Below are 107,577 nucleotides of genomic sequence, written 5' to 3' on the forward strand. Positions count from 1 at the left end.
GCAAAATCAGAATTTTTAGCCAATATGAGCCATGAAATCCGTACCCCGCTTAATGGAGTAATAGGATTTTCTGACCTTCTGCTCAAAACGCCGCTGAATGAAATGCAGACGCAGTATCTGAACTACATCAATGAATCCGGCGAAAACCTGCTAACGATCATTAATGACATTCTTGATTTTTCCAAAATAGAATCCGGTAAAATGGAACTTTTCATTGAAAAATCCAATATCTACGATCTGGTTAGCCAGGTAATCAATGTTATTCTTTACCAGTCCCAGAAAAAAAATATTGAGCTTCTTCTGAATATTGAACCGGGACTACCGAAAATAATATGGGCTGATGAATCCAGACTGAAGCAGATCCTTATCAATCTTTTGGGAAATGCCGTGAAATTTACCGAACATGGCGAAATAGAACTTAAAGTCGAGAAACTCCATAAAAACGGAGAAAACATATCGCTTCGGTTTGCAGTGCGGGATACAGGAATCGGAATTCCGGAAGATAAGCAGCAGTATATATTTGATGCCTTTACCCAGGAAAACAGCTCTATCAGTAAACGGTATGGAGGAACAGGACTCGGGCTTACCATTTCCAACAATATTCTGAACTATATGGGAAGCCGTCTTCAACTGAACAGTACACCTGATAAAGGATCCGTATTTTTCTTTGACCTGGAAGTGCCGTATGAGATGCCTGAAGTGACCAATGATGAAGAGCTGCCTGTACAAAATGTACTTATTGTTGATGATAATGAAGCCAACAGGATGATTCTTGAGCATATGCTGGCTTATAAAAATATTAATTCAAAATTGGCAGCCAACGGAATGGAGGCTCTTCAGATTTTATTGGCTGGAGAACATTTTGATGTTATTTTGATGGATTATCATATGCCTGTGATATCAGGACTGGAAACCATAGAGAAAATTAAAGCCTTATTCCACCAGCAGAATAAAGTTTCTCCGCTTATTATCCTGCATACCTCCTCAGAGGAGCATGATGTCATCAATTCTTTCCGCCAGGAAGAAAAATCGTATTTTCTGTTGAAGCCTATAAAATCACAGGAATTATATAAAACACTGAAACAGGCAGTAGAAGAAAAAGAGAAAGAAATACCTGCAATAATTCCGCAGGATCAGCAGGAGCTGCTGGAAATGCCGGGTCTGCAGGTACTTCTGGTAGATGATAATCCGGTGAATATGGTCCTGAATAATAAGATGATGAAATATCTTATTCCTGACGTAGAACTTACAGAAGCGGTCAATGGACTGGAAGCTGTAGAATTGTGTAAAGGCAACCATTTTTCCCTTGTTCTGATGGATGTTCAGATGCCTGTAATGGATGGCCTTGAGGCAACAAAAGAAATCCGTTTACTCCCGGGATATATGGATGTACCCATCATTGGAGTTACTGCAGGAACAATTCCGGGCGAAAAAGAGAAATGCCTGGAATCCGGAATGAATGACTTTATTTCCAAGCCGTTACGGCAGTCAGACCTTTTGGGAGTACTGAAAAAATATCTTTCTAAGGGAGACACTGAAAATGTTGTGAAGACTGAAAACTATCTTGACATCAATCTTTTGAAAGAGCAGATAGGAGAGGATGATGAAGATTTTAAAACCATGTTTTTAAACCTGGTGGTAACCGAACTTAGCCAGGCGGACAACAACATTACCGTGGCCGTAGTGGAAAGAAATATGGAAGAGCTTAAAAAAATACTTCATAAGCTCAAGGGAACTGCCGGAACTGCCGGATTGATAAAACTTGCAGAAACCGTTTCATTTTGGGAGAACAGGATCGGGCAAAACATCGATCTTTCTTCTATGCAAAAAGAAGTCATTCATGAAATATCAATTGGACTAAATTTAATAAAAGCCTTACTTAAATAAAAACTAGAAATTATGCTGATTCTAATCGCTGAAGATGACGAACTGATTTTAAAAACAATTGAGCATAAATTGCTGAAAGAAGGACATGAGGTTATTCTGACCCGAAATGGAAAAGAGGCCATCGAAACCTTAAGAGAAAAGGATGTAGACCTTGCTATTACTGATATTATGATGCCTTTTGCATCGGGAATTGAAATACTTTCCTCGATAAAAACAATGGGAAAGCAGGTGCCGGTTATTATCCTGTCCAGTATGGGGCAGGAAGAAGTAGTGCTTAATGCTTTTGATCTGGGAGCTTCGGATTTTATTGTAAAACCATTCAGTCCTAATGAACTGATGCTGAGAATCAAAAGATTTATCCCTAAATAACATTCAATATGCTTCCCAACCCTTCAATACATTTTCTGTTTCTTGTATTCCTTGGAATATTGTCATTAGTTCTGCTATTGATTATAATGGTGCTTGGTTACAGCTTTTTTCAGTATCAGAAAACGCTGCGTGCATCATTATGGCAAAATATGATCAATCAGAAGATATCAGAAACTATTGTTTATGATGAAAAGGAAGCGCTTTCAGATACAGATTTTTATAAAACCTCTACAATTCCTTCTTTCCGAAACTTATTCCTTCAGAAACTGGTAGATTCTGAGAAAAAGTTTTCCGGGACGGCAAAAGATAGAATAAGGACTCTCTTTAGGCAATATGATCTCCATCATGAAGCAAAAAAAAAACTGTATCAGAAAAAAGCATACCTCATTGCCGGAGGTATAGAAGAGCTTACGGTAATGGACTCAAAAGAAGAAGCAACAAAAATTTCCACTTTTTTATCCCATCCTTCTCCACAGGTTTATCAGGAGGCTCAATATGCAATGGTAAGTCTAAAAGGATTTGAGGGACTGAATTTTCTGGGTACTGCTAAGAATAAAATTTCAGAATGGCAGCAGCTCAGGCTACTGCTTTCTGTTACAAGCATACCGGAAAACTCCGAAGAGAAAATAACATCCTGGCTTCAGAGCAAAAATGATTCAGTTATTATTTTTACTTTAAAGCTGTTGCGAAAATTTCAGCTGTTATTTTTTTACTCTGCGACGATGGACCTGATGGAGCATCCTTCTGATAAAGTAAGAATTCAGGCTGTACAAACCCTTCTTTCCCTGGAAAATCCGGCAACCATTGGTTCCTTCATAGAAAAGTATCCGGACCAGCCTGTTGAGGTTCAGTCTGAGATTCTTAAGGCTATAAAAGCCTCAAAAGACCAGATCAGTACAGATTTACTTAAAAAAGAGCTTATGGATCATAGTGTTCCCGGTATTAAAATTCTGGCTGCAGAAGGGCTTGTCGCATTGGGACATCAGGAATATTTAGTACAGTTGGCACAGGATAATACATCATCCGAAGAGCTGATTCAGATTATTAAACATGCACTTTTGGAAAAAGTATGATAGAATTTTCACATATCGTCTATGAAATTATTATATGGCTGTTCCTGCTGTACGGAACCGCTGTAGCCCTTATATATGCCTGGATCGGCATCTATGCGCTGGGAGCCGTTATGCATTATAAAAAAGAAAATACCTTTACCGATTACAGCATTATAGCAGCAGATCCCAATGCTCCTGTTTTCAGTCTTATTGCCCCTGCATATAATGAGGGGATGACCATTGTGGAAAACGTAAGGTCTTTGCTTTCATTATACTACCACAATCTTGAAATTATTATTGTAAATGATGGCAGTAAAGATGATTCTTTACAGAAATTAATAGATGCCTATGAATTGGAATGTGTGCATTTCTTTGTACAGGGGAAAATTGAAACCAATAAAATAAGAGGAATCTATAAAAGTAAAAATCCTGCTTTTAAAAAACTTATTATTGTAGATAAGGAAAATGGAGGGAAAGCCGATGCGCTAAATGTAGGAATCAATGTATCTTCCGGGGAATATCTGGTCTGTATTGATGTAGACTGTATCCTGGAACAGGATTCAATACTTAAGCTGGCAAAACCCTTTTTACAGCAGACCGACAAAAAAATTATTGCCTGCGGCGGAGTTATACGCCTTGCCAACAACTGCGTTATTGAGGATGGAAAGGTCGTAAGTGTAAATATGCCCAGAACATTGCTCGGCAAGATTCAGGCGCTTGAATATATAAGGGCTTTTGTTTTGGGACGAATGGCCTGGTCAAGGGCATCCGGATTAATTCTGATATCCGGCGCATTTGGAGTATTTGATCGTAAAATTGTTTTAGCATGTGGCGGGTACGACAGAAATACAGTAGGAGAAGATATGGAGCTGGTGGTGCGTATGCGGAAATACATGGAAGAGCAGAAAACGCCATATGAAGTATGCACAATTCCCGACCCTTTATGTTGGACCGAGGTTCCTGAAAGCAAGAATATCCTCAAAAAACAAAGAAACAGGTGGATGCGGGGAACTATGGAAACCCTATGGAAACACAGGAAATTAATGTTTAATCCGAAGTACGGGAAACTGGGAATGGTAAGCCTTCCTTATTGGTTCTTTTTCGAATTTCTGGGGCCGTTGGTAGAATTTCTGGGCTATATCATTTTTATTGCTTTTCTTTTACTGGGAATTATCAACTGGTCGTTTTTTGTCATCCTTTTTGCGCTGGTAATTTCACTGGGGTTTCTGTATTCCATTTATGCCATATTGGTTGATCTGGTTAGCTATCAGGTATATACCAAAAGGAAAGACTTTTTTACTTTAATCGGAACAGCTTTTTCCGAACCTTTTTACTTTCACCCTATTGTGGTAAGGGCAGGCGTGAACGGTTTTATTGATTATTTTAAAAAATCCCACGGATGGGGAGAAATGAAAAGACAGGGCTTTAACCAAAGCACGGAGAATTTGCCTTTCAAAACAAGAATATCTGCCATTCTTCAAAACGGACTCAAAAAATGGGGACTACTGTCTGTGGTTTTCTTACTGCTATTTTTGGCAGGAGTTACTGCCGAATGGTTTTGGTACAGATATTATCTTCCGGGGTTGGATACGGATGCTGTTTTGGCAAATCTTTTCTTTCAAAATTTTTTATTTGCCTGTAAGCTGATATTCGGGCTGGGAATTGTTTACCTCATCATTAATTTTGTAAAAGAAAGCTGGGCAAAAACAATAGGCATTCTTGCATTCGCTTTTGTTGTCATGATGCAGTATATTCTCTTCTTATATTTTTCGGTAACCCAAAATACATTGGGAGCTGATATTTTGTACTATACGAAGGATGAGATCAAACAGATTTTAACGTCAAGCGGTATGCTTAGTTTTCAAAACATTGCTCTGCTGGCAATTTTAGCAGGTGCAACCATAATTCCTTTATGGATTGCCGGAAAATCTGCTTTTAAGTCTGTATATTTTGCATTGGTATTCTTTTGCCTTGGCCTGCTGGCCTTTTTTGTTCCCGAAAACAGTATAGAATTAAAAGAATCAAAGTATTCCAATACCTTGACCCAGGCTGCTGCACAAAGTAAATGGGAATATTTCTTTATATCCAATGAAAATAACTTTATTAATGATCATCCGGAAATCAGAAATGTATTTAAGGGTGCTGAAGCTTCAACTAAAGATGCAGAAACACTTGATGAGGCATTTCCTTTCTGGCGAAAAGAGAATACACCGGATTTTCTGGGACCTTATTTTAATCAGTCTGCAGAAACGCCTAACCTTGTCTTCGTGGTGCTGGAAGGATTTGGCCATGCTTATACCTCGCCCAAAGGGTATGTTGGGAATTTTACCCCTTTTCTCGATTCTTTATCTCAAAAAAGCCTGTCCTGGGAAAATAACCTGAGCTCGGCCGGAAGAACTTTCGGATCTTTGCCTTCGCTTACAGGGTCTCTTCCTTTTGGAAAAAACGGGTTTTTGGAAATCGATAAAACCCCTGAAAATTTTAACCTCTTTAATATACTGAAGGCAAACGGATTTGAGACCGGCTATTATTACGGAGGGGATATATCATTTGACCGGTTCAAGGAGTTTCTGGACTACAGTAAAGTGGATCATATCGTGGATCAGTCGTCATTTGGAAAACAATACAGAAGACTTCCCGCCAATAACGGGGAGAGCTGGGGATATGAGGATCAGGCCGTTTTCAGTAAAATGCTGGAAGTAAAAGCGGCGTCAAAACGACCGTATTTTGATATGATTTTAACGCTTTCTACCCATAATCCTTTTCTGATCAATAACCAGGCGTATTATGAAAAGCTTTATAATAAAAGAATGCAGTCAGATTTGTTGTCTCAGGAACAGAAAAAGTGGGCTGCTACATTTAAAAATCAATTGATCTCTGTGGTTAATGCCGATGACGCCCTGAAAAAGTTTTTTGATAATTATCGCAGACGCAATGATTTTGCAAATACCATTTTCGTCATAACGGGTGATCACAGTATGCCGGAAATCACTTTGCAGTCCCATATTGACAGATTTCATGTTCCATTGCTGATTTATTCACCTTTGCTTAAAGAAGCAAAACGTTTTCATAAAACAACAAGTCATTTTGACGTAGCACCCTCTATTTTAGCGTATTACAGGAATAATTATAAAATTAGCACTCCGTCAACCGTTACCTGGGTGGGAAGAGGCTTTTCTCATGATACCGAAATCGGTAAAGCGGATATTCCGATGATGCAGAGTAAAGACAAGCTGATCGATTTTGTTTCAGGGAATTACTACCTTCATGATGATCAGTTGTTTATAGATAATGGTGCAGAATCGGATCCTTATAATGACGATGCCGTCTTGAAGATGATTCATAAAAAGTTTAACCGGTTCAAAAGTATGAACTCAGGTTTTTACGCCACCAAAAAGCTGATGCCGGATTCGGTAATGGTTAATTTCAGGAAAAAGCTCAGATCAAAATAATGCGTTAGAACTTTCTCGTATAACCCAGTGTGATATCAAACTGGTTGCCTTTTGTGTTGGGAAGGTACTCCTGATTATAGTACATGGTTCCCAGAGAAAAGGCATTGCTTTTCAGAGAGAAATTATATTCTGCCCCAATTTTAAATGTTTTGAGCTTGAAGGTTTCATTCTCGAGAAGATTGTTTCGGTTCTCTTCCGGGCTGATTCCCGTTCCGATTTGAAAAGCAACATAATCCTGTGCGCTTTTGGTGTAATATCTTATCGTCCCCGTGTAAGAATGAGAAATATTTTTGCTGTCCGGGGTAATATAGGTACGGAGGTTAAACCAGAAGTTTTTGTAATATTTGCCCACAGAGGCCGTGTACATCCAGATATTATTGCTGAAATAAAGCTGGCGGTAGCCTATTTCTGCTTCGAAGCTGTGGGGAAGATTAGCATTCAGGGAGATCCCTGTGCGGTATTTGGGGAATAAACCAACATCACCGGAATAAGCTCCACCCACATACAAATAAAACATTTTAGATAATCTTGGATAAGCTTCCAGTTCTATCTGTGTACCATTGCTTGAAAATTTGTTGGCATAATTTCCTCTGAGAATTACAGGGCCAATTGGGGTCACTCTCTTATAGCTTACCCCTACAATATGCCAATCATTATCAAACTGCTTGTCAAAATGAGAATAATTATAGGTAATGCTTATGGCATTTTTTGAGGTCAGCTCATTTATTTTTACAGCAAGGCTGTTTGCTTCAGTATTCCTGGGATTCATTGCCAGAGTAGCTTTAATTGATTTTTCAGATTCTGCATACTGTTTATCTGCATACTGTACCTTTGCTTTCAGCAGCCATAATGCTTCGGACTGCGGATGGTAGGACAGGCCTTTATTCAGGATCTCAAGAGATCTGGCGTACTGATCATTCCAATATTCCAGAGAGGCATATGCTATAAAATAATCCTCATCCTGAACTTCCCTTTTTTCAAGCCCCTCAAAAACGGCTCTTGCAGAATCAGTATCCTTATTCCAGGTATATAATCTTCCTAAAAAAATTGAAATATCGGTATAGTTGGGGGATTTTTCGAGAGCTTGCTGAGTCAGCGCAATCGAGGTCACATAATCTTTATTTTCAAATGCGGCTGTTCTTGCTTTCTGGAATAATTCTTCAGCAGACAGATTTTGTTGTGCAAATATTTGTAACGGAAACAATACCAATAGAGTCAAAGACCTAAAATATATCTTCATGAAGTGGTTAATTAATTTTTTAAACTGAATATTATGTCTCAAAGCAAATATATAGAACTTTTAAAATGTAAATGAGCATATTGGTAATTTTTTTACACAAGTTTAGCCTCAGTAGATGTATCTTTTGAATTATGAATAAATGACATAATGCAACGGCAAATATCAATGTCATGAATTTCAGACTGGGAGCTATGATTTCTTGCCGTTCAGACTTGTTTTGTAGGTATTATGATCATGTAAGTTGAAAATTTTACTATTAAGGAGACTGTGAGGTATTATTTTTACCAAATGACAAATACCGTATAAGCTGCTTTAGTTAACTTGCACTCATGAAACAGCTATTTGATTTTATTTTAAGGTTTGGAAATCTTAATGAGCAACAGATTGATTTTATTTCCAGTAAAGCCCGGGAAATAAACCTTTCGAAAGATGAATATTTTTCAGAGGCAGGTAAAATTGCCCGCCAGGTTGGATTTATTGTAGACGGGATATTGCGGGTTTGCTATTATAATAATGAAGGTGAAGAAATCACCAAATACTTTATTGAAGAAAATAATCTGGTGGTAGATCTGGAAAGTTTTGATAATGAAATTTGCTCAAGCACTTATGTCCAGGCAGTAACCGATGCCAAAATAATCGTTTTTTCAAGAAAAGACTGGCTGGAGCTTTTACAGACCATTGTTGGATGGGATGCAATTGTACATAAGATCATTTCAAGAGCGCTGATTCAGAAAGTGGAAAGAAGAAGCCCTTTGGTTTCAGAGGATGCAACGACCCGTTATCTTAAATTTTTGGAAATATATCCCACTGTTGTCAACCGTGTTCCACTGTCGTACATTGCTTCTTACCTCGGGGTTACCCAGTCTTCCCTGAGCAGAATAAGAAAAAATATCCGCTAAAGTTGCTTTTTGCCAAATGGCAAACGATTCTATTTTTAATTGGCGGAATTTTACATCATCAATTAAAACAAAAGAATAATGAATTCAGCATTAATTACAGGAGCCAACAGAAGTATTGGTCTGGAAACAGCAAAACAACTTTCGGAAAGAGGATATTTCGTTTATCTGGGAAGCCGTGATCTTGCAAAAGGAGAACAAACCGTAAAAGAATTGGCCGAAAAAGGATTTCAAAATATCAAAGCGATTGAAATAGATGTTACCCGCCCTCATTCAATTGCAGCAGCAAGGAATATCATCGAAAAAGAACAGGGAAAGCTTGATATTCTGATTAATAACGCAGGAATCTTAGGTATAAACCCTCAAACGGCATCAGATACTCCCATTCAACAGATTCAGGAGGTATTTGACACCAATTTCTTTGGAGTGATCAGCGTGACACAGGCATTTTTGGAATTGCTTAAAAAATCTGACGCTCCCAGAATCAGCAATATAACTTCCGGTCTCGGGTCATTAACATTGCACAGCGACCCTACATGGAAGTATTATGACGTGAAAGGGGCGGCTTATGGTCCCTCAAAGTCAGCTTTAAATGCATACACCATTGTATTGGCTTATGAGCTGAAAGATTTACCCTTTAAAGTGAATGCCATCGATCCCGGCTATACCGCAACAGATTTTAACCACCACAGCGGTCCCGGATCTGTAGAAAGTGCTGCAGCGTTTATCATTAAGCATACACTGACAGATGAAGATGCACCTACAGGACAGTATTTTAGTCATGATATAGAAGATGACACAGAAATAAGCCCATGGTAGTTTTACATTAAAATGGATAGGGTAAGATATGATTAAAGAGAAACTAAAAGGTTTCTCTTTTTTATTATGGTTCCGAAATAAGACCACAGTTTGATACTGCAGATCTTATTAGCTCAAGATTAATAAGAATTGTGATTTTAGCGAAATTATGTATACTTCGGGACTGAACATCTGAAGTTGTTGACTGACACCAGCAATTATCAGCTGAAATTTTCTACAATATGGATTGCAGTGCTTAAGAAAATGATTCATAAGCCATTATTAAAGATATCAGTGAAAAGATAGAGCAGGAGCTTTCATTATACCTACAAAAAAACCTTAGGATTAAAAATCCTAAGGTTTTTATTCTGAAAATATAGTATCCAGAAGTGTTAGTTTTTTAGCTCAATATATCACATGGTGCTACACAGATGACCCACGGACATCTTTTTATTCCCGGAGGTGGGCAGCATGCTTCGGAACAGCTTAATGCCCCGCCATTGATATTTTTCAATTGCTCTCTTGAAACTTTTTTTAAATTTTTCATAATAAAGGAATTGGGTTAAACTTAATTTAAGGCTGGTTTCCACCGCCGCATCCGTCGTATGGCATACATTGCCATTTTCCGCTGATTAAGCAAATCTGACCGCCCGGGCAGTTAATACCACCTGTAATTGCCTTCATTTCCTGTCTGTTGATTTTCTTTAAATTTTTCATAAAAATAAGGTTTAGTTCTATCCGAAATTAATAAATTTTATTCAATTCAGTGAAATTATTTATAAAAATGTTTATCTTCAATGAGTGTTCCTGTTTGATATTTTACTTGAAACTCTTTTAAAATCAGGTAAAATGTGAGGTGTTTGAAGGATGTGTTTAGAAGCATTTTTTTAGCCGAGTCCACAAAAAATGACTTCATCATATAAAATCTTGTCTTGTGACAAGTTAGCTTTCATGGCGACTTGTTAATTTTGGATAAAAGTTTCGGTCAACCTAAATCCAATAATATTATGAAAAATGTATTCAATTCCTTTAAAATCTGTAAGCCATTACTCATGGTGATCATCCTGGTGCTTACTGCATCACAGCTATACGGTCAAAAAATAAAACCTTCTGCCAGCGGCTATGCAGCTGTTAATGGCACTAAAGTGTACTATGAAGTCTACGGGGAAGGAAAACCTGTTGTGTTATTGCATGGTGCTTTCATGACCATTGATATGAATTGGGGTCAATTGATTCCCGAACTGTCTAAAAACCGGAAGGTAATTGCCATCGAGTTACAGGGACACGGACACACGCCGTTTTCGGACCGCAAACTATCACACACGACATTAGCAGGTGATGTAAAAGGAGTAATGGACGAACTGAAAATTGATAAGGCAGATGTGATAGGATATAGTTTTGGTGGTGCTGTGGCTTACCAGTTTGCCATACAAAGCCCTGAAAGATTGAACAAGCTGGTGATTATTTCTGCAACCTACAAAAGTACCGGCTGGATACCTGAAGTAAATAATGCCTTTAAGGGGATGAAGCCTGATCTTTTTGCAAACAGCCCTATGCAGGCGGCCTACGATGCCGTAGCACCTGATAAAACAAAATGGACAAAATTTTTGGAGCAGATGATTGCTTCTGCCAAACAGCCTTTTGATTTGGGCGATTCCAATATTTCTAAAATTTCCGCACCCGTTTTAATCATTTCAGGTGACAATGACGGACTGGATAAAGCTGAGCTGGCAAAAACCTATAGATTATTGGGAGGAGGTATTTCTGCCGATCTTGGCCCTATGCCGAAATCTCAGCTGGCCATCGTTCCCGGGCAGGGACATGTCAGTCTGATGATGCAGACGGCAACGATCCTGAGCTATCTGGACAGTTTTCTAAAGTAACTAACTGAATAAATTTATCAAAATGAGAAAAATAACTGTTTTATCGATGATTACGCTGGATGGTGTTATGCAGGCACCCGGCGGTCCTGAGGAAGATGTATCCGGAGGCTTTAAATATGGTGGCTGGACAGTCTCTTATGGTGATGAGCTTTTTGGGCGGATCATGCAGGAAGAGATGAAGCCAGCCGATTATCTTTTGGGAAGAAAAACATTTGATATTTTTTCATCCTACTGGCCGGACCATGTTGATTTTTGGCCTGCTGTCAATGAGGGGACAAAATATGTACTGTCCCAAACCACTGAAAATTCCGATTGGAAAAATACAGCTTTCCTAAAAAATCTGGAAGATATACAGACCCTAAAGCAATCGGAAGGGCCGGATATCCAGGTTTGGGGCAGTAGTGAACTTATCCACCTGCTGCTGAAGCATGATCTTGTAGATGAGCTTCGGCTTAAAATTTACCCGTTGATCCTTGGGAAAGGCAAAAGACTGTTTGACAGTGATACGGTTCCGGCAGCTTTTGCCTTAACAGAAAGCCATGTGACATCGAAAGGAGTAATTATAGCCAATTACAAGCGTAATGGGGAGGTGATAACAGGGGATATTGAACTGTAAGAAAATTTCAGAACTGTTGAAAACTATAATATGAACATACAATTTGAAGCAGGAATTAATATAGCCATAAAAATTCCAAAAAGTAAATATGAAAAAACAGTTGCTTTTTACAGGGATATTCTCAAGCTGGATGTTGAAGAAAGACCCATAACAAATCCTACTGTTTCCCGGACACACGAAGTAAAATTCGGCAGCAATATTGTATGGCTGGATTGTGTGGACAACTATACCCATTCTGAAACCTGGCTGCAGCTTACTGTTGCCAACGTAGAAGAAGCGACAAAATATTTACAGTCCAACGGTGTGGAAACATGTGACGAAATTGAGGAACTTCCTGAAAATATGCACTGGATAACCGACCCGGCAGGCACGGTTTTTAATGTGCAGCAAAAGCAGGGATAACAAAAAAGCTGTAATCAGTCAGATTACAGTTTTTTTATGCATTAATGAAATGTAACTGAAGACGGCCATGTAATGATTTCAATTACTTTGGTGCATCATATTCCTGATCTATTCTTAACAGATCAGGACGAATAATGCTGTAAGCTAATAAGATATCTATCAATGACAGCAACTGTTTAAGGCAGGCAGGTTTCAAAAATAATCCTTTATGATATGAGTCATAAAAAAGCAAATATCAGTTTTTATAATTTTGTTTTTACACACACACACACTACAAAATTTAATAATATGAAATCACCTGTATCATTGGCCTTAATTTTAGACTTCCTTGCCTTCAGCCCACAACCTACCACATTGACTGTTTAAATATTGTAGACAATATGCTTACCGGTACTGCCCGGGTTACTCCTGATTCCGGAGATAATACTCTTCCAATGGACAGTACAGCTTTTAATATATAACAGAACTGAATTAAAATATGAACGGAGTTATTATGCAATTTTTTCATTGGTATCATGCAGGAAACCTGTGGAATGAATTTACGGAAAAGTGCGGGTATCTTAAAAGTCTGGGATTTACAGCGGTGTGGTTCCCGCCTGCGACAAAATGCGTTTTAGGGCAGGAGGGCAGAGGATATGATATTTACGATTTGTATGATTTGGGAGAATTTAATCAGAAAGGAGGTGTTCCGACAAGATACGGAACCAGGGATGAATATCTTACCGCCATTCAGAAAGCCCACGAAGCCGGCATATCCGTTTATGCTGATATTGTCCTGAATCACAGAATGGGAGGGGACGAAAGTGAGACTGTTACCGTACATCAGGTCAATGAGGAAAACCGGAATGAAACCATTGGTGAACCTTTCAGTGCCAAAGCATATACAAAATTCCTTTTCCCGGGAAGGGAGGGAAAATATTCCGGGTTCATATGGGATCATACCTGTTTTAGCGGGATAGACATCATTCAGAAAGATCACGAAGAGATAAAAGGTATTTTTAAAATCCATAATGAGTACGGCACAGAATGGAATCAGGCGGTAAGCCATCAGTTCGGAAATTATGATTACCTGATGGGCGCTGATGTAGAATACCGTAATCCTTACGTTGTGAGTGAAATGAAGAATTGGATCAAATGGTACCTGGAAACGACCCATGTGGATGGATTGCGCCTCGATGCCCTGAAGCATATCTCTGTTGATTTCTTAAAGGAATGGATTACCTACATAAAAACAGAGCTGAATCCGGATTGTTATATTTTAGGAGAATTCTGGAAGTCCGAATCCGAAAAAATATCTGATTTTTCTGATAAAATCAATGATATGATCTCTTGTTTTGATGCGCCTCTCCATTACAACTTTTTTACAGCATCAAATGAAGGAAAGGATTATGATCTCAGCCAGATTTTAAAAGGAAGTTTTCTGGAAAAAAAACCTGTCTTTTCTGTGTCATTTGTTGAAAATCACGACACGCAGAAGTTGCAGTCTTTGGAATCAGCTGTACAGGATTGGTTCAAACCTCTGGCCTATGCCGTTATTTTATTGTCAGAAGAGGCTTATCCCTGTGTTTTCTATCCCGATCTCTTTGGTGCAGAGTATACAGATATGAAAGATGGTAAAGAAATAAAAGTCATTATGCCAAAGGTGGAAATTCTGCCTAAACTGCTTGAAGCGAGGCAGCAGTTTGCCTATGGTGAGCAGATCAGCTATTTTGATCATCCTAACTGCATTGCGTGGGTCAGAAAAGGGAATCATGAATATCCCGGCTGTATTGTGATCCTGTCTAACAGCGAAGACGGTTACAAAGATATTGAGCTTGGAAAAGAAAACGCAAATTCCGTATACCGGGATTTTACCGGGCAAAGAAAAGACTCAGTTGAAACAGATGAAAATGGTAAAGCCAGATTTGTGGTCAATTCACAATCAGTAAGTGTGTGGGTAAAGGTATAAACCCCCGTTGGTTAAATAACAATTTTCTTTAGTAAAAGACTGTTATTTAATTGATTGCATTCTGGTAAATGTGAATTTTGGCAAATAAATTGTTGTATTATTGATCATCACTTTAAAATTATTATTATGAAAAATTGTGTTTTAACACTTTTTGCAGCCGCTGCACTGATAGCCTGCAAAAAAAATGAGACCACATCTGTAAACGAATCTACAGATAAACAAATCGTATCTGCCCCGGCCGAATCTGGAATGACAGTTACTGATTCTACCAAAGTTTCTGACAACACTGCCACTAAAAATTCCCTGAGTGATCAGGACAAAAAATTTGCAGATGGCGCAGCCAGGGGAGGAATGATGGAAGTAATGATGGGGCAGCTTGCAGCCACTAATGCTTCCAATGCAAAAGTAAAAGCATTGGGAGAAATGATGGTAAAAGATCATAGCAAAGCTAATGACGAACTCAAGAAATGGGCCGGAACAGCAGGTTATACTCTGCCAGCCAGTCTGGACGCTGATAAACAGAAAAAGTATGATGATCTGAAAGCGAAAAAAGGAACAGAGTTCGATCAGAAATATACTGATCTGATGGTGAGCGATCATAAAAAAGATATAGAAGAATTTAAAAAAGAGGCTTCAGATGGTAAGGAGGCGTCTTTGAAATCCTTTGCAGGCAAAACACTGCCAACTTTAGAACACCATTTAATGGAATCTGAAAAAGCAAAAAATGCCGTAAAATAATATAGGTACCATACATAAGCTCCTCTTCAGTAGAGGAGCTTTATTTTTTTTAAATGTTATCAAAACTGACTGGAATGTTTGAAGAATTACTTCCGGATAACAAAGCCTCTCAGCTCTGCCATTTTCCCATCCTGGAATCTCCATACATCACAGTAATCATAGTCTGTCCATTGGTTATCTTCGTTCAGCAGGCTGATTACACCTACTGCCGTTACAAAATCTCCTTCACTTATCATATATTCTACATCAAATTTCGGAGGTTCTCTGTACGCATCTGCCAGATAATTTCTTACTTCCTCTTTCCCGGAAAGAGTTTGATCTCCTACAAATATCCACTTTGTATTTTCGCTGCAATACGAAAGAAAAGTTTCGTAATCACCTTTTGATATGGCAGCATTGGCTTTTTCTAGAACAGTTTTATGATCCATAAGGCAGGTATTGGAAAGTACATTAATCAATATTGACCATCGTTTAAAGATCAAAGGTTTAATTAAGCTGATAATTAACGATGACCAGGCTCAAAATGAAATGGACATAATCCTCCTGAGCCTCTTTTACATTCATCAGCTTGTTTTTATAAGCATAGGAATTCAGGACCTTTATCAGTTTCTGATAAGTTTCAAAATGATCTCCTTTAATTTTGACTCTTCCATTACCGTCTCTTGTTTTAATAATTTCATTATCCAGGGTTCTGACTTTAAATAAGGCATATGATAATTTTGGCTGGAAATTCATTCGCCCTGTATATCTTTCAACTATATTAACCTTGAACGAGTCAAATACTATTGTGTTAAAAACAACAGTAGAGTAAGCATCCTGAGTATTAAGCTCAAGTGTATAGTTCATTATTTTATTTTTGTGCAAATTTACTCAGAAGCTTAAAAGAATCAAAGTAAAATAGAAATTTAACTTTTTAATAACTACTATTCAATAGCTTTTTCGTTAACCACTAATCATTTATGAAAAATAATGAACTGACCGGGGCAAAAAATAATGAAAATATTCTGTCTGCAGGACCAACGAACTACGATCCTGGAATGTTCAGAAAAACAGATAATTTTTCTCAAGCTTAAATCTAAAATTTATTGAATAACAGGTATTTAGCCCAAAAGCTGAATAAGGGTTATTGATTTGAATATGCTTTAATCCTATATAAAATTAGAATCCCCCTCTTTGTTTGGGAACAAATTGTTTTCTTTCTCATCATGTATGGCATCATGTAATGAGGGGAATTATTAATTTATATATTATGCATTTTAATTGGCGATTTTGTAGCCGTAAAAGGAACTTACTACCACCTGGTAAGTAGTTCCGCTGGTTACAGCTGCTGCAGAAGCCATACTTACGGTTTCTCCTGCATTCAGATAAGTGATGCACGAAACGTTTGCTCCTACCAATATTCCGGGGTTCGACTGGTAAGACTGAACCAGTACATTATTGGGAGTGGTGCTGAAGTTTTTTACGAGATATAATATGGCCCATGAAAAATTGGGAGCACCGGCAACCGCGCCGTTATCAAACTGCGTGGAGCCGTAAAACATATAATAGCCGCTGGTAGCCGCTGTAAATCTTCCATTGGCCGTATTCATTACATTTCCTGTATTGATGACCGTTCCTTGAGGATAATTAATTTCACCGTTGATGTAAGGTCCGCTCACTGTAGCAGGGAGAGACTGTCTGCTTGTAGTGCTTATTGTGGAAAAAGCATATGTGGATGCTGCTGCGGGGAGGCTGCTGGAGCTTGAAAGTAAAATAAGCTCCCATGTTGTATCGGTAACTGTTCCTTTGCTTATGAAAAAAGCATAATAACCCGGAGGAACACTTATGGAAGTTACTCCCGCACCGCTTTGATTATCAATCAGCTCTGTTCCGCTGGCGGCAATAGATAACGTTGCCGTTCCGGTATTTTTGAAATGATAGGTTCTTCCAATAAAATTGCCGGATCCGGTCACAGCAGCAGGCAGGGTTAAAGTACCGTTGCTGTTGCCGTTGTAGGCTATATAATAATCATTGGCATCAACAGGTCCACTTGTTCCTGTGGTTTTGTAGGTTGCGGCAAATGAGCCGTTAACGGTTAGCTTACTGCCCGGATCGCTGGTATTGATACCTATATTTCCGGTTTGAGAATACATCAGACTACTGTTTAAAAGGGCCATTAGCGGCAGGAAAAACATTTTTTTCATATTAATAAGATTAAATGAATAAATAGCAGGTAAATAATTTATGGGTTTAATACGAAGCGTATTTCTTTAATGAACTGCTGCAGTAATGAGGGAATTTGCAGCAGTTCAGTTTTTCAGCTTTATGTATTTAGAATCATGGTTATAGCGGTTTCCTTAATTTTGGAATTTTACAAAGTTTACATAGAAGCCAGGATTGCCAATATTAAATCCACTTGGTACTACAGCATTGGTTTTGGTAGCTATGATAGGATAAGTTCCCGGTGTTGCAAAATAAAGTACCCGGTTTTGGTCCCGGGGGGACATCATCTGAACATCTGCCACATTACAGTATGTTCTCCAAATGTCTCCAATTCCATTAATATAGAATGCATAGTCGTTACAATTTGACTGTATAGTAATTCCTGCACGGAAAAAATACCACCCTTTTGCAGGAATTACAACTGAGGTTCCTGTGGCCTGCGTATTTACACCTGTTGTACTTGTAAAAGGATTGGTTAATGTGCCTGTATAGGTTGACCAATTGTTGGCAAAAGCCGTAGTAACGGTAGAAGACCAGGTGGCTAAACCATCAGCATCACTGGTCAGTACATAACCCAGCTGCTGGGTGCCGTCTTTAATCTGTAGCGCACCGTTAGTGGTACCGTTGTCTATGACAATCTTAGAATTGGCAGCTCCCGCAGGTACCGTATTGGTTCCGATCAAAACTTTTCCGGTTCCGTTGATGCTCAGGTTATTTCCGGCAGTAGCAATATTAGTTGCCTGGGATAGGGTACCTCCTAATTTAACATTGGTGCCCGACAGGTTAAGACCGTTACTCGCTGTTATGTTACTACTGGCTGTTGTAACTTCCCAAGTGCTTGCGGCTCCTGTAAGTCCTGTGTTAATCAGCTGAACACCCTGATTCGCCGGTACTGTAATACTTCCACTTCCATTAATGGTTTCCGGGGCTGCAGAATTTACCGTTATGGTAAAATTTGTATTATTCTTAACCGTATACATTCGACCTTTAAAATTTCCCACTCCGCTGATGGCTGCCGGAAGATTGAAGACTGCATTGGTGGTACCATTGTAAGAGACATGAAAATCCGAAGAATTTAAATTGTAAACGGCTGCAGTTACTGCAAGGTAATGGGCTGCTATAGATCCATTGATATCCATTGTAGATCCCGGATTTGGAGTATTTATTCCTACATTTCCAGATTGGGCAAAAATGACAGATGAGGTCACCAGCACTGCTATTTGTCCTAATTTTGTGATTTTTTTTAGCATTATTTTCAGTTTATTTCAGTTTTGCAGATTAGCTTTTATGGTAATTTTGCTATGTATTACATAGTAAAATTATTTTATAATGGGTTAATTTTATGTTACTTAATATTTAAAAAATTATGAATTTTCATGTTTTTTGCTTATAAATTTTTGACATGTTTATTCATAATGTAAAAATATAGAAATATTACTACAGAAATTATAGTATTTCGTAGAATAAAATAAATATATATGTAGAAAATTTTCTACAATATGTGATTTATATGTATGGGGAAATTAGGTGATATACGTTTGATATAACCTGATAAGATCGGCTAGATTTTTGGTTTTGAGTTTATTATGAATTCTCTTTTTATAGGTGCTGATGGTTGGCATCTGTATTCCCATCTTATTGGAGATTTCCAGATTGCCGTTGCCCTCTACCATTAAAATGAAAATTTCGTACTCTCTCATCGACAGATTCTTTATAGAATCCAACGGAGATTCCTGAAGCAGTTGCTGTACAAGAGAGGGAGGATAATAAAAGCCGTCAGAAAATATTTTGTTTACGGCATCCGAGATCTCCTCAGACTTACTTAGCTTGCTGATGTACCCGTTGGCGCCCTCTTTTATATATTGTACGGCTACCTCTTCTTCATAGGCAGAAAATATCAGTATTTTTATATCAGGATCCAGGGCTTTGATTTCGGAGATCATTTTTTTATTTTTACTCTCCGGCATATTAATATCCAGGATAACAAGCTCATATTTCCGCTCTGAAATTTTTTCAAGGGCTTCCGGATAGTCTCCGGCCTGGTCTATAGACACTCCCTTGATCCTTGATTCTAAAATCATGCTTGTTCCTACCAGAACAATATCGTGATCATCGGCAATAAGAATATTCTTAGTCATTTTTTTTATTCGTTAAAATCAGTTTGAATGTGGTTCCTTTTAATTTATTTTTTTTAATGATAATTTTCCCTTCTATCATTTGCAGAAGCTGTAACACGAGGTGAAGCCCCATCCCGTATTTTTGAAGTAATAGTTTTTCATTTTCAATATTATCCTGAAGTTTTGTATAATATTCTATCTTCTTTTCATCCATTCCGATTCCGGTATCTCTTATCAGCAGCATAATGGTATTTCCTTCCACATTGTTTTCTATTGTGATAAAGCCGTCTTTTGTGAATTTCACAGCATTATCCAGCAGATTATGAACAATTGCAGACAGGATATTCTTGCCGATCCATACCCACAATGTCTTGTCTATGTTATTGATGATTACCGTATTATTGTTCTCTGCGATGGCGTTAAAAAGTATTTTCTTTTCCTCTATCAGCTTATGAAGAGAATAAAGTTCTGTTTTATCGGCCTGGTGGTGGGCGTAGATGTCCGAATATTCTTTCAGGGTAATCGTGAAATTGTATAGCTGGTCCGAGGATTTGTAAATAGAATTAAGAATCTTCTCATTATGCTGTTCACTAAAGCCATTCTTGTTCAGAGCTTCCTTTGCAGTGAGTGCAATAAATTTTACCGGGGTTGTAATATCGTGGGTAATTGTTCCGATAAGCTTTTTTTGCTGTTCGATTTCTTTATGGAGCTTTCTTTTTGTTATTTCCAGCTTTTCTACGGTATCAGAGAGGCTTCTTGTGCGGGAGTTTATAATCTCTTCCAATTCATGATTCCTCTTTTTCAGAAAGCTTAATCTCCATCTGACCAAAAAATATAAAAAAAGCAACAGGGCAGAGGAAATCAGTATTTTAAACCACAGAGTCTGATAAAAATAGGGGGGAATGATAATATGTATCTTTTTATAAATGTATTTTCCTGTATCGGAAACTAATACCCTCACAACAAAAGAATGATTGCCATACGTAAGATTCGAAATGGAAAATTTTCCGTCTTTTCCTATCGATTCCCATTTGACATTGGTTGTTCCACTCAGTTTGGCTTCTATTACAAGATTATCAGGATTAGAATAATAAGGAGTATCAATAAATATATCTATACGGTTGGATTCCGGCTTTATATTTAATATCTGATTGAAAAACCGCTCCTTGCCGTCAATCAAGGCTCTTTCTATATGTATGTTTTCAGGATAATAGCTCTTTATTTCTGCAGGCTTGAAGAAAACCAAACCATCAAGAGAAGGGAGTACGAACTCTCCATTTCCTAATTTATTTCCGCACACATTGCTGCCTCCATTAAATTCATTGGTTTTAAACCCTGAAACTTTTGAAAATCTGTAATAATTAACCCTCGTTTTTTTATCCTGTACATATCGGAGCAGCTGACTTTCCGGAACCTTGTAAAGCCCGTTATTGGTAGAAATCCAGAAAAACCCGTTCTGATCTTCCAGAATAGTATGAGAAGAGGAGATATTATTGTCCGGATCATAAGGCATCTTGATGAGACGGTTGTTTTTCAGCAGATAAAATCCCTTTCCCGAAGTGGTGATCCAGAAATTGCCATCCCTGGATTGTATGATGTTGCGGACAGATAATTCGGTATCCGGATTTAATTTGATTATTTTATCCGTCTTTAATGATACTTTGTATAAACCTTTCGTTGTGCCGGCCAGCAGATAGTCTTTATCAAATTTCAGGAATTTGGTAGGTTCGTCATTAAAGAAAACCCTTTTTTTTACAGTTTTGAACGAAAGGTCATTGTATACCTTAAGAACTCCGCTGTATCCAATGGTTCCGTCCGTTTTTTCAAGAGCTTCAAAAGCATAGTATCTTTTTGCATCGAAAAAAAAGTCTATTAAAATAATATTTCGTTTGGAAACAATCTTTGCATAAGCTTTCTTTTTCTGATACAGCAGCAGGTCACTTGCTTTGCGGGCAATAATATTGTCTTCCTGATCATAAGCCAAAAAGAATGGAATAATACTTTTAAAACGCTTATCTTCTGCAAGTCCGTCCCGGTTGTATACCTCTCCGTGAGTATTGATTACAGATGAGCTGCCATATGGTAAAGTAGCATAAAAAACAGATTCAGGCTTAGAAGGAGGTCTCTGGACAGTAGTAAAATCTGTAAGGCTGACGATCTGCAGTCCATAAGTGCTGCTTCCCAGATAAAGTCTTTTATAAGTTTTGTCATAATATACGCTGATAATATTTTCAGTAATATCATCAAGCTGTACGAGTTTTGATATTTTGAACCGGTTGTCTTCATAGTCGCACCGGTAAATGCTGTTTCCGTTGAATATAAAAACCTGGTTATTGACCCTGCTCCAGTAGACTTTACTTTTAGCATCGGTTAATAGCGGTTCATTATAAGAGCTTACGATTTTTCCCCTTTCAATTTTCTGAACTTTTTTTGACTGATAATCAATAAAGAATACGGATTTATCGATCACGAATATTCGGGCAATATTTTTATATTTCGCTTTTATATTCAGGTTTACTTCTGCTTTAGAAAGATTATTGATGTACTTAATGGAATTTTCCCTTATAAAATAAATGCCTTCCTGGCATGGAAAATACAGGCTTATGCCGGGCGATGTGGTATAGATATAATTGGAAGAGTATAAGAAGTAATTGACATCCCTGGATATAAAATCGACATTCCTTTTTGAAGTTTTTGTGACTTTTGGAGATCTTTTGCTGATAAGTAAAATTTTCCCGGAATCTCCCGTGGTAAAAATGCTGTCTTTTTCAGGGTAACCATAGAAAAATGTAAACCTTTGATTGTTCAGCGGAAGGTTTTTATAAACGACAAACTTCATTCCATCATACCTTACGATTCCGTTTTCGGTTGTCAGCCATATGAAACCGTATTTGTCCTTGATGATATCTTTTACACTGTTCTGTGGAAGCCCGTTGTCTGTGTTATATGACTGAATATTATATTGCTGGGTATAAATAAGAGAAAAAAAGAAGAGAAGAAAAGCGGAAGTATATTTTTGCACAAATCTTTTAGTTTTTAATTTGATGGCAAAGTTATTACTGAATTTGTAAAAACAATATCAATAAAAGGTTTTTTTTTAATATTTAGCAAAAAAAATAAAATAGGGTATGGGCTGTATTGTTTTTTTTGGCTTACAGCAAGCTTAGTGTTTCCGGTTTCAGTATCATTGAGCAGTTGTAACTTCTGTTAATTGCCTTTTGGCGGCGGTGGTGGCAGAGGATTCATCTTGTTGATCTCTTCAAGGGTTGGCGGAACAATATGTTCCAGGATAACCGTTTTCTTAAAAGGAAAATGTTTTTTTGAAAGCTCCTCGTGATAATCGAAATAGTAGGCGTTTTCGTTGTGATAGGAAGCTTCGATAATCAGTAATCCGTTTTCATTAAAATAATCTTCAGAAATTTTATGTTTTAAAACACCTTTGTCATCAGCGGTAATCTTCTCAACTACAACACCGCCTTCTTTGGAGCTTTTAATAAAAATCACACTCACATTGGATGCTTGTTCATTGCTGTCAGTCAGAAAATTCAGTTCTAGCTTATATGACTTTTGTGCCGGAATGTATAAAAAGCAAAATAAAAGAAATATAGATGTTATACTTTTCATAGTAAAGATTTATGTTAAGATAAAATAATTATTCGGGATTATAATGTATATTTCCTATCTAAAAAAATAGTTTTTACTTAAGGTGCCGTAAACCTCGTTAAAACTATGCATAACATGGAAACTGGAACTTTTTTTACTGTGAAAAATTATGTAGTTGGAAAAAACTAATGATTATTGTTTTCAATATGCATGTCTGAGCTGGAAATTATACTTAGACTTAATGAAATCCTGAAGTTTTGTTATGTTTTTGTAATTTGAAATAAAATTAAATTCTCCTTATTTATCACGTGTTTACTGTTATGAAAAGACAAAAATTACTTTAACTTTGCCAAAGGAATGATATAAAAACATTAGCATGATTTTGGTAATGTGATGATGGCGTTAAAACTAATACCGGCAGACTTAGATAATCAGAAAATTAATTTAGCTGATAAAAAGATATGAAATATAAATTCTTAGATTTTAAATTGAGAAAAGTTGTTCATTACTCATTGATCCTGTGCATATTGTTGATACAGGTTATTATAGCCATATTTTTTTACAACGAATTTGTCAATGAAAAAAAGCTTCAGTTTATTAAAACTCAACTGGACGAAAGTAAAGCATTGGGCGGGTTAACGGATAATTCGAGGAAAGATTTTATGGATGCACAGAATTACTTTCAAAAATATATGATAAGCCAGGATGACAAGGATCTTAAATTATACTTTGAATCTCTTAAAAGGCTGAATAGTAATTTCGAAAAGATAAATGATTATGGAGACACAAATCTTGGGCTGAAAAATAAACTGGCAAAGCAAAAAAAGGATACTCTGAAAACGGTAAAACTACAGACTATTATAGATTCTGTTTATCAATATTCTTTAAAGCCTCCTGTAACAATCATCCCGGATCAGCATTATGAGCTGGAAAGGTATAAGAATATTGACGATTTTAACGACCTGAACATACAAACCCAGACCTATTCTGATACCATCAAAAAGAAAGGCCTTATGGGGCGTTTGAAAGATGCCATATCTGGTAAAGTGGATGTACAGAAGGAAAGTACCGTCATTACCATGACCAATAAAAAGCCGGCTAACCTTTCAAAAATAAAACTGAGGATGGATAGCCTGGCAAAATCTATGGATAAATATTATACCACTGAAGTTAAAAAAATTCAGAGGTCTACCGTTCAGAAGCAGCAATCCATGGCTGAAAACCAACGTGTAAATATAAAGTTCTACAGTAATTTCAGTAAATTATTGGTATACAGCAACGGGCTCATCAATGTGTACGAAAAAGCGATTAAAGAATTCAAATCAGATTTAGAAAAAGAATATAACAAGCAGAGCTCTCGTAACAACAGAATCAGAACCTATCTCGTACTGGGATTAATGGTCCTCATGTTTATTGTATCCATTCTGATAATGTATTTTACAAGAATAGCATTCATATACGAAATGAAGCTTAATGCTGCGAATGAAGAGATTAAAAAGAGTCTTAATTTCAAAAACAGAATTCTTGGAATGCTGAGCCATGAACTGATGTCGCCTCTGAAAATTATCAATATCTTTATTGACAAGATCAACAGGACCACAAAGGATGAGACGACAAAAGACTACCTTAAATCAATAAAATTCACCAACAGTACCTTGCTTATACAGTCCAACCAGATTCTGGAGTATACAAAAAACCAGGAAGTTGAGAAAAAGCTGGTGAAAACCGTCTTTAATCTTAAGGATGAGATTAGCTCTATTGTGACAGCCATTACCCCTTATATAGAAACAAGGAATAATAAATTTCTGGTAACGGACAGAATTCCCGCAGATATAGTTGTAAATTCAGACAATATAAAAATTAACCAGATATTTATGAATATCCTGGGAAATGCCAACAAGTTTACAGAAAACGGACAGATCGACCTTTCAATGGCAACTGAGAAAGTAGATGAAAATACTATTTCTCTGATCACAACAGTAGGGGATACGGGTGTTGGAATTTCAGATTCTGATCTGGAGAAAATTTTTGAACCCTATTATCAGGGAATGATCTCTGACAAGATTGATAATTTCGGGGCCGGATTGGGATTAAATCTATGCAAAGAAATCATAGAGCTTTTTAATGGGGAAATATCTGTTTCAAGTAAGCTGCATAAAGGGACAAAAGTAACATTCAGAATAAATTTAAGCATTAATCATAATGGAAGCACCAATTGAAAACAGAGAGATTATATTTCTTTTAGCGGATGATCACAGTATCGTTCGTCAGGGAATTGCGATCCTGATTGATGAAATTGTTCCAAATTCCAAAGTTTATCAAACTTCATCTTCCCAGCAGATTGTAGAGCTGGTACAGTCAAAAAACGTAGAAATAGCTATTATTGATGCTCATTTTCCTGATGGGAACAGCCTCCATATTTTACCATTGATGAAAGCTGTGAACCCGGATATTAAAGTTCTGGTCTTCACAGGCTTGGAAGAAGATCTGCATGTACTTAAATTTATTAAAGCCGGGGCCAGTGGATATGTAAGCAAATTAAGTGAAGAGGAAGAAATCAGGCAGGCGATTTCAGATATTGTACATAAGGGAGAATACTTCTCTCCACTTTCCCGTAACCTAATGCTACAGATGGTCCAGAATCCGGATTTACTTAACCCGCTTAGCCGTTTAACCAAAAGAGAGCTGCAGATTGCAGAAATGTATGCAGAGGGATATGGTAACCTGGAAATTGCAAATGACCTGGATATAAAACAGAATACCGTGAGTACCATCAAGAAAAATATTTTTGATAAATTGAAAATAGAGAATCTTGTCGAGTTAATCGATCTCATCAATACCCATCACAAAATATAGGATTTCCTAAAATCCGCTCCTAATTTATTTCCGTTAAAACATATATATCGATAAACATCTAGGGCTTTATCGATATATATCGATGCCGATTATAAGAAATATTGTTCACTAATGTTGTTACTTTGTCTCAGTAAAATTAACCGGAGATACTTTTTAATTTTAGGACAAAAGGTGAAATTTTATGACACACATGATGAGATAATTATAAGTGTATGCATGGCCTTGAAGAAACTTCTCGAAAGCATTATTAAAAACACAAATTAATATAGAGAAGCAGGCTTGGTCTTTGTAGGTCATTTTATACATAAAAAGGGAGACAGATCGTCTCCTTTTTTTATTTGAATAGGGCAGGGTGAGTGATCTACTGGTATAGATAAATGCAGGCTGTATAAGCTTTTATTTAATAAATATCTATCTATCTGCTTATCGACATATATCGATGCTGATTATGAAAATACTATTCTGTAATGTCGTTACTTTGTCGTAATAAAATTTACCAACGGAATACATTAACTGAAAAAGTTTTTAATCCAAACGGTAAGCTTTATTAGAACACAAATGATGAAATAATATTGAGTATGAATGATCTTGAAGTAACTTCTTGAACTAGACTTAAAAAAACACAAATTGATATAAAGAAGTTAACTTGGTCTTTGTAGATCATTGATACAGAAAAAGGGAGGCTAAAAGCCTCCTTTTTTATTGATAAACATCTATGTATTTATCGATATATATCGATGCTAATTATAAGAATATTATTCAGCAATGTCGTTACTTTGTCATAATAAAATTTACCAAACGGAATGCATTACTGAAAAAGTTTTTAATCCAAACGGTAAGCTTTATTAGAACACAAATGATGAAAATAAGATTAGGTATGAATGATCATGAAGTAACTTCTTGAACTCAACTTAAAAAAACACAAATTAATATAAAGAAGTTAACTTGATCTTTGTAGATCATTGATACAGAAAAAGGGAGGCTAACAGCCTCCTTTTTTATTGTGTGATATTCTAACCCCTCGCACATTATTTATTGTTCTTCTTCAGGGTAGGATAAATAAAAACTCCGTGTGGTAAAAGGTTTCCGGAAATAAATATATAATTTTGCATCATGAGAATACTTCTTTCAGCATTATTATGTTTTCCTCTTTTCCTCTTCTCACAGACAACGGCTAAAGTAGTTGGAATTTCAGACGGTGACACGATTACGGTTCTACTGGAAGGAAATGTACAGAAAAAACTTCGGTTGGCAGAGGTAGACTGTCCTGAAAACCGGCAGCCGTTTGGGAAAAATGCGAAAAAGTTTACCTCAGATCAGGTTTTTGCAAGGCAGATCAAATTCATAGAAACTAATAAAGACCGTTATGGGCGTTCAGTAGCCAAAGTTTACTATGACAATGGGAAATATCTTTCTGCAGAGATTATAAAAGCCGGCTATGGATGGTGGTACTATTCTTATTCTAAAGATACCGGCCTGGGAAAAATGCAGGAAACAGCAAAAATCAAAAAGCTGGGACTGTGGCAGGATAAAAAAGCAGTTTCGCCGTGGGATTTCCGTAAAGAACAGCGGGAAAATGCTAAAAGGAAAAGAATCCAAAAACAACAGGAACAGCAGGCTCAAAAAAAACAGGAATTTGAAAAAGCTGAAACAATATAAAATAAGAAACCGCTGCAAAAAAAACAGCGGTTTCCTTTATAATCAACATAATAATAAACTACGACTCTGTCTTTAACAGTCCAAAATTGGAAGTTGCAGGTTCCTTTCCGAAAAGGCACGAAAAAATGTTCTGAAACTCATGGATGTACTTACATTTGATCGAGTTTCCATATATTTTCAATCCCTCAAGGATTTTCCTTGAACTCAGATCAATGTCATATTTAATAAATGGTTCAGGTCTTTCGTAGCGGATTCTTTCATTTGAACTGTACGTTCTCAGGAATCCAAACTTTTCGAGCCATTCTTCTGTTATCCGAATGGGTTTAAGAGAATCTGCCGGAACTGAAATACTGTGGATGTCATTTTCGATTTTTACAAAGTAATCATGACCTGTCCCCTGAAATATTTCAGTAATCGTGTAAATCTGATTTTTGTATTCAACTAAGTTTTTAATTTTAAGATCTGCTGCATTCATAATATTTTGAGTTTAGAAAGGTGTGTGTAAATATTCAATTGCAAATATTATGCCCAGACTAATAGTAAATATCCTGTAATGTTAATTGTTTTATTAATTTTTAACATAAATAATCAATTATACGTTAAAATAATACTGAAATTAACTGAATTTGTGTGAAAAATGAAATATTCGTGTGGTTTCCGTGTGGTATCTATTGTTTGGTTAAAGAATCTTAATATCTTTTAATCTCTGTTTTGGCAGCCATATAACAGTAAAATAAGAACAGTCCATAAAAGCATGGAGTCCGGTCCTGGTTTTAAGATTGTCTGCTTTGGCTTCTTAATGCATCATTTCATGTACTTTGATGAGTTCTGCAATATTGGAAACATTAAGTTTTTTAAAGATTCTTTTTTTGTAGGTGCTTACAGTAGACATCTGGATGTCCAGTTTATTCCCGATTTCAAGATTTCCGGAACCTTTGGCCAGGAGTTTAAAGATTTCATATTCCCGCGAAGACAGCTTTTCTGCAGGATTGCTTTTTTTATTCTGAATAATAAGTCCAATCAGTTCACTGGGATAGTAATATCCCTTCTGAATGACCGATTTTACTGCTTCCCTGATCTCTTCTTCACAACCTTGTTTACTGAGATAGCCCTCAGCGCCTTCACGGATATACTGGATGGCCACATCCTTACCATGTCCGGAAAAAACAAGGATTTTCAGATTTTTTTGAATACTCTTAAGTTCAGAGATCATTTTTTTATACCGGGTTCCGGGCATATCAATGTCAAGAAGAAGGAGATCGTAAAGGGTTTCAGATACCTGTTCTTTTACCTGGTCATAGTTTTCTGCAAAATCGATTTTGAGTTTTGGATAGGCAGACTCTAAAACCAGAGCAGCTCCTGCTCTTACTACATAGTGATCATCAGCGATTAAGATTCTTTCATTCATATAAAATTTTTAATAGGAGTTGTTTTAACGATAGTTTCTTTGGAATACCTGCATTTGAATCTCATGTTAGCGGATATTTCAATTCCCGTACCGGTGGTTATTGTAGTTAGTTTTTGATTATTTTGAAAGAGAGGAAAGCGGTAGATTCTGTTTTGAGCAGCTTCAGTAAGCATCCACATAAAATCATGATCGTTCTTCACAATGGCCTTTGCGCTTTTCTGCAGAAATCCGTTGCTAGTAATACACCTCGTAGAAATGTGACGCTGTCCGTAAATGCTTAAAAACAAAATTACAAAAAACAATGTCCAGGCTTTCATAAATACATAAATGATCTATGCTCTTCGCTTTGATTAGGGCGAAAATTTATTAATAATAGTCATTATACAAGCCGAAGTTTTTTAAGTGTTGGGAATTCTGAATCCATTTTTTTCCATTAATATTTTTTTGTGTTTAGATATCTTGCCGTTAAAACAAGTTGAATTTGGCCTGTAAAATTAGTAATTTTATAAACATAAATAACATAATCCGATGCATTTAATATGAATTTTATCTAATAACCAGACCCATTGGGCATGACTGTATGTTTTTTTATCTTCATCAAGTGAAATAGTATCATTTTTTTGAAAAAAAATTGTGAACTAATATTTGAAAAATTCTATGCTGGTCAGAAGAAATTTAAAAATAAAAAGCCTCCCGAAAAAGGGAGGCGAATAAAAATTGACTGTATATTGAAAAAAATTCAATCGCTATTTGTTGTTTTCAAGCCATTTCAGTCTGCGCTGGTCGGGAAGATGTTTTACCCTGAAATTCTCGAAAACTGCCGTAAAACCGTTTCCATCCGGGCAGGCAGCCATCAGGCCTATCATTACAGGAGTATTGTCCTGTAAATAGGCATTGCGCATCATGGTGTAATTCTTATCATCAAAAGAATAAAATACTTCCACAGCATCCAGTCTTCTCACAGCTTTTATCCAGACTGCAGAAGGAATATTGTCCAGTGCAATAACGCTCCAGTCACTTGTCCCATGTGTTACTACAGTACTCAGGTTGTATTTTCCATCTACGAATTCAATGCCGGCCTTTATATAGTTCTCTTTATCAGTTCGAAGCATAAGTCCCATCTGATCAAATCTTGCCTTATAATTTCCACTGATCTTTACCTTCACTTCAAATTCTCCGCCATAGGTTGTATAATAAAAAGGAGCGTCATCTACGGTAAATCCATAGTGGGAAATCCTCCAGTAGTCACTTTGCGGAGTGACAGTCATTAGCAGACTGTTGTTTTTAATTTCCCATTTTTCAGGTTCATTAAACCAGTTCATCTTTTCCAAAGTCTGCGAAAGCGTTTTCTGGGCAATAAGAACAGCACAAATACTAAAAATCAATCTCTTCATCCTCTTAGCTGGGTGTAATTTATTATTTTAGCAAAAGTATAACTATACCTATATTTTGCCAATACTGATAAATAACCATTTATGGAAATTATAGAAAAACTGAATAGCCGTCTTTTGGACCCGTCATCTCAGACATGTAAGCTTGATATAGAAGAATATAAACAGAGAACATTAATATATTCCCGGATGGAAGGTGCCATATCTGTTTTGAGCGACATGCAGGAAGACAAAAGTTTTGTATATAAATCTAAAGCTGCATGGGAATTGGGCTTAAGCATGCAGGATAACCCTGCGGAAATAGGTTCTATATGGGAAGAAGAGATCATTAAAAAGATACATCCGGATGACAGGCTCAAAAAATATATCCACGAACTGAGGTTTTATGAAATGATGGATGCGATGGCTCCGGAACTTCGAGCGGACTATTCTGTACTTTCCAGAATCAGGATGAAAGATAAAAATGATGAATACAAGCTTGTAAAACATCGAATGTTTTATATTTATTCACCGGATAACGGTAAGCTGAGATTTGCGTTTTGCCTTTATCATATGGCATTGGAACAGACGCAGCTTCCGGTTTCTGATTTTATGATCATTAATACAGTTAAAGGTGAAATTATAGTAAAAGATAAGCTGAATTATCAGCACATTCTTTCGAAGAGAGAACTGGAAGTTTTACAATATGTAGGCGAAGGCTTTGCCAGCAAAGAAATTGCAGAGTTCCTCTCTATAAGTATAAATACAGTGAGCAGGCACCGTCAGAATATCCTTGAAAAACTGAAGGTGAAAAATTCTGTACAGGCATTTAAGGACAGTTTTTATTAGCGGTTCGCTTACAATGAGCTCCGAAGCTTCCCTTTTTTTATTTTTTATATTTAATTCTATACCAGAATAACCTAAAAAAGTTTTTATAAATTCCTAAATTCCAACAGATAAAAATTAAGTTTAAAAGATAATATTTTAGTAATGAGGCAATTGTGAAGCATTTGTCTTTTTTTTGTGATTTATTTAAGAATAGTGATTTATTGTTGCCTTTTTTTGTTAATTTAGGTTCTGTAAAAAAATAACTAACCATTGAAACACTCAATAGATATATGGATAAGTAAAGTGATTTGATTATCAGATCATAAGGTAAATGTCTTATATTATGTATAATGTTTAACATAATGGATAGATTTTGCAAGCTTTAAATAATCATATATTTGTTCTTCAAACAACTAAAATATACACTAACACTAACAACATTAAGGATGACCATTGATTTTGCAACAGCAACATTTAAAGATTTTGAGAATATCCCTGATTACGATATTGCTCAAAGAGCAGATTATTTTTACCAGTTTCTGGATCATATGAAATCCAGAGGACATATGAATTACAGATTGAAAAATACTACCGGAACCAATGCAACATTAAATATCAATATTGCAGACCAGAATAAAGAATATGTAAGCTTTGTTTCCAGTGATTATTTGGGTTTTACACAACATCCCAAAGTAAAACAGGCTGCTATTGAAGGAATAGAAAAATACGGAACAGGTACAGGAGCGTCACCTCTGATCGGTGGATATTTTGATTACCATAATGCAATAGAAAGAAAGATTGCTGATTTCTTTGGAAGAAATGAAGATGAAGTTGTATTGTTTACTACCGGATATGCAGCTAACAGCGCCACTTTACAGATTTTAATGCAGAAAGAAGATATTGCTATTCTGGATATGGGAGTACATGCCAGTGTACATGAGGGTTGTGCTTTTACAAATAAAAAAACATTTCCACACAATAATTTGGAAGCTTTGGAACACATTTTGAAGGTATGTGAAGATACGTACCGTACAAAGCTGGTTATTGTAGATGGAGTATACTCTCAGGAAGGGGATACTTCACGCGCTAAAGAAATATATGCTCTTGTAAAAAAATATAATGCCTATCTCATGGTAGATGATGCCCATGGTGTTGGAGTTATGGGAAAAACTGGAAGAGGAGCCTTGGAGGACGACAGTTTATTAGATAAGGTAGATTTTATAACAGGAACATCTAGCAAGACTTTTGGTAATCTGGGAGGATATACGATTGCTAACAAAAAAATAGCATCATTTCTTAAATTTCAGTCCAGACAGCATATTTTCTCAGTAACACCACCGCCTTCTTCCTTCGGAATTTTAAAAGCAATTGATCTTATTGATGAAGAACCATTCTGGAAAGATAAACTATGGGATAATATCAATTATTTCAAAAAAGGTCTTAATGATTTAGGTTTGGATACAGGAATTACCTGCTCAGCTATCATTCCAGTGAAAATAGGAGATCAGAATAAGATGTGGGATATCGGGAGAATACTGCTTGAAGAAGGAGTTTATACAAATCCTATTATGTACCCTGCCGTAGCCAGAAAAGATGCACGGATAAGAATGACAGTAACAGCCCGACACGAGAAAGAACATCTTGATAAAACACTTAATGTTTTTGAAGATATAAATAAAAAATTGCATATTGCAAAAAAATAATAAATTATGCCCAGAAAAGTAGTGCAAGGCCCCATTAGGGACAAAGAAAAAACAAAGCAGAAACTGCTTGCAGCAGTTGGTAAAATTTTGAGAGTTAAAGGATACTCTGGTCTGAAAGTAAGTAAGATTGCAGCAGTAGCCGGTTTTGATAAGAAGCTTATCTATGAATACTTCGGTAGTACAGATAAACTTATTGACGAATACATCAAATCTCAGGATTATTGGAGCAAATTCAGCCCGGACATTGAAGAAGAAATACAAGTAGGTAAAGGTAAGGAAGCCTTAACCCAAGGAATTCTTATGCAGTTTGAAAGCCTGAAGAAAAATAAGGAATTACAAAAAATTATTCTTTGGGAACTTTCGGAAAGCAAGCCTATACTTAAAAATATATTGAAGCAAAGAGAAGATGTAGCGGCTAATCTCTTTGAAAATGTAACCGATCCTTACTTTGGAGAAAATGCTACAAATGTTAGAGCTATGCTAGCATTAATAGCAGCAGGAGTTTACTATCTGAACTTATTTCCGGCATATAATGGAACTGAATTCTGTGGTATCGATATGAGAACTGAAGAAGGAAGAGGCGAAGTTCAAAAAGTGATTGTTGAGATTATAGACCACTACTACAAAACAAAGAAAGCAAAAGATTAATGATTAAAACTTTTCCAATCTACCAAAAATCAGTTTTTGTTGATATTTGAAAACTTTTAATTTTCAGATTAAAACTATATTTCTTATTTTTGACCAATGGAAAACTTTATCGTATCTGCAAGAAAATATCGCCCCCAACAGTTTGACACTGTAGTAGGGCAATCTCATATTACAGATACCTTAGAACATGCTATTGGAGAAAATCAGCTGGCTCAGGCCTTGCTTTTCTGCGGTCCAAGGGGTGTGGGTAAAACTACATGTGCCAGAATTCTGGCCAGAAAGATCAACGAAAAGGACGGTTCAGTTTCAGAAGACGGCTTTGCTTATAACATCTATGAGTTAGATGCGGCATCCAACAATTCCGTGGATGATATCAGGGAATTGATAGACCAGGTTCGCTTTGCGCCTCAGGTAGGTAAATATAAAGTCTATATTATCGACGAGGTGCACATGCTGTCCTCTGCAGCTTTTAATGCCTTTCTTAAAACCCTTGAAGAACCGCCTGCACATGCTATTTTTATTTTAGCAACTACAGAAAAGCACAAAATAATTCCTACCATCTTGTCGCGTTGCCAGATCTATGACTTCAAGAGAATTACCATTGAAGATATTCAGGGACATTTAAGAAACATTGCTCAGAAGGAAAATATCCAGTATGAAGATGATGCTCTGTATCTCATTGCCCAAAAAGCAGATGGCGCCTTGAGAGATGCTCTTTCTATCTTTGACAGGCTTTCCACGTTTTCCCAGAAGAACATTACACTGGCCAAAGCTGCCGAAGTGCTTAATATCCTTGATTATGACCAGTATCTCAATATAGTGGACCTGGCCAAGGAAAATAAAATTCCCGAAACCCTTTTCGCTTTTAATGAAATTGTAAAAAAAGGTTTCGATCCGCATATCTTCATTGCAGGATTGGGGAATCATTTCAGAGACCTCATGATGGCCCAGAACGCCAGGACGATAGAGCTTATTGAAGTCGGGGAGAGGACCAAGGTGAAATTCGTAGAGCAAAGCCAGAAATGGAATGCCCAGCAGCTCATCGACGCCGTCGAGATCTGCAACCATGCGGATATTAACTATAAGAATTCCAAGAACCCAAGACTTACAGTAGAAATTGCACTGATGCAGCTGTCTTCCCTGATAGCCAATTTAGGCGATACTAAAAAAAAAAGTTCTTAATACTGGCTCCGTTTCTCAGTGAGAAACAGGAAGTGAAAATACCGGAAAAAGCTCCCGAAAAAAAAGAAACCGTAGCAGAAAAAACTGCTCAACAACAGCCTGAAGTGATTCGGGAAACCACTGTAAAAACAACAAAGCCTTTATCAAGACAGGGAATTTCTTCAGGTTTCAGCATCAATTCATTTCTCAATACAGAAGAAAAAGTAGAGAAAGAGGAAGCGGTAGCCGTAAAAGCAGAACACCTTCCCCAGAATCATTTTACAGAAACCGATCTGCAGATGGAATGGAACCTGATGCTCAAACAGCTTCAGAAAAAAAACAGCTTTATCTTTAATGCTGTAAAGACATTCAAACTGATCAAGGCAGGAGAAAATACCATCAAAGTTCTGTATCCTTCAGATTCTGCCAAAGTAGAATTTGACAAGATCGCCGGAGAATTTTTCAATCATTTCAAAACTAAGGTTCACAACCATGCTATTGAAATAGATTATCAACGGGACTTTGACAACCTCAAAATTGAAGTGGTTACCAAAAGAAAAATATTCGAAAAATTTATCGAAAAAAACCCGCTTTTAAAAGACCTTGATGATCTAATGAAATTTGATCTGACATAAATTATTGCATTTATCACAGTTTTTTTTTTGTTGGACTGAGTTTTTTTATATCTTTGTCAAATATTTTTGTGAAAAATAAGTTTTTGACAAAAACAAATTAGATTAAAAAAACTACAACAGAAGTTACAGACCCAAAGTGGAAAAACTATTCATCCCATATCTGTCTCATTTTGTACCCGCTGATTTCTTTAGCGGTTATTTTAGTTTTTCTGCTTTCTATTATAGAAATTTCAGAACGTATTATCGATTTTATTGGTACTGCTAACTGAATTTCTTTCCAAAAAATACAGGAGGATTAAAGTCCTTTTATTTTCCTGATTCCTTTAAAAAACTTTGAACGGCATTTTTTGAAAAGAATTATAAAAATAAATTTTATAATCAAAGGACTATTGCTGTTAATTCAAGAAAAATAAAAAACAATAAATTTAAAAATATGAATTTAAAAGATGTAAAAAACGAGTGGATCAACGAGCTTTCGCAGCCATTAATGATCGCGGGACCATGCAGTGCGGAAAGTGAGGCTCAGATGCTTGAAACCGCTAAAAGAATAAGAGAAACCAATGCACAGGTGCCTATCTTCCGTGCAGGGATCTGGAAGCCGCGTACCAAGCCGAATGGATTTGAAGGAGTAGGGGTTATCGGTCTGAACTGGCTGAAAAAAGTAAAGGAAGAATACGGATTCAAGACTGCTACAGAAGTAGCCAACGCCCACCACGTATTTGCAGCCTTGGAAGCGGATGTAGATGTCCTTTGGATCGGGGCACGGTCTACAGTAAACCCTTTTACCGTTCAGGAAATTGCAATGGCTTTAAGAGGAACTGATAAACCTGTTTTCGTGAAAAACCCTGTAAATCCGGATCTTGCTTTATGGATCGGTGCGTTAGAAAGACTTTTAGGACAGGATATTAAAAACCTGGGGGTAATTCACAGAGGATTTTCTACGTACCAGAAAACAAAATACAGAAATAACCCGAACTGGCAGATTGCCCTTGATTTCAAAAGCCAGTTCCCGAATATTCCAATGCTGATAGACCCTTCCCACATATGCGGAAACAGAACAGGTCTTGCAGATATTACCCAGGAAGCATTGAACGTAGGATACCAGGGAGCCATTATTGAAACCCACTGCAATCCTGATGAAGCCTGGAGCGATGCTTCACAGCAGATCACTCCTGAAGTACTGGCAGAACTGATCGGAAACTTAAAAGTAAGAAATTCGGGTCTTGCAGGCTTCGATAATGAGATGGGAAGACACAGAACGTTGATTTCTGATCTCGATTTTCAGCTGATTGAGCTTCTTTCCCAAAGAATGAAGATCTCCGAAAAGATCGGTAAACTTAAAAAAGAAAATGATATCGCGATCTTCCAGCCTGAAAGATGGAAGGTGATTACTGAATACGCTACACAGAAAGCGAGGGAAACCGGAATGTCTCAGGAATTTATTGAGAAAGTTTTCAAAGCAATCCACGAAGAATCTATTGAGGTACAGAATAGTATCATGATTGACAGATAATAGGATATTAGGGATTAGGGATTAGGGATTAAAGATTAGGGAGTTTAGCTGGAGAGACTTGTCTTAAAGTTTTTACACATATAAATAATGGGGCTTGAAATTTATGATCATTGGAGAATTATTTGATATGTTTCCAACTATATCCTAGACCCTAATCCCTAATTCCTTATATTTGCATCCATATTATCTATGAAAGGAAAAATCATTAAATCTACAGGCAGCTGGTACCAGGTCATGGAATTCGAAACAGACAAAATTTTCGAAGCCAGAATTCGTGGTAAATTCAAATTGATCAAGACCAGGCTTACCAATCCGCTTGCTGTAGGAGATTTTGTAGAATTTCAGTTAGAACAGGATGATATTGCATGGATCACTAAAATAGAGCCACGTACCAATTATCTTATCAGAAAATCAGTCAACCTTTCAAAAGAAGCACATATCATTGCTTCTAATATAGATCTGGCATGTTTTATCTTTACACTCAAGCATCCGGAAACTTCACTCGGATTCCTTGACCGCTTTTTGGCATGCTGTGAAGCCTACAATATTAAACCTTTAATCCTGTTTAATAAAATTGACGTTCTGAACGAAGAGGAAATAGAACTGGTGAAAGATATAGAATTCCTTTATCAGGAAATAGGCTATGATACTTTGGAAATTTCATCTTATTCTAAACTCAATTTTGATCAGCTTCAGGAGCTCCTTAAAGATAAGACTTCTGTTTTTTTCGGCCACTCAGGATGTGGAAAATCTACACTGGTTAATGCATTGCAGCCTGGTTTAAATTTAAAAACTTCTGAGATTTCAGACTCTCACCTCAAAGGAAAGCATACCACCACCTTTGCCCAGATGCATTTCTGGGATTTTGGCGGTAACGTTATCGATACTCCGGGTGTACGTGAGTTTGCTATGATAGACATTGAAAAAGAAGAGGTACAGCACTATTTTCCTGAGATCTTTAAAAAAAGGGAAGAGTGTAAATTTCACAACTGTCTTCATATTAATGAACCTAAATGTGCAGTTCTTGATTCCCTTGAAACCGGAGAAATCCAGTATTCCCGTTATGCCAACTATGTAAAGCTGATGGAGGAGGCTGAAGAATCTTCCCAAAAGTAAAATATGATCAGTTTTACCTCCTTACTTATTAGTACTGTTATTTAATTTTGGTAAAACTATGTAAAGATTGTTTACCAGACAGATCATACGCATGTTTAATCAAGCCTAAGGATTAATTCCGGTTTTGCAACTCAATTTACTTTAAAGAAACTTTTGCGTTAATTCAAATCGGATACTTTTACGTAAAATGTGAGCATCTCAATTTTTCTATTCTTCTAAAAAAATTTTAGAACATTTTACTTTGTCCTAGAAAACGTTTCCGTTTTTTATAATAACTCTACTTTTTGTCTCAATTATTTTGCCAAAATATGACTGTTTTGAGGAATTTAAATTCTGTTCAAAAAAGCAGCCATAAAAAATATCAAAAAAATAACTTTATCTCATTGATTGAAATAGAAGCAATAATGTATTAATATGATTTTAATGGCTTTTTAAAATTGTCAAATTCGCAATATTTTACTTGAATTTATGCAAATAAAAAACCCAGCCGAGGCTGGGTAAAAACTAATAACCATGAAAACTCAAATTAAACATGAGAATCGTAATAGAATTAACAATTACTATGCCAAAGTTTTTTCTCCATTTCTTAATAAAAGTTATTTTTATGTTAAAAAAAAATTAAAATAAAAATCAAAGATATTTTTTGTAATTTTGCCGCATTAAAAAAATATACATTTATGTCTAACATTACATTCACTATGATTAAGCCTGATGCAGTAGCAGACGGACATATCGGTGCTATATTAGGTAAGATCGCTGAAGGAGGTTTTAAGATCAAAGCATTAAAATTAACTCAACTTACGGTTGCTGATGCTAAAAAATTCTATGAAGTACACGCTGAAAGACCATTTTATGGTGAGTTGGTAGAATTCATGAGTTCTGGTCCTATCGTGGCTGCTGTTTTAGAAAAAGACAATGCAGTAGAAGACTTCAGAACATTGATTGGTTCTACAAATCCTGCTGATGCAGCAGAAGGTACAATCAGAAAAATGTTTGCAAGAAGCATCGGTGAAAATGCAGTTCACGGTTCAGATTCTGACGAGAACGCTCTTATCGAGGCTCAGTTCCATTTTTCAGGAAGAGAGATTTTCTAAGAAACCCCACCTCAAAAAATATAAAACCAGAGAATTTCTCTGGTTTTTTTGTGTCAAAATGTCTGAAATAGCCTTCTGTAAATCATTATTTTGATGTATCAATAAATAAAACAACATTAATTTCTCGCAGAATATATAAACACATACAAATAGCAAAGATGAAAGTTTAATATAATTCGCAAATAACCTTTAATAAATTATTGTATTTTTAGCATTATCATAAATGGAATACTTATTGTAAACTTCCTGAAAAGAAAATGTTATGAAAATTCCAGCATTAGTAATGGCCAGCTTATTGGCTGTAAGTGCATCAGGGCAGACTACAAAGCCTGTCAGAAAAGCGAAAAAGCCGGTAAGTAAAATTAAAAAGGCAGAATCTCCAAAGCCGGTGAAGACTGCTGAAACCAGGTTTGTTCCGAAAAAAGACACTATTCTCAGAAGCAGTGGTTACTGTCCGGCCTGTGGAATGGGATAGATATGAAAAAGCCGCTGTTAGGATTATCCATGATGCCGGAAGCAGATTTTGTCTCCGCTATACTTCCTGTTCTGCAAAATAATTCTGTAGATGTATTGGAATGGTCTTTCGATACATTTTATGATGTACAGGAACCGGAATGGCTTTCCGGACTTCTGGATTTTTATTCAGAACATAACAGGCTTCTTGGCCACGGTGTTTATTATTCTCTTTTTGATGCAAGATGGACTGAGAGACAGGAAGATTGGCTTAAGAAATTAAAGGAAGAATTCAGGCACAGAAAATACAATCATATTACCGAGCATTTCGGATTTATGAATACCGAAAATTTTCATCAGGGTGTTCCATTACCCGTTCCGCTCCATCCTAAAACGCTTCAGATAGGGAAAGACAGACTGAGAAGGCTTCAGGATGCTGTAGAAGTTCCTGTGGGAGTAGAAAATCTTGCCTTCTCGTTTTCTATAGATGACGTGAAAGAGCAGGGAGAATTTCTTGATGAGCTTACCGCAGATATTGACGGCTTCCTTATTCTTGATCTGCATAATATCTACTGCCAGTCATGGAATTTTGAGATTGGAATGCAGGAAATCATCAGGCTGTATCCATTGGAAAAGGTAAAGGAAATTCATCTTTCAGGCGGTAGCTGGCAGGAGAGTGCTTACGGGAAAAAACCGGTAAGAAGAGATACTCATGATGACAGTATTCCGGACGAAATACTAAATATGCTTCCGGACGTTCTATCACAATGCCCTCATCTGGAATATATCATTATTGAAAGACTGGGAAATACTTTAAATACGGATTTAAAAAAAGAAGCTTTTTTTGAAGATTTCAACCGCGTAAAAGAAATCATCGAGACTGCAGATTCTCCAACAGGAAATAAAAAGGTTTGGCATAAGAGAAATGAAGAACCTTCAGCACCTCTTGAAGATCAGCTGTTGTACGATGAACAGACGGAATTGACTAAAATGCTGTTTGATGGAACTCAGATTCATGCTGTGAAAAACCATGATTTTCATTATTTCAAGCCTGAAAACTGGGATAAAGAAATGATTACTACTGCACAGCAGATCATCAAAAAATGGAATCCTTACTAAAGGATTTTTTAGATACATCACAAATCAAAATATATGAAAATGACAACGGTATTTTTACTAATTACGGCCGTATTTACGGCTCTGATCGCCGGGCTTTTCTATGCCTATTCATGCTCTGTAGTTCTGGGACTGGGAAAACTTTCCGACACGGAATATTTAAGATCCATGCAGAGTATCAACCGCGAAATCCTTAATCCTGTATTTTTCATGAGCTTTATGGGAACTGCTGTACTGCTTCCCGTAACTACTTTTCTGTATAGGGGAGAGCAACCGGGATTTCTTTTCCTTTTGCTGGCATCTGCCGCTTATCTCATAGGTGTTTTTGGAATAACAGTTGTTGGAAACGTCCCTTTGAATGATATGCTGGATAAATTTGACATCAGTAATTCAACAGCAGCAGCAGTTAAACAAATGCGGGAAAGTTTTGAGAACAGATGGAATCTTTTCAATAACATAAGAACTGTATTTTCGGTAATAAGTATTGTTCTGGTCATCTGCGCATGTATTTGGAACAGACAATTACCCAGATAATTTGACCGATTGCGTAGAAATACTTAATGATAAAATTCAGTATTTATACGGATGTTGTATATATGATTTTATTTGCAAATTTACATCAGCAATAGCACAAGGAATATTAAGCATTTAAAGTTTTAAGACAAAAAACTAATAACCACATAAGCTCAAATTCCGCAAGAAGAAAGGCAGTCTCCCAAGGGCTGCCTTCTGTTTTTATGTTGTTACTTTAAAAGAAGAAAGGCAGCTTTATTAGCTGCCTTTTTGTATGGGATAAGTAAGGAGGATTATATCTTAAGCAATTCAATCGTTCTTTCAGGATTTTCTGCAGAGAAAACTGCATTTCCTGCTACAAGAACGTCTGCTCCAGCTTCGAAAAGCTTTGAGGCATTATCAAGATTAACTCCGCCGTCAATTTGGATAAGTGCTGTGGAGTTGTTGCTCAGGATAAGATCTTTGGTCTCCGCAATCTTTTTGTATGTATTTTCAATAAATTTCTGACCTCCAAATCCAGGGTTTACACTCATTAAAAGAACAAGATCTACATCAGCAATAATATCTTCAAGCATCAGTACAGGAGTAGAAGGGTTTAAAACAACCCCTGCTTTTGCTCCTCTGCTCTGGATGTGGTGAATGGTTCTGTGAAGGTGTGTGCACGCTTCATAATGTACAGAAACAAGGTCTGCACCATGGTTGATAAATTCATCCACATATTTTTCCGGTTCTACGATCATCAAATGGACATCCACAAATTTTTTGGCATGCTGCTGTACCGTTTTCATTACAGGAAAACCAAATGAAATGTTGGGAACAAATCTTCCGTCCATCACGTCGATGTGGAACCAGTCTGCCTGGGAATTGTTCAGCATTTCAATGTCTCTTTGCAGGTTCCCGAAGTCTGCGGATAAAAGGGATGGAGCAATAAGCTTCGTTTTCATTTTTACTTTTTATACTTTTACTTAGATTTCAATCTTTAAAATGGGTTAACAAACAAAAAATAATATAGGAAGATAATTCCAAATACAATTGTTTCTATGATTGTTAATTTGATATAGTTAATTTTAATAACTAATAACCTGTCAATTATAAATAATCCTAAAGGTATGATACCAAAAATCAATAACATTTCAAGAATCATATTATATGCTGAACCTGTTTTGGGAGGGTCAAATATTCTATATATAATTAAAAAAGCTATATAAATAAAAAAAAGAGCAGTTAAAATTGATATAAAAGTGGGCTTTCGGATTAAATGATAAAAGATATTCTTCATTTTAATGATACTTCAGCTTCATCTCAGGCTTAATCTTCAGAAGGGTTTCGTAGATCAGCTGGATTACATTGCCTACATCTTCTTTAGACACCATTTCTACCGTGGTATGCATATAGCGCAAAGGTAGGGAAATTAATGCACTTGGTACCCCGCCGTTAGAATGCGCAAAAGCGTCAGTATCTGTTCCTGTTGCTCTGCTTGCAGCAGCTCTTTGAAAAGGAATCTTTTTAGCTTTTGCTGTATCAATAATCAGTTCTCTGATGGTATGATGAATGCTTGGGGCAAAGAAAACCACAGGTCCGTCACCACATTTCTGATCGCCTTCTTTTTTCTTTTCGATCATAGGAGTGGTAGTGTCATGGGTAACATCTGTTACGATGGCAATATTAGGTTTGATGGTGTCAGCAATCATATCTGCCCCATAAAGTCCTACTTCTTCCTGTACAGAATTCGTAATATACAGTCCGAATGGAATTGTTTTTTTGTTCTCTTTTAAGAGTCGTGCCACTTCCGCGATCATAAAACCTCCGATCCTGTTATCCAATGCTCTGCAGACAAAATACCTGTCGTTCATTTCGAAAAATTCGTCCGGGTAAGTGATCATACAGCCAACATAAATTCCCATTTCCTCAACTTCTTTTTTGGAAATAGCCCCACAGTCGATGAAGATATTTTCAATTTTTGGGGTTGGTTCGTTCTGGTTGCTTCTTGTATGAATTGCAGGCCATCCGAAAACACCTTTTACAATTCCTTTTTCACCATGAATATGGACAACTTTCGAAGGAGCGATCGTCTGATCCGAGCCTCCGTTTCTGATTACATAGATCAATCCTTCATCCGTAATGTAATTAACATACCATGATATTTCGTCGGCATGGGCTTCAATCACTACTTTAAATTCGGCATCGGGATTGATTATGCCATAGCAAGTTCCGTAATGATCCACTTCTATTTTATCTACATATGGTCTGATATAATCCATCCAGATTTCCTGGCCTTTATGTTCATAACCTGTTGGTGAAGAGGTGTTTAAATATTTTTCTAAAAATTTCAAAGATTTCTTTTCAAATTTCATAAAAGGGAATGATTTTTGCGGGTAATTTTTGTTATTAGAAGTGTAAAAATAATGAATTTTAGCAAGATTGTCTGTCTTTTTATCCTCTTTTTTGGAGTCAGTGTTTTTGGTCAGAAGGATTCTATCATTGCGAAACCCCTCAACCAATATCCTGCTGAATCTTTAAAAACCGATGAGTTTGGTAATAAATACTACTATGACGAACGTCAGAAGGTAAAGATTTATGAGATAAACGGTGAGCCTGTGGTAGTGCTGGATGAGTTGGTTTTGGTTAACAAACCGAGGTTTAATAATCAGCTGGATAAGAATTACTATTATTTCCTTAATAAAAAACTGAACAGAGTTTATCCGTTATTTGTCACTGCACTTGAGCAGTATAGAGGTATCCAGAAGGATATGACAGATATGGACAACAAAGCCAAAAGGAAATTTATAAGAGAAAGGCAGAATATACTTGCAGATCAATATGAAAAACAGCTGAGAGATCTTACCACAACAGAAGGCCAGGTTTTTGCCAAGCTGATGAACAGAGCAACGGGAAAAAATGTCTATGAGATCATTAAAGAGATGAGAGGAGGATGGAGCGCTTTCTGGTGGAATGTAAAAGGAAAGATGGCAGACATAGATCTGAAAGATCAATACAATCCGCATGAAAACAGAACCGATGAGTTTATAGAATCCCTGCTTCAGTCCAACTGGAATTCCGGTTATTTACAGCCTTATCCGGGTGCTTCGGATTTTAAGGTCAGAAAATAAAACCAATAGCTTATTAAAGTATAATCAAGAACAGACTCTAAATATAAAATTCCTGTACATTATTTACAGGAATTTTTCTTTTAATTTATCGAATACAATTTGATCTATCGGAAGCGGAAAAGGATTGTCCGGTCTGTCAATATCTATCCATTCTATTTTCTCAATACACGGATCAAGAATCAGGAAATCTTCTTCCGTTGTTATGTTTACTATATAATAGATGGTAAGCAGCTGCTCATTTTCTCTGAAACGTGAAACCAGAAAATCTTCTTGGGTATAAAAATGTTCCACAACTTCAATTTTTACATTGAGCTCTTCATCAAACTCGCGGTGAAGACATTCTATAAGCCCTTCACCAAATTCCAGACCTCCTCCCGGAAATTTCATTAATTGTTCACCGGCATATTCTTCAAACAGGGTCAGTACTTTTTTGTCCTTTACTGCACACGCATACACTCTGATGTTGATCTTATCAATCATATATAATATTTTGTATAGCTAAAATAAGGAATTTAGTAGAAAGAGCCAATAAACCCATTTGCGAATTAACTCCTTATATGATCTGTTTTTCTATTTTCTAATCTTCTCTGTTTTCTTCACTTTCCATCTTCACAGCATTCATCATTTCTCTCTTTCCCGGAGGGCCCTGCTTTTTCTCTACCTTAAAATTCAGCTCCTGAAGAATCCTTCTTACACTTCCTTTAGAAGAGTAGGTTGTTAATAATCCGTTAACGGACATTTTGTCGGAAACCATTTCAAACAGTGGTTTTTCCCATAAATCCGGCTGTACTCTTGCTCCAAAGCAATCGTAATAGACCAGGTTGATTTTAGGTAAGTCTATGGCTTTCAGGTCGAAAAAGTCGCATTTGATCTTTTTCAGAGTAAAGCCTTTAATGATTTCAGATGGTTTTTCCCATTCTGACTGATGAATTTTTTGATAAATATTTTTGAATTCCGGGTTATCAAAATGCTCAAAATAGGCAAGGTCATTCATTTCAGCTTCATTTATCGGGTATTTTTCAAGGGAAAAATAATTGATGACATGATTTTTGTCAGTTTTTAAATATTCATTAATTGTCACCAAAACATTCAAACCTGTTCCAAATCCGAGTTCTAAAATATTAATTTCGTAATCATTTAATTGATTTAGTCCGTTTTTAATAAACACGTGTTCTGCTTCCTGAAGCGCTCCGTGATGAGAATGGTAGTTTTCGTTTAAGTCATTGATAAACAAAGTTTTACTACCGTCGTTTGTGGTCTTAATCTCTCTTTTCAAGCTATTTTTTTGTCAAATTTACTCTAAAATTTTTATATTTAGAAAATTATGTTAAATTTGTAGAACATCGTAAAAATTTTAAAAAATGATAATTCAAAAAACTGAAAACTCCAGACTTTCGGACTTTGATCCGGACAATTTTTCATTTGGAAATACTTTTATCGACCATATGGTTATATGTGAGTATGAAAATGGAAAATGGGGTGATGTGAAATTGGTTCCTTATGGTCCAATACCATTTACGCCAGCCATGATGGGTGTAAACTATGGACAAGCTTGTTTTGAAGGTATGAAAGCTTATAAAGACAAAGACGGACAGGTTTTCCTTTTCAGGCCCGAAAAGAATTTTGAACGTATCAATAAATCAGCAAAGCGTCTGGCAATGCCTGAAGTGACTGAAGAAATGTTTCTGGACGGATTAAAGGCATTGGTAGATATCGACAGAAACTGGATTCCTCAGGGCGAAGGCATGTCATTGTATATCAGGCCATTGATTTTTGCTACCGAAGAAGCTTTGAAAGCAAGAGTTGCCAATAAATATATGTTCGCGATCGTTGCGACACCAGCGAAAAGTTATTATTCAGAACCGGTTTCTGTAAAAATTTCAGATCATTATTCTAGAGCAGCCAACGGAGGAGTAGGTTCTGCTAAAGCAGCAGGGAATTATGCCGCTTCTTTCTATCCTACACAGCTTGCTATTGAAGAAGGGTATGAGCAGATCATCTGGACTGATGACGCCACTCACGAATATTTTGAAGAAAGTGGAACAATGAACGTATTCGTAAGAATTAACGATACAATCTATACGCCGCCTACTTCTGAAAAAATCCTTGACGGGGTAACAAGAGACAGCTTCATCCAACTTGCCAAGAAAAGAGGAATTGAGGTAAAAATAGAGCCTGTCGCTGTGAAAACGGTTGTAGAAGCTCAGAAAAACGGAACCCTGAAAGAAGTTTGGGGAGTGGGAACAGCTGTTGTAACTACTGTATTCCAGGCTTTAGGATATCAAGGTACAAAACTGGAACTTCCTAAACTGTCCGATGAGGAAAGCTTTGCAGCTCTTCTTAAAAAGGACCTTACAGATCTTCAGAACAACCTTAGCGAAGACCCTTTCGGGTGGAGAGTGATGGTTGAAAAAGACGTTCTGGAAACTGTTTAATTTCAATATTATTTGATTCATAATATGACCGGCAGAAATAAATTTCTGCCGGTTTTTTTATTTTCTCGCCAATTATTGGTAATTTTTCACAAAATTTAGAATACTATGCAATTCGTAAAGTTCAAATTATCTATGGGTCTGCTTTCTATGGTCAGTGTTTTAGCTGTTTCCTCATGCAGTAAAGATGATGACGGAGAAATGTTGGTAAACGATGCGGCCACAATAACTGTAGAAAATATAATTGATAGCAAGGCACTGACGCAGTCCGGAACTTTCCAGAATGCAGGATCATCGCCTGTCATCAATCCCGGAGAATTAGCTTCGTTTACATTTTATGCAGGGAAAGGACAGACGATAAGTTTTGCTGCCATGTATGGAAACAGTAACGATTTATTTTTTGCCCCGGCCAATCCGGGACTAAAACTCTACCAGGATAACGGCGATCCGGTAACGGGAAATGTTTCTTCACAGATTAAACTTTGGGATAACGGAACACGTAAAAATGAACCTACAGGTCCTGCTGTTACCCATCCCGGTGTAGCAGAAGGCACCCCGTTGAATGTTACAGAAATTGCATTGGCAACACCCGCTTCACAATTGCTGAAAGCGGAACTGACTCATGAGGGCGGAACCAAGTTCACTTTGAAATTAACCAATACTTCAGGCGGTACAGCCAATGAAACACCAATAAGTGCAGGAGTCTGGGCTGTTTCCCATATTTCCGGGACAACCCTTTTAAAAGAAGATCCTGTTTTTTCACCGGGTAAACCGTCAGCCAACGGATTGACGGATCTTGCTGAATTGGGGAAAACAACGCCTCTTGAACAGTATCTTACAGGAATTACAGGGCCTAATTCTCCATTTTCACCGGTATTGGTTGTGGTATATAGCGGTAATGACAATCCTATATTTAAGGCAGGGGAGAATGACCGTGGAGAAGGTTTGAAGGAGCTTTCTCAGCAAGGAAATGCAGATGTTTTGGCGGCTTTTCTTAAAACCAGGCCAGGAATTAAAGAAGTATTTGTCCTTAAAGATCCGGCTACAGGTGTTCTACGGCCTAGAATAAACGGGAATAACGGCGGTAAGGCATCACAGGTAATATCTGCAAGAAAAGGAGATCGTATTGCACTGGCAACGATGTACGGCCAATCCAATGACTGGTTTATTGCGGCTACGAATAACGGGGTAGACGGCTCAACGCGTGGCGATATCTCCTCGATCATGGGGCTTTTTGACAGTGGAACCTTACAAAGCTCCTTTCCTGGTGCGCACATAGGGTCGGGGCCGGCGCAGGCTGAAAGCCAGCCGGTACAGCAACTGCCCAACCCAAATCAGTTCAACACACTTCCTTCACTTCCACAGATGATTAAAGTGACTATTCAATAGTATTTGAACAATATAAAATAGATGATCACCCTATTACGGGTGATTTTTTGTTTCAAATAACCCATTTATTCAACTACAAAAGAGACAAAAGTTTTACCATCCTGAAAACAATAAGATCACATAAGCAGAAAACCAAAGATTTTCATAAGAACTTAAGTGTATTTTTTTTTGCAGCTGAATTTTAAACTTTAAATACACTTAAGTGTTTCAAAAACTTTTGCCCCTTTTTGTGGTTGAAATTTTTAAATATTTGATTTTTTTAATCTTTTAAATCTCCTGTAAAACCATTCACCGGAAATACTTAATGATGATCTGCTAAATTTTTTAAAACCTATTGAACAATATTTCTCCGAAATGCGTATTTTCGCAAAAGTTTATGAAAAAATTACTCTTCATATCAGCAGTAAGCCTGTTAAGCTGTAACCGGAATGCACCTGCGGCGCATCCTCCAGTAGGTGGAGTATTGAGCCGGAAAGACCTGGATGTTTCCAAGGAAAGGATGAGAAACCTCAATACCATAGAGCGCGGCCAGATCCAGGAGTGGATCAGCAGCCAGCCCGTGAAGTATTACCCTACACAGCTTAATTACTGGGTAACTGTTGATGGTTTTGATCAGAGAGAAAGAAGAGCGGATAATACACCCATCTCTTATTCTTATGATCTGTATGATTTTGATGAAACCAAAATCTATGACAAGCCTTTTGAAAGAAGAGATGCCAGATTCGGGCATTTTGATGAACTGAAAGCGGTAGAGAATGCTTTGCGTTTTATGCATGATGGAGAGGAAGTGACGCTTTTGGTACCTTCTTCACTGGCCTACGGAACCTTTGGAGACGAAAAGAATATAGACAACGATATACCATTAATCATAAAATTAAAAGCGCTATAAATAATGAAATTGTTTAACAAGAATATAATTCTGGCAGCGGCAAGTATCTCGCTGATGAGTTGTACCCCAATCTATAAAAAAATGAACGTAGACAAAGAAACTTACGAAGGTCTTCATGACGGACTTTATGCAAATCTTCAGACTTCTAAAGGAAACCTGATCGTGCAGTTCGAAGACAAAAAAGCACCGGTAACTGTAGCCAATTTTATTGGTCTTGCAGAAGGAAAAATAGACAACAAAGCTAAGGCGAAAGGAGTTCCTTATTATGACGGGACTATTTTCCACAGAGTGATCAAAGATTTCATGATCCAGGGAGGTGATCCTCAGGGAACAGGAATGGGAGATCCTGGATATAAATTCGAGGACGAGAAAAACGATCTTAAGCATACAGGAAAAGGAATCCTTTCTATGGCGAACTCCGGACCTAACACGAACGGTTCTCAGTTCTTCATCACTGAAGTGGCAACCCCTTGGTTGGACGGAAGACATACGATCTTCGGAAAAGTGGTTAAAGGTAATGACGTAATCGATGCAATTGCTAACGTAGAAAAAGGAGCTCAGGACAAACCTAAAACAGATATCGTTTTAGAAAAAGTTTCTGTTTTCAGTAAAGGTGACGAATACAAAAACTACGATGCAGCAAAAACTTTCACAGAAGGAAAAGCTAAAATCGCAGAAAACAATAAAGCTTATATCGCTAAAGAAGAAGCTGAGAGAAAGAAAAAAGAAGAGGAGTTCAAAGCTAACCAGGAAAAAATGGTTGAAGACCTTAAAGCCGGAATGCAGAAAACTGAATCCGGATTATATTACAAGATTACTAAAACAGCTCCGGCAGGAAAAGCTCCTAAAGCTGGTGACAATGTATCTGTACATTATGCAGGTAAATTAATCGACGGTACAGAATTCGATTCTTCATTCAAAAGAAATGAGCCAATTGAAATTCCAATCGGAATGGGAAGAGTGATCAAAGGATGGGATGAAGGTATCCTGTTGCTTAAAGAAGGCGAAACTGCTACATTACTGATCCCGCCGGCAATGGCTTACGGAGAAAGAGGAGCAGGAGGTGTTATCCCGCCAAATGCATGGTTAATCTTCGATGTTGAGCTTGTGAAAGTACAGTAATTGAGAATTAAGATATTTGAAAGCCGTCCGGAAGGACGGCTTTTTTTGTCGCTGGAAATTTAGAAATTATATAGAAATAGGATTCGGTCAAGGTAAAAGCTTATAATTTTTAGTTTAATGTAATTTCCCTATTTTCGTGTAAAGTAATTTTATGAAAAAAATCCTTTATACCTTTCTTATTCTCTCCACAACCACTTTTTCCGCACAGGGGAAGAAATTCTTCAAAAGCGGTGATGTACAGCTTCAGAATCCAGTAGAAAAGATCAACCTGAGATATGCCAGTGATCTGCCTTTTGTACAGGTAAACATTAACGGGAAGCCTTACAATTTTCTGTTTGACACCGGAGCGCCAACAGTGATCTCTACAGCAGTCTACACTGAGCTGGGACTGGAGAAAAAACATAAAAGTAATGTAAAGGATTCACAGAAAAACAAACAGGAACAGATCTTTACCATTCTACCCGAGATGACTGTAGATCAAGCTGTTTTCAAAAATGTGGGAGCTGTAGTGATGGATTTCAGCGTTTCTGAGTTAAGCTGCTTCAAAATTGATGGTATTCTTGGAGCCAATCAGATGGCAAAGCTTTTCTGGAAGATCAATTATTCGGAAAATTCACTCGAAGCCTCAAAAGATCTTGCCCGTTTTAATCCTGCAGACTATGATATTGTCATTCCTTTCAGTCCCAGACTGCAGAAAACTCCTGTTGTGGAAACTGATCTGCAGGGCAAAAAAATAGAGCTCACCTTCGACACCGGATTTTCCGGAAGGTTAAAGATCGCAGACAACGCATATAATGCCGAAAAAACATTAAAGAGTATCGAAGTCTATGGAACGAACTCTATTGGCGCTTATGGGGCCGGAAAACCTTCACCTGGATATATTTTCCGGACTGCAGCTCTGTCATTAGGTAATAAAAGCTTTTTTAACGAGATAGTTGCCACGGGAGGGGCCAACCTGATCGGGAATGATTTCTTTAAAAATTTTGTGTTCATCCTCGACTGGTCCGGAAACAAGATCTATATGAAACGGATCAAAAATAAGCCTGCCAAACTGGAGTCCTTTGGCTTCGGATACCGTTTTATAGAGGCAAAGCCAACAGTTGCCTTTGTATTCCAGGAAGAAAATTTTCCATTGAAAGTAGGAGATGCTATTATCAGTATCAACAATGTTAATCTGGATAATCTTAATAAAGAAAGTGCCTGTCATTATTTTCTTAATAGAGTAGAAAACGGGCAGAATTCGATTGATCTTAAAATCAGGAGAGACGGAAAGGAAATGCAGGTGAAGGTGGATAAAAAGGAGTTTCTGAAAGTCGGGGTTTAAGATTTATGTGAAGAGTTTTAGAGTTTTTACTATTTGAGAATTGAGCAGCATATAGACTCAAGTTCAGAAAGAGTTTAAAATCATAAAAATCTAAGATTTTTTAAGCTTATGCGAACTTCTATTCTCAAAGAATTAACTTTAACTTATTCCAAAGCTTTTGTGACTTTTGTGGTTAGAAAAGTCATTATTTACCGTAATTTAGTATTACAAATATCTTTTACTGGCCATCTTATAATCTTTGATTAACAGATGTATAGATCTTATTATTTAAAGTAGATTCAATATAAAAAAGCCGTTCAAAAATATTGAACGGCTTTCTAGTAAAGTAGAAATTAAAGTTATGCGTGTCTTGATTTCTTCTTTCCGTAAGAAGAATTCATTTTTCCGGCAAGGGAGCTGATAAATACAATTCCAAAGCCGAGGTATGCCGCAAATGCGGTAAGGTATACGATTAAGCTGTTAAAATCAGGTTTTGAAGCATATATAAAATATACCAGCACAGAAAAAACAGCAAAACTTAACAGGAGCATCAGGCTCCAGGCATTTATTTTTGCAGCATCTTCATTTCTCTTAAAAATCATTTCAAAAAAGTCTCTCATCATTAATCACTTTTTAAGGGTTATACATCTGTTTTCCGTTCTTCCATAGAACGGTCCGGAATCATTTTCCGATATCATTAAACAGCACATGGATCATAGTTAAACTTGGCTAAGGTTATGATCTTATGGCCATTTGATTGTCTTACATCAGGGTATGCTTTAGCTGCCCAGAAAGTTTTAATTAAAAAACAGTATTGAATTCCGGAAAGGAATTCATGAGCTTTATGACACCGTACACAATCATCATCGTAAATGGAATTGATAAGGGGATTATCTTTTCCGATGCATACGGTATCTAAAGAAAAAGAGCCATATTAAAAATATGAAACGCCCTTATCCGGCTCAGTGGAAACTGGAGCTCCCACGTAACCTTTTCCCATCGTCTGTGTTTTAAATAATTTTTTTTCAATGATTTAGCTTGCGAATTTCATGCCAAAGTGAATTTTCCTATTTGTTTTTATCGCTAAGTAGGTTTAAGTTTGTAGGTGATTAACAGAGAAATATAGAAATTGAAAGACGAAAGAATTGAATTCAATTTTTTAAAAATTACAAAAGTCACAAAAATTGTGGAGTACTTTAGAATTTTCAGGTTCATGCTTAAGAGAGAAGAAGATCACAGAAGCTTAAAAAACCAAAGATTTGGCAAGTTAATATATGTAACTGAAGGACATGCGGGAGACATGCAAAAATTGGTTTCCCCTATGTAAGAAGTCAACAAGCTGATTGGAAAAGAAAACAAAAATTGAAATTCATTTTACCTTCCCGCTAATCAACTTGTTGACGGAATTTTGCGTTAAAAACTGCCTTAGAAAGAATATCTTACCAGTTCTTATCAATCATATAGATGATCTGAGCCATTGTCGCAGCACCCAAAAGAAGTTCCCTTCTGTTCACTTTGTCAAATGTATCTTCCTCCGTGTGATGGATGTCAAAATACCTTTGAGAATCCGGTACCAGCTCTGCCGTAGGAACTCCCATATCATGAAGAGGATAGATATCCGTTCCTGAATATTTTCCTTCAAAATTGTACACTCCGTATGGAATGAATAAGCTGGTCCAGCTCTTGATCTGGTTTCTCTTTTCATCATTCATTTCCAGGGCGATTCCTCTGGGCGCAAAGCCTCCTGCATCGGATTCTAAGGCAAAAAGGTGTTTCTCATTCTTTTCTTTAACGGTCTTTCCATATTGAATACCGCCTTTTACCCCGTTTTCTTCATTAGCGAAGCAGACTACTCTGATGGTATGGTTATTTTTAATTCCTAATTTCTTAAATGTCCTCAATACTTCGATACTCTGTACAATTCCGGCACCGTCATCGTGAGCACCTTCACCAACATCCCATGAATCCAGATGACCACCGACCACAACTACGCTATGGTCTTTTTTGCCGGTAATTTCACCAATGACAGAATGAGACAGTTTTTCGTCTTTCATCCCACAGTTAGAATTGAGTTTTGCAGTCACTTTCCGGGTTTTTAAAAGAGCCTCAAGCTCGTCTGCCGTTGTAGTTCCAATGGCTATAGCCGGAATTTTTGAAATTTTATCCTCATAACGCATTGCTCCGGTATGTGGAACGTCGTCAAAAGCTGAAGAGAGGGATCTGACGATAGCAAACTTTCCTCCTTTTTTAGCAACCAGTGAAGCAGCGGTTACCCGGTATTTGGCAGCATCACTATAACCTCTGAATGTTTCTACAAAAGACTGACTGAAAGGGTAGTTAAAGAACACTATCTTATCCTTTACCTGATCTGCAGAAAGCCTGTCATATTCCTCAATAGATTTCACGACAATGATCTCGCCGGACACATCCTTTCCACCTGTGCCTTCGGAATTGCCGAGCGAAAGCATCTTCATATTTTTCCATTTTCCGTCTGCTGTTCTGATCTGCAGGGATTCCTTGCCCCTGGTCCAGACCGGGACCATTACTTCCTGTAACCATACTTTATCTGCTCCGGCATCACGAAGTTTCTGTTCAGCCCATTTTACAGCCTTTTCATAAGCTTCCGATCCACTGAGGCGGTGTCCTATATTTTGGGTTAAATCCTTTAATTCTGTGTAGCTTTTCCCGTTGTTCAGTATTTCTGTGGAAATTTTGCTGAACTGTATAGAATCTTCTTTAGACTGGCCAAAGGCAGCCATTCCCAGAAATAATAATGAAGTTCCGATTATCTTTTTCATAATTTACCAGTTTTTATCAATCATATAAATAAGTTGTGTCATTACTGCAGCACCGAGAAGGAGTTCTCTGCTGTTGACTTTTTCAAAAGTATCTTCTTCTGTGTGGTGAATATCAAAATAACGCTGAGGATCGGGAACCAGTTCTGCTGTGGGAACACCCATTTCGTGCAGCGGGGCAATATCTGATCCGGAATACTTTCCTTCAAAGTTATAAACTCCGTAGGGCAGGAAGAGACTCAGCCAGCTTTGGATTTGTTTTCTGTTATTATCATCCATTTCCAGGGATATTCCTCTTGGTGAAAAGCCGCCTGCATCCGATTCTATAGCGAAGAGATGCTTCTCATTGCTTTCTTTTGCTGTTTTTCCATATTGTTTTCCGCCTTTTGTCCCGTTTTCTTCATTGGCAAAACATACAGCCCGGATGGTATGATTATTTTTAATTCCCAGCTTTTTAAATGTTCTTAATACTTCAATGCTCTGAACAATTCCGGAACCGTCGTCATGGGCCCCTTCGCCTACATCCCATGAATCCAGGTGGCCACCTACCACAATTACGTTCTGGTCTTTTTTACCGGTAATTTCGCCAACGACTGAATGAGAAAGTTTTTCTCCTTTCATGCCGCAGTTAGAATTGAGTTTTGCGATGATTTTTTTATCTTTTAATACTATTTCCAGTTCGTCTGCAGTAGTGTTTCCGATAGTCACGGCTGGTACCTTGGAAATGTTTTCATCATACCGCATACTGCCGGTATGGGGAACATCATCAAATGCTGAAGACAAAGACCGGACGACTGCAAATTTTCCTCCCTTCCGGGCCGTTAAACTGGCTGCGGATCTTCTGTATATTCCGGCTTCCCGGTACGAAAGAAAGGTTTGCACATGTGACTGATTGAAAGGGTAGTTAAAGAACACGATCTTATCCTTTACCTGAGCTGCCGGAAGCCTATCGTACTCCTCTAAAGATTTTACCATAATCATTTCGCCGGAGACATCTTTCCCGCCTGTTCCTTCGGAATTTCCCAGAGAAAGCATTTTCAGTTTTTTCCATTGGCCGTCTGCTGTTCTGATCTGCAGAGATTCCCTGCCCCTGACCCAGACCGGAATCATTACTTCCTGCAGCCATACTTTATCAGCGCCGGCTTCACGGAGTTTTTGTTCTGCCCATTTCACCGATTTTTCATAAGCTTCAGTACCACTTAAACGGTTGCCTATATTTTTGGTAAGATCCTTTAATTCATGATAACTTTTTCCGTTATTCAGTATTTCCGTAGAAATCTTGCTGAACTGTATAGAATCTTCCTTAGACTGTCCGGAAACAGCCATGCTTACCATTAAGAGTGAAAGAATAGTGGCTTTTTTCATTTTACCAGTTTTTATCAATCATGAAAATAAGCTGTGTCATTGCCGTAGCGCCTAGCAGCAGCTCTCTTTTGTTCACCTTATCGAATGTGTCCTGCTCAGAGTGGTGGTAATCGAAATATCTTTGTGTATCTACAACCAATTCGGCTAAAGGAATATCCAGCTTTTTCAGTGGAGAAATATCCTGAATGGCTTCAGTCTGGTCAAAATCATAAATACCGTAAGGAAGGAAATAGTTTTTCCATTCAAAGACCTGTCTTCGTCTTTGTGGCGGCATATCTAAGGAAAATCCTCTTGGTGAATATCCTCCTGCATCTGTCCCTAAAGCAAAAACATGCTTTTCTTCTTTCTTTTTCACATAGGCTGCATACATTTCACGCCCTTGCCCTCCGTTTTCGCTGTTCGCATAAAAAACAACTCTTATCGTATGGTTATTTTCGATCCCAAGAGCTTTGAATGTTCTTAAAACTTCAATGCATTGGGCAACACCGGTTCCATCATCAATAGCACCTTCACCGAAATCCCAGGAGTCTAATTGAGCTCCTAAAACAATCACTTTGGAATCTTTTTTACCCTGAATTTCAGCAATAATATTCGGATTGGTAGTGTCGCCTTTTGATTGCGCAGTCATATTGAGTTTGGCAGTAACCTTTTGGCTTTTTAATAGTTTTTCTAATTCATCAGCAGATCTTACTCCGATGGATAATGCGGGAATTCTCACTTTGTCACCAGGTTCGTAATACACCATTTTTGCATGTGGTGTATCGTCCATAGCTGTGGTTAAAGATCTTATAATTAAAGCTTTTGCCCCTGTTTTAGAAATTACGGAAGCGGAAATTAATTTAGATTTGGCGGTAATTAAATAAGAATCATTTGTATTAATGATTTTCGGATCCATCGGAAGATTTACGAAAACAATCTTATCTTTCAATTGCCCGACCGACATGGCATTAAGCTCAGAAGTTGAATTGATTAAAACAATTTCGCCTGTAAGATCTTTCCCGCCTGTCCCTTCAGAATTCCCGAAAGACAGCATTCTGATATTTTTCCAATCTCCATTTGCCGCTTTTATCTGCAAAGATTCTCTTCCTCTTATCCAGACCGGAGCTTTGGCTTCCATTCTCCAGATCATTTCAATACCGATAGATTTGAGTTTTTTTTCAGCCCATTCCACCGCTTTTATATAGCCGGGAGTTGCACTGAAACGCGGTCCGATACCTTTGGTAAGCTCTCCAAGATTCTCATAGGCTGTACCGTTGGCCATGATCTCATCTGAGATTTTCCTGAATTCATCATGGTAATTGAACTTGGCCACGGTTGTCTTTTTTACCGGTTTTTTCTGTGGCTTTTTTTGAGAAAATAAAAATCCACTCAAAAAGAGTGGAAGTATAATGAAGATTTTTTTCATTTTTTATTTACCTTTCTTTTTCCGATGATAAAAGTAGGAAAAAAATAGGAATTTATTAAGGTTTCATGTCATACATCAACAGTGCTGTAACCAACTTCGGTTCGATGAAAGTACATTTTGGAGGCATGCTGAGTCTCAGGTCTGAAATTTTAATCATATCATTGAAACTCACGGGATAGATTCCGAACCCTACTTTTCCTTCACCATTATCAATCTTCTCCTTTAAAATATTAATTCCCTGGATATTTGAGGTTCCTTTGACGTAGGAAATCTTCTCGGAACTGTCTGAATTTTCTATTTTAAGGATATTTTTGAAAATATATTTGTCTAAAAGATGGTGATCAAGGTTATCAAGGGACATTTCCGTTGAACGGAGGTCATGCTTCACGTGAAGTGAATAAAATTTACCATCCAGATACATCGAGATATGGAATTTCTGCGAAGGAAAATAGGATATTTCGCCTTTTTCGTGGATCAGGAAATACTGATCCAGCTCTTTTAAAAACTCTTCAGTGGAAAGTCCATTAAGATCGGATAAAATCCTGTTGTAATCATGGATCTTGATGGATTGGTTGGATACAATGAAACTGTACACAAAGTTGTAGGCCTCAGTACCGTTATGTCTTTTATTCTTTTCCTTGTGGTGCTTTGCATTCAATGCTGTAGAGCCGATCCTGTGGTGGCCATCTGCAATATAAAACGAGTCGATCTGGTCGATTACCTCTTTGAACTGCTGAAGTTTCAGACGGTTGTCTATTCTCCAGATCTTATGTCTGATCCCGATAGAATCCACATGGTTGAAAATAGGAACATTCTTCTCTTCATGATTCATCAGAAGCTCGATCTTGGAATTGGAAGGATAGGTAAGTAGCACTGGTTCAGCCTGAAGACTTACTTTGTCCAGATAATGGGCCAGCTTTTCTTTTTTCTGTGGAATGGTACTTTCGTGCCTTTTTATCTTTCCGTTCCAGAAATCTTCAATACTCGCTAATCCCAGCAAGCCTCTGAAAACCTGTTTATTGGGGTAGATCTGCTCATAAAGGTAATATGATGAACTGTCCTGGAGCAGTTTCTTTTCTTCCAGAAGTTCTTCAAATGTTGAACGGATCTTTCTTAAATTCCGGTCAATATCTTTGGATTTACTTACAACATAAGGTTTAATCATATTGATGTAAGTATTTTCAACTTGAGCTTTCTCTGCAATCTCCTCTTGGGTGAAATTGTCCAGCGGATGGGTAGGGAAAGTGCTCTCAAAGTCTTTATGAGGTCTTATTCCACGGAAAGGTTTAAAAACAGGCATATTTTATCTTATGGTTTCTTTTTGTAGCTTAATAATTTGTTCTGCAAGTTCTGCACCGATTTTCTCCTGTGCATCTATGGTGTTTCCGCCTACGTGAGGAGAAAGAGATAATGCAGGATTCATCAGTAAAGGGAGTTCCGGAGTCGGTTCGTTTTCGAACACGTCCAGCGCAGCTCCCGCTACTTTTTCAGATTCGATGAAATCTATAAGGGCAACCTCATTGATCACGCCGCCTCTTGCAGTATTTACTATGTAGACTCCGTCTTTCATTTTTTCAAACTGAGGCGTGTCTATAATATATTCATTCGTTTTTGGCGTATTGATGCTGATAAAGTCTGTATCTTTCAGGAAAGCATCCATATCATTGGTGGAAGTGATCTCAAAGTTCAGGCTCTGTCCGTCGAAAAAGTCCAGGGTAAGAACTTTTGTTTTCGGATTTTTAGTCAGCACCTTAATTTTCATTCCTAATGCTATTCCCATTTTCACAACTTCCTGTCCGATACTTCCAAAGCCGATCACTCCAAGTGTTTTTCCTGAAAGTTCATACGCTTTGCTGAATGACTTTTTCATGGCATCGAAGTGGGTTTCCCCTTCCAAAGGCATCAGCCTGTTCGACTCGTGAAGGAATCTTGCCAGGGCAAAAAAGTGTCCGAAAACGAGCTCAGCTACTGATTTTGATGATGCTGTAGGTGTGTTGATCACTTTGATCCCTTTGCTTTTAGCATAATCCACATCAATATTGTCCATTCCGATACCGCCGCGTCCGATGATTTTCAGACCTGGGCAGGCATCAATCAGGTCCTGTCTTACTTTCGTTGCGCTCCTTACCAAAAGAATATCCACGTTATTTTCATTAATGAAATTGATCACGTGATTCTGTGCCACTCTGTTCGGCAGGACTTCAAATCCTGCTTCTGTAAGGGCCAGTTCTCCTGTTTTCGAGATTCCGTCGTTTGCTAAAACTTTCATGTGTTATTTTAGATTTAAAGATTGAAAAATTTAGATATTTAAACATTTTAAATCGGGTCGCAAATTAATAAATTTTAATTAACTGCTCTAAACTTTTCAATCTTTGAATTTTTTAGTGTTTAATTACTTGATTGATCTCATAACATCTACCAGAACCTGAACGCTTTCAATAGGTAAAGCGTTGTATAAACTTGCTCTGTAACCACCCAGGCTTCTATGTCCATTCAATCCGCTGATTCCTGCAGCTTTCCACGCAGCGTCGAATGCTTCTTTTTTGCTCTCGTCTGTAATGTTGAAAGAAACATTCATTAAAGAACGGTCTTCTTTTACACAGAATGTTTCAAACAGAGGATTGCTGTCGATCTCATCATATAAAAGTTTTGCCTTGGCCTCATTTCTTGCTTCTGCTGCTGCAATTCCACCGTTCTTTTCAAGATGCTGTAAAGTAAGAAGAGAAGCATATACAGGGAAAACCGGAGGTGTATTGTACATGGATTCTTTTGAAATATGCTGGGAGTAATCCAGAATAGAAAGCATATTCTCTCTTCCTGTTTTTCCAAGAATTTCTTTTTTGATCACAATCAGGGTAACTCCTGCAGGGCCCATATTTTTCTGAGCTCCGGCATAAATCAGGTCAAATTTAGAAAAATCAATCTGTCTTGAGAAAATATCAGAACTCATATCACAAACCATCAAAGTGTCTACCTCAGGGAAAGATTTCATCTGAGTGCCGTAGATTGTATTATTTGATGTACAGTGGAAATAATCGTATTCTGAACCTACCGTATAATTTTTAGGAATGAAAGAATAGTTTTTTTCTTTAGAAGAGCCTACAACATCCACAGTTCCTAATTTTTTTGCTTCTTTAATAGCTCCTGCCGCCCATGTTCCTGTATCCAGATAAGCTGCTTTACCGCCTACTTTTAAAAGATTGTAAGGAACCATCGCAAACTGCAGGCTTGCACCGCCCCCTAAATAAAGTACTTCATAATCATCACCAAGGTTCATCAGTCTTTTCACAATGGCACGTGCTTCGTCCATTACAGAAACAAAATCCTTGCTTCTGTGAGAAATTTCAAGAAGAGACAGTCCGATTCCATTAAAGTCTAAAATAGCTTCTGCTGATTTTTCAAATACTTCCTGAGGTAAAATGCATGGTCCTGCGCTGAAATTGTGTTTTTTGCTCATATTTTACTTTTTTGGTTGTGCAAGAGTTTTATGGACTTGCGGTTTATTATTGATATTTTACTAGATTTCTTTAAATTTTTGGTTAAAAAAACCGTCTCATTATGCTGAGACGGAGCCTTTATTATTCACCGTGTAAGAACGCTTTTTTATTAAGCAGGGTTTCTTCAGATTCTACGTGGTCTTCATCAGGAACACAACAATCTACCGGGCAGACAGCTGCACACTGAGGTTCTTCATGGAATCCTTTACATTCCGTACATTTATCTGTTACAATGAAATATACATCATCACTTACCGGTTCCTGCGGCGCATCTGCATCTACAGTAAGTCCTGACGGCATAGTCACAGTACCCGTAAGAGCAGTACCTTCAGAAGCTTTCCAATCTACGGCCCCTTCATATATTGCATTATTTGGGCATTCCGGTTCGCAGGCTCCGCAATTAATGCATTCATCAGTTATTTTAATAGCCATCGCTAATTTTTTTTAAATTTGCACAAAATTACAAAATATTCCCCAATTTAAAAGTAATTATGAATATCGAAAATAAAGTTTTAGGACTTATTAAGTTAAGCGCATACATAAAAGAGTTTTTAGCAAAGAATCCTGAGGATTATAATGATCATGATACAGAGTTTGAGTTATTGCTGAAAAGATCCGAAATAGAGAATCCTTGGTTTACCCTTGAGAATCAGAAATTTGCTCTTACAGAGTGGACTCATTTGCTTACTCAGGAAAATATAAACAATTGGCTCAGAAACTATTCCGTTTCCAAAAGTTCAAAAAGGGTAGGATTGATTCTGGCCGGGAATATTCCTCTGGTCGGGCTGCATGATGTGATATCTGTTGTTTTAAGCGGTCATATTCCACTGATCAAGCTGTCTTCAAAAGATAAGCAGATGGTCCCGTTTCTGCTGAAAAAATGGAATGAGTTGTCAGATGGAGCCATACAGTTTGAATTTGTTGAAAGACTGGAAAATTTTGATGCCGTGATCGCGACAGGAAGCAATAACACGGCAAGGTACCTTGAATATTATTTCAAGGACCATTTAAATATTATCAGGAAAAACAGGACCTCTGTGGCGGTTTTGAAAGGTGATGAAACCCCTGAAGAACTTCAGCTTCTGGCCGAAGATATTTTCAGGTATTTCGGACTGGGATGCAGAAATGTAACCAGGGTTTTTATTCCTGAACACTTTATTATCGACAGGCTGTTTGAAAGTTTTATAGGCTTCCAGGATATTATCAATCATAATAAATATGCGAATAACTATGATTATAACAGAGCAGTTTATCTCCTGAACCAGGATAAATTCTGGGACAATAATTTTGTCATGCTGAAAGAGGATGATAAGCTTTTCAGTCCGCTTTCCGTGATTCATTTCAGCAGGTATTCATCCTTGGATAATGTTAAAAATTTCATTGCGGAAAATGAAGAAAACATTCAGTGTATTGTTGCTAAAGAAGAGCTGGGATTGGATTCAATTCCTTTCGGTGAGGCGCAGCATCCTGCCCTGGATACCTATGCGGATAATGTGGATACGATGAAATTTTTGGAAGTGGTCTGATTTTCGTATCTTAACTCACTTATTTCACCAATACCAAAAAGATTATGAAAAAAATATTTTTAGGACTTACAGTTCTTGCCGCACAGCTGATGTTTGCTCAGAAAGTAACGGATGTGAAGGTTGAAAAGGTTCAGAAAGAGATTCCTGTGCAGTTGAGCAAAGAGAAGATTAATCTCTATAATGACAACTTTCTTAAGTTTGTTGAAGCACTTAAATCTCCGGACCGTTCAGGCATTGATGCCCTTCTTTCCGATAAGGTAAAAGAGATCGTTACGGATGGTGTTCTGAAAAAAGTTAAAGAAGGCTTTGATGTCAATAAAAAGCTGGAAATTTTGAAAACAGGATACCACAGATTAATGGATGGTTCCAGTTTGCCAAGCATCAGTTACAAATATGCAGGAGGTTCTTCAAAAGAGGTAATTATGGCTGTATTTGAAGAAGATGGAAAGATTATTGGGGTAATGCCGGCGAAAAAAGATAAATAATTTAAAACAATAAAAAATACTAACTATGATGACAGATGTTTTAGTTGCTCAATCCTCCGATTTAGAAAAGGCAGCTTTTTACAGAAAAACTTACCTGCATGTCGCTTTATCAATCCTGGCTTTTATCGGGGTTGAAACTATTTTACTGAAAACGGTTCCTGTGGAGATCATTGCCATGATGTTCGGACAGAAATATACATGGTTGCTGATTATCGGTGTTTTCTGGCTGGCTTCAATGCTGGCTTCTAAATGGTCGCTTTCGCAGAGCAGGACCACACAGTATTTCGGATTAGGATTTTACATCATTCTGGAAGCTGTGATTTTTATGCCTATGATTTATATTGCAGCAGGAATGCAGGGTGGAGGAAATATCATTTTCCAGGCTGCCATGCTTACCATTGCCATGTTTGCAGGACTTTCTGCAGTGGCGTTTACTTCTAAAAGAGATTTTTCATTCCTGAGAAACATCATCATTATCGGAGGTTTTCTTTCGATAGGGCTGATTGTGGCCGGAGCAATTTTCGGGTTTAACCTGGGACTTTGGTTTTCTGTAGGGATGGTGCTTCTGGCTTCTGCAAGTATTCTTTATGAAACAAGTAAGCTTAAAGATGTGTATACAACAGGGCAGTATGTAGGGGCTTCATTGCAGCTTTTTGCATCCATTATGCTTTTGTTCTGGTATATTCTGAGAATCCTGATGAGCAGAAGAAGTTAATTTAAATAAGAATGTAAAGTGATGAATGAAGAATTGTTAATTCAGATTAAATCTCTTATCAATAATAATCCTGGTGATGGTTTCACCGGGATTTTTTTAAGCTTTATAAACACAAATACCACAACTATTTTTCACAAATATCACTAATGACGAGTGCCTGTTTTGGTGTTATTAGTGCAAGGCATTAATGCAATTAGTCTTTTAATAAACAGGAAATAGTCTTTCCTAAAACCCTTTTTTATCAGGCATAATTAAATCTTTAAATTCTTCAATCTTTCAATCTCGACCATTTCGTCCATTTAAACCCAAAAAATCCTGATGACATTCACCGGGATTTTTTGAACATTCTTTCATCAGGATCAGCAACGGCAACAGCATCAGCAATGGCATATTACAGAGGCTTTGTGGCACGTTTTTGAAATTGAAATTAAAGAATTGAGAAAATATAGTATCGAGGAAAGCCTCAGTAATACTGTGTTTTTATAATTTTACTATTAAATCGTTAAATGATTCAATAAAAAATTACTTGTCAATAGATCCTAAGACCTTCTGTGCAAAAGAATTTAAAGCGTCTTTTTCACTCATTCCGTTCTGAACGCTTGCGTGTACTTCCAGAGCACCGCAGATATTGGTGATCAGCTCTCCTGCTACATTCAGATCTTCTTCGCTGGTTCCTCTGAACTCGCAGAAGCTTTCCAGTACCTCTAATGTTTTTTCAAGATTCTCAGGAGTCTGGTTCTGATAAAACTGACGGATTACGGGTAACTTCATTATTGTATTTCTTTAAAAAGATTAATTAAACTTTCAGCCTGGTTGCTCTGCACCTGGTTTACCAATTCACCGTTTTTAAAAACTGCGAAAGTAGGAAGGTTGTCCACTGTTGCTAATTTTCTGCTTTCAGGAAGCTTTTCGGCATCTACATACAAAAATGGAATTTCTTCGTTTTCTGATGCTAATTTTTTGAATTTAGGCTTCATAATTCTGCAGTTTCCACACCACGTGGCACCATACTGAACGACTACTTTTTCATTGTCGTTTACGATATTCTGTAAAGTATCTTCTGTTAATTCTGTGTACATAATGATAATTTGAAAATTTATTAATTTGAAAGTGTGTTAATTGGCAAAGACAGAAATTGTTTCCTTGCCATTTTGTGTGAAAAAATAAATAGAAAATGAGATAATTTTTATATAAATCCTGAGATCAATTTTTCAAATTATCTCATTTTCAAATTAACACATTATTTTAGTTCTTTGCTAAATATTCTGCTGTAGAAGTTCTGTCTGCTTTCATAGCATCTTTTCCTTCTTCCCAGTTCGCAGGACATACTTCACCGTGTTTTTGAACGTGTGTGTAAGCATCAATCAGTCTTAAATATTCTTTCACGTTTCTTCCAAGAGGCATATCGTTTACAGACTCGTGGAAAATTTTTCCGGTTTCGTCGATTAGATAAGTCGCTCTGTATGTTACGTTAGAACCTGTGAAAGTTTCCTCTCCATCTTCATTGTATTCGAAATCCTGATCTACAATTCCTAAGATGTTTGCCAGCTGTCTGTGAGTATCAGCCAAAAGTGGGTAAGTTACTCCTTCGATACCTCCGTTATCTTTTGGAGTGTTCAGCCATGCAAAGTGTACCTCGTTGGTATCACAAGAAGCACCGATTACTTTAGTGTTTCTTTTTTCGAATTCACCTAAAGCATCCTGGAAAGCGTGAAGCTCTGTAGGACATACGAAAGTGAAATCTTTCGGATACCAGAATAGAATTACTTTTTGCTGGTTAGAAGTAGCTTCTTCAAGGATGTTGATTCTAAGATCGTCACCCATTTCAGACATAGCATCAATTGTTACATTTGGGAATTTTTTTCCTACTAAAGACATAATTTTCTGTTTTTATATTAAATTTTCTTGTGCAAATATATAAATATTTCATCTATCAAACAAATCAATATCGATAAATAAAATCTATAATTGTTTTTAAAGGTTCCAAAGAAAAAAAGCCCTGAAACCAGAGCTTTTTGTTTACTTTATTTTGATTTTCGTTCAATTTAATTATGAATTGTATGGGGCCAAAACATCTTTAATTCTCTTCATTGCTTCTCTCAGTTCTTCTTCAGAAGCTGCATAAGAAAAACGAATGCATTCGGGACTTCCGAAAGAAACACCGCCTACGCATCCAACATGGGCATTTTCCAGTAAGAACATTGCAAAGTCATCAGAATCTTTAATTTCTGTACCATTCAGGTTTTTTCCAATATAATGGGAAATGTCCGGAAAGAAGTAAAATGCAGCTTTTGGAAGCACAACTTTAAATCCTGGAATTTCTTTCATCAGATCATAGACAAGATCTCTTCTTTTCTGAAAAGCATCGATCATGTATTTGTATTCGGAAGGATCTGTTTTTAAAGCGGTAATGGAAGCTCTCTGTGCCACCGTATTGGCTCCGCTGGTCATTTGTCCCTGAACTTTCTCACATGCTTTTGCCAGCCACTCCGGGCAGGCAGAATACCCGATTCTCCATCCCGTCATGGCAAATGCTTTAGACATCCCGTTGATCACCGCAGTCTGCTCATATACTTCCGGGAATTGAGCGATGGATGTTGTCTTTGTTTCGTAATTGATATATTCGTAAATCTCATCCGAAATAACCGTCACATGGGGATATTTGGCAATGACCTTAGCCATTGATTTTAGTTCATCATAGGTATAATATCCGCCGGAAGGGTTACACGGAGAACTGAAAAGAATAGCTTTCGTCTTGTCTGTAATAGCTTCTTCCAGCTGTTCAGCAGTGATCTTGAAATCTGTAACATAAGAAGCCGGAAGCATTACCGAAGTTCCTCCCATCATTTTTACCATTTCATCATAGCTTACCCAATAAGGCGCCGGAAGAAGAACTTCATCACCATCATTGACCACGGAGGCCAATACATTTAAAATAGCCTGTTTAGCCCCGTTGGAAACGCAGATCTGGCTTGGCTTATAATCAAGGTTGTTGTCTCTTTTTAATTTATGGGCAACCGCTTCACGAAGTTCAAGAAACCCGGGAACAGGAGAGTAGTGACTGTAATTCTGGTTAATCGCATCAAAAGCAGCCTGTTTGATATTGTCCGGAACATCGAAATCCGGTTCACCAAGAGTAAGACTGATCACGTCAATGCCGGCCGCCTTCATTTCTCTTGCTTTGTTAGACATTACGAAAGTCTGTGAGTAACCTAATCTTTTTACTCTGTCTGAAAGTTGATCCATATGGGTGTTTTTGATTTTAACAAATATATAATAAAAACGTTGTGCCGGGAAATAAAAATAGGACTGGAAAAAGAGATTTTTGTCAGGTTTTTTAAATTTTAATCATTAAAGTATAATCTTTTATATTTTTTCGCCAAAATATTCAGTTTCTAAAAACGTAGCAATGAAAAGCCGTACTCAATATTATGTTTTTGTATATTTAGCTATCTAAATATTCAGTGGATATGAAATTTTCTCTCCTTTTACTGTTGGTTCCCTTTGTAAGTTTTTCCCAAACAAAAACAAAAGATGATGAAATAAAGAAATATGTTTCTGAAGTAAGTTCGGATTCCCTAAAATCTTATATCGGTAAGCTTGTAAGCTTTAATACCAGACATACTTTAAGTTCAGTTGACGACAAGAATCAGGGAATAGGAGCAGCAAGGAGCTGGGTACTCAGAAAATTTAAAGATTATGCAAAAAATGCTGGCGGAAGAATGGATGTTTACCTGCAGCAGGAAGACATTCAGCCGGATGGGAAGCGGATAGATAAAGTGACCAATCTGGGAAATCCAATCGCTTTTCTGAAAGGTACAGACCCCAATGATAAAAGAATTTTTCTTATTTCTGCGCATCTGGATTCGCGGGTTACTGATGTAATGAACAGAACTTCATTTGCGCCTGGTGCGAATGATGACGGGAGTGGAGTAAGCGCTGTTATAGAAGCCGCAAGAATTCTGAGCAGATCTTCTTTTCCCGCATCTGTTATTTTCGTTACTTTTTCCGGAGAAGAGCAGTCTTTAGTTGGGTCTAAGCTTCTGGCAGATAAAGCTAAAAAAGAAAACCTGCAGATAGAAGCAGTCCTGAACAATGACATGATCGGAAATCCTAAATCTGGAGAAACAGGAGAGACCAATAACCGCACACTGAGAGTTTTCAGTGAAGGGCTTCCTTATGCAGAGCTGGATAAAAAAGCGATGGGTATAAGAAATCTGGGGCTCGAAAATGACAGTGAATCCCGGCAGCTGGCCCGGTATATTAAAGAAATTGCAGAAGAATATGTGAAAGGGCTTGAAGTAAAGCTGATTTACAGAAATGACAGGTTCCTGCGCGGAGGAGATCATTCCAGTTTTGTCGGTCAGGGATTTCCTTCCGTAAGGCTCACTGAATATTTTGAAAATTATGATCATCAGCATCAGGATGTAAGAATTGAGAACAATAAGCAGTACGGAGACCTTCCCGAATTTATAGATTATAATTATCTGAAAAGGAATGTGGCCGCTAATATTGCTGTTCTGGCCAGTCTTGCCAAAGCTGCCTCAAAGCCAGAAAAGGTAGAAGTAATGGTTAAAGAGCTTACCAATTCCACCTCATTGCAGTGGGAAAAACCAAAGTCTGGAACACCGGCGGGATATTATATTCTTGTAAGAGAAACAGATAGTCCGGTTTGGCAAAAAAAGTTCTTTACTAAAGAACTTTTCATTAAAATTCCACTTTCAAAGGATAATTATATTTTTGCTGTTCAGGCTGTTAATCAGACCGGAAATTTAAGCATCCCGGTTATTCCGGGTATTGCCAGATAACAATACCTTAATGAATGAAGCTGAATTTGAAATGTGATCCGGACAACTTCATTTGAATACAACAGAAATAAAACTTATTTTTGTAGATTATAATAATTCATATGGCAGCATCGTTACTATTAAAATATTTTCCTGACCTTACGGAGAAGCAGATCGAGCAGTTTTCCCAGTTGGAAAAACTGTATAATGAGTGGAATGAAAAAATCAATGTGATCTCAAGAAAAGATATGGAATCGCTGTATGAGAAGCATGTTCTGCATTCCTTAGGTATTGCAAAAATAATGGAATTTGCACCCGGAACAAAAGTACTGGACATTGGAACAGGAGGAGGGTTCCCTGGAATTCCCCTGGCAATTTTATTTCCGGAAACAGAATTCACTTTAGTTGATTCTATCGGAAAGAAAATTACCGTAGTGAAAGCAGTGGCTGAAGAAATCGGGCTGACGAATTTAACGGCGGTTCATGGAAGAGCAGAAAAAGTAAAAGAAAAGTTCCATTTCGTGGTAAGCCGTGCTGTCACTCAGATGCCGGAATTCCTGAGATGGCTGAAGGGAAAGTTTGAAAAAGAACAGTTTAATCCCAAGCATAACGGAGTTTTATATTTAAAAGGCGGCGATCTTGCAGAAGAATTAGCCGGAATTAAATGTGAAATCTTCAATCTTAAAAACTATTTTGATGAAGAATTTTTTGATACTAAAAAAGTGATTTATGTATCAAAAGGCAATTTTAACTCCTGATTTTATTTAAATAAGGAATAATTTTTGCTGAATTTTTATTAATAATCGGTAAATTTAAGGTTATGAAAAAACTTTTAAATATTGGATTTTCTGTATTGTTTTCAGGAATGGTTTTTGTTTCCTGCGAAGACGATGACTACCAGACTGTGCAGTCCGTAGAAAAGATAAGAATCGACAGCGTGAAGGTGATGCAGGATACTATGGATGTATATTCAATACAGAGCATTAAGACGTATTCTACCTATTCGTCACAATGTGAGGGTTTTTACGGATATGATTACATTCATGACAGCAATCTGGAAAGATCTGTTACCGCTTATAAATATACCACAGATGGACCTTGTACGCAGGAAACTCATGTTGGAGCCAGCCAGATCAATTTCAGTCCGCGTCAGACAGGGACATATACATTTAAATTCTGGAATGGCGGAAACAGCTGGATCACCAAAAAAATTGTAGTAGAATAATAATGAAATGGATTTCACTTTGCTTTTTCCTCTTTGCTAATGCTCTTTTTGGGCAGAAAATTATCTGGCAGGAAGAACGTAAGCTGGTTTGGGATAACTTTAAAAGTCCCATAAACAGAAAAAACCATCCCGATGTGGCCGCATATACCCACTGTGGCTGGGAATATTCTGTAGTGAAATCGACCAATCCTAAATCTCCGGTTAAAATTGAGATTACGGCTATTTTTAATGAAGACAGATCCTGGAAAGATATCAAAAAAATAAATGAATATATCCTGCTGCATGAACAGAAGCATTTTGATATTGCGGAATTGTTTGTGAGAAAATTCAGGAAAGAAATAGAAGAAAAGATTAAAACTTCCGGCGATTACAATAAAAATTTTAAAACAGTCTACAGCAAAATATCAAACGATTACAAAAACTTCCAGATGTCCTATGACCGGGTGACAGAACATGGAATGAATAAAGAAAAGCAGGTAGAATACAATGCTCTCATTGCTGAAGAACTGGATAACTTAAAAAGCTACAAAGCCTCTTGAAATTTCTCAATAAGATTATCCACGAACTGCTGGCCCAAAATCCAGACCTCTCGGAGTTCAATATTGTTCTGCCCGGAAAACGTCCCATTGTATTCATCAGGCAGATCTTAGAAGAAAACAATTACTCAGGATTTCTTCCCAATTTCTTTACCATAGAAGAGCTGATCGACAGGATTGCGGATAAGCAGCCTGTCCAGGGAATCTCTCTGTGGCTTTTTGCCTTTGATGTCTACCGGAGCCTTGGCCTTATCCCGAAAGATGATTTTGCTGACTTTTTAAAGTGGTTCCCGACGCTTCAGAAGGACTGGGACGACATCCTGAAGTTCTCTGAAAGTGATGAAGCCGTTTTGCAGTATATGTTTGATGAAGAAAGAATCAAAGAATGGGCTCAGGATCTGGGTGAAGATGATAATGTTCCCCGTAAAAAATTCCTTAATTTCTGGCAGAATATGAATGTTTTTCTTCCGATTCTAAAGAAGAAACTGAAGGAAAAGAACTGGGCAACTTCCGGAATGATCCATGAAACCGCTAAATCCAAGATCGCTGATTTTGCTGAAAATACTTCCGAACACTTTGTATTCTGTGGTTTCAATGCTTTTACACCGGTGGAAGAGAAGCTGGTAAGAAGCCTGCTAAGGAGAAATAAAGGTCAGTGTTTCTTTCAGGCAGATCATTATTATTTTGATGATGAAAGACAGGAAGCCGGAAAATTCCTCAGGAATCATAAAACATGGAAGGAATTTGATGACAACAGGGCTTTTCAATGGATAGAGGATGATTTTAACCAGCCAAAAAATATCAGGGTTTATGAAGTTTCCGGAAATGTAACACAAACTAAGGTCCTGCCCGAAATATTTAAGGAAATTGAAAACAAGACCTATTCCAACACGGCCGTGGTATTACTGGATGAAAATCTTCTTCCTGCAAGTCTTGATGTGATGTACGGTGTTGAAAACCTGAATATTACCATGGGTTTCCCTTTGAAGAATCTTTCTTTTTCCAATGCCATAAAACAGCTTTTCTATTTGCAGAAACAACTTGAGAAAAATAAGTCTTCCTATTACTACAGAGATATTTTTCCGATCCTTGAAGAGCTTCCGAAATCTGCTGAAGATGAGTTGATTATCAGTAATTTCAGGACGAAAATAGAAGAAAGAAATATCGTATACATATCAAAAAAACTTTTAGAAGAGCTTCTGAGCGGACTTTCTTATTATGAACTTCTTAAAAAGGCTGATCATACAGGCGTTTACCTGGATATGCTTATTGCTTTCTGTAAACGGATCAAATGGCTGGAAATAGATGATATCCAGTATGAAAACGTTTCCCATTTTGAAAATGCATTCAGGATTATTAAAAATCAGCTCAGTCCCTATGACTTTGAGATCAGAATGGAAACGCTGGAGATCCTTATCAACCAGCATGTTAATTCCGAAAGTATAGACTTTCAGGGGGAGCCGCTCCGCGGGCTTCAGATCATGGGACTTCTGGAAACCCGTCTTTTGAATTTTGAAAATGTTATCATGCTTTCTGTGAACGAAGGAAAACTGCCTTTGGGAAATTCACAGAATACTTATATTCCGTTTGATATCAGAAGGTATTTTGATATGCATACATTCCTGGAAAATGACAGTATTTATGCGTATCACTTTTACAGGCTGATCCAGGATTCTCAAAATGTGCATCTCCTGTACAATGCACTCAGCTCCGGAGTGAATACCGGGGAGAAGAGCAGATTCATTACGCAGATAGAAATGGAAAGTTCCCATAAGATAGAACACCTCATTATTGAAAATTCTTCTGAGCCTATTGCTTCACAGCCGATAGAAATTCCGAAGACAGAGATCGTTCTGGAGAGGCTTCAGAAATGGAAAGAAAAAGTATCTGCTTCACACCTTACCAGTTATCTTTATAATCCGATAGATTTTTATCTTTCCAAGATATTGAAGACCTCAGAAACAGATGAAATTGAAGAAGAACTATCCGTTAAAAACTATGGGAATTTAGTTCATTATTCACTTCAAGAAGTATATGAATTACTCAAAGGTAAGATATTAAAAGAAAAAGACTTACAGAATTCAATTAAAGAAATAGATCAATATATTAATATTGCTATTGAAAAGCTCAAGCACCAGCCTGAATTCTATGAAAAAGGAATGAATTTTATTCACAGGGCTATTGCTAAAAAAGTGATTGAGAATGTACTTAATTATGATCTTGAACTGGTAAGAAGTGGCAATACTCTGGAGATTTTAGACATCGAAAAAAGATTCGAAAATGTAGATTTCTATCTGGATCCCACCGACAAAATTTCTTTCTTCGGGTTTATTGACAGGATAGACCGCCTGAATGGAACTTTAAGAATCATTGATTATAAAACGGCTAAAATCAAAAATCTCACGGTAAAAATTGATGAAAACAACGTAGATGAATATTTCCATAACAGCGAACGGAAACAGGCTCTCCAGCTCTGCATTTATCACTATGTGGTACAGAATCTTCCGGAGTTTTGGGGACTTCCTATAGAAACAGGAATCTGGAGTTTTGCAGAGGCTAAAAAAGGAGTGGTCTCCCTGCAGTTTGAGAAAGGAAATATTGATGATGCCATGCAGTCTGTAAAGAATCTTATTCTGGAAATATTGAATCCTGATCTCAGTTTTATTGAGAATATCAAGCCTTACTCCAATTAAAAAATGCACTTCATTGCTGAAGTGCATCTAAATTGAAATGAAGAATATACTAATACTATTGTCTTATAATTTTACTTTTTGATTCACAGTCCTTCCATTATGGCCAGTAAACTGAACTACATAAATTCCCGGTTCTAAGCTTTTTGATTCAAATTCTGATTTATTGATTTCCTGCTGAAGGATCAATGCACCTGAAATAGTGTAGATGCTTACGTTTTTAATGCCATTATCTGCTCTGACGATGATCTGGCGGTTTTTCGTAAATATTTCCGCTTTATCGGCTGGTACTCCGCTTCCCATCGTTTTTCTGAACTGCAGATTATAATATTGAGTGACAATTTCAAAAGTATTGTTTTGACTGACAATATCTTTCATATTAATTCCGCTGTTCTCGCTGTAATCTTTTCGGGAAACTGTTTTTAAAAGATTTTTTTGATCATCAAAAATATTGACAGAGATCAGTTCTTCCTGTGGTATTTTCAGTTTTAAAATACCGTTGTTTTCAGACTGTATGATCTCATTTTCAGGAACTTCTACAGGTGTACTTTTAACGTATGGAAGTAGTTTTTGATCATTATTTTGCTGTACTTTTAAAAGATAAACTCCATCTTTTAATGACGATAAACTGTTTTGTGCTCCAGATTTACTTACCGCTTTTTCCTGATTGAAATCTGTAATTTCAACCAGCTGCATATTACCAAGATCCGGCTTTAACTGGGAAGAATAGAGTGAAGGAGCTTCAGACTGGCTGTTTCCCTGCTGTTTTGAGGTCAGTATTGCCCATTCGTTCAAAAGACCGCCGCTTCTAAGGGTGTTGAATTTTGCATTAGATGCAAGTGTAAAAGGAACGATCCCTCCTACATGGCCTAAAGGCCCCCAGAATAGTGATTCCAGCTTATATTTGTTCAGATCCCACCAGGCATAATATCCACGTTGCACGTCAATGGTTTTAGAGGTATTTTCCGGTGGAATAGCCAGATCTACAGTGGAATGTCCCAAAGTCATAGGTGTTTTGTTGTACCAATCGTACACATCTTTAGGTTTCATGCATTGTCTGAGATTATTATTCGGATTATTGGTAACATCATTGACGAAATTCTGAGTAAAAAGATTTCTCCAGATCACCGGTCCCCAAAGAAGGCCTCCGTTGTCCTGAACGACATGATAATTGTATTTATCCAGGTATTCAGGAGAGATAACCTCCGAAATGCTGGTATTGTAGGTTTTATAGCCCGTATTGTTGCAGGTATGCAGAACATTGGCCAGGAAAGATGTGAACGGATAAAAATCCTTTTCCAGAACTCCTTTGTTTAAGGTGACCCCTGAAAAATCATAAGGTCCGTCTCCCATATAAGCATATTTGAATTTCAGTTGGGTAGGATTGGAGGTATTCAGGCTTTTTAAAGTTGACATGGCGGCGTGCGCACCCTGTGAATAGCCTGCCAGGAAATATTCATCATAGCGCTTTACCCCTAATTGCCCCAGAACTTTATTGGCTGCTGTTACAAAGTCTATTGTTGCACCGGCTTCAGTAGCAGCATCTACGTAAGGATGAACTCCGTCTCCGCTTCCCATTCCTACATAATCAGGTGCCATCAGAATATATCCATTGAGCACATATGAAAGTTCCACTACAAATCCGGCTGTTAAAGCTCCTTTAAAGTTGGACGGAACATTATTCCTGCTGTCGGTGGTTCCGTGGTCAGATACTACAGTAGAAAGTTTGAAATTGACATTAGGATACATCAGCAAGCCTGTAGCTTTTACTAAAACATTCTTTTCATTTTTGGTGTAATAAGTTATTTTGTAGCCCTTAAGCCCCACATTGAATCCATTGAGATAACTTACAAAATCCGGTGCGTTTTGTTCCCCAAGATTGTTGGCGATGAAATTGACAACGCCCTGCGGGGTCAGATCTAGTTTCTGTTCGAAGTTAACAACATCTCCTGCCTGCTGTGCAAAAAAGAATGGTGCTGTGAAACTTAATAAAATTGTAGATAATTTTTTCATATTAATATTTTTTGATGTTATTAAATTAAATATTTCTAATAAACTCTTAATAATATTAATACATCAATAATTATTCAATGAATATAAGTTCTCTGCAAAGTGAGTAAAATAAGGAGTCCGGCCATTCGGCCGGACTCTTCTGATAAATATGTTCTTAGAATATAAACCCGGAAAATAGGAAATAAATTTTTTAACCATTAAGAAAGGGGTAAGTTTTTAAGAATATTAAGGTGAGCGCATATTAAAGCAATAAAGCTTAAAAAAATCTTGGATTTTTTCTTAACTATTCTTACCTCCTTAATCAATCTTAATGTTTTAAATAACAGCAGCAGGGAAGGATTTGTTAAAATTTCATGTTTATAACGTATAAAAAAACTGCCTCTAAGGAGGCAGTCTTCGTTGTATGTTCAGCTTTATTTAGAAAGCATTTATCCCTGTAATATCCAAACCGGTGATCAGTAAATGTACATCGTGTGTACCTTCATATGTGATCACAGATTCAAGGTTGGCTGCGTGTCTCATCATCGGGAATTCACCCATGATTCCCATTCCGCCAAGGATCTGTCTGGATTCTCTTGCGATATCAATCGCCATTTTCACGTTGTTACGCTTAGCCATTGAGATCTGTGCAGGACTCGCTTTATGGTCGTTTTTAAGGTTTCCTAACTGAAGGCATAATAACTGCGCCTTTGTAATTTCCGTTAAGAATTCAGCTAATTTCTTCTGCTGAAGCTGATAAGAGCCGATCGGTTTGCCAAACTGTTTTCTTTCCTTAGAATATTGAACAGCGGTGCAGTAACAGTCAATTGCAGCACCTATTACACCCCACGAAATTCCGTATCTCGCTGAGTTCAAGCAAGATAAGGGCCCTTTTAGCCCTGTTACTCCAGGAAGTAAATTTTCTTTAGGAACTTTTACATCATTGAATACCAGTTCTCCGGTTTTCGATGCTCTTAAGCTCCATTTATTGTGAGTCTCAGGGGTGGTAAAGCCTTCCATTCCTCTTTCAACGATCAGTCCCTGTATTTTTCCTTCTTCATTTTTTGCCCATACTACAGCGATGTCGCATAGTGGGGAATTGGTAATCCACATTTTGGCACCGTTCAGAAGATAATGATCGCCCATATCTTTAAAATAAGTTTCCATTGAACTTGGATCAGAACCGTGGTTAGGCTCAGTCAGTCCGAAAGAACCGATCATTTCCCCTGCAGCAAGATGCGGAAGGTATTTTTTCTTCTGTTCCTCAGAACCGAATTCATTGATAGGGAACATCACCAGCGAGCTCTGTACCGAAGCAGCAGAACGCACAGCAGAATCTCCTCTTTCAAGTTCCTGCATAATAAGACCGTAAGAAATCTGATCTAACCCTGAACCGCCATATTCAACCGGGATGTATGGGCCTAAAGCTCCAATCTTTCCCAATTCTTTCATTAAGCCCGGAATATCAGTATGATTTTGCGCGGCCTGGTCAATCTGCGGCATTACAAAACTTTCCACCCAATCTCTTACCGATTGACGGATCAGTTTGTGTTCTTCAGTAAGTAAAGCATCAATTCCGTAGTAGTCTGGAATGCTTGTAAGAGGATAATATGACATGATTTTTTGATTTGCCTAAAAGTAACACTTTTCGCTGGTTTGGAAAATTTTTTTGTAAATCTTTATTGCTTTTGATTTTCAGTGAGATAGATGGCAGCCTGAAAGATTTGAGTAAAAATACAGCCTCCTAAGATTCCTCATCATTAGAGATAGGATACTGGTTGGCAGCATTGTGTACCTTCGTTTTGAACTTATACAGATACGGAGCTTTATTGGCAGATCCGTCATACAGTTTCTCCAGCCTGTCCAGAATATTTAAGCTTAATATCTTGCGTTGGAAGTTATTTCTCCTGAATTTTTGCCCCAAAATAGTTTCATACAGCGACTGAAGATCTTTCATTGTAAATTTTTCAGGAAGAAGATTGCTGGCCGCTACTTCGGTATTGATATTCATACGAAGGTATTCAAGCCCCGTCTCTATAACTCTGTCATGATCGAAGGCCATCTTGGGAAGTTTATTAACCTCAAACCATTCACAGCTTTCGTTGAATGCATCCGGAAAAGTATTGGCAACGGAAAAGTCAATAAGGCTGCAGTAACCTACCGTAATAAATCTCTGGAAAATCCAGTGGTCTTTCGGAACCTCAATTCCTTTATTACTAAGAAGGATCTGGTGGACATTATTCTCCGTTCGGTCGATTCTCCCAAAAGTGTGAAATTGTTTTAAAAAAAGGTTCTGAAGATGGGTTCTTTCATACAATACTCTCGCAGCGGCTTCACGAAGGTCTTCATCATTGAAAACGAAACCGCCGGGAAGCGACCACAGATCCAGATCGTGGTACTTCAGAAGCAAAACCTTCAAAATATTATTGTGAAAACCAAATATTGTGCAGTCAACAGATACGTGTGCTACAAAATCTTTTGTATCAATAAGTTCCTGAAGGGTTTCTTTGTTTTTGGTATCCTTGATTTTCATGGGAGTAAAAATAAAATTATTTTCTATAATTTCTTTCCTGCAAGCCTAAAATATATTAAACTCACTGTAAAAAGCACAGAAACAGCAAGTAATATGTAAAGCGGATAATAGTTTAACAGCTGTTTTCCGAACAGGACAGCCATAATAATTGAACTGACAGAGCTGCCAAGCGATGAAAAAATGACAATCAGGGATGTAAACAGGTTGATTTTTTCCTTGTCAATCTGTGCTATCATTTTTGAATTGATAACAGGGTAGAGCGGTGAAAGGAAAAGTCCGATGACCGGAAATAAAAACAGAATAATATCGGAATTCACAGAATCAAAATACTGGACTTCTAAAATAATTAACAATACAGAGATAATTAAAGAAATGCATAAAATATAATATCTCGACAGAGAAAATCTCTGAATGATATTGGCTGTTGCTGTTCTGCCTGCATAAGAAAAAAGGGCCAGAAAAGAAGTGGCCTGTAAAGCAAAAAATGAATTGACATTCAGGTGGTTTTTATAAAAAGAGGGCAGCCATGAATTAAATCCCTGTTCTACAAAGACGATAAAAAAAACTACGGCAAGAAACATAATTGTTGCAGGCTTTACGAATACTGAAAGCTCAGCAATAAGACTTTTATTCTCCATTTTTTTGGCTTCTGAGATATTGAGCTTTGAAAACAGAAATATCGTTACTGCACAAAGTATTGTTATAGACAGGAAACCGAACTTCCAGTATTCGGAATAGCGGCTGGAAATGAGCCATCCAAAACCGGTATTCACGATAAAGATACCGACCATGAATGAGGCTTCCACGCTGTTCATCATTTTCGCAAGAGATTTTTCATCTGAAACATTGTTCCGGATAATTCCGAAAACACAAATCTTTCCGACGGCAAAACAGGTCCCGATGATGGCAAACCATACTTTATAAAACCAAAAATCTTCTATAAAAGGGAGAAGGGATGAACAGATTCCGACGATGACCAGAGCTGAAATTAATGCTTTTTTTGTTCCTGTCTTACTGATGACATTCACTGCAAAAAGTGAAATAAACGCAATGGGAAGGTCCTTAAATGATTCTAGAAAACCTAATTTTTCATAGGTGATCTTTGCTTCTGAAAGCTGAAGGATCACAATGCCCATGCAGTTCAAGACCATTGAAAAAATAAGGAAGGTCAGTTTTAGTGGAAGCGAGATCCTGGAAAGCTTGGCTGTCATTTTGGGGACTTTATTTATTGTTTTTTTATGATTTTTTTATGAATTATGAAGGAGAAATAAGGCCTTCAACTCCCAAAAATAAACGAAAAATTAAAATAATTGTGAATACAATGTTAATTTATTAAAAAAAAATATATTTTTATTGTCTCAATTTGAGAATTAAAAAACTAACTGTATATGAATCTAAGAGTATCAAGAAGCCTGGGGGTGGTTGCTGTACTATATTTTACAGCTAATTTCAACGCACAGACCAGCGTAAAAGACACTGTTCCGAAAGAGAATAAAATAGAGGAGGTCATCGTGATCGGTTACGGTACACAGAAAAAAAGTAATGTGACCGGAGCTATTGCAAGTATTAAAGCCAGCGACATAGAAAACATTCCGGCTGGTAAGCCTGAGCAGGTATTGCAGGGAAGGGCTGCGGGTGTTTCCGTAGTGACGAATTCCGGGCAGCCCGGTGCCGCTGCTACTGTAAGGGTGCGTGGAATTACCAGTTTTGGCGCAGGTAGTAACAGCCCTTTATGGGTAGTAGATGGTATTGTTGTAGACAATATCGGATGGCTGAACCAGTCTGATATAGAAAGTATGGAAGTATTGAAGGATGGGGCATCATCTGCTATCTATGGGGTTTCTGCTGCAAAAGGTGTAATTCTGGTTACGACAAAAAAAGGAAAGAAAGGAAAGCTGAGTCTTTCATATAATGGTTTTTATGGTTTCTCAAATGCCTCAAAAAAGCTGGATCTTCTGGATGCTACTCAGTATGCAAATATCATCAATGAAGGTTTTATAAATGATGGGCAAGCACCGAGATATACCAATCCTGCATCTTTTGGAAAAGGTACTAACTGGCAGGATGCTATTTTCGGGACCGGTGAAAAATCATCGCATGAAGTAAGCATTACAGGAGGTAATGAAAAGTCAACATACTATACATCCTTTGGATATTTCGATCAGACGGGTATTGTAATGAGTGATATTTCCTATTACAAAAGAATCAATGCCAGATTCAACTCAACACATAAACTTACAGATTACCTGACCATAGGCCAAACCTTTGCGTATACACACGTAAAATCACAAGGGGTAAGTGCCAACGAAGAATTTGGAGGACCATTGGCTTCAGCAGTTAACCTGGATCCTACGACTCCCGTTGTCGTAACAGATTGGTCTATGGTAGACCCAAGTGGTTATAACAACTCTTATATTATCCGTGATTCTGAGGGCCGGCCGTACGGAATTTCCAGATATGTCAATAATGAAATGACCAATCCTAAAGCTTTCCGTTACTTACAGCAGGGAAATTACAATTGGTCGGATGATTTTGTGGGAAATGTTTTTGCAGAGCTTAAGTTTCTTGATCACTTCACTTTCAAAACAAGTTTAAATGGCAAAAAATCCTATTGGGGTAGCCGTACTTTCACACCGAAATATTATTTAAGCCCGAATTTTAACAATACCAGCTTTAACAGTCTTAATAAGGTAGACGAAAATAAATTCGAATGGAGTATGGAAAATACTCTGACCTATCAGAACAAATTCGGCGATCATAATTTAAGTGTATTGTTGGGACAGGGAGTTTACCGATACAACATTGCTGGCGGGGCAAGTTTAACTTATAGTAATCTGCCTATTGATAATTGGCAGGATGCTTCTTTCAACTTTGATATTTCTCAGGATGATATTACAGCAAAAGGATGGGATGGAATTGAAACCCGTAAAGCATCTTATTTTGGTAGAATCATTTACGATTATGCAGATAAATATTTATTTACAGGAACTATCCGTAGAGACGGTTCTTCAAAATTTGCCACGAATCAGCATTGGGGAACTTTTCCGTCTATGTCCTTAGGATGGAATGTTCATAAAGAAAACTTCTGGCCGGAGAATAAAGTGGTTAATAACTTAAAATTAAGAGGAGGTTACGGCGTTTTAGGAAATGATGAAATGGATAACTTCAGATTTGCAAGTTTCATGGTTTCTGGAAGTAATTATACCAACTCCAGTAATAATATCATCATTGGTTACGCGAAAAGTACTTTGGAGAATCCCAATCTGAAATGGGAACAGACAAGCCAGCTGAATATTGCTGCGGATTTAAAATTATTAAATAATTTTACTTTGACAGCAGACTGGTATAAAAAGAAAACTACCGATATTCTCAGACAAATCAATATTCCTGGTTATGTAGGAGTTCCTGTTTTACCTTGGTCAAATGTAGGTGATATGGAAAACACAGGTGTTGAACTTGAATTAGGCTATAAAAAGAACTGGGGGGACTTCGGTCTATCAGTTAACGGAAACTTTGCTACCATTAAAAACAAGGTTTTACGCTTGGAAGACGATATAGACTATTTCAACCTTGCTTCCTTCCAGACTATGGGAGCGGTATCCAGAGTAGCAGTAGGACAGCCTTACGGATCATTTTACGGATACACGTATAGTGGTGTTTTCCAGAATCAGACACAAGTCGACAATTATATAAACGCTAACGGAGGAAAATTATTACCGGACGCAAAACCAGGAGATTTCATCTGGCAGGATAATAACGGCGACGGTAAAATTGATGACAATGATAAAGTAAACTTAGGCAGCTCTATACCGAAATATACTTTCGGACTGACCGTGAATCTAAATTATAAAAATTTCGATTTTATGATGTTTGCACAGGGGCAGGCTGGTAACAAGATTTTCCAGGGTTTAAGGAGGTTGGATATTCCTGATGCGAATTATCAGACAAGAATCTTAGACAGATGGACAGGAGAGGGATCTACTAATGATAATCCAAGAATTACTCGTAATGATACTAATCATAACTATTCCTGGATGTCAAATTACTATCTTCAAAAAGGAGATTATGTCCGTTTGAAAATTATCCAGCTAGGCTACACACTTCCTCAGGATGTTACAAACCGTTTTGGAATGAGCAAGGTAAGACTGTATGTAACAGGAGAAAATATCTTTACTTTCACAAAATATACAGGCTATGATCCGGAAATTGCAGGAAGAAATAATTCCGAACAAGACATAATAGGAGTTGACAGAGCTTACTATCCACAAGCCAGAACATTTTTGTTAGGTGCTAATATCCAATTTTAATAATGAACAAAATGAAAAATAAGAATTTTATATATAAAGGGCTTGCCGTTGCTTTTCTGACAGGTCTGAGTTTTACCAATATGGGCTGTAGTGATTCCTATCTGGATGATGTAAAGAATTCAGGCTCTTTTAATACCGATCTGTATTTTCAGAATGAACAGCAGTCTTTTAGCGCACTGATTTCCGTTTATGACGGCTTAAGAAAATATTCGTCGGGATTCGAAAATACAGTTACTTTCTTTAACGCAGGATCTGATGATTTTTATTCCGGAGGAGGAAGTTCTAATGATGGTGCAGGTATCCAGGGAATGAATAATTATATGATCAACCCTAATACAATGCCTGCCAGCTACTGGAGAGACTATTATCAGGGAATTGCACGTGCTAATCTTTTAATAGAGAGAGTTCCGGGAGCTTCCATGAGTGAAGATCTTAAGAAAAGATATACTGCAGAAGCTAAAGTTCTCCGTTCTTTATATTATTTTGAGCTATTAAGAATGTTTGGAAATATTCCTTTAATTCTTAAAACTGTAAAATTTGATGATGACTACTGGAATGTTCCACAGGCCAAGCCAAGTGAAGTCTATGCCCAGATAGAGAGTGATATCATTGCTGCTATTCCGGATCTGATGATGGCACCAAGTATCAGCGATAAAGGACGAATTACGCAGGGAACTGCCAGAGCTATATTAGGTAAAATCTATCTTTATGATAAAAAAATGCCTGAAGCTGCTGCACAATTTGCCCAAGTAAATGGTACGCCCGGAGGAACCAGCCAATATGGATATAAACTTGTATCCAACTATGCTGACCTATTCAAAGTGGGACCGGAAACGGCAGATCCATATAAATTTTCAACAGAATCCATCCTGGAAGTCATGCATACCAATAAAGGAAGCTCCGACTGGGGATTCTGGGGACAGGGCAAAGATGAAGGAAACTCTATCAACGTAATGGTAGGCCCTCGTTCTTATTCCTTAAAAAATATTCCTAATAATGATGCACCGGATATCTATTCGGGCTGGGCATTTAATACCGTGACAGAGAATCTTGTCAGCTTTATGCAGGGAGATCCAAGACTGAATGTGACTGTTTTTGATGCAAAAGCATTGGTAACAGCAGGTAAAATCACTTATGCACCTGCTTTTGCAGATACCGGATACTTCCTTAATAAGTATTTACCTACGAATGCTTTAAAAAGCTCACTTCCAGGACCTGCAGAACTTAACTTTAGGCAGAACTATATCGCTATAAGGTTAGCAGATACCTACCTGATGGAAGCAGAAGCCTTAGGAGGTGCCGGAGGTAGAGCACAGGCTCTGTTGGATGCCGTGAGAGCAAGAGTAGGTTTAGCGCCAGTTCCTGTTTCTTTACAGGCTATTAAAGACGAAAGAAGAAGAGAGCTTGCCGGAGAAGGACACAGATGGTTTGATCTTGTAAGATGGGGAGATGCTCCTTCTAAGCTTGCCTTCAAAGGATTTAAAGCAAATAAAAATGAGATTCTTCCCATTCCGTTCAATGAATTGCCGAATACGGCTATGCATCAAAATCCAGGCTACTAAAACATGAAGTTTCACAGTTTATATAGTTTCTTTTTTAAAGGTACTGCGCTGCTTTGCGGCGTGGTACTTTTTCCTGTATCATGTGCGTCGGTAAATGGTGATAAAGAAAGTATTCAGTCTTGGCTTACGAAAGGAAATGAAAGTGTAAAATTGCAGCAGCAGAGCCCGGTTAGGTTCACAACAAATATCAATAACTGGCAGAATATTGAAATTGATGATACCCAAAAGTTTCAATATGTTGACGGTTTTGGATATACCCTGACAGGAGGAAGCGTTGAAGTGATCAACAGGCTTTCGTCTTCCAAACGGAAAGCACTTCTGAATGAACTTTTCGGGAAAGATAAAAATTCAATTTCCATAAGCTATCTGCGGTTAAGTATTGGAGCTTCCGATCTCGATGGTGAAGTTTTCTCTTACGACGATCTTCCGGAAGGCCAGACAGATCCGACACTTTCAAAATTCAGCCTGGCAAAAGATAAAGATCTGATTGCGATGCTGAAAGAGATCTTGGCCATCAATCCCGATATCAAAATTATTGCCGCTCCATGGTCATCTCCGGTTTGGATGAAAGACAACGGGAAATCCAAAGGAGGAAGCTTAAAGCCTGAATTTTATAAAGTCTATGCAGAATATTTTGTAAAATATATTCAGGGAATGCAAAAGGAAGGTATTACCATTAATGCCATTACGCCTCAGAACGAACCTCTGCATCCCGGAAACAATCCAAGTCTGTATATGCCGTCTGAACAGCAGAGGGATTTTATCAAAGGTTATTTGGGTCCTGTTTTTAAAACCAACCACATCAAGACAAAAATTGTGGTTTACGATCATAACTGCAATAAACCCGAATATGCCCTTGATATTCTGAAAGATCCGGAAGCTTATCAATATATTGACGGCTCGGCTTTCCATTTGTATGAAGGAGATATTTCGGCGTTAAGTACGGTGCACAACGCATTTCCCGATAAAAATTTGTATTTTACCGAGCAGTGGACAGGATCGAAGGGAACTTTTAATGAAGACCTGAACTGGCATGTTAAAAATGTACTCATCGGTTCTATGAGAAACTGGAGCAGAATTGCTTTAGAATGGAATGTAGCGAATGATCCGCAGTACAAACCGCATACAGACGGCGGATGTACAGAATGTAAAGGGGCAATAACAGTTTCCGACAGTGAAAATTTTACCAGAAATGTTTCCTACTACATCATTGCGCACGCTTCTAAATTTGTACCTGCAGGTTCCCGGCGTATTGCCTCCACACAGACAGAAACACTTTCTACGGCAGCCTTTAAAACTCCTGCCGGAAAAACAGTACTTATTATCCAGAACGGAAACAGTACAGAGGAAAGTTTCAATATCAAATATAACGGAAAGACCGCTCCGGTTATCCTTTCAGGAAACTCGGCAGCAACTTATGTTTTTTAATTTAATATTATGAAAAAAGCTTATTTCTTACTTGCAGTTGCAGCATTGGGAATGAATGTCCACGGACAGAAAACAATTGATAAGAAAGTGGCAGACCTGCTGGCTAAAATGACGCTGGAAGAAAAGGTAGGGCAGATGGTCCAGTATAGCGGATTTGAATATGCCACAGGACCTCAGCAGTCCAATTCTGCTGCAGTTTTGGAAGAAATAAAAAAAGGGAAAGTAGGCTCCATGCTCAATGTGGCGGGTGCCGATGAGACCAGGGCTTTTCAGAAGCTGGCTCAGCAGTCAAGACTGAAAATTCCTTTACTGTTCGGGCAGGATGTTATCCACGGCTACCGGACGACTTTTCCTGTCAACCTGGGACAGGCGGCAAGCTGGGACCTGGCAATGATTGAAAAGTCAGAAAGAATTGCCGCTACAGAAGCTTCTGCTTACGGGATACACTGGACCTTTGCACCTATGGTAGATATCGCAAGAGATCCGAGATGGGGAAGGGTAATGGAAGGTTCCGGAGAAGATACCTATCTGGGAACCCGGATTGGTATGGCAAGAATCAGAGGTTTCCAGGGGAAAGGCTTAGGCAGTCTTGATGCTGTAATGGCCTGTGCCAAACATTTTGCAGCCTATGGAGCAGCCGTAGGAGGAAGAGATTACAATTCTGTCGATATGAGTTTAAGACAGCTGAATGAAACGTATCTGCCTCCGTTTAAAGCCGCAGCTGAGGCTGGAGTAGCCACATTCATGAATTCTTTTAACGACATCAACGGAATTCCTGCTACAGCCAATCAATATATTCAACGAGAACTTCTAAAAGGAAAATGGAATTATAAAGGTTTTGTAGTGTCGGATTGGGGAAGTATCGGGGAAATGATTCCTCATGGTTATGCCAAAGATGCTAACGAAGCCGCTGAAAAAGCTGTGTCAGGCGGAAGCGATATGGATATGGAAAGCCGTGTTTATATGACTGAACTTCCAAAACTCGTTAAAGAAGGCAAAGTAGATGTACAATTAGTGGATGATGCTGCAGGCAGAATTTTAGCCAAGAAATTCGAAATGGGACTTTTCGATGATCCTTACAGATTCAGCAGTGAAAAAAGACAAAAGGAACAGACCGACAATCAGGAACACAGAAAATTCGGAAGAGAATTCGGTTCTAAAAGTATTGTTCTTCTGAAAAATAAAGGAAATATTCTCCCGCTTGCAAAAACTGTGAAAACCGTTGCACTGATCGGACCTTTTGGTAAAGAAACAGTAGCAAACCACGGATTCTGGTCTGTTGCCTTTAAAGATGACAACCAGAGAATCGTTTCCCAGTTTGACGGAATTAAAAATCAGCTTGATAAAAATTCGACCTTATTATATGCGAAAGGATGTAATGTAGATGATCAGGACAGATCCATGTTTGCAGAAGCAGTGGAAACCGCTAAAAAAGCTGATGTGGTAATCATGACATTAGGAGAAGGTCATGCGATGAGTGGTGAAGCCAAAAGCAGAAGCAGCATCGGTTTTTCCGGTGTGCAGGAAGATTTACTGAAAGAAATAGCTAAAACAGGAAAACCTGTTGTTTTAATGATTAACGCCGGAAGACCTTTGATCTTCAACTGGGCAGCAGACAATATTCCTGCCATAACATACAATTGGTGGCTGGGAACTGAAGCCGGAAATTCTATTGCCGATGTTCTGTTCGGTGCAGTGAATCCGGGAGGAAAACTTCCGATGAGCTTCCCGAGAACGGAAGGTCAGATCCCGATCTATTACAACCATTACAATACAGGAAGACCTGCAAAAAACAATACAGACAGGAATTATGTTTCAGCCTATATTGATCTGGATAATGATCCGAAATATCCATTTGGGTATGGATTAAGCTATACGGATTTTAAATATTCCGATATGGTTTTAAGTTCAGCAGATCTTAAAGGGAACCAGACGCTAACTATCAGTGTAACCGTTTCCAATACCGGTAAATATGACGGAGAAGAAGTGGTGCAGCTTTATATCAGAGATCTTTTCGGAAAAGTAGTAAGACCGGTCAAAGAACTGAAAGGATTCCAAAAAATATTCATCAAAAAAGGGGAGAGCAAAAAAGTTGACTTCAAACTGACTCCGGAAGATCTGAAATTTTTTGATAATGACCTGAATTATGATTGGGAAAGCGGTGAATTCGATATTATGATCGGAACCAATTCTCAGAATGTTCAGACGAAAAGAATCAATTGGATTAAATAATTCAATAGGAGCGGGCTTTAGCCCGCTTAACATAATAAAAAAGAAAACGGCTTCAGCCAAAATCTAGATGACAACCAGATTCATGAAAATCAAATTTAGAAATATCATTCAACTCTGTGCGGCCGGAATATTGGTTCTTTCTGGGGCAGGCTGTGCCTCAAATAAGATACATTTCGGGAAAAAATTGATCTGGAATGATGAATTTAATGGAAAAGGGCTTCCTGATTCATTGAAATGGAACTATGATGTAGGAGGAAACGGGTATGGAAACCAGGAAGCTCAGTTTTATACCAAAAAAAGACCTGAAAATGCCAGAATGGAAGGTGGAAATCTTGTTATTGAAGCCAGAAAAGAAAATTGGGAGAAAAATAAGTACACTTCTGCAAGGCTTTTGACCAAAGGAAAATTTTCTTTTCAATACGGAACAATAGAAGTAAGGGCAAAGCTTCCCAAGGGCCGGGGAACCTGGCCTGCCATCTGGATGATGAGTGAAAACATGAAACAGTGGCCGGATGACGGCGAGCTGGATATTATGGAACATGTAGGTTTCAATCAGGGATATATTCATGCTTCGGTTCACACGAAAAAATATAATCATATTCAGGGAACACAGAAGACAGATACTCTGTTTGTAAAAGATGCCAGTGAAAAATTCCATGTCTATAAAGCAGACTGGACACCGGAAAAAATTGATGTCTACATTGACGAACAGAAGTTTTTCACATACGAAAATAAAGAAAAAACCTACGGAGCCTGGCCTTTCGATCAGCCTTATTTTATTATTTTAAATCTGGCAGTAGGCGGCTTCTGGGGCGGAAAAGAAGGAATAGATGACAGTATATTTCCGCAAAAATATTATATAGACTATGTAAGGGTTTATCAAAATAAATAATGAAGAGAGGGCAGTTACGTCCAAAAACAGAAAGAAAAAGATTATGAAAAAACTAATTGTAAGCTGTTTGGCAGTAGGAGCGTTTCTGAACGCTAATGCACAGAATTATTGGAAAAAGAATGCAGGGAAAACAGCAAAGGTTATTCTTACCAACTCCAAGACCAATGAGAAAATGGTGGATAAGGGGATGGTTAAGTTTGAAAAGTTTGGACAGCCCAAAGAAACAGATGCCTGTATCTTTGTAGATCCTGATTTTAAATATCAGAAGCTGATCGGGATAGGCGGTGCCATTACTGATGCGTCTGCAGAAACCTTCTATAAAATGCCGAAGAACAGGCAGAAGGAGATTATAGAGGCTTATTTTGGAAAAAATGGATTGGGCTATACGGTGGTCCGTACCAATATGAACTCCTGCGATTTTTCCAGTGATTCTTATACTTATGTGGAAGATAATGATACAGCTTTAAAGACTTTCAATGTTGCCCATGATGAAAAGTATAAGATCCCAATGATCAAAGAAGCCCAGAAAGCGATAGGAAAAGATTTTACATTTTACTTCTCCCCATGGAGCCCGCCAGCATGGATGAAATCTAATAAAAGTATGCTGAAAGGAGGCCGTCTGGAAAACGTATTTTATCAGACCTGGGCAGACTATTACATTAAATTCATTAAAGAATATGAAAAAAGAGGGATCAATATCTGGGGTCTGACTATACAGAATGAGCCTATGGCAACACAGACCTGGGAGTCCTGTATTTATTCAGCTGAAGAAGAAGGTGAATTTCTTAAGAACAATCTGGGACCGACACTTTGGAAAAATGGCTACAAAGACAAAAAGGTAATGATCTGGGATCATAACCGGGATTTGATCTACCAGAGAGCCACTACTACTTTAAGCGATCCTGAAACCTCTAAATATGCCAGCGGAATTGGGTATCACTGGTATGAAACCTGGAATAATAAAACGCAGCTTTTCGACAATTTATCTGAAACGCAGAAAGCTTTTCCGGATAAGTTTCTGGCTTTTACCGAAGGTTGTAAAGAACAGTTCAATATGTCCGGAATTTATGATGTGAGCCTGGGTGAACTTTACGGAAGAAATATGCTTAATGACTTCAATAAAGGAACTGCTTTGTGGACAGACTGGAATGTATTGCTGGATGAAACCGGAGGTCCGAACCATGTCGGAAACTTCTGTTTTGCCCCAATCATTGCTGATACCAAAACAGGAGAGGTACATTATACCTATGAATATTATTATGTAGGTCATGTTTCAAAATTCATTAAGCCTAATGCCCGGAGAATCGGAAATTCTTCAAACAGAGCAGCTCTTACGTCTACCACCTTTATGAATGAAAACGGTCAGCTGGTCACTGTAATCATGAATGATTCCGGGAATGACATTGAAACGAATCTGTGGATCGAAGGAATGGCTGCCAAATTATCTGCGCCGGCGCACTCTATCCAAACGGTTATCCTGTAACTTCATATTAACATTTTTATAGAACCGGCGGCCTCTTAGAGGCCGCCGGTTTATTGTTTGCGATATATTTTAAATGTTGTTATTCAACATCATATTTGCTGATTACTTTCTGGGTAACTCCGGAGCTGCTGAAACCACCGTCATGGAATAAGTTCTGCATCGTCACTTTCTTGGTAAGGTCAGAGAATAAAGTTACACAATAGTTGGCACAGTCAAGCGCTGTAGCATTTCCAAGCGGAGACATATCTTCAGCATATCCAAGGAAGCCGCCGAAACCTTTCACACCGCTACCTGCTGTAGTAGGTGTAGGAGATTGGGAAACCGTGTTGACACGTACTTTTCTCTCTCCCCAGTAATTTCCGAATGTTCTTGCAATGCTTTCCAGATAAGCCTTGTTATCAGACATATCATTGTAGTCAGGGAAAGTTCTCTGAGCTGCAATATACGTAAGCGCCAGAATGCTTCCCCACTCATTCATGCAGTCTTTTTCCCAGGCTACACGCATTACTTTATGGAAAGAAACTGCTGAAATATCCCAGCCTTTTTCCAACCAGTCATAATTCATTTCAGTATAATGCTTTCCTTTTCTTACATTTACGGACATGCCTATAGAGTGAAGGATAAAATCTATTTTCCCGAATTTTGCTGTCGCAGCATCAAAAAGTTTTTCAAGATCTTCTATAGAAGTAGCATCTGCAGCTATCACCTCAGAACCTGTTTTTTCTGCTAAACCATTAAGTTCTCCCATTCTCAAAGCAATAGGGGCATTTGATAAGATAAATTCAGCACCTTCTTCATGACATCTTTCTGCAACTTTCCATGCGATTGATTGCTCATTAAGGGCTCCAAAAATAATTCCCTTTTTGCCTTTAAGTAAACCGTATGACATAATTTTTTAATGTTTATTTAAATACAAATGTAGCAATAATTTGCGTTTGTGACATCATAAAAATGGAGCCTTATTGATTTAAGGCTCCATTTTATTGAAAATATTTATATGACTGAAATTTTAATTGGTTTTCTTATTCCATTCTGCTTTTGCATCTTCTGCAGCATCTTTAGTTTTTTCCCAGGCTTCGCTCGCTTTATCTTTTATGTCATCCCATGCATCTGCAGCATTATTCTTTACTCTTTCGAACCAGTCTTCCTGCTGTGCCTCTTCATCATTGTTCCTCTTTTCATTGATATAATCTTTAGCTTTGGATGCCAGATCATCAATTTTCCATTTAGCATTGTCTGCTGCATTCTTTAAAGAGTTTTCTGTGTTATTTACTGCATTTTCCGCTTTGTTGTATTCTGAATTGTTCATAATATGTAATATTTTATTGTTGTGTACCAGTAAATAAACAATAACCATTCCTAAAATCCGGAACTGCTGTTAAACTTTTCTTAATCTTTTGTTATACTTTTCCAAATCAGTATTATCTTTAGTACGGTATAAAAATTAGTGTTATGGAAAAAATACGTTGCGGCTGGTGTGAGAAAGACGACCTCTACCGGAAATATCATGATGAGGAGTGGGGAAGGCCTGTCTACGATGATGAAACTATTTTTGAATTTATGATCCTTGAAAGCTTTCAGGCGGGACTGAGCTGGTATACCATCCTTTCTAAAAGAGAGAATTTCAGAAAAGCGTTTGATGACTTTAATTACAGAAAAATTGCAGCTTATACGGAAGAAAAAATGGAGGAGCTTATGAACGATCCGGGGATTATAAGAAACCGGCTCAAGATAAAAGCAACAGTAACCAATGCACAAAAGTTTCTGGAAGTTCAGAAAGAGTTTGGAAGTTTTTCAGAATATATCTGGGGTTTTGTAGAAGGAAAGCCTATAGACCATTGTCCAAAAACCTTAAGTGATGTTCCTGCTATAACCGAAATTTCTGATGCTTTATCTAAAGATCTTAAAAAAAGAGGTTTTAAATTTATGGGATCTACTGTGGTTTACGCCCATATGCAGGCCACCGGAATGGTAAACGATCATATTGAAAGCTGCTTCATCAGGCAGGGATAAATTCCTGTCACTGTTTCGGCTTAGTGATGATCTGTGATTATTAAAACAAAAAAGGTTTCAATTTGAAACCTTTTATGCTGTATTATTTCTTTAGCTGCCCTGTTGTAAAAAGTATAAGGGAATGTCAGGGTAATTAGGGTTTTCGCCGGTCCATAATTGTAATCCTTCAAAAAAATGGTGATCATCATTTTTCAATTTTTCATACACATGATTGTGAATTTTAAACAACAGTTCGGCGATTGTGAAAAACTCTCCGTTGTCCGCAATTAATAGAAAATCTGGTTCAATAATATCTTCAATGTTTTTATCCCAATATTCGTACTGTATAGCAACTTTATCAGTTTTTAAAACAGGTTTGTCCAGGTCTTCTGAAAATTTTTTACCGGATATTTTCTCATTATAATCTTTCAGGGCAATTCTGAAATTTTCAATACTTGGAAATTCTTGTTCATTAAAATTCCAAAATATATTTTGTAAAATTTCGTTTTGGTATTCCATAAATTAACTGTAAAATCTTTTTAAGTCGAAACCATGCTTTAATGCCAGTTCATTGTAAGAAAGACCGGGATCTTCCCCGATTGCCTGATAGATCTCTTTTCTTGCATCAGGGCTTTCTCTCAGGTCTGAATCTTTAAAGTAATGATCCATAATATCATCTTCGTCTTCTATTAAATCTTTTCTGCCGGCAGAATCCAGCGTGGCAACAACTTCCCAGTATCCGCTGCCAAAAGATGGGTAAACCCCACACTGATCTCTGAATGCCTCATCGAAAGAAGTTGCAATAGTAACTTCTCCTACACAGAAATAAATTTTTCCGTTGACGAATCTTAAAACTTCAGGAAATGTTATATATTCTGAGGGTACCGGAAAATTCAGGTCAGTAAGTTCCCATTCATCTTCATCAGAAAAAGTATCAACAGGAATAAAGCTGCTTTTAACCGCTACATTTTTCAAAAGTGTCTCATCAAATTCTTTAACAACCTTTCCAAAGGTTTCTATCAGTACACACTTTTTGTAGACATCAAAATAATTCTGATTGTTCTCATTTTTACTTTTTTCCAAATAGTCATCAACATTAAATAAAACTCTTCCAAAAATTTTTTCGTCAGATGAAACGTTTACAGAAAAAATAGTTCCGGACTTAATATTCATACTCATATATTTTATGATTTAACAAGGATTATGTAAATTTTTATACTTATCAAATTTTGGTTTGGTGATTTCATTTCTTCCATTTTGAAGACTGGCCTTTCCACCGTTTTTATCAATATAGTGCTGTTCCCAAACAGATGCCTCGTAAGGATCCCAATTTCCGCTGGCAACTTCTCTTATTTTATATTTTTTTCCCCAGTCTTTCTTATGGTTACCTTTCTTTTTACCTTCTGCGACGTGTTCTTTAAACCGGTCTGCCACATTTGCCTTATCTGTTTGTCCTACATATACAGTTTTCCCTGTTTTGGGATCATAAACCTCATATATCTTGGTAGGCTTTTTAACCGTACTTTCAAATTTGGAAGGCTTATTGTCATTATGAACAAGCAGGCCTTGGTTTCCAACAAAGTAATTGTGACTATTTTCAACTTCAATATTAAAAGTAGATAATGCTACATTGTTTTGATAGTCAATTTTTTTAATTAAAATATTATTTAAAGACAATGATTTTAAGATCATTTCTGTCTTCAATTCCTTTGCTGTAATCCATTTTTTTTCATCTTCAATCCAGAAAAGGTGTTTAAATGTTGTATTAATTACTTCTTTATCGGTAGAAATCTTAATAAACCGGTCTGTCCAGTTATTGTAGATGTTGGTTACCTTATTTTTAACGGTTGTATTATTTATATGATCATAGCAAAACACAGTATCTCCAACCTGAATATCTTCAATTGGAACCAGACCATCAATTGTATGGACAAAAGTTCCTGCCAGGAAACAAGGTGCTGTCGTTGCCAAATCATCATACTCTAATTTTGCCCAGCGTTCAGCCGCCTCTTTTGCAGCTTTTTCAGCTGCCTCAGCCGCCAGTTCATCAGCACTTTTTGTAATAACTTTTGCAATATCGCCCCCTTCTTTCTTAGCAAGCTGCTCCATTGTTTCAGCTATTCCTCTTTTTGCACCGGCTTCTACTACATCATCTGCTCCTTTTTTTACGCCCTGTTCCACTGCTTCTTCGGCAACTTCCTTAACGGTTTTTTCAACAACAGCCTCAGCTCCTTCTTTTAAAGCAGTCTTTCCGGCGGTAGCTGCCAATGATGTTCCTCCGGAATAAACAGCCGCTGCGGCATCCGGAATAAATTCTCCTACCGTTGTGCCTATCTTTCTGGGGTTTTCGGCTACCCAGCCAGCGGCATCTTTTGTCCCTTCCCAGGCTGCACTTCCTGCATCTGCCCAGTTTTGTCCGTCACTGGCCCAGTTCCAGGCTCCTTCAGCTGCATTGCTCCAGTTATCTCCCTTGCTGGCCCAATCCCAGGCATTTCCTACACCCTCAGTTGCGGCATTCCATCCGTCGCTTACCATTCCTCCCAATGCTTCAGCAGTACCTACGGGATCCTGACCAACCTGATAAAGTGTTTCACCTAGGCCCACAACACCATTTACGGCTCCTTCTACCAATCCTGTACCCAGATCATTGAACCAGTCTCCAACACCTGTTACGGGCTTCATCCAGTCCGGGAGCATCTGATCCCGCATTTCCCGGCCTTTTTTGTTTTGCTCGGCGATCCAGTCAAAACCTTCCTTGATGTAGTCGGAAGGCATTTTTCCTTCTCCTACGCCATATGATACAGCAGCAGCTCTGTCGAAGAAGATATTGATCTTTCCACCAAATATACAATTACAGAAAGAATCTTCCAAGAGCATCCGGCTGCCATTTATCTTTATCCCGTCTTTCGGTGCTTGCCATCCGGTAAGAATGGTTGGCAGACATGAAGCTCCTGTTGCCCATTTCAAAGGATTGGTACAAAGCCCCATGGGTTTAATATTGAAAAAAGGAAGGAAATCCAGTTCCGAAGCCATGGGAACACTGTATATGGTCGTGTTCTTATTATTGCTTACCCGGAGGGTAGAGGGGCTTGTTCCTTTGTCGCAAGCTAAAAAGGCACCTTCGGGTACGTATTTTTTTGCCATAATGCGATGATTTTAGATGTTAATTTTATCTGAGCTCAAGGTTACATTTTTCAATCTTCTGAAACTATTTTCCAGTTTATTAAGGTTATCCCGGGTTTCGAGAAAAATCTTACCCGGAACTTTCAACAGTCCCGAAACTTTACAGTTACTGACAGGACATAGATATTCTCCGTTTGCATATACATGCCATTCTTTATCAAACGGAGCCTCTAAGATCTTTTCATCATCGAAGAGAAGATAGTAGCGGTCATTCTGGAATACAATATCAAGCAGGGGAACGGTCATGAGCGGCAGCTTTTAAAATGTTTTTTTCTTCACGGTATAATGTGCCGGGAATTTGTGCCAGGCTCATACACATGCTCTGTTCAGACCATGGCCATTCTTCCAGGAGATAGCGTTCTATATAATTAAGCTGCAGGAGTGTCGGCACACGGGGACGATTCTTTAAAATCCGGATCATGGCGGTTACTTTATCCTGTTCAAAATTGTCTTCATCTATGCTTCCTTTCACATCAATCTGATACCTGCCGTCTTCTAATTCTGAAATTCTTTCTTCTGTAGTAATGGGAACACTTTTGGCAGCAATAAAGTTGGGAAGCTCACGGTATCCGTTGATGATCTCATTTTTTTTGAACTCTTTGAAATGGATGCCGGGAAAAAGCAATTGGTAAGGCATTGCGAAACGGAGGGCTTCCGCCAGGCGTTCGCCATCCTCCAAAAGTTCTTCTACGCCTTTAATGAAAATTTCACGGTATTTCTCGTTTCGATGTTTCAGGATAATTTTGGGCTTTATTTCTTGCCACTTATTCTGGACTTCAGTCAAGTTAATGATCTTTCCAAGCTGTCCGTTTTCATTGAGGGTGCATACAATTTTTTCTCTCAGCTGATGCAGATCTCCGACCCATTTGTACATACCGTCTTTATTGGATTGCTTATACAATGGCATTTCAACGGTAAAAACAGGCGTTTCATTTTCAATAGAAGTTAATGTGACTTTAAGCTCTGCTTCAATATAGTTTTCATTCCTGAGGCCCTGGAACTGATACCTTTCTTCTCTGAGAAAGGTATATTTCCGGTATTCGCCCTTGTTTTCTATATTAACCTGCATGATTATCCTTTATTGATTTCCACATCTGCTCCTTTGATATTGGTAGGTCCCGAAGATGATGTATTGATTTTGGCTGCATTGACATTGATGTCACTATCGATCTTAATTCCAGGATTGGCAGCTGCTTTTCCTAATTCTGTAGTTGTTTTTCCTATGACCTTTACATTGAGGCCTTCTATCGTAATGTCTCCTCCCGTAGTCAGGGTAATTGAGCTGCTTCCTGTTTTAATGGTAATGGTTGTATCACATTCCAGGGTGATATTTCCGCCATTATCCATTTTAAGCATAGAATTGGCTCCTCCGCCTTCTTTTCCTCCCACGTTAATAGAACTTACACTTCCAACATTTACCGTATTATTATTCCCTACAGTTACTGTTTTATCGTTATTGGCGGTGGTTGTTGCATTTCCGGCACCATCGAATTTCATATTGGCTCCTCCCTGGTCAGTTAAGAATACTGATCCTGCACCGTCATCCAGTTCCAGTTTATTACCGCTTCGGCTGCTCAGGCTTTTAACGTTATTGTTTTGTCCGCCGCCACCGCCAACACCTCCATGAAACATTCCTCCCATTACAAAAGGACGGTCCGGATGCTGATGGACAAAATTGACCACCACCTGATCTCCAACTTCAGGAATAGCCATAAAACCACGGTTTTTACTTACTTTATCACTTCCACCCGCATCAGGGGTCATAACACGGATAAATTCTGTGGTATCCTGCCCGTTCTGCCAGTCAAACTGAACCTGTATCCTGCCCTGGTTAAGAGGGTCGGTATTTGAAATGACCTTGGCAAACTGAGGTTCTGCTTTAGGCACCTCAAATTCGGGACGTGGCATAAATCCGGTATCTGCTGCTATTGCTTCAAAATTTCCGGTGTAATGACCTCTTGCATCTACCTCGTGACTGATTCCTGTGATCATAAGCTTGGTAAAATAGGCGGTCTGGTTGGTTTCAGATTTCCGCATTTCTACATCTGCAGTACATCCCGGATATAAAAACGGTACGGAAGTGCTTCCGGAGGTGATAAATACATCCACAGCCTTACTTCCTGCCGTACCTTTCTGTGAAGCATCAATATCCATAAATGTAGATGCTTTGATTGGCGCTACCCTTAATGAAGGAGTCGTGAAAGTTGCTTTGGATATTTCATAGGCCCGTTTCGCAATATCTGACTGATGATTTATTTTTGAATTTCCCGTTGTGAGTCTTTCATTTTTGCTGCTGTTATAGCCGTAAAAAACAGGGTTCACATGCTGGGCTCTCATTTTGATCTTAATATCATGCACACTGCTCCCATAAACCAGTTGTACCGGCTTTTCCTGTGGAGGCAGTTTTCCGAAATGAAGAACCTCACCATCATAATAAAACTGTTCCCCGTAAGCTTCGGCTATTCTTGCGAGATAGTTGTAGTGGGTTTCTTCATATTGTGAGCTGTACGAAACATTTCCGTGCTGGGAATCTACTCTGAAATCAAATTTATTGGAACCAAGTCCTTCTTTAATGACCCAATCTGCAATGCTGTTCAGGCTAATCTCTTTGGCACCACCGAAACTCTGAATATGTGGTGCAGCATCAAGAAGTACAGTAGGGCTGTTTCCGGTAAGGACAATATTTCCCAAACTGCCTTTTTCCTGGCTGAATCCTACTTCCGTAATTACCCCTACAAAGTTTCGTTCAGGACTTTCTTCTACGTCTTTATATTTAAATACTACTGTAATCCTCTTGCCCAGAAAGTTCTGTGCCTGCTCCAGGTTATGATTTTCTGCACTTCCCAAAGCATCATGAGCAAGCATAAGATTGAATTCATGATGTTTAACGGCACTTTGGGTCAGTTTAAAATGCTTGAAATGCTTAATTATTTTTCCTTCAATAATGATTTCCAGTTTGACCACACGATTGATCCCTAAAAGCTCACTTTTCGGAATTGATCCGGCATTGAATATTTTAGAAGTGGGCTGCTCGTTCCAAATTTTACTTTCAGAAACCAAAGCTGTATTAGGCTGTGCCGCCTTGTTCATAAAATTATCGGCATAGGAGAGTGCCTGCCCGGCTGTCTGTACCGATTTTTTTATTTTTTCAGCTTTTTTTTCAGTTTCATTAGCTGAGCCCAGATCTGCGGGTTTTATACTGTCCAGATCTTTTTTAGACTTTGAAATCTGGTTTTTTGATGATTTGCTGTCCTGAAACATAACATATTTTTTCTGGTTAGTGTATGTAACAGCAGTCTGGCATGCCGGACTGCATTGTGGCTCTTCTTATTACTCACTTCAGATAAAAAATACTGTTTGGTTAATGTCAACAGAATTGTATCTTTTGTGAGGAAATTATCGTTCTGCTTTCACCTGATGCAGGGAACAAATCCCTGTAAATTTTTAAGCTTTAAAATGTAATTGATATTTAGTTTTAATGAATTTAATAATCTGAATTACAGTTTTGTAATACTGGTATTAAAATCACGTCCACGTGAAACAAATATAAGAAGCAAAGACACAATAAGGAAAAAAATGAAAGGCTATTTTTCTTTTTGTCGTAGTTTTACTACTAACAGTTGTTAGGTTCAAAATGAGACAAAAAAAGCAAGGCATTTGTGCCCTGATATGCGGAAAGAAAAAATTATTACAGTTTAAATTTAATTTTATGCAAAGCATACATTGTCTTTTTTTGTAAATTTATCTACATTTTTTAGCCTATGAAATTATTCTTATTTTTTATGCCTGTTCTCTTTTTTTATCAACCCAAAATCACACCTCAATATATAGATGGTGAATCACAAAAGTTTGATCTTTATGCAAGGAAGGGAGAGTATGATAAATCTATTCGAAAAGCTAATGAAATATTGGAATATTCTAAGAAAATCAATTATTCTAAAGGCCTTGCAATAGCTTATATGACTCTTTCTAAGAGATACTTTTTTAATGGGGATTTTAAAAAAGGTTTATCGTATTTAAAAAGGGCTGAAAAAGAAAAATATGTTCTAGAAGATTTAGAAGGGAAAATACGACTCAAGTTTTTATACAGTACTAATTATATGAATGTTGGTTTATATGATAAATGTATAAAGGAGCTTAGGGAAATCATTGTTATGTCAAGACAAGCAGCTTTGACCGATTCTATTAAATTAAAATATATTTCGTTGGCGTATAGCGATATTGGGTTTAGTTATAAGCTTATGAGGAAATATGATTCGGCTACTGTAAATGAACAAAAAGCTATTAAAACTTTGAGTAAACAGGAGCATAAATTATCTAAGAGTCTGCGATGCTTTAATTTGCTGTTCCATTTTCTTTTATCAGAAATTAAAATTGAAGAAGGAAAAATTGATTCGGCTGCTTATTACATTAATTTAATAAAAACTGCCCCTAAAGACATATTGGGTAATAATCGCTATAGGTATTACAAAACAAAAGGTTTGATAAATTTTCATCAGCATCGTTATGATGATGCTATTAAAGATTATGAATCAGCTATCCATTATGTTAAAAACATAAATAGTAAGTATGAATTATTATTTCTTTATAATTTAATAACAGAAGCTTATAAAAAAAATAATGATGAAGTAAATAATGATAAATATAACTTGTTATCCGGAAGATTATCTGACAGTTTGAATAATGCTAATATACCTGTTACTGAAGCTACAGTAAATCTTCTGATCAATCATATGGAGAGGAAAAATCATAAAAAGCAAAATTGGATATATGTAGGATTGGGAAGTGGATTTTGTTTGGTTTTAATTTCATTTTATCTGGTGCGAAAGAGAAAGGAAAAGAATAAGCAAAAGATCATATTGAATCTCAGAAATGAACTGTCTAATGAAAAAAATAAAGTGAGTTTTGATGAAGTGCTACAGCTAGCCAAGACAAATGATTCTTCTTTTTTATTACGCTTCTTAGAAATATATCCTAATTTTCAGCAGGCACTACTTGATATTGAGCCTTCCATGCAGAGCACTGAGATCAAATTTTGTGCACTTATATTTTTACAGTTTTCGACTAAAGAAATTGCTAATTATACCTTTGTTCTTCCGCGGTCTATCCAAACCAGAAAAAGCAGGCTGAGAAAAAAACTGAATATCCCCTCAGATCAGGATATTTATGTCTGGATGAAAAACCTGGATCAGACATAATCTGCTAAACCTGTAGATTTTTAAACATTTCTCAGTTGAAAATAAAATAGCTCCCAATTTTACATTGAGAGCTAAACTTCCTTAGGGTAACTTAACTTTTAATAAATAATTTGACTATTGTGTTTTAAGAATCATTTTTTAATTGAAATAGCTATCACTATTGTCCGTAGTAGACTACATTTATCGAAGCTTTTACTAATTTACTTGGTCTTGTAAAGCTTGTTTTAACAACAAACTTATCATTAATGTTAAATTTTTGTGTAAAACTTGTAGTTTGGTATGATCCAGCAGATCCATCACCATAGTTGTTCGAACTTTGTGCGAGTGAAGTTGAAAAAGTACTACCTGTACTAATTTGCGTCATAGCTGTTCCACCACTTGGATTATTCATACTTATATCTAAATTTGAATAGACTGTTATACCATAATATCCTGTTTTATTTACGGTAAATTCTCCATTAGTAGTGTTGTATGAAATGTTGCTTGGATCATTCTTATCAAGAGTAAATTTCATAATAGTATCAGTAGCAGCCGGAATATTGACCGTGCTAGGAATTCCTGAAGCTATTGTAGCAAGTGAAGGAATATTCAATGCGTCTCCTGCTTTCAGGTTACCATTAGCATCTGTTCCTAAAAAAGCTATGTTTTTGTAATTTTCAAGACGTACTGCACCAATGTCTGAAACCCCTATCAGTTCCTTATTGGTATTGTCATTTATTTCCAAAGCTTTGGTAGCGTTGGTATTGCCTTTACTTACAATGTCAAAAGCAGCAGAGGGTGTAGTGGTATTGATACCTACTTGGGAATATCCGGCAAAAGAGGTAAGTAACGGTAACGTAATTAATAATTTTTTCATATGAGTATATTTTTTGTGTTGCAATGATATATTAATTTTTTTTTTTTAAATAAAATTGGGCTACTACATAGGCACTACATCATTTTAATATGTTTGTTATCAGTGTTTTAAATTTATTTTTTTGAAAATGAGTTTACAATATGCTAACAATAATTCTTGATTTTGTTTTAAATATTATTCATGAAGTTTCTGTTTTTTGAAAAGTATATTTACATCTATACGAACCATCTGAAGAGCTGATTTTAAATTTAATTAGGAAAGACTTTTGCACCGGTTATGTGAATATAAATTGAATATACTACTGAGAAGCAACCAAGAAAAATACGGACAGCAGAAATATGTTTCAGAAAATAAAGTAAGAGGATTGAAACACATTTTTCCCAGTTTATAATCAATCAGGAATTATTTGTAAAATATAACTTTTTGCCTGCTTCTCCAGTCTTCTTTCTAAATAAAAGTGAATATCAGAAAACAAAAGATTGCTGAGTGTATAAATTGATCTAATTTTGTGGATGCTCTGCTGATAGAAAGGGGAAAGAAAATTACAGCATTACATACATTTGAAAATTTATGAAGAAAATAGGAATTATAGGCTGTGGCTGGCTGGGATTAAGGATTGCCGATATCATGTCCGGTCCATATAAAATATATGCTACCACTACTACAGAAAGTAAAGCAGATGAATTATCCTCTAAAGGGCATAATTCTTCAGTCGCCAGTTTCCCGGATTTTCAGCTGGAAGAAAAGATTACCAGGTGGAATGAGATTGAAGACATAGATATTCTCATTATTACCATTCCGCTTTCCGGCAAAAGCTGCTGTGCAAGCTCATTGTATAACAGGGTTCAGCATTTATTTTCATTTATCGGAGATTTTAAAGGGCAGATGTTCGTGATGAGTTCTACCGGCGTGTATCCGGATAGTCCGGGAGAATATACAGAAGAAAATCTTTCTTCAGATCAGGTTCAGGGAGAGAGAATGATCAAAAGTAAATATCCACAGGCCAATATTTTGAGATTAGCAGGATTGATGGGAGATAACCGGCTTCTGAAAAATTATAATATCTCAAACCTGGAAGCTCCGGTGAACCATATCCATTATGAAGATATTTGTAGTGTGATTGAAAAAATGATAGAAAAAGGCTCACAAGGAAAACTGTACAATGTGTCTGCGCCGCAGCATCCGTCAAAAGCTCAGGTCATCAATGCCCAGAAAAATCTGCCATCTCCTGAACAAGCAGTAGGGGATGGGAAAATTATTTTATCTTCAAAACTAATTTCAGATCTGGATTTTGTATTTAAATATCCGGATCCGAGGTATTTCCATTGAAGTAAGAAATCTGCGTGATCTGCAAACGGAAATAATAAAGATTTTCGCAGATAGAGCAGATCACGCAGATGTTTGGATTTTAAATTTCAGTCCTTGGAATTTTATTTAATGATTCTTTCCAATACCCAATCAATAAGGTTTTTCTCAGAAGCATGATGGTCTGCAGAGAATTCCCCGCGTCTTCTGTTGGCAATAACATTGTTTACTGTAATTGCTTTGTGACCCAGCAGTTTGGAAAGGGCATAAATTGCTGAGGTTTCCATTTCAAAGTTGGTTACTCCAAGATCATTCAGTGTTTCCAGGAACTTATCATCAACCGCTTTTAAACGCAGCTGTCTTCCCTGCGGAGCATAGAATCCCGGGAAAGTAGCCGTATTTCCGTGGTATTTGGCATCTTTATAATAATCCCCCATTTCCTCTGCCCAATCTGAGAAATAAAGCATCGGTCTGATCTTCTCATACGGGAATTTCTCCATGAAACTTTTGGAAAATTCGTTCTCGAAGCTGTAATCCTGGTAGAAATGCATCAGCCCGTCCAGACCTACAACATTCTGGGTGACCAGCATATTGTCCACCTGTACATCTGGATTTACACTGCCGCAGGTTCCCATACGGAAAAGCTCAAGTGCTTTATGTTCCGTTTTGAATTCTTTGTTTTTAAGATCAATATTCACCAGGGCATCAAGCTCGTTCATCACGATATCAATGTTCTCTGTTCCGATACCCGTAGACATCACGGTAATTCTTTCTCCACGAAGCGTTCCGGTATGGGTGTAGAACTCTCTTTTATTTTTTTTGATCTCTACTTTGTCAAAATATTTTGAAACTTTTGCCACTCTGTCCGGATCTCCCACAAGGATAATCTTATCAGCAATATCTTCAGGTAAAAGATTCAAGTGGTATACACTTCCGTCATCATTCAGCACCAGCTCTGAGGCAGCAAGTTTATTTAGCATAATTTATATTTTTGTTTTTTTAATTAATGAAAATAGCGTCTTTGTAAGGGGATCCGGCAAGATCATAGATCGTATCATATTCTTCTACGATTCTTTTCTGTCCCTGGAATATTTCATAGACTGTAATAATGGTCTTTTCAAAATTTTTCGGATCTTTCCGTTGGGTGGTGATTTCATAGAACTTATCTCCTTTCTTAAGGACAGAAACCATTTCTTCTTTTGTGGAATTGTTCGAGTCCATCATGCCGGGAAAATCCATGACAACATCCTTAAGATCCGTATACTTTTTGTAAGGTTTTGTAACTCCGTTGGAATACACATAAACATTCGGTACAGGTTTATCCTCTTCCAGGCGTATCAGATAATAATCATTGCCTTTCTTCTCTGCGTAAACGGCCATTTCTTTCTTCTGCGAAAATGCGCAGATGGAAAGAAAAGTAGCCGCAAATGCGAATAATACTTTTGTTTTCATAATAATATTTTGTTTTTAATTTGCTGAAATGATGTTAAAAATCCTCTCCCAATACCTTACGTCATCATTTTTAAACCGGCGTGAAGAAATCGGCCGTCCTTAAGTATAATGAATTTGATTTCGGGGTTTAAAATTAATAAAAATATTTTACCTAAAATATAAACATTTTTTAATCTGGCGTTAAACTTATGATAACATCAGAACGGTACTTTTGTCGCTAAAAATTCATGAGATTATATCCGCTGTTTGCTGTGATTGTTTTGATAGGTTTGGCTGTCATGTCTTTTAACCCGGTTGATAAGGGGAAAGAAAACGAGAATACCTTTGTGAACAGAGGCCTTTCAGATTTTAAAAACAGGCTGGATCAGCTGAAATCAGACGTATATAAGTTCTCTGAAGATCAGATTTCTCTCGAAGAGCTTAGGAAATCTTTAAGCAATACACGGAATTCATTTAAAGAAATAGAATTTTACATCGCGTACCATTACCCGGAATTCACGAAAACACATCTTAATGCCGCTCCGCTGTTTCATATAGAAGCTGCGGGAACATCTGCCTATACACTGCCACCGGAAGGGCTTCAGGTTCTGGATGAGCTGATATTTTCCGATGAGGCCGGAGACGAAAAAGAAAAGATAAAGACCATTACAGATTTTCTGTACAATTCCTATTCAAGCTTTTATCTCAGCGCTGTAAAGAACGGTTTAAGCCGGGGAAACAATAAAACATTGCCCTTAAGGATAGAACTGATAAGAATTTATACATTGGGTGTTACAGGCTTTGATACACCAGGTTCCCTGAATATTTCAGAGGAAGCCGGCCATGCTCTTACCGGAATAAAAACATACATCAATGACGATGCCTATTTTAAAAATTATAATGTTCAGAAAGCCAATCAGATCCTTAATGAAGGAATCAGTTATGTTTCCGTGAATAAAGATTTTGAAACCTTTGACAGAATTGAGTTTTATAAAAAATACATTCAGCCTCTGTATGAAGAATTTGGGAAATGGGACGGAAGAGCAGACGACCTTAAAGAATTTTCCGGCTGGAACGTAAAGAGTAAAAATCTATTCAGCAGCGATTTCCTGGACCCGTACTTCTATACTTTGCTGCAGTCTTCTGAAGATAATAAAGAACTCCGCAGTTTGGGAAAATCTATTTTCTATGATCAGAATTTGAGTCAAAACGGCAAAATGAGCTGTGCGGCCTGTCATCTTCAGGAAAATGCTTTTACAGATCTTAAAGTAAAGTCCCAGAGCAATGTGGAAGGTAAAACAGTTCTGAGAAATTCTCCGTCTTTGTACAATGCTGTTTTTGCCAAAAGATTTTTCTATGATCTTCGCGCCTTTTATTTGGAACAGCAGGCAGAACATGTGATTTACAATGATGATGAGTTCAATACCAGTTATGAGGACATCATCAGAAAATTAAAAACAAAGCCTGAGTATAAGAAAGCTTTCCGTACTGCTTTTAAAGACGGTAAAATAAACAAAGAAAATTTTTCCAAAGCTTTAAGTTCTTATGTAGCTTCTCTGTATTCTTTTGACAGTGATTTCGACCGTTTTATGAGAAATGAAAAAGAAGTCTCTGAAGATGTTAAAAAAGGATACAACCTGTTTATGGGAAAAGCCAACTGCGCAACATGTCATTTTGCACCACATTTTTCAGGTCTTGTACCGCCGTTTTTCAATGAGAATGAATCCGAAGTTTTGGGCATAACCATTAAGCCCGTTAATCAGCTTCCTGTTCAGTTGGACCAGGATCTTGGAAGAGGGAACAGCCCTGTGAAAAAAGAAAAATCATGGATCTATGATTATTCTTTTAAAACCGTTACGGTAAGAAATATTGCTCTTACCAAACCCTACTTTCATAACGGGGCCTTCAATACCCTGGAAGAAGTTATGGACTTCTATAACGAAGGCGGAGGTGAAGGACTCGGCTTAAAGATGAAAAATCAAACGCTGCCACCGGATAAACTGAAACTTACAAAAACAGAGATTAAGCAGGTCATTGCTTTCCTGAATTCATTAACGGATATCAGTAAGGCCAAGTGATGTTTGAGAGTTTTAGAGCAGGAGGGTTTGAGGGTGAGAGTTTTTAGAGTGTGAACTGTAAGATTAGGAATATCAGTAATGGATTAGGTTTTAATGATAAATATAAATTATGTCATTTAGTCAATATTTCCACTTTCCTAAGTAAATACTGGGAGAGTTATATCAACTATGTCATTCATTTTATCTAAACCTTGAACTTTAGACTCTCCAACACTCAAACTTAAAAGCATTATTTAACAATTATTTAATTCCCTTAACATTGGGTTATGAATTAATTAATATTCTCCGCTCTATATTTAAACTCCTATTAACAGAGGTGCCGTGCTAAAAAAATAGTTTTGCAGAGTCTAATAAATCTATTAAAAAATGAAGAGAAAATTACTTACAATTGCGGCGCTGGCTATGGTGGCTGGTTTTAGCGCACAGGCACAGACCTTTTTATTCAGCAAGAACTCATCCTGGAGCTATAAAGATAACAACCAGGCTCTGGCAGATTCATGGAAAGATCAGAGCTTTGACGTTTCAACGTGGACAACAGGAAACGGACCTCTTGGATATGGAGATCCTGTAACCACTACCATCAGTTCAGGTCTTACGACTGCTTATTTTGCTAAAGATTTTACAGCAGATCTTTCAACTCTTTCAGACAATATGGAATTAGGAGTAATGAGAGACGACGGAATCGTGGTTTATCTTAACGGAGTAGAAGTGGTGAGAGACAATATGCCGGTAGGTACCATTACTTTCAGCACCCCTTCCAGTACCACGATAGATGGTGCAGCGGAGAGTGTTTATAATATTTTTTCTATTCCGAAATCTAAATTTGTAAACGGAACCAACAGAATTTCTGTAGAACTTCACAACAGAACCGGTGCCAGCTCAGATCTCAGAATTGATGCTTATTTAAAAACAACAGCTACTGTTACGCCACCTCCGGCATGTACAGGGACGCACATCAGTTGTTTTACATCGATTGTTCCCACTGCGCAAACCAATAAACTGATCATCCCGGCGGAACATAAATATCAGCTTATCTTAAAAGAATCCGATAATTATACAGAAGGAGGCGGAATGGTAGGCGGTCAGAATGATTTCACAGCCTATGTTGCGAAATTAGGGAGCAGTACCAACGGATACCTTTCTGTAAATCATGAAACGAATCCGGGAGGCGTTACCATGGCTGAGATCAATTATAATGCTTCAACAAAACTTTGGCAGCTGACAAGATCCAGAGCCGTAAGTTTCTCGGATCCAAGCCTGGTTCAGACAATCAGAAACTGTTCAGGAGGGGTTACCCCTTGGGGAACAGTTGTTACTGCCGAAGAATCTGTTACTTCCAATGACGTAAACAGTGATGGTTATAAAGATTACGGATGGTTAGTGGAAATTGATCCGGCCACAGCACAGGTTATTTCCAAAAATACAGACGGATCCAAAGGAAAGCTTTGGCAGATGGGAATTATGAACCACGAAAATGTAGTGGTAAACAGTGCCGGAACTACAGCGTATTATGGAGAGGATGGCGGAACTCATATGGTCTACAAATATGTAATGGATACTCCAAATGATCTTTCTTCGGGAAATCTTTATGTATTAAAACTTGATCAGGGATTAAGTACTTCCGGAGATCCTGTGGGAACTACAGCCACATGGATTCAGGTTCCGAATAAAGTAAAAGCAGATCAGAATAATACAACCGCTCTTGCCCAGTCCTTAGGAGGAACAAGATTTAATGGAGTGGAAGATGTAGACATCAGCCCTTTAGATGGGAAAATTTATTTTACAGCAAAAGGATTGGATAAAATATACCGTCTTCAGGATAACGGAACAACTGCTTCTCAGGTAGAAACTTTTGCAGGAGGCGCTTCTACAGCTTATTCTTTCAACACCCCTCAGGGAATGAAATCTGAAGCATGGGGTGATGGAAACGACAACCTTACGTTTGACGAACTTGGAAACCTTTGGGTACTTCAGGATGGTGGAAAAAACTACATCTGGGTAATCGCTCCGGATCATACACAGGCTAATCCTAAAGTGAGACTTTTCGCTTCAATGCCTGCAGGATCAGAACCTACAGGACTGACGTTCACACCGGATCATAAATTTGGTTTCTTCTCGATTCAGCATCCGGACTCTACGATTTCTACGGATATTGATGCTACAGGAAACACAATTGATTACAGAGGAAAATCAGCTACCATCGTTATTGCTTTGAAGCAAAACTTAGGAACAGCCGGTGCATTGGGAACTGTTGATACCCAAAATACTGAAAGCACAGTTGAGGTAGCTCCGAATCCTACTTCCGGAATCGTTAAGATCAATTCACCAAAAGGATTGAAAGACATTTCTGTAACGGCATACAGCCTGGATGGGAAAATCGTTTATACGAAGAAATTCAGTGGAGTTAACAGATCATTGGATCTTGATTTTACCCATCAGCTTGAAGGTTCACGAGTTCTTGTATTAAATATTGAAGCAGAAGGCGGTTTCCAGAAGACTGTCAAATTATTAAAAAAGTAAATTATTAATATCCGGTTTCGGGGGGGGGGGGGGGGGGG

The 107,577-nt window shown here is 37.6% G+C and carries 95 protein-coding genes (1 of these 95 cut by a window edge); 51 read left to right on the forward strand and 44 right to left on the reverse strand.

Annotated elements, in window-relative coordinates; translation table 11 throughout:
• The 4 genes in view from AC4IFE_RS16800 to AC4IFE_RS16815 are tightly spaced (at most 12 nt apart) and all read left to right on the forward strand, a layout consistent with a single transcriptional unit that may run on beyond the window.
• On the forward strand, positions 1-1,887 hold the final stretch of the coding sequence (locus tag AC4IFE_RS16800) for a response regulator (protein ID WP_490758295.1). It extends 2,013 nt beyond the left edge of the window; only the last 1,887 of its 3,900 coding nucleotides appear in the window; its start codon lies beyond the left edge, outside the window; the stop codon is at positions 1,885-1,887.
• Between the two features lie 12 nt (positions 1,888-1,899).
• Entirely contained in the window at positions 1,900-2,256 is a 357-nt protein-coding gene (locus AC4IFE_RS16805) for a response regulator transcription factor (RefSeq protein ID WP_490758296.1), read from the forward strand.
• An 8-nt stretch (positions 2,257-2,264) separates the two neighbouring features.
• Positions 2,265-3,329, forward strand: coding sequence for a HEAT repeat domain-containing protein (locus AC4IFE_RS16810; RefSeq protein WP_490758297.1), 1,065 nt, complete (start codon positions 2,265-2,267; stop codon positions 3,327-3,329).
• Positions 3,326-6,760, forward strand: a complete 3,435-nt coding sequence (locus tag AC4IFE_RS16815; protein ID WP_490758298.1) for a sulfatase-like hydrolase/transferase — start codon at positions 3,326-3,328, stop codon at positions 6,758-6,760. Before AC4IFE_RS16810 ends, AC4IFE_RS16815 begins: the two co-directional genes overlap by 4 nt.
• 4 nt (positions 6,761-6,764) lie before the next feature.
• Here the strand turns inward: AC4IFE_RS16815 and AC4IFE_RS16820 are convergent, their stop codons facing one another.
• Entirely contained in the window at positions 6,765-8,000 is a 1,236-nt protein-coding gene (locus tag AC4IFE_RS16820; protein ID WP_490758299.1) for a YaiO family outer membrane beta-barrel protein, read from the reverse strand.
• A 329-nt stretch (positions 8,001-8,329) separates the two neighbouring features.
• On the opposite strand from AC4IFE_RS16820, the gene AC4IFE_RS16825 reads away from it, so the two are divergent.
• Positions 8,330-8,899 (forward strand): Crp/Fnr family transcriptional regulator, encoded by a 570-nt coding sequence (locus AC4IFE_RS16825; RefSeq protein WP_490758300.1) that lies wholly within the window; start codon positions 8,330-8,332, stop codon positions 8,897-8,899.
• 78 nt (positions 8,900-8,977) lie between these two features.
• A complete protein-coding gene (locus AC4IFE_RS16830; RefSeq protein ID WP_490758301.1) occupies positions 8,978-9,715 on the forward strand; it encodes an SDR family oxidoreductase in 738 nt (245 codons plus the stop codon).
• A 379-nt stretch (positions 9,716-10,094) separates the two neighbouring features.
• Here AC4IFE_RS16830 and AC4IFE_RS16835 read toward each other — a convergent pair whose 3' ends face one another.
• Both AC4IFE_RS16835 and AC4IFE_RS16840 read right to left on the reverse strand, forming a co-directional pair.
• On the reverse strand, positions 10,095-10,241 hold the full coding sequence (locus AC4IFE_RS16835; RefSeq protein ID WP_490758302.1) for a bacteriocin-like protein: 147 nt from the start codon (positions 10,239-10,241) through the stop codon (positions 10,095-10,097).
• A gap of 26 nt (positions 10,242-10,267) precedes the next feature.
• Positions 10,268-10,411 carry a bacteriocin-like protein gene (locus tag AC4IFE_RS16840; RefSeq protein WP_490758303.1) on the reverse strand — a complete coding sequence of 48 codons (144 nt, stop codon included), beginning with the start codon at positions 10,409-10,411 and terminating at the stop codon, positions 10,268-10,270.
• A 290-nt stretch (positions 10,412-10,701) separates the two neighbouring features.
• On the opposite strand from AC4IFE_RS16840, the gene AC4IFE_RS16845 reads away from it, so the two are divergent.
• From AC4IFE_RS16845 to AC4IFE_RS16865, 5 genes are all read left to right on the forward strand, one after another.
• The gene (locus AC4IFE_RS16845) at positions 10,702-11,577 is read left to right on the forward strand and encodes an alpha/beta fold hydrolase (protein ID WP_490758304.1); all 876 of its coding nucleotides are present in this window, start codon (positions 10,702-10,704) and stop codon (positions 11,575-11,577) included.
• Positions 11,578-11,599: 22 nt separating this feature from the next.
• Positions 11,600-12,193 carry a dihydrofolate reductase family protein gene (locus AC4IFE_RS16850; protein ID WP_490758305.1) on the forward strand — a complete coding sequence of 198 codons (594 nt, stop codon included), beginning with the start codon at positions 11,600-11,602 and terminating at the stop codon, positions 12,191-12,193.
• Positions 12,194-12,223: 30 nt separating this feature from the next.
• Entirely contained in the window at positions 12,224-12,595 is a 372-nt protein-coding gene (locus tag AC4IFE_RS16855) for a VOC family protein (protein ID WP_490758306.1), read from the forward strand.
• A gap of 478 nt (positions 12,596-13,073) precedes the next feature.
• Positions 13,074-14,543: an alpha-amylase gene (locus AC4IFE_RS16860; protein ID WP_490758307.1), complete on the forward strand. Its 1,470-nt coding sequence runs from the start codon at positions 13,074-13,076 to the stop codon at positions 14,541-14,543.
• Between the two features lie 126 nt (positions 14,544-14,669).
• Complete coding sequence (locus AC4IFE_RS16865; RefSeq protein ID WP_490758308.1) at positions 14,670-15,281, forward strand: DUF4142 domain-containing protein; 612 nt, start codon at positions 14,670-14,672, stop codon at positions 15,279-15,281.
• Between the two features lie 86 nt (positions 15,282-15,367).
• On the opposite strand, the gene AC4IFE_RS16870 is transcribed toward AC4IFE_RS16865, so the two are convergent.
• The 7 genes from AC4IFE_RS16870 to AC4IFE_RS16900 form a co-directional block, all read right to left on the reverse strand.
• A complete protein-coding gene (locus AC4IFE_RS16870) occupies positions 15,368-15,709 on the reverse strand; it encodes a nuclear transport factor 2 family protein (RefSeq protein ID WP_490758309.1) in 342 nt (113 codons plus the stop codon).
• 58 nt (positions 15,710-15,767) lie between these two features.
• Positions 15,768-16,127 (reverse strand): prevent-host-death protein, encoded by a 360-nt coding sequence (locus AC4IFE_RS16875; RefSeq protein WP_116014996.1) that lies wholly within the window; start codon positions 16,125-16,127, stop codon positions 15,768-15,770.
• Between the two features lie 410 nt (positions 16,128-16,537).
• A complete protein-coding gene (locus AC4IFE_RS16880) occupies positions 16,538-17,464 on the reverse strand; it encodes a hypothetical protein (protein WP_490758310.1) in 927 nt (308 codons plus the stop codon).
• 153 nt (positions 17,465-17,617) lie between these two features.
• The gene (locus AC4IFE_RS16885) at positions 17,618-18,733 is read right to left on the reverse strand and encodes a hypothetical protein (protein WP_490758311.1); all 1,116 of its coding nucleotides are present in this window, start codon (positions 18,731-18,733) and stop codon (positions 17,618-17,620) included.
• A 273-nt stretch (positions 18,734-19,006) separates the two neighbouring features.
• Entirely contained in the window at positions 19,007-19,621 is a 615-nt protein-coding gene (locus AC4IFE_RS16890; RefSeq protein WP_490758312.1) for a response regulator transcription factor, read from the reverse strand.
• Positions 19,614-22,622, reverse strand: a complete 3,009-nt coding sequence (locus tag AC4IFE_RS16895; protein ID WP_490758313.1) for a ligand-binding sensor domain-containing protein — start codon at positions 22,620-22,622, stop codon at positions 19,614-19,616. Before AC4IFE_RS16895 ends, AC4IFE_RS16890 begins: the two co-directional genes overlap by 8 nt.
• A gap of 185 nt (positions 22,623-22,807) precedes the next feature.
• Positions 22,808-23,224: a hypothetical protein gene (locus tag AC4IFE_RS16900; protein WP_490758314.1), complete on the reverse strand. Its 417-nt coding sequence runs from the start codon at positions 23,222-23,224 to the stop codon at positions 22,808-22,810.
• Between the two features lie 440 nt (positions 23,225-23,664).
• Here AC4IFE_RS16900 and AC4IFE_RS16905 point away from each other — a divergent pair, with 440 nt between their 5' ends.
• The 3 genes from AC4IFE_RS16905 (at position 23,665) to AC4IFE_RS16915 (ending at position 27,718) form a co-directional block, all read left to right on the forward strand.
• On the forward strand, positions 23,665-25,422 hold the full coding sequence (locus AC4IFE_RS16905; protein ID WP_490758315.1) for a sensor histidine kinase: 1,758 nt from the start codon (positions 23,665-23,667) through the stop codon (positions 25,420-25,422).
• The gene (locus AC4IFE_RS16910) at positions 25,406-26,059 is read left to right on the forward strand and encodes a response regulator (RefSeq protein ID WP_490758316.1); all 654 of its coding nucleotides are present in this window, start codon (positions 25,406-25,408) and stop codon (positions 26,057-26,059) included. The genes AC4IFE_RS16905 and AC4IFE_RS16910 overlap by 17 nt, the downstream gene beginning before the upstream one ends.
• A gap of 1,113 nt (positions 26,060-27,172) precedes the next feature.
• Positions 27,173-27,718: a thermonuclease family protein gene (locus AC4IFE_RS16915; protein ID WP_490758317.1), complete on the forward strand. Its 546-nt coding sequence runs from the start codon at positions 27,173-27,175 to the stop codon at positions 27,716-27,718.
• Positions 27,719-27,776: 58 nt separating this feature from the next.
• Here the strand turns inward: AC4IFE_RS16915 and AC4IFE_RS16920 are convergent, their stop codons facing one another.
• From AC4IFE_RS16920 to AC4IFE_RS16930, 3 genes are all read right to left on the reverse strand, one after another.
• The gene (locus AC4IFE_RS16920; protein ID WP_490758318.1) at positions 27,777-28,193 is read right to left on the reverse strand and encodes a hypothetical protein; all 417 of its coding nucleotides are present in this window, start codon (positions 28,191-28,193) and stop codon (positions 27,777-27,779) included.
• A 321-nt stretch (positions 28,194-28,514) separates the two neighbouring features.
• Complete coding sequence (locus AC4IFE_RS16925) at positions 28,515-29,126, reverse strand: response regulator (protein WP_490758319.1); 612 nt, start codon at positions 29,124-29,126, stop codon at positions 28,515-28,517.
• 746 nt (positions 29,127-29,872) lie between these two features.
• Positions 29,873-30,520, reverse strand: coding sequence for a DUF1349 domain-containing protein (locus tag AC4IFE_RS16930; RefSeq protein WP_490758320.1), 648 nt, complete (start codon positions 30,518-30,520; stop codon positions 29,873-29,875).
• 81 nt (positions 30,521-30,601) lie between these two features.
• Between AC4IFE_RS16930 and AC4IFE_RS16935 the strand changes: the two genes are divergently transcribed.
• The 11 genes from AC4IFE_RS16935 (at position 30,602) to chrI (ending at position 41,297) form a co-directional block, all read left to right on the forward strand.
• Positions 30,602-31,345, forward strand: coding sequence for a response regulator transcription factor (locus AC4IFE_RS16935; protein ID WP_490758321.1), 744 nt, complete (start codon positions 30,602-30,604; stop codon positions 31,343-31,345).
• A 425-nt stretch (positions 31,346-31,770) separates the two neighbouring features.
• Complete coding sequence (locus AC4IFE_RS16940) at positions 31,771-33,027, forward strand: aminotransferase class I/II-fold pyridoxal phosphate-dependent enzyme (RefSeq protein ID WP_490758322.1); 1,257 nt, start codon at positions 31,771-31,773, stop codon at positions 33,025-33,027.
• Positions 33,028-33,033: 6 nt separating this feature from the next.
• Complete coding sequence (locus tag AC4IFE_RS16945) at positions 33,034-33,675, forward strand: TetR/AcrR family transcriptional regulator (protein ID WP_490758323.1); 642 nt, start codon at positions 33,034-33,036, stop codon at positions 33,673-33,675.
• A 96-nt stretch (positions 33,676-33,771) separates the two neighbouring features.
• Positions 33,772-34,857 carry a DNA polymerase III subunit gamma/tau gene (dnaX, locus tag AC4IFE_RS16950; RefSeq protein ID WP_490758324.1) on the forward strand — a complete coding sequence of 362 codons (1,086 nt, stop codon included), beginning with the start codon at positions 33,772-33,774 and terminating at the stop codon, positions 34,855-34,857.
• Positions 34,858-34,889: 32 nt separating this feature from the next.
• The gene (locus AC4IFE_RS16955) at positions 34,890-35,471 is read left to right on the forward strand and encodes a hypothetical protein (RefSeq protein WP_490758325.1); all 582 of its coding nucleotides are present in this window, start codon (positions 34,890-34,892) and stop codon (positions 35,469-35,471) included.
• 433 nt (positions 35,472-35,904) lie between these two features.
• Entirely contained in the window at positions 35,905-36,984 is a 1,080-nt protein-coding gene (locus AC4IFE_RS16960) for a chorismate mutase (protein ID WP_490758326.1), read from the forward strand.
• A 189-nt stretch (positions 36,985-37,173) separates the two neighbouring features.
• Complete coding sequence (rsgA, locus tag AC4IFE_RS16965; protein ID WP_490758327.1) at positions 37,174-38,100, forward strand: ribosome small subunit-dependent GTPase A; 927 nt, start codon at positions 37,174-37,176, stop codon at positions 38,098-38,100.
• A 677-nt stretch (positions 38,101-38,777) separates the two neighbouring features.
• Positions 38,778-39,194 carry a nucleoside-diphosphate kinase gene (locus tag AC4IFE_RS16970; protein ID WP_034707297.1) on the forward strand — a complete coding sequence of 139 codons (417 nt, stop codon included), beginning with the start codon at positions 38,778-38,780 and terminating at the stop codon, positions 39,192-39,194.
• A gap of 262 nt (positions 39,195-39,456) precedes the next feature.
• Positions 39,457-39,669: an MNIO class RiPP chryseobasin precursor ChrA gene (gene chrA / locus AC4IFE_RS16975; RefSeq protein ID WP_490758328.1), complete on the forward strand. Its 213-nt coding sequence runs from the start codon at positions 39,457-39,459 to the stop codon at positions 39,667-39,669.
• A 2-nt stretch (positions 39,670-39,671) separates the two neighbouring features.
• Positions 39,672-40,766: an MNIO family chryseobactin maturase gene (gene chrH / locus AC4IFE_RS16980; protein WP_490758329.1), complete on the forward strand. Its 1,095-nt coding sequence runs from the start codon at positions 39,672-39,674 to the stop codon at positions 40,764-40,766.
• Between the two features lie 33 nt (positions 40,767-40,799).
• Positions 40,800-41,297, forward strand: a complete 498-nt coding sequence (gene chrI / locus AC4IFE_RS16985; protein WP_490758330.1) for a chryseobasin maturation helper ChrI — start codon at positions 40,800-40,802, stop codon at positions 41,295-41,297.
• Positions 41,298-41,569: 272 nt separating this feature from the next.
• Here the strand turns inward: chrI and rpe are convergent, their stop codons facing one another.
• Entirely contained in the window at positions 41,570-42,220 is a 651-nt protein-coding gene (gene rpe, locus AC4IFE_RS16990) for a ribulose-phosphate 3-epimerase (protein WP_490758331.1), read from the reverse strand.
• 336 nt (positions 42,221-42,556) lie between these two features.
• Entirely contained in the window at positions 42,557-43,630 is a 1,074-nt protein-coding gene (gene chrP / locus AC4IFE_RS16995; RefSeq protein ID WP_490758332.1) for a chryseobasin maturation metalloprotease ChrP, read from the reverse strand.
• Positions 43,631-43,681: 51 nt separating this feature from the next.
• Between chrP and AC4IFE_RS17000 the strand changes: the two genes are divergently transcribed.
• Positions 43,682-44,386 (forward strand): DUF4294 domain-containing protein, encoded by a 705-nt coding sequence (locus AC4IFE_RS17000; RefSeq protein WP_490758333.1) that lies wholly within the window; start codon positions 43,682-43,684, stop codon positions 44,384-44,386.
• Positions 44,387-44,449: 63 nt separating this feature from the next.
• On the opposite strand, the gene AC4IFE_RS17005 is transcribed toward AC4IFE_RS17000, so the two are convergent.
• Positions 44,450-44,866, reverse strand: coding sequence for an NUDIX domain-containing protein (locus AC4IFE_RS17005; RefSeq protein ID WP_490758334.1), 417 nt, complete (start codon positions 44,864-44,866; stop codon positions 44,450-44,452).
• Positions 44,867-44,963: 97 nt separating this feature from the next.
• A complete protein-coding gene (gene mnmC2 / locus AC4IFE_RS17010) occupies positions 44,964-45,662 on the reverse strand; it encodes a tRNA (5-methylaminomethyl-2-thiouridine)(34)-methyltransferase MnmC2 (RefSeq protein WP_490758335.1) in 699 nt (232 codons plus the stop codon).
• Between the two features lie 85 nt (positions 45,663-45,747).
• On the opposite strand from mnmC2, the gene AC4IFE_RS17015 reads away from it, so the two are divergent.
• From AC4IFE_RS17015 to AC4IFE_RS17035, 5 genes are all read left to right on the forward strand, one after another.
• Positions 45,748-46,821 (forward strand): branched-chain amino acid aminotransferase, encoded by a 1,074-nt coding sequence (locus tag AC4IFE_RS17015; RefSeq protein WP_490758336.1) that lies wholly within the window; start codon positions 45,748-45,750, stop codon positions 46,819-46,821.
• A gap of 105 nt (positions 46,822-46,926) precedes the next feature.
• Entirely contained in the window at positions 46,927-48,207 is a 1,281-nt protein-coding gene (locus AC4IFE_RS17020) for a spondin domain-containing protein (RefSeq protein ID WP_490758337.1), read from the forward strand.
• 376 nt (positions 48,208-48,583) lie between these two features.
• Positions 48,584-49,096 (forward strand): FKBP-type peptidyl-prolyl cis-trans isomerase, encoded by a 513-nt coding sequence (locus tag AC4IFE_RS17025; RefSeq protein ID WP_490758338.1) that lies wholly within the window; start codon positions 48,584-48,586, stop codon positions 49,094-49,096.
• Between the two features lie 81 nt (positions 49,097-49,177).
• Positions 49,178-50,218 carry a peptidylprolyl isomerase gene (locus AC4IFE_RS17030; protein WP_490758385.1) on the forward strand — a complete coding sequence of 347 codons (1,041 nt, stop codon included), beginning with the start codon at positions 49,178-49,180 and terminating at the stop codon, positions 50,216-50,218.
• 151 nt (positions 50,219-50,369) lie between these two features.
• Complete coding sequence (locus tag AC4IFE_RS17035; RefSeq protein WP_490758339.1) at positions 50,370-51,542, forward strand: aspartyl protease family protein; 1,173 nt, start codon at positions 50,370-50,372, stop codon at positions 51,540-51,542.
• A gap of 338 nt (positions 51,543-51,880) precedes the next feature.
• Here the strand turns inward: AC4IFE_RS17035 and AC4IFE_RS17040 are convergent, their stop codons facing one another.
• Positions 51,881-52,144: a hypothetical protein gene (locus AC4IFE_RS17040; protein ID WP_490758340.1), complete on the reverse strand. Its 264-nt coding sequence runs from the start codon at positions 52,142-52,144 to the stop codon at positions 51,881-51,883.
• Positions 52,145-52,650: 506 nt separating this feature from the next.
• Between AC4IFE_RS17040 and AC4IFE_RS17045 the strand changes: the two genes are divergently transcribed.
• The gene (locus AC4IFE_RS17045; protein WP_490758341.1) at positions 52,651-52,848 is read left to right on the forward strand and encodes a hypothetical protein; all 198 of its coding nucleotides are present in this window, start codon (positions 52,651-52,653) and stop codon (positions 52,846-52,848) included.
• A gap of 112 nt (positions 52,849-52,960) precedes the next feature.
• Here the strand turns inward: AC4IFE_RS17045 and AC4IFE_RS17050 are convergent, their stop codons facing one another.
• The 7 genes from AC4IFE_RS17050 to AC4IFE_RS17080 all read right to left on the reverse strand — a co-directional run bounded on the left by AC4IFE_RS17050 (position 52,961) and on the right by AC4IFE_RS17080 (position 61,015).
• Positions 52,961-54,319, reverse strand: a complete 1,359-nt coding sequence (locus AC4IFE_RS17050; protein WP_490758342.1) for a M20/M25/M40 family metallo-hydrolase — start codon at positions 54,317-54,319, stop codon at positions 52,961-52,963.
• 3 nt (positions 54,320-54,322) lie between these two features.
• Positions 54,323-55,681, reverse strand: a complete 1,359-nt coding sequence (locus AC4IFE_RS17055; protein WP_490758343.1) for a M28 family peptidase — start codon at positions 55,679-55,681, stop codon at positions 54,323-54,325.
• Between the two features lies 1 nt (position 55,682).
• Positions 55,683-57,086: a M20/M25/M40 family metallo-hydrolase gene (locus AC4IFE_RS17060; protein WP_490758344.1), complete on the reverse strand. Its 1,404-nt coding sequence runs from the start codon at positions 57,084-57,086 to the stop codon at positions 55,683-55,685.
• Positions 57,087-57,141: 55 nt separating this feature from the next.
• The gene (locus AC4IFE_RS17065) at positions 57,142-58,386 is read right to left on the reverse strand and encodes a DUF1015 domain-containing protein (protein WP_490758345.1); all 1,245 of its coding nucleotides are present in this window, start codon (positions 58,384-58,386) and stop codon (positions 57,142-57,144) included.
• Between the two features lie 3 nt (positions 58,387-58,389).
• A complete protein-coding gene (locus tag AC4IFE_RS17070) occupies positions 58,390-59,355 on the reverse strand; it encodes a D-2-hydroxyacid dehydrogenase (RefSeq protein ID WP_490758346.1) in 966 nt (321 codons plus the stop codon).
• A gap of 123 nt (positions 59,356-59,478) precedes the next feature.
• Positions 59,479-60,543, reverse strand: a complete 1,065-nt coding sequence (serC, locus tag AC4IFE_RS17075) for a 3-phosphoserine/phosphohydroxythreonine transaminase (RefSeq protein ID WP_490758347.1) — start codon at positions 60,541-60,543, stop codon at positions 59,479-59,481.
• 121 nt (positions 60,544-60,664) lie between these two features.
• A complete protein-coding gene (locus tag AC4IFE_RS17080; protein WP_490758348.1) occupies positions 60,665-61,015 on the reverse strand; it encodes a 4Fe-4S binding protein in 351 nt (116 codons plus the stop codon).
• A 59-nt stretch (positions 61,016-61,074) separates the two neighbouring features.
• Here AC4IFE_RS17080 and AC4IFE_RS17085 point away from each other — a divergent pair, with 59 nt between their 5' ends.
• From AC4IFE_RS17085 to AC4IFE_RS17095, 3 genes are read left to right on the forward strand one after another with little or no spacing between them, the layout of a single operon-like run.
• Complete coding sequence (locus AC4IFE_RS17085; RefSeq protein WP_490758349.1) at positions 61,075-62,109, forward strand: acyl-CoA reductase; 1,035 nt, start codon at positions 61,075-61,077, stop codon at positions 62,107-62,109.
• 44 nt (positions 62,110-62,153) lie between these two features.
• On the forward strand, positions 62,154-62,594 hold the full coding sequence (locus AC4IFE_RS17090) for a peptidylprolyl isomerase (protein WP_490758350.1): 441 nt from the start codon (positions 62,154-62,156) through the stop codon (positions 62,592-62,594).
• Positions 62,595-62,619: 25 nt separating this feature from the next.
• Positions 62,620-63,309, forward strand: coding sequence for a Bax inhibitor-1/YccA family protein (locus AC4IFE_RS17095; RefSeq protein WP_490758351.1), 690 nt, complete (start codon positions 62,620-62,622; stop codon positions 63,307-63,309).
• A gap of 522 nt (positions 63,310-63,831) precedes the next feature.
• Here AC4IFE_RS17095 and AC4IFE_RS17100 read toward each other — a convergent pair.
• The 4 genes from AC4IFE_RS17100 to AC4IFE_RS17115 form a co-directional block, all read right to left on the reverse strand.
• Positions 63,832-64,080, reverse strand: coding sequence for a DUF6952 family protein (locus tag AC4IFE_RS17100; protein WP_034727575.1), 249 nt, complete (start codon positions 64,078-64,080; stop codon positions 63,832-63,834).
• Positions 64,080-64,388 carry a thioredoxin family protein gene (locus AC4IFE_RS17105; RefSeq protein ID WP_034707328.1) on the reverse strand — a complete coding sequence of 103 codons (309 nt, stop codon included), beginning with the start codon at positions 64,386-64,388 and terminating at the stop codon, positions 64,080-64,082. Before AC4IFE_RS17105 ends, AC4IFE_RS17100 begins: the two co-directional genes overlap by 1 nt.
• Positions 64,389-64,554: 166 nt before the next feature.
• On the reverse strand, positions 64,555-65,187 hold the full coding sequence (locus AC4IFE_RS17110) for a peroxiredoxin (protein ID WP_111952978.1): 633 nt from the start codon (positions 65,185-65,187) through the stop codon (positions 64,555-64,557).
• Between the two features lie 171 nt (positions 65,188-65,358).
• Complete coding sequence (locus tag AC4IFE_RS17115) at positions 65,359-66,555, reverse strand: pyridoxal phosphate-dependent aminotransferase (RefSeq protein WP_490758352.1); 1,197 nt, start codon at positions 66,553-66,555, stop codon at positions 65,359-65,361.
• A gap of 224 nt (positions 66,556-66,779) precedes the next feature.
• On the opposite strand from AC4IFE_RS17115, the gene AC4IFE_RS17120 reads away from it, so the two are divergent.
• The 5 genes from AC4IFE_RS17120 to AC4IFE_RS17140 all read left to right on the forward strand — a co-directional run bounded on the left by AC4IFE_RS17120 (position 66,780) and on the right by AC4IFE_RS17140 (position 72,550).
• The gene (locus AC4IFE_RS17120; protein WP_490758353.1) at positions 66,780-68,117 is read left to right on the forward strand and encodes a M28 family metallopeptidase; all 1,338 of its coding nucleotides are present in this window, start codon (positions 66,780-66,782) and stop codon (positions 68,115-68,117) included.
• 101 nt (positions 68,118-68,218) lie between these two features.
• Positions 68,219-68,854: a 16S rRNA (guanine(527)-N(7))-methyltransferase RsmG gene (gene rsmG, locus AC4IFE_RS17125; protein ID WP_490758354.1), complete on the forward strand. Its 636-nt coding sequence runs from the start codon at positions 68,219-68,221 to the stop codon at positions 68,852-68,854.
• 62 nt (positions 68,855-68,916) lie between these two features.
• Positions 68,917-69,321 (forward strand): hypothetical protein, encoded by a 405-nt coding sequence (locus AC4IFE_RS17130; RefSeq protein ID WP_490758355.1) that lies wholly within the window; start codon positions 68,917-68,919, stop codon positions 69,319-69,321.
• 2 nt (positions 69,322-69,323) lie between these two features.
• Positions 69,324-69,860: a DUF922 domain-containing protein gene (locus AC4IFE_RS17135; protein WP_490758356.1), complete on the forward strand. Its 537-nt coding sequence runs from the start codon at positions 69,324-69,326 to the stop codon at positions 69,858-69,860.
• Entirely contained in the window at positions 69,857-72,550 is a 2,694-nt protein-coding gene (locus tag AC4IFE_RS17140; RefSeq protein WP_490758357.1) for a PD-(D/E)XK nuclease family protein, read from the forward strand. The genes AC4IFE_RS17135 and AC4IFE_RS17140 overlap by 4 nt, the downstream gene beginning before the upstream one ends.
• A gap of 63 nt (positions 72,551-72,613) precedes the next feature.
• Here the strand turns inward: AC4IFE_RS17140 and AC4IFE_RS17145 are convergent, their stop codons facing one another.
• The 4 genes from AC4IFE_RS17145 to AC4IFE_RS17160 form a co-directional block, all read right to left on the reverse strand.
• A complete protein-coding gene (locus AC4IFE_RS17145; RefSeq protein ID WP_490758358.1) occupies positions 72,614-74,560 on the reverse strand; it encodes a T9SS type A sorting domain-containing protein in 1,947 nt (648 codons plus the stop codon).
• A 417-nt stretch (positions 74,561-74,977) separates the two neighbouring features.
• Positions 74,978-76,156, reverse strand: coding sequence for an acyl-CoA dehydrogenase family protein (locus AC4IFE_RS17150; RefSeq protein WP_490758359.1), 1,179 nt, complete (start codon positions 76,154-76,156; stop codon positions 74,978-74,980).
• A gap of 127 nt (positions 76,157-76,283) precedes the next feature.
• Positions 76,284-77,072 carry an NUDIX hydrolase gene (locus AC4IFE_RS17155; protein WP_490758360.1) on the reverse strand — a complete coding sequence of 263 codons (789 nt, stop codon included), beginning with the start codon at positions 77,070-77,072 and terminating at the stop codon, positions 76,284-76,286.
• Positions 77,073-77,095: 23 nt separating this feature from the next.
• Positions 77,096-78,283 carry an MFS transporter gene (locus AC4IFE_RS17160; protein ID WP_490758361.1) on the reverse strand — a complete coding sequence of 396 codons (1,188 nt, stop codon included), beginning with the start codon at positions 78,281-78,283 and terminating at the stop codon, positions 77,096-77,098.
• A 177-nt stretch (positions 78,284-78,460) separates the two neighbouring features.
• On the opposite strand from AC4IFE_RS17160, the gene AC4IFE_RS17165 reads away from it, so the two are divergent.
• The 6 genes from AC4IFE_RS17165 (at position 78,461) to AC4IFE_RS17190 (ending at position 88,976) form a co-directional block, all read left to right on the forward strand.
• Positions 78,461-81,379 (forward strand): SusC/RagA family TonB-linked outer membrane protein, encoded by a 2,919-nt coding sequence (locus tag AC4IFE_RS17165; RefSeq protein WP_490758362.1) that lies wholly within the window; start codon positions 78,461-78,463, stop codon positions 81,377-81,379.
• A gap of 11 nt (positions 81,380-81,390) precedes the next feature.
• Positions 81,391-82,941, forward strand: a complete 1,551-nt coding sequence (locus AC4IFE_RS17170) for a RagB/SusD family nutrient uptake outer membrane protein (RefSeq protein ID WP_490758363.1) — start codon at positions 81,391-81,393, stop codon at positions 82,939-82,941.
• Between the two features lie 3 nt (positions 82,942-82,944).
• Positions 82,945-84,369, forward strand: a complete 1,425-nt coding sequence (locus AC4IFE_RS17175; protein ID WP_490758364.1) for a glycoside hydrolase family 30 protein — start codon at positions 82,945-82,947, stop codon at positions 84,367-84,369.
• 9 nt (positions 84,370-84,378) lie between these two features.
• A complete protein-coding gene (gene bglX, locus AC4IFE_RS17180; protein WP_490758365.1) occupies positions 84,379-86,601 on the forward strand; it encodes a beta-glucosidase BglX in 2,223 nt (740 codons plus the stop codon).
• An 82-nt stretch (positions 86,602-86,683) separates the two neighbouring features.
• Positions 86,684-87,493 (forward strand): glycoside hydrolase family 16 protein, encoded by an 810-nt coding sequence (locus tag AC4IFE_RS17185; protein ID WP_490758366.1) that lies wholly within the window; start codon positions 86,684-86,686, stop codon positions 87,491-87,493.
• A gap of 43 nt (positions 87,494-87,536) precedes the next feature.
• Positions 87,537-88,976 carry a glycoside hydrolase family 30 protein gene (locus tag AC4IFE_RS17190; RefSeq protein WP_490758367.1) on the forward strand — a complete coding sequence of 480 codons (1,440 nt, stop codon included), beginning with the start codon at positions 87,537-87,539 and terminating at the stop codon, positions 88,974-88,976.
• Between the two features lie 79 nt (positions 88,977-89,055).
• On the opposite strand, the gene AC4IFE_RS17195 is transcribed toward AC4IFE_RS17190, so the two are convergent.
• Positions 89,056-89,865, reverse strand: a complete 810-nt coding sequence (locus AC4IFE_RS17195; RefSeq protein ID WP_111953010.1) for an enoyl-ACP reductase FabI — start codon at positions 89,863-89,865, stop codon at positions 89,056-89,058.
• 120 nt (positions 89,866-89,985) lie between these two features.
• Positions 89,986-90,285: a hypothetical protein gene (locus tag AC4IFE_RS17200; RefSeq protein WP_490758368.1), complete on the reverse strand. Its 300-nt coding sequence runs from the start codon at positions 90,283-90,285 to the stop codon at positions 89,986-89,988.
• 143 nt (positions 90,286-90,428) lie between these two features.
• On the opposite strand from AC4IFE_RS17200, the gene AC4IFE_RS17205 reads away from it, so the two are divergent.
• A complete protein-coding gene (locus AC4IFE_RS17205) occupies positions 90,429-90,989 on the forward strand; it encodes a DNA-3-methyladenine glycosylase I (RefSeq protein ID WP_490758369.1) in 561 nt (186 codons plus the stop codon).
• A gap of 90 nt (positions 90,990-91,079) precedes the next feature.
• Here AC4IFE_RS17205 and AC4IFE_RS17210 read toward each other — a convergent pair whose 3' ends face one another.
• From AC4IFE_RS17210 to AC4IFE_RS17235, 6 genes are read right to left on the reverse strand one after another with little or no spacing between them, the layout of a single operon-like run.
• Positions 91,080-91,487: a hypothetical protein gene (locus AC4IFE_RS17210; RefSeq protein ID WP_490758370.1), complete on the reverse strand. Its 408-nt coding sequence runs from the start codon at positions 91,485-91,487 to the stop codon at positions 91,080-91,082.
• 3 nt (positions 91,488-91,490) lie between these two features.
• Entirely contained in the window at positions 91,491-92,141 is a 651-nt protein-coding gene (locus AC4IFE_RS17215) for a hypothetical protein (RefSeq protein WP_490758371.1), read from the reverse strand.
• An 18-nt stretch (positions 92,142-92,159) separates the two neighbouring features.
• Positions 92,160-94,112 (reverse strand): PAAR-like protein, encoded by a 1,953-nt coding sequence (locus AC4IFE_RS17220; protein WP_490758372.1) that lies wholly within the window; start codon positions 94,110-94,112, stop codon positions 92,160-92,162.
• Positions 94,113-94,124: 12 nt separating this feature from the next.
• Positions 94,125-94,397, reverse strand: a complete 273-nt coding sequence (locus tag AC4IFE_RS17225) for a hypothetical protein (protein ID WP_490758374.1) — start codon at positions 94,395-94,397, stop codon at positions 94,125-94,127.
• Positions 94,378-95,220: a hypothetical protein gene (locus AC4IFE_RS17230; RefSeq protein ID WP_490758375.1), complete on the reverse strand. Its 843-nt coding sequence runs from the start codon at positions 95,218-95,220 to the stop codon at positions 94,378-94,380. Before AC4IFE_RS17230 ends, AC4IFE_RS17225 begins: the two co-directional genes overlap by 20 nt.
• A 2-nt stretch (positions 95,221-95,222) precedes the next feature.
• On the reverse strand, positions 95,223-97,412 hold the full coding sequence (locus AC4IFE_RS17235; RefSeq protein WP_490758376.1) for a type VI secretion system Vgr family protein: 2,190 nt from the start codon (positions 97,410-97,412) through the stop codon (positions 95,223-95,225).
• A gap of 500 nt (positions 97,413-97,912) precedes the next feature.
• Between AC4IFE_RS17235 and AC4IFE_RS17240 the strand changes: the two genes are divergently transcribed.
• The gene (locus tag AC4IFE_RS17240; RefSeq protein WP_490758377.1) at positions 97,913-99,349 is read left to right on the forward strand and encodes a tetratricopeptide repeat protein; all 1,437 of its coding nucleotides are present in this window, start codon (positions 97,913-97,915) and stop codon (positions 99,347-99,349) included.
• A gap of 157 nt (positions 99,350-99,506) precedes the next feature.
• Here the strand turns inward: AC4IFE_RS17240 and AC4IFE_RS17245 are convergent, their stop codons facing one another.
• The gene (locus tag AC4IFE_RS17245; protein WP_490758378.1) at positions 99,507-100,205 is read right to left on the reverse strand and encodes a hypothetical protein; all 699 of its coding nucleotides are present in this window, start codon (positions 100,203-100,205) and stop codon (positions 99,507-99,509) included.
• A 570-nt stretch (positions 100,206-100,775) separates the two neighbouring features.
• Here AC4IFE_RS17245 and AC4IFE_RS17250 point away from each other — a divergent pair.
• Complete coding sequence (locus AC4IFE_RS17250) at positions 100,776-101,534, forward strand: Rossmann-fold NAD(P)-binding domain-containing protein (RefSeq protein ID WP_490758379.1); 759 nt, start codon at positions 100,776-100,778, stop codon at positions 101,532-101,534.
• A gap of 101 nt (positions 101,535-101,635) precedes the next feature.
• On the opposite strand, the gene AC4IFE_RS17255 is transcribed toward AC4IFE_RS17250, so the two are convergent.
• The gene (locus AC4IFE_RS17255) at positions 101,636-102,490 is read right to left on the reverse strand and encodes a nucleoside phosphorylase (protein WP_490758380.1); all 855 of its coding nucleotides are present in this window, start codon (positions 102,488-102,490) and stop codon (positions 101,636-101,638) included.
• A gap of 19 nt (positions 102,491-102,509) precedes the next feature.
• A complete protein-coding gene (locus AC4IFE_RS17260) occupies positions 102,510-102,962 on the reverse strand; it encodes a hypothetical protein (protein ID WP_490758381.1) in 453 nt (150 codons plus the stop codon).
• A gap of 227 nt (positions 102,963-103,189) precedes the next feature.
• Here AC4IFE_RS17260 and AC4IFE_RS17265 point away from each other — a divergent pair, with 227 nt between their 5' ends.
• Both AC4IFE_RS17265 and AC4IFE_RS17270 read left to right on the forward strand, forming a co-directional pair.
• Positions 103,190-105,019 (forward strand): cytochrome-c peroxidase, encoded by a 1,830-nt coding sequence (locus AC4IFE_RS17265; RefSeq protein ID WP_490758383.1) that lies wholly within the window; start codon positions 103,190-103,192, stop codon positions 105,017-105,019.
• A gap of 366 nt (positions 105,020-105,385) precedes the next feature.
• Complete coding sequence (locus tag AC4IFE_RS17270) at positions 105,386-107,539, forward strand: alkaline phosphatase PhoX (RefSeq protein ID WP_490758384.1); 2,154 nt, start codon at positions 105,386-105,388, stop codon at positions 107,537-107,539.
• Positions 107,540-107,577: the final 38 nt, after the last annotated feature.

Source organism: Chryseobacterium sp. UF-81 (assembly GCF_058245105.1).

What these genes read in the sequence shown, in the direction of transcription:
- AC4IFE_RS16910 (WP_490758316.1), top strand. Translation starts at nt 25,406, where the DNA reads ATGGAAGCACCAATTGAAAACAGAGAGATTATATTTCTTTTAGCGGAT.
- AC4IFE_RS16850 (WP_490758305.1), top strand. Translation starts at nt 11,600, where the DNA reads ATGAGAAAAATAACTGTTTTATCGATGATTACGCTGGATGGTGTTATG.
- AC4IFE_RS17085 (WP_490758349.1), top strand. Translation starts at nt 61,075, where the DNA reads ATGAATATCGAAAATAAAGTTTTAGGACTTATTAAGTTAAGCGCATAC.
- AC4IFE_RS17070 (WP_490758346.1), bottom strand. Translation starts at nt 59,355, where the DNA reads ATGAAAGTTTTAGCAAACGACGGAATCTCGAAAACAGGAGAACTGGCC.
- AC4IFE_RS16860 (WP_490758307.1), top strand. Translation starts at nt 13,074, where the DNA reads ATGAACGGAGTTATTATGCAATTTTTTCATTGGTATCATGCAGGAAAC.
- AC4IFE_RS16865 (WP_490758308.1), top strand. Translation starts at nt 14,670, where the DNA reads ATGAAAAATTGTGTTTTAACACTTTTTGCAGCCGCTGCACTGATAGCC.
- AC4IFE_RS16845 (WP_490758304.1), top strand. Translation starts at nt 10,702, where the DNA reads ATGAAAAATGTATTCAATTCCTTTAAAATCTGTAAGCCATTACTCATG.
- AC4IFE_RS17100 (WP_034727575.1), bottom strand. Translation starts at nt 64,080, where the DNA reads ATGAAGTTACCCGTAATCCGTCAGTTTTATCAGAACCAGACTCCTGAG.
- AC4IFE_RS17195 (WP_111953010.1), bottom strand. Translation starts at nt 89,865, where the DNA reads ATGTCATACGGTTTACTTAAAGGCAAAAAGGGAATTATTTTTGGAGCC.
- AC4IFE_RS17110 (WP_111952978.1), bottom strand. Translation starts at nt 65,187, where the DNA reads ATGTCTTTAGTAGGAAAAAAATTCCCAAATGTAACAATTGATGCTATG.
- chrI (WP_490758330.1), top strand. Translation starts at nt 40,800, where the DNA reads ATGAAAATGACAACGGTATTTTTACTAATTACGGCCGTATTTACGGCT.
- AC4IFE_RS17020 (WP_490758337.1), top strand. Translation starts at nt 46,927, where the DNA reads ATGCAATTCGTAAAGTTCAAATTATCTATGGGTCTGCTTTCTATGGTC.
- bglX (WP_490758365.1), top strand. Translation starts at nt 84,379, where the DNA reads ATGAAAAAAGCTTATTTCTTACTTGCAGTTGCAGCATTGGGAATGAAT.
- AC4IFE_RS16815 (WP_490758298.1), top strand. Translation starts at nt 3,326, where the DNA reads ATGATAGAATTTTCACATATCGTCTATGAAATTATTATATGGCTGTTC.
- AC4IFE_RS16970 (WP_034707297.1), top strand. Translation starts at nt 38,778, where the DNA reads ATGTCTAACATTACATTCACTATGATTAAGCCTGATGCAGTAGCAGAC.
- serC (WP_490758347.1), bottom strand. Translation starts at nt 60,543, where the DNA reads ATGAGCAAAAAACACAATTTCAGCGCAGGACCATGCATTTTACCTCAG.
- AC4IFE_RS17120 (WP_490758353.1), top strand. Translation starts at nt 66,780, where the DNA reads ATGAAATTTTCTCTCCTTTTACTGTTGGTTCCCTTTGTAAGTTTTTCC.
- AC4IFE_RS16870 (WP_490758309.1), bottom strand. Translation starts at nt 15,709, where the DNA reads ATGGATCATAAAACTGTTCTAGAAAAAGCCAATGCTGCCATATCAAAA.
- AC4IFE_RS17185 (WP_490758366.1), top strand. Translation starts at nt 86,684, where the DNA reads ATGAAAATCAAATTTAGAAATATCATTCAACTCTGTGCGGCCGGAATA.
- AC4IFE_RS17030 (WP_490758385.1), top strand. Translation starts at nt 49,178, where the DNA reads ATGAACGTAGACAAAGAAACTTACGAAGGTCTTCATGACGGACTTTAT.
- AC4IFE_RS17035 (WP_490758339.1), top strand. Translation starts at nt 50,370, where the DNA reads ATGAAAAAAATCCTTTATACCTTTCTTATTCTCTCCACAACCACTTTT.
- AC4IFE_RS16925 (WP_490758319.1), bottom strand. Translation starts at nt 29,126, where the DNA reads ATGAATGAAAGAATCTTAATCGCTGATGATCACTATGTAGTAAGAGCA.
- AC4IFE_RS16890 (WP_490758312.1), bottom strand. Translation starts at nt 19,621, where the DNA reads ATGACTAAGAATATTCTTATTGCCGATGATCACGATATTGTTCTGGTA.
- AC4IFE_RS17250 (WP_490758379.1), top strand. Translation starts at nt 100,776, where the DNA reads ATGAAGAAAATAGGAATTATAGGCTGTGGCTGGCTGGGATTAAGGATT.
- chrP (WP_490758332.1), bottom strand. Translation starts at nt 43,630, where the DNA reads ATGAAATTTGAAAAGAAATCTTTGAAATTTTTAGAAAAATATTTAAAC.
- AC4IFE_RS17175 (WP_490758364.1), top strand. Translation starts at nt 82,945, where the DNA reads ATGAAGTTTCACAGTTTATATAGTTTCTTTTTTAAAGGTACTGCGCTG.
- AC4IFE_RS16810 (WP_490758297.1), top strand. Translation starts at nt 2,265, where the DNA reads ATGCTTCCCAACCCTTCAATACATTTTCTGTTTCTTGTATTCCTTGGA.
- AC4IFE_RS17265 (WP_490758383.1), top strand. Translation starts at nt 103,190, where the DNA reads ATGAGATTATATCCGCTGTTTGCTGTGATTGTTTTGATAGGTTTGGCT.
- AC4IFE_RS17225 (WP_490758374.1), bottom strand. Translation starts at nt 94,397, where the DNA reads ATGACCGTTCCCCTGCTTGATATTGTATTCCAGAATGACCGCTACTAT.
- AC4IFE_RS17090 (WP_490758350.1), top strand. Translation starts at nt 62,154, where the DNA reads ATGAAAAAAATATTTTTAGGACTTACAGTTCTTGCCGCACAGCTGATG.
- AC4IFE_RS16920 (WP_490758318.1), bottom strand. Translation starts at nt 28,193, where the DNA reads ATGAATGCAGCAGATCTTAAAATTAAAAACTTAGTTGAATACAAAAAT.
- dnaX (WP_490758324.1), top strand. Translation starts at nt 33,772, where the DNA reads ATGGAAAACTTTATCGTATCTGCAAGAAAATATCGCCCCCAACAGTTT.
- AC4IFE_RS16885 (WP_490758311.1), bottom strand. Translation starts at nt 18,733, where the DNA reads ATGCTAAAAAAAATCACAAAATTAGGACAAATAGCAGTGCTGGTGACC.
- AC4IFE_RS17080 (WP_490758348.1), bottom strand. Translation starts at nt 61,015, where the DNA reads ATGGCTATTAAAATAACTGATGAATGCATTAATTGCGGAGCCTGCGAA.
- AC4IFE_RS17245 (WP_490758378.1), bottom strand. Translation starts at nt 100,205, where the DNA reads ATGAAAAAATTATTAATTACGTTACCGTTACTTACCTCTTTTGCCGGA.
- AC4IFE_RS17170 (WP_490758363.1), top strand. Translation starts at nt 81,391, where the DNA reads ATGAAAAATAAGAATTTTATATATAAAGGGCTTGCCGTTGCTTTTCTG.
- AC4IFE_RS17000 (WP_490758333.1), top strand. Translation starts at nt 43,682, where the DNA reads ATGAATTTTAGCAAGATTGTCTGTCTTTTTATCCTCTTTTTTGGAGTC.
- AC4IFE_RS17240 (WP_490758377.1), top strand. Translation starts at nt 97,913, where the DNA reads ATGAAATTATTCTTATTTTTTATGCCTGTTCTCTTTTTTTATCAACCC.
- AC4IFE_RS16830 (WP_490758301.1), top strand. Translation starts at nt 8,978, where the DNA reads ATGAATTCAGCATTAATTACAGGAGCCAACAGAAGTATTGGTCTGGAA.
- AC4IFE_RS16960 (WP_490758326.1), top strand. Translation starts at nt 35,905, where the DNA reads ATGAATTTAAAAGATGTAAAAAACGAGTGGATCAACGAGCTTTCGCAG.
- AC4IFE_RS16835 (WP_490758302.1), bottom strand. Translation starts at nt 10,241, where the DNA reads ATGAAAAATTTAAAAAAAGTTTCAAGAGAGCAATTGAAAAATATCAAT.
- AC4IFE_RS17160 (WP_490758361.1), bottom strand. Translation starts at nt 78,283, where the DNA reads ATGACAGCCAAGCTTTCCAGGATCTCGCTTCCACTAAAACTGACCTTC.
- AC4IFE_RS16880 (WP_490758310.1), bottom strand. Translation starts at nt 17,464, where the DNA reads ATGAAAAAAATGTTTTTCCTGCCGCTAATGGCCCTTTTAAACAGTAGT.
- AC4IFE_RS17210 (WP_490758370.1), bottom strand. Translation starts at nt 91,487, where the DNA reads ATGGAATACCAAAACGAAATTTTACAAAATATATTTTGGAATTTTAAT.
- rsmG (WP_490758354.1), top strand. Translation starts at nt 68,219, where the DNA reads ATGGCAGCATCGTTACTATTAAAATATTTTCCTGACCTTACGGAGAAG.
- AC4IFE_RS16875 (WP_116014996.1), bottom strand. Translation starts at nt 16,127, where the DNA reads ATGAACTATACACTTGAGCTTAATACTCAGGATGCTTACTCTACTGTT.
- rpe (WP_490758331.1), bottom strand. Translation starts at nt 42,220, where the DNA reads ATGAAAACGAAGCTTATTGCTCCATCCCTTTTATCCGCAGACTTCGGG.
- AC4IFE_RS16840 (WP_490758303.1), bottom strand. Translation starts at nt 10,411, where the DNA reads ATGAAAAATTTAAAGAAAATCAACAGACAGGAAATGAAGGCAATTACA.
- AC4IFE_RS17135 (WP_490758356.1), top strand. Translation starts at nt 69,324, where the DNA reads ATGAAATGGATTTCACTTTGCTTTTTCCTCTTTGCTAATGCTCTTTTT.
- AC4IFE_RS17115 (WP_490758352.1), bottom strand. Translation starts at nt 66,555, where the DNA reads ATGGATCAACTTTCAGACAGAGTAAAAAGATTAGGTTACTCACAGACT.
- AC4IFE_RS17055 (WP_490758343.1), bottom strand. Translation starts at nt 55,681, where the DNA reads ATGAAAAAAGCCACTATTCTTTCACTCTTAATGGTAAGCATGGCTGTT.
- AC4IFE_RS16930 (WP_490758320.1), bottom strand. Translation starts at nt 30,520, where the DNA reads ATGAAGAGATTGATTTTTAGTATTTGTGCTGTTCTTATTGCCCAGAAA.
- AC4IFE_RS17130 (WP_490758355.1), top strand. Translation starts at nt 68,917, where the DNA reads ATGAAAAAACTTTTAAATATTGGATTTTCTGTATTGTTTTCAGGAATG.
- AC4IFE_RS17270 (WP_490758384.1), top strand. Translation starts at nt 105,386, where the DNA reads ATGAAGAGAAAATTACTTACAATTGCGGCGCTGGCTATGGTGGCTGGT.
- AC4IFE_RS17235 (WP_490758376.1), bottom strand. Translation starts at nt 97,412, where the DNA reads ATGTTTCAGGACAGCAAATCATCAAAAAACCAGATTTCAAAGTCTAAA.
- AC4IFE_RS17005 (WP_490758334.1), bottom strand. Translation starts at nt 44,866, where the DNA reads ATGATTGATAAGATCAACATCAGAGTGTATGCGTGTGCAGTAAAGGAC.
- AC4IFE_RS17095 (WP_490758351.1), top strand. Translation starts at nt 62,620, where the DNA reads ATGATGACAGATGTTTTAGTTGCTCAATCCTCCGATTTAGAAAAGGCA.
- AC4IFE_RS16900 (WP_490758314.1), bottom strand. Translation starts at nt 23,224, where the DNA reads ATGAAAAGTATAACATCTATATTTCTTTTATTTTGCTTTTTATACATT.
- AC4IFE_RS17050 (WP_490758342.1), bottom strand. Translation starts at nt 54,319, where the DNA reads ATGAAAAAGATAATCGGAACTTCATTATTATTTCTGGGAATGGCTGCC.
- AC4IFE_RS17200 (WP_490758368.1), bottom strand. Translation starts at nt 90,285, where the DNA reads ATGAACAATTCAGAATACAACAAAGCGGAAAATGCAGTAAATAACACA.
- AC4IFE_RS17105 (WP_034707328.1), bottom strand. Translation starts at nt 64,388, where the DNA reads ATGTACACAGAATTAACAGAAGATACTTTACAGAATATCGTAAACGAC.
- AC4IFE_RS16935 (WP_490758321.1), top strand. Translation starts at nt 30,602, where the DNA reads ATGGAAATTATAGAAAAACTGAATAGCCGTCTTTTGGACCCGTCATCT.
- AC4IFE_RS17060 (WP_490758344.1), bottom strand. Translation starts at nt 57,086, where the DNA reads ATGAAAAAAATCTTCATTATACTTCCACTCTTTTTGAGTGGATTTTTA.
- rsgA (WP_490758327.1), top strand. Translation starts at nt 37,174, where the DNA reads ATGAAAGGAAAAATCATTAAATCTACAGGCAGCTGGTACCAGGTCATG.
- AC4IFE_RS16945 (WP_490758323.1), top strand. Translation starts at nt 33,034, where the DNA reads ATGCCCAGAAAAGTAGTGCAAGGCCCCATTAGGGACAAAGAAAAAACA.
- AC4IFE_RS17150 (WP_490758359.1), bottom strand. Translation starts at nt 76,156, where the DNA reads ATGTCATATTATCCTCTTACAAGCATTCCAGACTACTACGGAATTGAT.
- chrH (WP_490758329.1), top strand. Translation starts at nt 39,672, where the DNA reads ATGAAAAAGCCGCTGTTAGGATTATCCATGATGCCGGAAGCAGATTTT.
- AC4IFE_RS16905 (WP_490758315.1), top strand. Translation starts at nt 23,665, where the DNA reads ATGAAATATAAATTCTTAGATTTTAAATTGAGAAAAGTTGTTCATTAC.
- AC4IFE_RS17015 (WP_490758336.1), top strand. Translation starts at nt 45,748, where the DNA reads ATGATAATTCAAAAAACTGAAAACTCCAGACTTTCGGACTTTGATCCG.
- AC4IFE_RS17260 (WP_490758381.1), bottom strand. Translation starts at nt 102,962, where the DNA reads ATGAAAACAAAAGTATTATTCGCATTTGCGGCTACTTTTCTTTCCATC.
- AC4IFE_RS16915 (WP_490758317.1), top strand. Translation starts at nt 27,173, where the DNA reads ATGAGAATACTTCTTTCAGCATTATTATGTTTTCCTCTTTTCCTCTTC.
- AC4IFE_RS17190 (WP_490758367.1), top strand. Translation starts at nt 87,537, where the DNA reads ATGAAAAAACTAATTGTAAGCTGTTTGGCAGTAGGAGCGTTTCTGAAC.
- AC4IFE_RS17215 (WP_490758371.1), bottom strand. Translation starts at nt 92,141, where the DNA reads ATGAATATTAAGTCCGGAACTATTTTTTCTGTAAACGTTTCATCTGAC.
- AC4IFE_RS16855 (WP_490758306.1), top strand. Translation starts at nt 12,224, where the DNA reads ATGAACATACAATTTGAAGCAGGAATTAATATAGCCATAAAAATTCCA.
- AC4IFE_RS16805 (WP_490758296.1), top strand. Translation starts at nt 1,900, where the DNA reads ATGCTGATTCTAATCGCTGAAGATGACGAACTGATTTTAAAAACAATT.
- AC4IFE_RS17205 (WP_490758369.1), top strand. Translation starts at nt 90,429, where the DNA reads ATGGAAAAAATACGTTGCGGCTGGTGTGAGAAAGACGACCTCTACCGG.
- AC4IFE_RS17165 (WP_490758362.1), top strand. Translation starts at nt 78,461, where the DNA reads ATGAATCTAAGAGTATCAAGAAGCCTGGGGGTGGTTGCTGTACTATAT.
- AC4IFE_RS17230 (WP_490758375.1), bottom strand. Translation starts at nt 95,220, where the DNA reads ATGCAGGTTAATATAGAAAACAAGGGCGAATACCGGAAATATACCTTT.
- AC4IFE_RS16820 (WP_490758299.1), bottom strand. Translation starts at nt 8,000, where the DNA reads ATGAAGATATATTTTAGGTCTTTGACTCTATTGGTATTGTTTCCGTTA.
- AC4IFE_RS17145 (WP_490758358.1), bottom strand. Translation starts at nt 74,560, where the DNA reads ATGAAAAAATTATCTACAATTTTATTAAGTTTCACAGCACCATTCTTT.
- AC4IFE_RS17025 (WP_490758338.1), top strand. Translation starts at nt 48,584, where the DNA reads ATGAAAAAATTACTCTTCATATCAGCAGTAAGCCTGTTAAGCTGTAAC.
- AC4IFE_RS16825 (WP_490758300.1), top strand. Translation starts at nt 8,330, where the DNA reads ATGAAACAGCTATTTGATTTTATTTTAAGGTTTGGAAATCTTAATGAG.
- chrA (WP_490758328.1), top strand. Translation starts at nt 39,457, where the DNA reads ATGAAAATTCCAGCATTAGTAATGGCCAGCTTATTGGCTGTAAGTGCA.
- AC4IFE_RS17065 (WP_490758345.1), bottom strand. Translation starts at nt 58,386, where the DNA reads ATGCCTGTTTTTAAACCTTTCCGTGGAATAAGACCTCATAAAGACTTT.
- AC4IFE_RS17220 (WP_490758372.1), bottom strand. Translation starts at nt 94,112, where the DNA reads ATGGCAAAAAAATACGTACCCGAAGGTGCCTTTTTAGCTTGCGACAAA.
- AC4IFE_RS17155 (WP_490758360.1), bottom strand. Translation starts at nt 77,072, where the DNA reads ATGAAAATCAAGGATACCAAAAACAAAGAAACCCTTCAGGAACTTATT.
- AC4IFE_RS17255 (WP_490758380.1), bottom strand. Translation starts at nt 102,490, where the DNA reads ATGCTAAATAAACTTGCTGCCTCAGAGCTGGTGCTGAATGATGACGGA.
- AC4IFE_RS16940 (WP_490758322.1), top strand. Translation starts at nt 31,771, where the DNA reads ATGACCATTGATTTTGCAACAGCAACATTTAAAGATTTTGAGAATATC.
- AC4IFE_RS17040 (WP_490758340.1), bottom strand. Translation starts at nt 52,144, where the DNA reads ATGATGAGAGACTTTTTTGAAATGATTTTTAAGAGAAATGAAGATGCT.